Below are 113418 nucleotides of genomic sequence, written 5' to 3'. Positions count from 1 at the left end.
CGAGCGCCGCCTCCGTGAAGGTGACGGGCACGGTGACGGTGAGGTTGTCGCCCTTGCGGCCGAAGACCGGGTGGGCGTCGACGTGCACGGTGACGTAGAGGTCGCCCGCCGGTCCGCCCCGCTCGCCCGGGGCGCCCTTGCCGCGGAGGCGGATGCGCTGGCTGTCCGAGACCCCGGCCGGGATACGGACCTGCATGGTGCGGGACGACTTGGCGCGTCCCGAGCCGTTGCAGACCAGGCACGCGTGCTCCGCGATCAGGCCGCGGCCCTTGCAGTCGGGGCACGGGTCGGTCAGCGAGAAGCCGCCGCCCGAGCCGCGCGCCACCTGGCCGGTGCCGACGCAGGTCGGGCACACGCGCGGTGTGCCGTTCTTGTCGCCGGTGCCCGAACAGGCCTTGCAGGGGGACTGCGAGGTCATGCGGAGGGGCACGGTCGCCCCGTCCACCGCCTCCGTGAAGCTGAGCGTGACCTCGGTGTCGATGTCCTGGCCGCGCCGCGGCTGCGTACGCGTGCCGGTGGTGGCGCCGCCGCGGTTGAACAGCCCGCCGAAGACGTCACCGATACCGCCGCCGAAGCCGCCGGCGCCGCCCTGGCCGCCCGCTCCGCCCTGACCCGGGCCTCCTCCGAAGAGGTCGCCCAGGTCGAAGTTGAAGTTGCCGCCTCCGGCGCCGGGTCCTGGCCTGAACCCGCCGTTGCCGAAGAGGGCGCGGGCCTCGTCGTACTCCTTGCGCTTCTTGGGGTCACCGAGGATGTCGTTCGCCTCGGAGATCTCCTTGAAGCGGTCCTCGGCCTTCGCGTTCCCCTTGTTGGCGTCCGGGTGGTACTCGCGGGCGAGCTTCCGGTACGCCTTCTTGATCTCGGCCTCGGTGGCGTCCTTGGGGACGCCGAGGACCTTGTAGTAGTCCTTCTCGATGAAGTCCTTGGTGCTCATCCTCGACGCCCCTCCTTCCGCACGCCACTGTCACGTACGCGCTTGGTGTTCTTGCTGCATACGGGCGCGCGTACGCCCTGTTTCACGTCAGCCCTCTTCCGGGCCACCGCTCTCCTTGTCGTCGGCCGCCTGGGTCCCGTCCGTCTCGTCGCCCTTGACCGTCTGCGCGCCCGGCTGGGGCTCGGCGACGGCCACCCGCGCGGGGCGGATGGTGCGCTCGCCGAAGCGATACCCCGGCTGCAGAATCGCCACGCACGTCGTCTCGGTGACGTCCGGTGCGTAACTGTGCATCAGGGCCTCGTGGATCGTCGGGTCGAAGGGCTCGCCCTCCTTGCCGAACTGCTGCAGACCCATCTTCGCCGCGACGGTCTCCAGCGACTCGGCCACCGACTTGAAGCCGCCGACCAGTTCGCTGTGGTCCCGCGCGCGGCCGATGTCGTCGAGCACGGGCAGGAGCTCGGTCAGGAGGTTCGCGATGGCGATCTCCTTGACCGCGATCCGGTCGCGCTCGACCCGACGGCGGTAGTTCTGGTACTCGGCCTGGAGCCGCTGGACGTCCGCCGTACGCTCGCCGAGCGCCGTGCGCACCTGGTCCAGCTGGGCGGTGAGGCCCGCGATCTGTGCTGCTGCTGCCGCGTCCCCTGCCTGGGCCGCCCCCTCCTCGACGGAGGGGGCAGCCTTCGGCTCGGCGTCTTCAGGGGTGGCGCCGGAGGGGACGTCGGGCTGCTCGTCGAAGCCCGGGGTCTCCTCTGTCACGCGGCACCGTCCTTGCGGTCACGGTCCTCGTCGACGATCTCGGCGTCCACGACGTCGTCGTCGGCGGCCTTGGCGCCCGCACCCTCGTCGGCACCCGGGGCCTCGGCGCCGGCGGCACCCTGCGCGGCCTGGGCGTCCGCGTACATCGCCTGGCCGAGCTTCTGGGAGACGGCGGCGACCTTCTCGGTGGCCGTACGGATCTCGGTGGTGTCCTCGCCCTTGAGCGCGGTCTTCAGCTCCTCGATGCTCGTCTCGACCTCGGTCTTGACGTCACCGGGGACCTTGTCCTCGTTGTCCTTGAGGAACTTCTCCGTCTGGTAGACGAGCTGCTCGCCCTGGTTGCGGGACTCGGCGGCCTCGCGGCGACGGTGGTCCTCGTCCGCGTACTGCTCGGCCTCCTGGCGCATGCGGTCGACCTCGTCCTTCGGCAGCGAGGAGCCGCCGGTGACGGTCATCTTCTGCTCCTTGCCCGTGCCCAGGTCCTTCGCGGTCACGTGCATGATGCCGTTGGCGTCGATGTCGAAGGCGACCTCGATCTGCGGGACCCCGCGCGGGGCCGGCGGCAGACCGGTCAGCTCGAACATCCCGAGCTTCTTGTTGTACGCCGCGATCTCGCGCTCGCCCTGGTAGACCTGGATCTGCACGGACGGCTGGTTGTCCTCGGCCGTCGTGAAGATCTCGGACCGCTTGGTCGGGATCGTGGTGTTGCGCTCGATGAGCTTGGTCATGATCCCTCCCTTGGTCTCGATACCGAGGGACAGCGGGGTCACGTCGAGGAGCAGGACGTCCTTGACCTCACCCTTGAGGACACCGGCCTGGAGGGCGGCGCCGATGGCGACGACCTCGTCCGGGTTCACACCCTTGTTGGCGTCCTGGCCGCCGGTCAGCTCCTTGACGAGCTCGGCGACGGCGGGCATACGGGTGGAGCCACCGACGAGAACGACGTGGTCGATCTCGCTGAGCTGGATGCCGGCGTCCTTGATGACGTTGTGGAACGGCGTCTTGCAGCGCTCCAGAAGGTCAGCGGTGAGCTGCTGGAACTGGGCGCGCGTGAGCTTCTCGTCCAGGTGCAGCGGGCCCTCGGCGGACGCGGTGATGTAGGGCAGGTTGATCGACGTCTCGGTGGAGCTGGACAGCTCGATCTTGGCCTTCTCGGCGGCCTCGCGGAGGCGCTGGAGGGCCATCTTGTCCTTGCCCAGGTCCACGCCGTGGCCCGCGGAGAACTGCTTGACCAGGTAGTCCATGACGCGCTGGTCCCAGTCGTCACCACCGAGGTGGTTGTCGCCGTTCGTGGCCTTCACCTCGACGACGCCGTCACCGATCTCCAGGAGGGACACGTCGAAGGTGCCGCCACCGAGGTCGAAGACGAGGATCGTCTGGTCGTCCTTGTCGAGGCCGTACGCGAGGGCGGCCGCGGTGGGCTCGTTCACGATGCGCAGGACGTTCAGGCCCGCGATCTCGCCGGCCTCCTTCGTCGCCTGGCGCTCGGAGTCGTTGAAGTACGCCGGGACGGTGATGACCGCGTCCGCGACCTTCTCGCCCAGGTACGCCTCGGCGTCGCGCTTCAGCTTCTGCAGGATGAACGCGCTCATCTGCTGCGGGTTGAAGTTCTTCCCGTCGAGCTCGATGGACCAGTCCGTGCCCATGTGACGCTTCACCGAGCGGATGGTCCGGTCCACGTTCGTGACCGCCTGGCGCTTGGCGACCTCTCCGACGAGCACCTCACCGTTCTTGGCGAAGGCGACGACGGACGGCGTGGTCCTGGCGCCCTCGGCGTTGGTGATGACGGTGGGCTCACCGCCCTCCAGAACGCTGACGACGGAGTTAGTCGTGCCCAGGTCGATGCCGACCGCACGTGCCATTTCAATTCCTCCAGCAATGACTTGAGTGGAACAGGCTCAAGTGTGCACGACGCTCCCCGCTCGGTCAACAGAGGTGAGTCTTGGGGGCTCAACTCTTATCTCACCCTTACGCGCAATTAGGCCGTGACCTGCGGGTCGGCAGTTGACTGCGGGCCCGCGGGGGCTGGTCGCGCCCACGCGGCGGAGCCGCATAGTGTCACTGCCCCGCGACCCTGAAGGGGCACGACTCACTCAGGCAAGCCTCAGCGACGCAGATCACCGCACCCCTGACTACAGTGCGGACACAGGAGTGGGTAGTCTCAGAGGACTGCATAAGTTACCGCTTAGTAATCAATCTTCGGGGAACCGGGAGACCCACCCCGAAGAGAACCTCGCAGGCCCGAGGAGTCCCGAAATGCAACTCGCCGCGATCATCGTGTCGCTGGTCCTGACCGTGGTCGGCGTTGCGCTCATCGCCCGAGCCGTCGCGCAGATCTACCGGTTCGTGAAGCTGGGCCAGCCGGTGCCGGCGGGCAGCCGCACCGACAACCCCAAGGCTCGCACGATCACCCTGGTGAAGGAATTCCTGGGTCACACCCGGATGAACCGCTGGGGCATCGTCGGCTTCGCCCACTGGTTCGTCGCGATCGGCTTCCTGACGCTGCCGCCGACCCTCGCGCAGGCCTACGGCCAGCTCTTCGAGGCGGACTGGACGCTGCCCGTCATCGGCGGCTTCCTGCCGTTCGAGATGTACACCGAGTTCATCGGCGTGATGACGATCGTCGGCATCGTCGTGCTCATCGCGATCCGGCTGCTGAACCTGCCCTCCCGGGCCGGCCGCAAGTCCCGCTTCGCGGGCTCCAAGGCCTGGCAGGCGTACTTCGTCGAGTACGTCATCCTCACCATCGGCCTCGCCATCTACACCCTGCGCGGGCTTGAGGGCGCGATCCACCACGTCGAGCACTACGAGGCCGCGTACTTCGCCTCGTACCCCCTGGTCCTCGCCTTCAAGGGGCTCTCCCTCGGCGCGCTCCAGAACCTCGTCTACCTCGTCGCGATGATCAAGATCGGCACCTCGCTGATCTGGATGATCACCGTCGCGCTGAACACCAACATGGGTGTCGCCTGGCACCGCTTCCTCGGCTTCCCGAACATCTGGTTCAAGCGGAACGCCGAGGGCGGGACCGCGCTGGGTGCCCTGCTGCCGATGACGTCGGGCGGCGAGCCGATCGACTTCACCGACCCGGGCGACGACGACGTGTTCGGTGTCTCCCAGGTCGAGCAGTTCTCCTGGAAGGGCATCCTCGACTTCTCCACGTGCACCGAGTGCGGGCGCTGTCAGTCGCAGTGCCCCGCCTGGAACACCGGGAAGCCGCTCTCCCCGAAGCTGCTGATCATGTCGCTGCGGGACCACGCCCACGCCAAGGCCCCCTACCTGCTCGCCGGTGGCGGCAAGGACATGGAAGGCAACGAGAAGGCGACCGCGGAGCAGCTCAAGGACGTGCCCGCCGCCGCCCTCGCGGAGGCCGAGCGCCCGCTCATCGGGACCCTCGAAGAGAACGGCGTCATCGACCCCGACGTGCTGTGGTCCTGCACCACCTGCGGCGCCTGTGTCGAGCAGTGCCCCGTCGACATCGAGCACATCGACCACATCGTCGACATGCGCCGCTACCAGGTGATGATCGAGAGCGCGTTCCCGTCCGAGGCGGGCACGATGCTCAAGAACCTGGAGAAGAAGGGCAACCCCTGGGGTCTGGCGAAGAAGCAGCGCCTGGAGTGGCTCAAGGAGGTCGACTTCGAGATCCCGGTCGTCGGCAAGGACATCGAGGACCTGTCCGAGGTCGACTACCTGTACTGGGTCGGCTGTGCGGGTGCCCTTGAGGACCGCGCCAAGAAGACCACCAAGGCCTTCGCCGAGCTGCTGCACATCGCGGGCGTCAAGTTCGCGATCATGGGCGGCGACGAGAAGTGCACCGGTGACTCCGCCCGCCGTCTGGGCAACGAGCCCCTCTTCCAGGAGCTCGGCATGGAGAACGTCTCCGCGCTGAACATGGCGTTCGGCGAGGAGATGGACGACGAGGGCAACTTCACCGCCGAGTCGAAGAAGCCCAAGTCCGCGAAGAAGATCGTCGCGACCTGCCCGCACTGCCTCAACACCCTCGGCAACGAGTACCCGCAGCTCGGCGGCGACTACGAGGTCATCCACCACACCCAGCTGCTCCAGCACCTGATCGACGAGGGCAAGCTGATCCCGGTGACCCCGGTCGAGGGCCTCATCACCTACCACGACCCCTGCTACCTGGGCCGTCACAACAAGATCTACACGCCTCCGCGCGAGATCATGTCGGCCGTCCCGGGCCTGCGCCAGCAGGAGATGCACCGCCACAAGGAGCGCGGCTTCTGCTGCGGTGCCGGTGGTGCGCGGATGTGGATGGAGGAGCGGATCGGCAAGCGCATCAACAACGAGCGCGTCGACGAAGCCCTCTCCCTCAACCCCGACATCGTCTCCACCGCCTGCCCGTTCTGCCTGGTCATGCTGACCGACTCGGTCAACGGCAAGAAGAACGACGGCAAGGCCAAGGAGTCCATCACGGTCGTCGACGTGGCTCAGCTGCTGCTCGACTCCGTGAAGACCCCGGTCGACGACGAGCCCCCGGCGGGCGAGGACGAGTCGGAGAGCGCACCGGAGCCGCAACCCGTGAAGTGACCGGAGCGTCATCCCCGTAACGAAGCACCCCATGTCCTGGTTCAGCCCCGGACATGGGGTGTTGTCGTGCCGGGCTCAGGCGATCGGTGTCGTCTGTGCCAGTGCTATGCGCCAGTCGTCGTCCTCGTCGCGGGTCATGACGTAGGTCATCGCGCCGCGTGCGGGGAAGTCGGACGGGCCCTGTCCCTGCGTGTCCGGCCGTTCGTCGTGGACCGTCTTGATCAGGCTCACGATGGCGACATCGGGCCGTACGAACCGGATGTCGTCGACCTCCAGTGTGGTCCTGACGTCCCTGAGCGGGGAGGCGAGCGCCGTGGCCATGGCCGACGCGAAGGCCTCCCGTCCGAAGACACGCCGCCCGGCGAGGTTGATGAGCACGAGGTCGGAGGTGTGCAGGGCCGGGAGCACCTCCGGGTCGGTCTGAGCTTCCTGGCTGCGTGCGACGAGTTCGCGGATCAGCCGCTCGTCGGCGTCCTGGGCGGAGAGAGCGGGGTTCGTGGCGTTCGTGGTGTCCATACGCGAAACGTAGAACCTCAACTTTGGTTCAGGTCAAGGCGTTCACGGCGGAGACCTGGGGTCTTTGACAGGTACGCGATCCGTACTCCATCATCTCCATCATCAATCCACTAGTTCATTAGCTAAAGGGTGGTGATGGAGGTTGGAGTTCCGGATCGACAGGCGGAGCGGGGTGGCCGCCTATCAGCAGATCGTTCAGCAGACCAAGCAGGCCCTGCGCCTCGGCGTACTGGTGCCCGGGGACCAGTTGCCGACGGCCAAGGACGTCGCGGCCACCTCCGCGGTCAACCCGAACACGACGCTCAAGGCGTACCGCGAGCTGGACCGGGAGGGCCTGGTCGAACTGCGGCCGGGGCTTGGCACCTTCGTCCGCCAGTCGCTGGCCCGTCCTCAGGCGGGGGCGGACTCACCGCTGCGGGGTGAGCTGGAGGCGTGGATGGACCGGGCCCACGAAGCGGGTCTGGAGCAGGAGGACGTGACCGCGCTGGTCACGTCGGTGATGGAAGAGCGGTACGCCGAGACCAGGGCGGCCGCCGGGCACGGGGGACACGGGGGGCACGGATGATGAGCAACGGGGCGGGTTACGGGGGACGCGAGGGATACGAGATACACGGGGGCCTCGCGGGCGAGTCCGCGATAGAGGCCCACTCGGTCGGCAGGAGGTACCGGCGGGGCTGGGCCCTGCGGGACTGCTCCTTCCGGCTGCCGGCCGGGCGGATCTGCGGTCTGGTGGGCCCCAACGGCGCGGGCAAGACCACGCTGATGTCCATCGCCGCCAACCTGCTGGAGCCGACCTCCGGCACCCTGCGGGTGTTCGGCGCGGCCCCGCAGTCCGCGGAGGCCGGCCGGCGTACGGCGTTCCTCGCCCAGGAGAAGCCGCTGTTCAAGCGCTTCACCGTCGCCGAGACCCTGCGCCTGGGCCGTGAACTGAACCCCGGCTGGGACCAGCGGGCCGCCGAGAACATCGTCCGCGCGGGCAACGTGCCCTTCGAGGCGAGGATCGGCACCCTCTCCGGCGGCCAGCGCACCCGCGTGGCCTTCGCCGTCGCCTTCGGCAAGCGACCCGATCTGCTGCTCCTCGACGAGCCGATGTCCGACCTCGACCCGCTGGTGCGCCACGAGTTGATGAGCACCCTGCTGGCCGAGGCCGCCGAGCGCGGCACCACCGTGCTGATGTCCACCCACATGATCGCCGAGCTGGAGAACACCTGCGACTACCTGCTGGTCATCGCCGAAGGAGGGCTGCGGCTCGCCGGTGAGGTCGACGAACTCCGCACCGCCCACGCCGTGTTGACCGGGGTCCACTCCGACGGGCGGGCGCCCGCGGAGGTGGCGTACCACACGGTGGTCGAAACCCGCACCAGCGGACGGCAGTTCACCGCGCTGGTCCGCCCCGACGGGCCGGTCAACGGCGGCCCCTGGCAGGCGAGCACCCCGAACCTGGAGGAACTCCTGCTCGCCTATCTGCGCTCGCCCGAGGCACCGCCCCTGATCAGTCCCAGCTCCTACGTCGCCTCGCAGGCGGTGGCGGCATGAGCACGATGACCAGCACCGGAAGCACCGGCGGACCGGCCCCCGCCGAATCCGCCTACCCCCAGGCGGGCCGTGGCCGTGGCCTGCGGCTCAGCGGCATGAACTGGCTCGTCTGGCGTCAGCACCGGGCCGCGTACTGGACCCTGCTGGCCACCGCCGCGATCACCGTCGCGTTGATGCTCTACGGGCGCCAGCAGATGGTGACGTACCTCGACGGCTACGGCTGGCCGGACCTGAAGTCCGGCTGGGAGGAGAAGTTCAACCGGACGCCGCTCAGCATGGCCGGCCAACTGCTCGGCTACGCGCCCATCCTGATCGGTGTCTTCCTGGGCGCGCCGCTGCTCGCCGGGGATCTGGAGGGCGGCACCGCCAAGCTGGTCAACGCGCAGTCCACCAGCCGCGTCCGCTGGCTCGCCACCAAGCTCGGGGTGACCGCACTCGTGGTCGCGGTGTCCACCGCGGCGGCCTCCGCCGTGTTCACCTGGTGGTGGTCGCCGGTCAAGTCGTCGCAGTACGCGCTGGACTGGTCCGACGGAAACGCCTTCGACAGCAGTGGACCCGTGCCCGTGGCGCTCACCCTGTTCACCGTCGTCGGCGGCATCGCGATCGGCATGCTGCTGCGCCGGACCCTGCTGTCCATCGTCGTCACCTTCGGCTTCGCCGTCGTCGTGCAGATGGTGTGGTCGCACTTCCGGATGTCCCTCGGGGACGTCATCACCGTCACGACCAACGGTGTCGGGGGAGACAACTTCCCGAAGCTGCCCGACGGCGCCTATGCCGTGGACCAGTCCTACCTCACCGCGTCCGGCGACCTCATCGGCTACGGCAGCTGCAACGAGCCGACGGACAAGGCCGCCAACGCCTGCCTGGAGAAGGCACAGGTCGTCGGCTGGAACGTCGAGTACATCCCGATCTCCCAGATGTCCTCCATGCAGTGGCTCGGCGCCTCGATCCTGCTGGCCCTGACCGCCGGCATCGCCGCGTTCGTCATTCTCTGGGGCCGCAAGCGCCTCGTCTGACCGAGCGCCGCTGACCGAGCGCCGCTGTCCGGCCGGGCACCTCGTCCGGCCCGATCCCCTCGCAGTCCCTCCTCGCAGTTCTCCTCTCTGTCCTTTTCCCAGTACGCGGCCGAGCGGCCACAGCGTCGCTCCGCCGCGCCCTGATGCTGCCCCGAGCCCGCGATCACATCGCCATGAACCATGTCGAAAGGCCCGAGTTGAAATCGCACAAGCACAGGAAACGAACGGTCATGACGGTCCCGTCGGCTGCCGCTCTCGCGGCGGCGCTCGGCGCCGGACTGCTGGTGAGCACGTCCGGCGGCGCCCAGGCCGCCCCCACCGAAGCCCCCCTCCCCGTCTCCGCCAGGACGGTCACGCTCGTGACCGGCGACAAGGTGGCCCTGGACGCCAAGGGCAAGGTCACCGGTGTGGTGGCCGCCGAGGGCCGCAAGGGGATCGGCTTCCGCGTCCAGCAGGCCGCCGGTCACGCGTATGTCGTGCCGCGCGACGCCGAGCCGCTGATCGCGAACGGCACGGTCGACCGGCGGCTGTTCGACGTGAAGCGGCTGGTCGGCGGGCACTACGACGACGCCCGCCGCTCCGACGTGCCGCTGATCGTCACGTACGACAAGGGCACGTCCCTGTCGGCCGGTACGTTCCGGAGTTCGGGCGCGACCGTCCGCCGGGATCTGCCGAGCATCAACGGCGACGCCGTACGCGCCCGTAAGTCCGAGGGCTCCGCCCTGTGGAAGACGCTCACCAGTGGCACCGGCTCCGCGAAGGTCAGGAAGATCTGGCTGGACGGGAAGGTGAAGGCCACCCTGGACAGGAGCGTGTCGCAGATCGGCGCACCGGCGGCCCACTCGGCAGGGTACGACGGCAAGGGCGTCAAGGTCGCCGTCCTCGACACCGGCATCGACGCCACGCATCCGGACCTGAAGGACCGTATCGACGCGGAGAAGAACTTCTCCGCCGCCGCGGACAGCGTCGACCGCGCGGGCCACGGCACGCACGTGGCCTCGACGATCGTGGGCTCCGGTGCCGCGTCTCCCGCGGGCACCAAGTACGCGGGCGTCGCACCCGGCGCCCGGCTCCTGGTCGGCAAGGTGCTCGACGACGAGGGCTCGGGCGAGGACTCCGGTGTCATCGCCGGTATGCAGTGGGCCGTCGCGCAGGGCGCCGAGGTGGTCAACATGAGCCTGGGCGGCGAGGACAGGCCCGGTATCGACCCCGTGGAACAGGCCGTCAACGACCTGTCGGCCAGTTCCGGCGCCCTGTTCGTGATAGCCGCCGGCAACGATGGTCCCAAGGAAGGCACCGTCGGCACGCCCGGCAGCGCCGCCGCCGCGCTCACCGTCGGCGCGGTGGACCGCCAGGACGCCATCGCCGAGTTCTCCAGCCGCGGTCCCACGGCCGACGGCTCCCTCAAGCCCGACCTCACCGCGCCGGGCGTGGACATCGTCGCCGTCAAGGCCGCCGAGGGCTTCATGGGCGACCCCGCCGCCGACGGCCATGTCTCCATGAGCGGTACGTCGATGGCGACCCCGCATGTGGCGGGCGCCGCCGCGATCCTGGCCCAGCAGCACCCGGACTGGACCGGCGCGCGGATCAAGGCCGCCCTCACCGCCTCCGCGAAGCCGACCGCCGCCACCTCCGCGTACACGCAGGGCACCGGCCGGGTGGACGTCGCCGGGGCGATCACCCAGCAGCTCACCAGCAGCCCGACCTCGCTGGACTTCGGGACACAGGAGTTCCCCCACACCGACGACCAGCCGGTCACCAAGGACGTCACGTACCGCAACGCGGGTACCGGGCCGGTCACCCTCGACCTGGCCACCGAGGCCTACGGCGACGACGGAAAGCCCGCGGCCGAGGGCCTGTTCACCGTCTCGCCGCAGCAACTCACCGTCCCGGCGGGCGGGGAGGCGACCGCCACCGTGACCGCCGACACCCGTGCGGGAGCGGCCGACGGCAGCTTCGGCGGCTCGGTGACCGCCACCACCGCAGACGCCACCACCGCCGACGGCACCACCGCGCGCACCTCCCTCGGCGTCGTCCGCGAGGTCGAGTCGTACGACCTGACCATCAAGCACCTCGACCTCGAGGGCAAGGTCCCCGACGACGCCGAGACGGGTATCTACGGCCTGGACAACGACATCTGGACGGATGCCTCCGACAAGAGGGACGGCGAGGTCACCATCCGTCTGCCGAAGGGCCGTTACGCCCTGGAAGGAAGGTTCTTCACCGGCAGCGCCGGACGGTCCGTGCTGCTGCACCCGAAGTTCGCGCTGACCAAGGACACGACCCTGGTCATGGACGCCCGGAAGACGAAGCCCGTCGAGGTCACCGTGCCGGACGGCGCGGCCAAGCCCGCGGGCGCGATGTTCTTCTTCCACGTCGACGTCAACAACAAGCCGTACACGTCTCTGTACGACGCCCCCTCCTTCGGCAGCATGCGCGTCGGACAGCTCGGCGCCCCGGTGCCGGCCGCCGAGGCGTCCGCGATGTACCACGGCATCTGGACCCACAAGGCCGTCAACTACCGGCTGGCCTGGAACCGTACGGGCGACCTGTCCGGCTTCACCAAGAACGTCAGGCGCTCGCAGCTCACCGAGGTCAAGGTCGTCGTCGGGGCGCCGGTCAAGGGCAAGACGGCGACCGTCTGGGCCGCGCCGCTGATGCCCGGCGGCTACTTCAACCTCTTCCAGACGCCGGGCCGTCTGCCGCTGACCGGCACCGACTACGTACTGCCCAACGGCATCAAGTGGTTCTACCAGGTCAGCCAGCTCGGCGCCCCCGACGAGGAGGGCGATCCGACGTGGGAGAGCGCCCAGGTCGGCGCGCCCAGGGCGTACGCGGCGGGCAGGGACTACACCCAGCGCTTCAACATCGGCGTCTTCGGCCCGTCCCTCCCCTCGGGTCCGCTCGCGCACGGCTTCGACCGGCCGGGCGCGATCCGCTCCGGCGACACCTTCTCGGCGTACCTGCCGCTGTTCTCCGACGGCGGCGGCAACGTGGGCACCTCCGTCCACACGAAGGCCCGGAGCTCGCTCCACGCCGACGGCGAGAAGATCTTCGCCGTGGACGAACAGCTGAACGGCGAGTCCCACACGGTCCCCGCCGGCCGGCGCACCTACAAGCTCGACGTGGACGTCTCCCGCTCCCCGGCGCAGTCCGCCGTCAGCACCCGGGTCGCCGCGACCTGGACCTTCGCCTCGGCGCACGTCGCCGGTGACACGCCCGAGCAGCTTCCGCTGACGGTCGTCCGCTTCGCTCCGAAGCTGTCGTTGGCCAGTACGGCCAAGGCGAGGACGACCCTCACCGTGCCCTTCACCCTCCAGGGCACGGCCACCGAGGTCGCCTCGCTGCGCAAGCTCGCCTTCGCCGTCTCCTACGACAACGGCGGGACCTGGAAGAAGGCCCAGGCCGTGGACGGCAAGGTCCTCAAGCTGCGCAGCCCGGCCAAGCCCGGCACGGTCTCACTGCGCGCCACGCTCACCGACGCCGACGGCAACACCCTGAAGCAGACGGTCTACAGCGCCTACCGCACGACCAAGTAGGGCACGTACTGCCTATGCCCGAGTGTCTTCGGGCGGACCTGAGCGGGACCCGGCGTCCGTGAGCGCGGCGCCGAGTTCCGCTCTGCGGCGGATGCCCAACTTGCGGTAGGCACTGGTCAGATGGGTCTCGACGGTACGCCGGGCCAGGTGCAGCAGCTCCGCTATCTCCATGTTCGTACGGCTCTGCGCGGCGAGTTCCGCGATCCGGCGCTCGCTGGCGGTGAGCGACCCGGACCCCGTCCGTGCCGTCGCCGCGCGGCGGGCGCCGCCCTCGCGCAGGGCCGCTTCCGCGGACTCCCGCATCCGGACCGCGCCGAGGCGTTCGGCGCGTTCGGCCGCCTCCCGGAGCGCCTCGCGGGCCCGCGCCCGCTCCCCGACGGCGGTGAGCCGGCGCCCCTGTGCGATCAGCGCCGGAATCAGCTCCGTTTCGACCGGCTCTCCGCCCGGGGCCGCGGTCCCACCACCGTCGGGGGTCGCCTCCGGGGTCGCCTCGGGTGTCACATCGGGTGTTCCGGCCGACGCCCCGCCGGCCCCCTGCCGCAGGACCCGTACCGCCCTGTCCGTCAGATCGAGGCCTCGGCGGCCGCCGGTCGCCGTGCCGAGGACGCGCAGGGCCCGGCCCAGCACACGGGGCGTGTTCCACACCGTGGCGAGGCGGAGTTCCTCCTCGGCCAGGGCCAGTGCCTGGCGGGGCCGGCCGAGCTCCAGGTGGCACTCCGCCGACGCGGTCCGCCAGGGGGTGACGACCGGGCTCGCCACGTCCCGTGCCGACTGGTGGCGCCCGCACTCCAGGAAGTCGCCGAGCGCGCCCGCCGGATCGCCGGTGGCCGCGCGCAGGACACCGCGCGCGTAGAGGAAGCGGTTCAACTCCCAGGAGTCGTGCGGGTTCTGGAGGTCGAAGCCGTCCGCGAGCCGGGTGGCCTCCTCCGTGCGGCCCGTCTCGACGAGCGCGATCAGCGCGTGGGCCTGCGCGTTGGCCGGATCCGGCCGGCCCGCGACGGGGCTCAACGCCGCTGGATCGGCGAGCAGTTCGCCGTACGTGCCGCGGGCGGCGGCGATGTCCACCCGTACGTTCAGCAGCGCCAGGTGCATCGGGTGCAGCAGGGACGGCCGCTGCCCGGCCAGGCCGCGTCGTACGAGCCGTTCGGCCTCGTCGAGCTGATCGGCCCACTGGGCGACCGCGGCGGCCGTGCCCAGCAGGAACCCCTCCGCGAGCGGGTCGGCCGGCTGCGCCAGCAGGGCGCGGATCCGGCGCATCGCCGACGTCGCCGAGGTCAGACCGGCCGTCGACTCGTAGCGTACGAGCAGCGCCTGCCCGGCCGTGCCGACGAGATGCGGCGAGCGTTCGGCGGTCTCACGCAGCCAGCGGTACACCTCCCGCCGTGTCCCCGGGTCGTGGTCGGACAGCAGCGCCGAGGCGGTCTGCACCGTGCGGACCAGATCCGGATGGCCCGTCAGATGCTCGTCCTCCAGGCCGCGCAGCACGTCGATCGCGGTGCGCGCCTCGCCCTGCCGGGCCAGCGCCGTGCCCAGCGCCACCGCCGCGCGCACCCGGTCGCGCGGCAGCCCCGGCAGCCGCATCGCCTCGGCGAGCCGCGGTATCCCGGCCGTCGACCGGACGGTGGCGTACTCCAGCGAGCCCAGTTCGGTGAGGACCACGCTCCGGCGGGCGTCCGGCATCGGCTCGTCGAGGGCGCGGCGCAGGAACGCCAGGGCATCGTCGCTGCGGTCGTCCCGGACGGCCAGGCCCGCGGCGTCCAGCAGGACACCCGTCGCCCACGCCTCGCCGACCGGAGCGGACCGCAGCAACTGCCCGGCCACCGCCTCGGCACGGTCGCCGCGGCGCAGCATCGCCTCGGCCGCCCGGTGGTGAGCCGCCTGCCGCAGGGCGCCCGACCAACTGCTCAGCACCGCGTCCCGCAGCAGCGGATGGGCGTAGCGGGGCCGTCCGCCAGGGCCGGGGCGCAGCAGCCCGAGGCCCGTCATCGCAGTGAGCCAGCCCGGTACACGGGCGGGGTCGGCGCCCGCCATCCTGGCGAGCAGCCCGGCGTCGGCGTCCCCGTGGCCGCCCGCGCCGCTCGCGCTGTCCCCGTCCTTCTCGTCGTCGTCCTCGTCGTCGTCCAGAGCGGCGAGCGCGCGGGCGACCTCGGTGGTCGTGGGCCCGGCGCTGTCCAGCCACCAGGACACGGCGGCCGCGTAGGAACCGGGGTAGAGCGCCGCGCAGTTGTCCGGAAGGGCCGCCGAGGTGTCCTCCGGGGCAGTACTCACGACGTCGTCCAGCAGGGCACGCAGGAGCAGCGGACTGCCCGCGCCCGCCCGTACGCAGTCGTCCACCCACTCGGCCGGGGCGGGACGGCCGAGGGCCGAACGGACCAGCTCCGCCGCGGAGTCGGCACTCAGCGGGGCCAGCGTGCGGGTGCGGACGAGGGCGGGGGAGAGCGTGTGCGCCAGCCCGTCGGCCGGCGGATCGATGTCGTACTGGCTGCGCTCGGTCACCACCATCAGCACAGGTAATCGGTCGATCCGCCGCACGGCCTCGACCAGCCAGCGGCGCGAGGACTCGTCGGCGAGGTGCACGTCGTCCACGGCCACGAGGAGCGGCGCGTCATCCGCGTAACTGCGCAGCAGACGCCACAGCCGCGCGGCCCTGCCCCGGTGGGGCGGGGTGCCGGGCGGGTCCGGCTCCTCCCCCGCGGCCGAGTCGAACCCGGGTCCGTGCGCGAGGAGTTGGAAGACGGCGCCGAACGGTACGGAGGTCTGGTCCGGCGAGCAGCGGGACCGCAGAACGCGCATGCCGGCCTGCTCCGCCTGCTCGGCGGCGGCCTCCAGGAGTGCGGTACGGCCGGTGCCGGTGGCGCCGCGCAGCAGGACGAGACGGCCGGATCCGGCCCGGGCCCGCTCGGCCTCGGCGGCCACCAGCTCCAGCTCCTCCCGGCGCTCGAACAACGCTACGGACATCCCTGCCTCCCTCGTGGCCGTGGTGCGTTCCGCTGTGTGGGACGGGGTGGAGCGGGACCCTCGTTGCGTGACATGACCCACGGGCCGGGAACGCGATGCCGCCGATCTCGTGGTGTGTCTCGTGGTGCTCCACGATTGCGCCGGCCACACGAGTCACAGAAGTGTGGTGTGTGCACGCCTGTCACGGACCCCACAGAGGTGACGGGCCCGTGAACATGGGGGATTCGGTTGCGCAGCTCATTCGGGACCTCGGCTCCCGGCACGGACGGATCCGAGCCCCGCATACCGGTGTCGGTGCACGCGTGGGACCCGATCTCCCGTGAGGGAGTGCTCGGCCAGCTTCGGCAGCACCCCGTGATCGACCTCCGTGAGGAGACCGAGACCGGGCCGGACACCATCGCCCTGCTGGTCAACGACACACTGGACGAGGCCACCCTCTCCCGGCTGCGCAGACTCGTGCGCAGCGAGGGCGCCCGTGCCGTCCTCGTGGTGAGTGCGATCCGCGAGAGCGAACTCCTCGACGCCATCGACTCCGGCGCCGGGGCCATCGTGTGGCGCCACGAGGCCACCGCGCACCGGCTGGTGCAGGCCGTCCTCGCGGCCTCCCGCGGCGACGGCGATCTGCCCGCCGATCTGCTCGGCCGACTGATCAGCCAGGTGAGGTCGCTGCACCGCACCGCGACCGGCCATCCCGGTGCTCCCCCTTCGGGACTCGCACCGCGTGAGGTGGACGTACTGAGGCTGGTCGCCGAAGGGCTCGACACCGGGGAGATCGCCAGCAAGCTGTCCTACTCCGAACGGACCGTCAAGAACGTGATGCATGGGCTCACCACCCGGCTGCATCTGCGCAACCGGGCGCACGCCGTGGCCCATGCCCTTCGGGAAGGCTACATCTGACCGAACGGGCAATCGAATGTGGACAGTTGGGCAATCCTGTCTGCCCGGTGGCCGTCCCCGGCGTGCCTGCGGAGCCTCGGGCTCCACAGGCACGATCGGTAGGGCACGATCGGTCACGACAGCGGAACCGGTGTCGGCACGGGCCGGTCGGGCCTCCGGCTTCCGGCTTCCGGCTTCCGGCTTCCGGCTTCCGGCTTCCGGCTTCCGGCGGCAACACGGCACAGGCACGGCAGGGCAGGAGCACGACGGTGATCCACGAGGTGGACGAGGTCCTCAAGCGGCTGCTCGGGGGCGGCGCGCTCGCCGGTTCCGGCATCGAGATCGCCTTCGAGGCCCCGACCCGCGACTGGGCGGCCCGGCGCAACGCGCCCGCCGTCAACGCCTACTTGTATGACATCCGGGAGGACGTCTCCCGGCGCCAGCGCGGCCAGGTCTCCGTCCGCGACGAACGCGACGTGATCGTGCGCCGCCGCCAGCCGCCCCGCTGGTTCCGGCTGTCGTACCTGGTCACCGCCTGGACCAAACAGCCCCAGGACGAACACCGGCTGCTCTCCGCGGTACTGACCACGATGCTGCCGCACGAACTCCTGGCCGCCGACGAACTCCCCGGCGCACTCGGCGCGTTGGGCCTGTCCGTCCCGCTCACGGTGGCGGGGCTGCACACCGAGTCCCGGTCCCTCGCCGAGATCTGGTCGGCCCTCGGCGGCGAACTCAAGCCGTCCCTCGACCTCGTGGTCACCGCGCCCTTCCCGGCCTTCCCCGAGTACGACGTCGGTCCCCCGGTCACGGAGGGCGTGGTCCGTGTACGCGGCATGGACGGCACGCTGGACGGCTCGCAGGAGCGCACCCACCGGCCACGGCAGCCGGCCACCGCGTCGGACACCGGAGAACCGCAGCAGTGAAGACGTACGCCCCCACCGCCTCCCCCACGTCCGGCGCGCTTCTCGTCCGCCTCGCCCGGCTGCGCGACCGGGTCGCCGAGTTGGTCGCGAGCCGCAGCGCCGTCGACCCCACGGCGGACGATCCGCTGCGCGGGCTGTACCTCTCCGACGAGGCCGTACGACATCTGCTGGGGCCCACGGCGGTGTCGTACGCCGGTGTGTTCGAGAACGCGCCCGGCTCCGAGGACACGTCCGTCTCCGAAGGCGCGGAGTCCGCCGCCCCGGCCACCCGGCTGGAGCGGCTCGCGGTGCGTCTCGGGCTGACCGAGCTGGACACCCGGATCCTGCTCATCGCCCTCGCGCCCGACCTGGACCGCTCCTTCGAGCCGCTGTACGGGTACCTCAACGACGACGTCAGCAGGCGCCGGGCCACCGCCGGGCTGGCGCTCGACCTGTGCGGGCTGCCCGTGCACCTCGCCGAGGCGCGGGCCCGGTTCCACCCCTCGGCGCCGCTGTCCGCGCTCGGGCTGCTGGCCGTCGAGGAACCCGAACACCCCTTCCTCAGCCGTTCGTTGCGCGTACCGGACCGGCTCGTCGCCCATCTGCTCGGCGACGACACCCCGGACGCCGCGCTCGCCGGCAGCGTCCACCCGCTCGACTCGCCCTCGTCCGTACCTCTGCCCCTGCCCTCGGCCTCGCACGACGAGTTCACCGCCAGGCTGGCCGCCCGGCTGGCCGTCGGCCCCCGCACCGTCTATCTCCGCGAGCACCGCGAGGGCGACGGGCTCGTGTGCGCCGCGGCCGCCCTGCGCACGGCGGGTGTCGGGGCCCTGCACTTCACGCCCACGGCAGCCGGGGAGCCGCTCCCCGAACTCCTCTCCGACGTCCTCCCGCGGGTGCTCCGCGAGGCCCGGCTGCGCGACCGGGCGATCGTCGTGTCACCCCTGCCGGAGAGGCCGGGCCCGCTGCTGCGGGCCATGACGGAGGCCGGCGTACCCGTGGTGCTCGTCGGGTCCGGGCCGTACGACCCCCAGTGGTGCGACCGCGATCCGCTGGTCCTCGACGCGCCGCGGCCTCATGCGGGCGCCGTGGACACCTGGTCGGCCGCGCTCGGTGCCGGGCCGGACGGTCCGGGTTTCGACCTGGCCGCCACCGTCGCCCCGTACCGGCTCGGCGGGGACCGTATCGAGCGGGCGGCCCGCGCGGCCCTGAACCTCGCCAGGTTCGACGGCACCCCGGTGACCGCCGCCCATCTGCGGCTCGCCGCGCGGCAGCAGTCCGCGTCCGGTCTTGAGCGGCACGCCCGCCGGATCCGGCCCGACGTCGGCTGGGACGACCTCGTCCTGCCGGACAGGCCCCTCGCCCAGCTGCACGAACTCGCCCTGCGCGCCCGCCACCGCGACCAGGTCCTCGGCGACTGGCGGCTCAGCGCCGGAGGCGGCCGGGGCCACGGTGTCCTCGGGCTCTTCGCGGGCGAGTCCGGCACCGGCAAGACGCTGTCCGCCGAGGTCGTCGCCGCCGAACTCGGCCTGGACCTCTACGTCGTCCAGCTCTCCTCGATCGTCGACAAGTACGTGGGCGAGACGGAGAAGAACCTCGAACGGATCTTCACGGAGGCCGACCGCACGGACGCCGTGCTGCTCTTCGACGAGGCGGACGCCGTGTTCGGCAAGCGCTCGGAGGTCAAGGACTCCCACGACAAGCACGCCAACATGGAGAGCGCGTATCTCCTGCAGCGCCTGGAGTCCTTCGACGGCATCGCCCTGCTCACCACCAACCTGCGGGCCAACATCGACGAGGCGTTCACCCGGCGACTCGACCTGGTGGTCGACTTCCCGTTCCCGGACGCCGAGCAGCGCCGGGCCCTGTGGCAGCACAGCCTCGCCCACGTCCCGTGCACCGAGGACATCGAACCGGCGGCGGTCGCCCGCGACTTCGAGATGGCCGGCGGCTCGATCCGCAGCGCCGTCGTCACCGCCGCCTACACCGCTGCGGGGCGCCGCGGACCGGTCACGACGGACGACCTGCTGGAGGGCGCCCGGCGGGAGTACCGCAAGGCGGGCCGGCTGGTGCCGGGAGAGGGTGGCTGGTAGGTGGCGACGCCCCTCCCGGAGCGATGGCCACGCCCCCTCCCGGGGCGGACGCGGGTCACCCTCACACGGTGAACTTCACGGCTTCGAGCCACAGATCGTTGTTGAGGGTGCCGCCGAAGACGAAGCCCTCCCCTTCGCCGGGCTTGTCGCAACTCATGCCGAGCCAGCCCTGGTTGTGGATGTGGACGGTCTGGCAGACGGCGCCGCCGCCGTCGTCGACGTTGATGGTGAAGCCCAGCATGTTCGGGGCGTCCGCCTTGGTGCTGCCGAAGTAGTTGTCGATGCCGTCGGGCGCGAACGACCACGGTTTCCCGTTGTAGTGGCCCTTGCCGTCGGTCGACCCCGGGAAGTGGACGAAGGCGGCGCTGCCCGTGCGCTTGGCGCCGGACACCGCGACGTTGAGCGCCTTGAGCGGCTTGCCCTCGCCCTCCGTACCAGCCGTCTGGCCGTCGCACACCGCGTCCGTCCAGCCCTTGCCCGTCACGAAGGCCCGGTAGCAGATGTGCCGCCCGCCCGGGTCGTCCGCGGCCAGTGCCTGGACGGCGGTCGCCGCGGTCTTCTCCGGAGCCTTCTTCTCCTTCTCGGAACCGCCTCCCGCCCCGCCACCGCCACCGCCACCCCCGGCGTCCGGCGACTGTGCCGCGGGCGGGGGTGTCGAGGCGGGAGCGGTGGGAGTGGGCGGCGGAGGCGGTGTCGCCGAGGGACTGGGCGCCAGCGTGCTGACACCGGCCTCGTCGAGCCTCTCCTTGGCCTCGCTGCGGACTTGGGGCTTGTACGCGATCCACAGCATCACGAAGGTGATCGCGAGCGCCATGAACACACCCAGGAAGGTGGCCAGCCAGCGCGGCAGAAAACCGCGCTGCACATACGTCCCCTCGACATCCAGCGGCGCGACCCCCGACCGCTGAACGGCGAACTTGTACGGCCGCTCCTCCTTCGACCCGAACCAGATGATCTGCCGCGGCTTCAACGTCGCCTTCACGAAGGCGGCACGGCCCGGCTCGATCTGCACATTGCTCGGATGAAGGTCGTACGACAACTGATCACCGTTGTCGCTCCCGCTGACCGAGGCGGTGAGCTTCGTGTTCCCGAGATTGTCGACGGCCAGCTTGGGCCGCCCGCGGAACCGCCCCTTGACGGTGGGGGGAACGAGCTCGGCCCGCACCTCTGTGAAGGGGGTGATGGTGAGGTTGCCCTCGGGGACGGTGACCGCCTCGGGGTGTTCGGTCGGGGTGATGCGCACGGCGTACGGATTCGGCCCCGCCGTCGCGTCCGGCGTACGCGGCGGCGCGAATGACAGCTCCACCGTGCCGGTGGTACCGGGGTAGAGCCGCAGGGTCTGCGGCTCCACGACGGTCCAGGGCGCGACATCGCCGACCGCCTCGAAACGGTACTCGTCGACCACGTCACCGGTGTTGCGCAGACGCAGCCGTACGGTCGTACTGCCGCCCGGGTCCACGGTCGCGGACGCGGGTTCCAGGGAAGTCCAGAGGCTCACGTTCAGTCCTTCGAGGGGTGGATGATCTTCCACTCCTGGTCCTCGACGTTGGTGCAGTCGAAGATCATCAGGGTTACTTCTTCACGGAGGTCGTTGCTGCCCGCGATTTCGAGGCACTTGTTGTTGCTCGCGAAGTTGCGGATCCAGTAGCCGCCGCTCTCCTGCTTTGCGAGCCACCACAGCTGGTTGTCACTGGTCGTGCCATCACAGGTGAACTCAGTGACGGGTGTCCTGATGGGATTCGCTCCGAAGTACGGCAGGTCCATGCACAGCTGGTCCTTGACGTTGCGGATCTGGAAGAGATCGGTGCCGCCGGGCCCTCCCTTCGCCACCTTCACCTCCAGGTTCCAGAGCTGGTTGTCGTCGGCGGTCTGCTTGCAGGAGAACTGCTGGACCCGGCCGTCCTTCTTGCCCTTGCCCTCGCCGGGGAGGTCTGCGCACAGCTTGGTGGACAGGTTCTGGAGGACGACGTTGTTCGCTGGCAGCACGCTCCTGGGCTTCTCCTTGCTCGGCTCGGGCTTCGGCCCGTCACCGCCCCCGCCGTTGGCCGCCGGGGCGGACGCGACCGGTTCCGAGGCCGACGGCGGCGCAGAGGGCGCCACCGGTTTCGGTGAGGCCGAGGGCGCCAGCGTGCTGACGCCGGCTTCCTGGAGTTCCTTGGCCTCGCTGCGGACTTGGGGCTTGTACGCGATCCACAGCATCACGAAGGTGATCGCGAGCGCCATGAAGACACCGAGGAAGGTGGCCAGCCAGCGCGGCAGGAACCCGCGCTGTACATAGGTCCCCTCGACATCCAGCGGCGCGACCCCCGACCGCTGAACGGCGAACTTGTACGGCCGCTCCTCCTTCGACCCGAACCAGATGATCTGCCGGGGCTTGAGCGTCGCCTTCACGAAGGCGGCCCGACCGGGCTCGATCTGGACGTTGCTCGGATGAAGGTCGTACGAGAGCTGATCACCGTTGTCACTGCCACTGACCGAGGCGGTGAGCTTCGTGTTGCCCAGGTTGTCGACGGCCAGCTTCGGCCGCCCCCGGAAACGCCCCTTCACCGTCGGCGGCACCAGCTCCGCCCGCACCTCCGTGAAGGGCGTGATGGTGAGGTTGCCCTCGGGGACGGTGACCGCCTCCGGATGCTCGGTCGGCGTGATCCGCACCGCGAAAGGATTCGGCCCCGCCGTCGCGTCCGGCGTACGCGGCGGCGCGAACGTCAACTCCACCGTGCCGGTGGTACCGGGGTAGAGCCGCAAGGTCTGCGGCTCCACGACGGTCCAGGGCGCGACATCGCCGACCGCCTCGAAACGGTACTCGTCGACCACGTCACCGGTATTGCGCAGACGCAGGCGCACGCGCGTGCTGCCGCCCGGATCCACCGTGGCCGACGCGGGTTCCAGGGATGTCCAAAGGCTCACCCTCGGACGCTACTCGCGGGGCCGACGCCGGGTCAGGAAGCCTCGGGGCATGATGCGTGCCCGAAGAGGCGGCCCCGACTGCCCCGGCTCTCGGTCCTGGGAGGGGTGGACGATCTGCCACCCGGGTCCACGGTCGCGGAGGCGGGCTCCAGGGAAGTCCAAGAACTCATGCGGCGACGCTACGGAGAGGCGCGGTGGGCCGTCAGGAAACCTCAGGGCCCGATGGCCCGCCCAAAGCACCGCGCCTTCGTTGTCCGGGGGTCACTCGGAATCGGAGTCGACGATGAAGCGCCTGCGACGCCCGGGGCGGCGCCCGCCGCCGCTGCTGTGCTGGTACTCGGACCGGGCCGCCTGGCTGCTGACGGGGTAGTCGTCCTCGGAGTCCACGGCGGAGTAGTTGGGGGGTGCGGGGCGGTGGCGGCTGACACTGCGCTCCCGGATCCTCTCGGCCGCGCGGCTGCGGTGACGGGGAACGGGCCGCTCCTCGTCGTACGCGCCCCCGCCGTACGAGAACTGTCCGCTGACGTCCACGGCGCGACCCCTCGTCGCACCGCCGGCGCGTACCTGGCTCGGCGCCCGACGACGGCTTCGGCTCCGGCTGCGTTCGCGCCGCTCCTCGGCGGGGTCGCCTCCGCCGTACGAGAACTGTCCGCTCACGTCGGGGGTGCCGAACGGGGCCGGGCCGCGGCTCATACCTCGACGGCTCCTCGAGCGGCTCATGCCGGTCGGCTCGTCGCGGACGCTCGACCGACCACGCTCCTCGTAGGCGTCGTCCTGGTAGGAGGAAGAGGCGGCAGGCCGCCGGATGGTGGGCCTTGGGGTCATGCTCGGGGCGCGGCTCGGGGCGCGGCGCCGCTCCTCCTGCGCGTCGTCCTGGTAGGAGGAAGAGGCGGCAGGCCGCCGGATGGTGGGCCTTCGGGTCATGCTCGGGCCCTGGCTCGGGGCGCGGCGCCGCTCCTCCTGCGCGTCGTCCTGGTAGGAGGAAGAGGCGGCAGGCCGCCGGATGGTGGGCCTTCGGGTCATGCTCGGGCCCTGGCTCGGGAGGCGGACGTGGCTCCGGCTGCGGTAGGAGGACTGCGTGCCCTCCTCGGGGCTGTCGCTGCGCCTCTCGTCACTGTCGCGCTGCGCCCGCATCCGGTACTTCTTGCGGCGCTTGGCCACCTCGGCATCCGTGTCCTTCGTGGACTGCCGGTGGTTGTAGCCGTACTCCTCAAGGGATCCTTCGGAGTCGGAGTGCGCCTCTGTGATCTCCATACCCGGCGGCACGGCCCTTCGGCTCTCCATGCCGTAGAACCTGTTGTGCGTGCCCGGGCGCGCGTAGCCGGACGGGTGGGGCGTGGTGACACTCACCGTCACGTCGTCGCGGTCGATTCGCCCGGGCACCCTGGCGGTGTCACGGACGAGGGCCTGGGTGGAGTAGCCGGGGGTTCCTCGCGGTACACGCGGCATCTGGAAGTGGAGGTTGGCGTTCGGGCCGACCTCGCGGAAACGGTCGGCGGCCTCGGGCCTGCTGAGGTCGACATTGTTCAGGACGGGCACACCGAGCCGCCGCAGGTCCTCGCGGTTGCGCGGATACGCCTCGTAGTTGGGTTCGTCCTCGAACGTGGTGATGGCCATCCGGTCCGCCAGGCCGGGATCCCTGCGCACCCGGGCACGTGCCGCGGACGCGTCGGCCTCGGACAGGAAGACCTCGCTCCGGTCCCTCAGGTTCTCCTCGGGCGGGCGGATCGCGCCCGGCGGGTGCAGGCCGCCCACCCTGGCCCGGGGGCCACGAATCTGCTCCGAGCCCACCGTGATCCGGCCGTGGCTCTCGGTGTCGAAGACCTCCCCGCCGTGCGGCGCGCGGGTCACGTACCTGCCGATGACCGGACGGCCACGGTACGAGAGCTCGAACATCTGCCCGCGGTCGTGCCGGTGCATGGTCCTGCCGCCGCCGGCCATCATGCGGGACACCGGAATACGGTCGGCGCGCTGAGCGGGTACGGCGGCCTGGGGTGCGGTGGGCCGGGCGGCGGCCTGCGTCGGCCCGGCGGTGCGCCTGATCTGGTGGGCGAGGGATTCCGCCTCGCGCTCGTGCTTGTCGTTCTTGTCGGAGACCGACAGCCCGCCACCGTTGTCGGTGCCTTCCACCGCCCCCTTCTGCTGCTGCCAGGCGTGCGCCAGCTCGTGCAGGAGGGTGTGTTCGTCGTTGCCGCCCTCACCGACGACGATGTGCCGCCCGGAGGTGTACGCGCGAGCTCCCAGCTCGGCCGCCGAGCGCCGCGCGGCGGGGCCGGTGTGCAGCACCACGTCGCCGAAGTACGTGCCCATGCCCTGTTCCGCCTTGGCACGGATTGCCGGGGCCACCGGGCTTCCCGGCGTCCGCAGCACATCGAGCACCGACGAACTCTGCACGGCCGGGGCCTTCTGGTCGTGCCCGCACCCGGCGGCGTGTTCGTGCCGCTCCTCCTCGATGGCGCGGGTCAGGGCGGAGTTGCCCGCCCTGCGCTGGAGGGCCAGCATCTGCTGCGCCGGCGTGCTCGGCACAGCCGAGCGGCGGGCCTTCTTCTGGTCTCCGGCCCGCTGGGCCCGGTTTTCCTGTGCGCGCACGATGCTCCCCTCACAGTTTGACCTCCCCAGGCTTATCTGTCCGCGCCAGGCGCCAGGAGAGCCAGAAGGGCAGCCTCGGGGGCAGACCGCGCGAATGCGGGGGCAGCCGGATGCGGCGGGCTGCCCCTCCGGGCAACAGCCGTGCCCCCGAACAGGCCCCTGAGGACGTTTCGGCGGACGCGCTTCGCGCGTGAGGGTGAGAGGTGTCCTGTCTCGTACCCCGAGGAGAGCAGAGCATGCCGTCCTACCTGTCGCCCGGCGTATACGTCGAGGAGGTGGCCAGCGGCTCGCGTCCCATCGAGGGAGTGGGCACATCGGTGGCGGCCTTCGTCGGACTCGCGCCGACCGGGCCGCTGAACGAGCCGACCCTGGTGACCAACTGGTCCCAGTACGTCGCGTCCTTCGGCGACTTCACCGACGGCTACTACCTCGCGCACTCGGTGTACGGGTTCTTCAACAACGGCGGAAGCGCCGCGTACGTCGTCCGAGTCGGCGGCACCGCCGAGGGCGCGGCGGCGAACGGCGCCCCGGCCGCGGTCTCCGGCTCCTCAGCCCCGGCCGCACTCCCGGCGGGCGAGCCGAAGCAGCTCGGCACCTTCAGCGTGACCGCCGTCGCGGGCGGCTCGCTCAGCGTCGAGGTCGCCGACGCCGAGGGCGAGGGCCCCGCCGAGCGGTTCAAGCTGATCGTCAAGGAGGGCGACAAGCCCGTCGAGACGTTCGACGTGACGGCCAAGAAGGGCGGCCGCAACTACGTCGTCACGCAGGTGAAGGAGCGCTCCAAGCTCATCACCGTGCAGGAGTCGGCGCCCGCCGCGCAGCTCGCGCGCCCCGACAACCAGACCGTGGCCCTGGCGGCCCCCGCCGCCCCCGCCCCCGTCACCCCCTCCAAGGCGAGCGACTCCCACCCCGGCCCGGCCCACTACCTCGGCGACTCCGCGGACCGCACCGGCTTCGGCGGTCTGGAGGCCGTGGACGAGATCTCCATGGTCGCCGTCCCCGACCTGATGGCCGCCTACCAGCGCGGCGCGATCGACCTGGAGGCCGTGAAGGCCGTCCAGCTCGGCCTCATCGCGCACTGCGAGCTGATGGGCGACCGCGTCGCCGTCATCGACCCGCCGCCGGGCCTGAACGCCCGTCAGATCCGGGTCTGGCGCCAGGAGACCGCGGGCTACGACTCCAAGTACGCGGCCCTGTACTACCCCTGGGTCAAGGTCTTCGACCCGGCGACCGGCCAGTCCCGGGTGATCCCGCCGAGCGGCCACGTCTCCGGCATCTGGGCCCGCAACGACTTCGAGCGCGGTGTGCACAAGGCGCCCGCCAACGAGGTCGTACGGGGAGCGGTGGACCTGGAGCTCCAGATCACCCGCGGCGAGCAGGACCTGCTCAACCCCATCGGCGTCAACTGCATCCGCGCCTTCCCGGGCCGCGGCATCCGCGTCTGGGGCGCCCGCACCATGTCCTCCGACCCGGCCTGGCGCTACCTCAACATCCGCCGGTACTTCAACTACCTGGAGGAGTCGATCCTGCTCGGCACCCAGTGGGTGGTGTTCGAGCCGAACGACCACAACCTGTGGGCCAGGATCCGGCGCAACGTCTCGGCGTTCCTCGTCAACGAGTGGCGCAGCGGCGCCCTCTTCGGCCAGCGGCCGGAGGAGGCGTTCTACGTCAAGTGCGACGAGGAGACCAACCCCCCGGAGTCGGTGGACGTCGGCCGCGTGATCTGCGAGATCGGCATCGCCCCCGTCAAGCCCGCCGAGTTCGTGATCTTCCGGCTGGCCCAGTTCTCCAGCGGCAGCGGGGAGTTGGAGGAGTAGGCCCGTCCCGCCTGCGCCCGTAACCCCCGCAAGTCTCCTCGTACACCGGCCCGTACGTCCCCTCGTACGCCCCTGCCAAGAACCCTCAGAAGGACAGAGAACAGATGAGTCTCAGCCCGGGTGACGCCCTTACCTCACATAATTTCGGTCTGCAGATCGACGGCGTGATGGTCGAGTACCTCGCGGAGGTCAACGGCCTCAGCATCGAACAGGACGTCATCAAGCACCTGTCGAACTCGGCGCAGGGCAGGCCCGAGGTCAGCCTGATGCCGGGCGTGCAGAAGGACGGGCAGTGCACCGTGGTGCGCGGAATGACCCAGTCCCCGGCGTTCACGACGTGGATCAACGACTCGATCGCCGGCCAGATGAGCACGGCCCGCAAGAACGCGTCCATCATCATGATGGATTACCAGAACAATCCGGTGAAGCGGTACAACATGCGCAACGCCTGGTGCAGCAAGATCGACGCCAGCGCCCTGAAGGCCGGCGAGGCCTCCGCGCTCACCGAGACCGTGACCATCGTCTTCGAAGAACTGGTCATCGAGTAATGCGGCGTACGGCTGCCAGGGCGGGCGCGGGCCCGGTCGTGGACGCACCACCGGCGCCGGGGCCGATGGCGGGGCCGGAGCAGACCGCTGCGCCTGCCCCGGCGCCTGCTCCCGCCCCCGTGTCGGTGCCGCAGCAGCTGCGGACGGAGTTCCCGTTCGAGCTGCCGCGGGGGTACGTCGACGCGTCGGGCACAGTCCACCGGGACGGCGTGATGCGCCTCGCCACGGCCCGGGACGAGCTGATCCCGCTGCGGGACGTCCGCGTCCAGGAGAACCCTGCGTATCTGTCGGTGGTCCTGCTGGGCCGGGTCATCACCAGCCTCGGCACGCTTCCTTCGGTGCACGACGGGGTGGTGGAGAACATGTTCGCCTCCGACCTCGCGTTCCTCCAGGACTTCTACCGCCAGGTCAATGCCGAGGGCCACACCCGCGCCGCCGTGGAGTGCCCCCACTGCTCGGAACCCTTCGAGGTCGAACTCGGCGGGAGCCGCCTGGGGGAATCGTGACGTACGCGACCGACCGGCTGCACGAGGAGATCGCGTACGTCGCCTACCACTTTCACTGGAGCCTGGAGGAGATCCTGGATCTCGAACACCAGGACCGCCGGCGCTTTACGGAACAGATCGCGTCCCTGGTGACGCGGGGCGGGGCGGAGGGCTGAGGGGTGGGGTTCTTCGACCGACTGAGGGGCGGGGCGGCGACGCCCGCCGTGAACTCGGTTCCTGGGGAGGGCAGTTCCTCTCATGAGGGCGCTGCTTCTCATGAGGGTGCTTCCTCTCGTACGGCTGCGGGCGCATCTCCTACGGGCGTGGGTGCGGGTACGGCCATGGGGGCCAGGTCGGCCTCTGTGGCCGGCTGGGTGGGGTTGCCGCCGATCCAGCGGGCCGCTGTCGGGCGGACCGGTGTCGCGGACTCCGGGTTCGGCGGGCGGCTGAGCACCTGGCAGAACCCCTCCTTCACCGGGACCCTGTCCCACGCCGTCCTCGACGCTGCGCCGGGCGGGCTGGTCAGGAACGCGCTCACCACGTCGGCGAGGCCCGTCTCCGGACTCGAACCGCCCTCGCACACCCTGCTGCCGGTGCGGTCCGACGAGCCCGAGGCCCCGGGCGACGTACGCGACGACGCGGCACCGGTGCCGGTGCCGGTACAGCGCGCGCCACGTCCGGTCACGGCGTCCCGCCCGGCGGGCCCCCGGGTGACACCCGTACCGCCCCGGGCCCACCGGCCGAACCCGCTGACCAGGGCACCCGCCACGCCTGCCGTACAGCGACGGGCACTGCCGGTCGCACATCGGGAAACCACGGACGGCGTCAGCGGGACGCCGGGCCGTACGGCGTCGGGCGCGGCCGGACCGGGGGCGGGCGCACCCTCAGCGGGGGCGGCGGCCGATGCCGAACGGCCCCCAGCGGCCGCCCCGGTCGGCCCAACGGCCGCCTCCGGCAACCCGACTCCGACCGGTGCCGGCAGCCCGGCGTCCAGTGGCGGTACGGCGGCCGGCTCCAGCAGCCGGTCCGCCGGAGGCGGCGGTACGGCGAGCGGTCCCGGCAGTCCGGCGACCCGCTCCGGGGGCGCGGCCGTCAACGTCCAGCGAGCGACGACCAGTTCCAGCGGCACGGCCGTCACGCCGGCCACCACCGGCTCGGCCGGTGCCACGACCGGTCCCGGCAACCCGGCGGCCGGGCCTGTCCGTCCGACGGCCGACCACCGCGCCCCGGGGACTCGCCCAGGTGGACCGGCGGCCGACTCGGCCGACAGCGCGGCCGGTTCCGCCGGTACGGCACCTCGCACCGGCACCCGTCCGAACGGCGTCGGCACCGAGGCGACGACCTCCGCCGCCGCCGGTACGGCGAGCAGCGCGGCGCCCGCCGCCCCTGACGCCCAGCCCACCACCACCGGGCCCGGCAAGGCGGTGGCCGACGTCCGGCGAGCGGCGACCGGCCCCCGTGGCGCGGCCCCCGATCAGGCCGGCACAACCACCGGTCCCAGCAGGGCGACCACCGGTCCTGGCCCCGCACCCGCCAGGCGGCCCGGCAACCCTGTGGTCAACGTCCAGCGAGCGACGTCCAACCCCGGCGGCACGACGTCCGAGTCCGCCGCCGCAGCGCCCACCGCTCCTGCCACGACGTCCGCCGGTGCCGACAACGCGGCTGTCCGCGTCCAGAGGGCCGCGGCCGACTCCAGCAGCATGCCGACCCGCCCCGCCGGGACGACCACCGGTTCCAGCGGGGCCGGGGAAAGCCCCGGCCCCGCGACAACTGGCCCCGGCCGCACGGCGGACGGTCCCAGCGGCACACCAACTTCCGCCGCCGAAACGGCAACCGGCCCCAAGAACGCAGCGCCCAACTCCGGCAGCGCAGCGACCCGTTCCAGCGGCACGGCTGCCAACGTCCAGCGGGCGACCACCGACTCCAGCAGCTCGCCAACTGCCTCCGCCGGAACAGCAACCGGCCCCAGAGACGCAGCGTCCAACTCCGGTGGCACGGCAGCCCGTTCCGGCAGCGCAGCTGCCAACATCCAACGCGCGACCACCAGTTCCAGCGGCACGCCAAGTGCCTCCGCCGGAACAGCAAATGGCCCCAGGGACGCGGCGGCCAACTCCGGTGGTACGGCGACTCGTTCCAGCAGCGCGGCTGCCAGTATCCAACGCGCGACGGCCAGTTCCAGCGGCACTGCCGCTACACCATCCACAACCGGCTCCTCCGGTACCGCACCCGGCCCCGTCCGTCCGACGGCCGACCGCGGCCAGGACGGCCCGGCAACTCGCCCCGTCGGTCCGGCAGCCGGGAACCCTGCCGACAGGACGGCCGCCACCTCAGCCACGACATCCCGTGCCGACAGCCGGCCGCCCAGCCCCGGCAACCCGGTGGCCCCGGGCTCCCAGGCAGGGAAGGCCCCCGCCGCGAACCCGACTGCTTCCGGCCCGAGTCGGGGTGGACCCACTGCCCCCGTCGCCCCCGCCGCCAAGCCGGTTTCTCCGAGCACGTCGTCCGGCTCGGGCCCGCGCCCGGTGCAGCGGAGTGCCTCCGGGCCGGCCCGGCGTCTGGGCCTCGGCGCGCCGACCTCGGGGAACGTGTCCACCACCGGTCCGACGACCGCACTCCCGGGACCGGCGGCTCAGCTCCCCGTCGCCTCGGCCACCCCCGCGCCCCCGAACCCTTCAACTCCGCCGACCGCACCCGCGAGCCCGGCAAACCGGCCCCACGCTTCGACACCCCCCGTCGCCCCGGCCGCCCCACCGACCGTCGCCCCGGCCGCCCCCGCGCACACCCCGGTCCAGCGCGCCACCACGCCCGCCCCCCGGCAGCGCCCCCTCCTCGGTGCCCCCCTCTCCACCCCGCCCCCGGACGCGCAACCCCTCTCCGGGCGTACCTCTCCCGGCAGTTCGGGCATTGACGGGCCGCCCACCGTCCAGCGTGCGGCGACAGCGCTCCAGGGAAAGACACCGGACCGTACGCCCGGACCACCACCGGCCACCCGGATCCACGGAACCCCGACACCGGCACCGGCTCCCTCACCTGCGGCACCGCCCCACCACCCTCCGGCCGTACCTCTGCGGGTCCCGGCCGCCAACGCCCCTGCCGTGCAACGCGCCACGGCGACCCCCTCCGGCGCGGGCAGGCCGGCGCCCGCCCGCACGGCGCAGCGCACGACCACGACCACGACCACAAGCGCACCCGCACTCGCCGCAGGCACTCCCGTACGTAGCCTGACCCCCGCTCGCGCCCTCGCCCCGGCCCCGACGCCCGCGGCACCCCCCGCCGCCCTGCGCCGGGCGACCCCCACAGCCGTCCCGCTGCGCAGGCCCTCGTCCCCGGGCACCCGGCCGGCGGTACAGCGGGCCGTCGCCCCCAGCACCCCCGTCGGCCGTGCCGTGCCACTCCTCTCGGCCGCCAAGCCGGGTTCCGGTACCACCCCGCCCGCCGTCACCCCGAGGACGACCCCGCGGCCAAATCCCCTTCCCGCCGCGCCAGTTGTCCAACGGCAAGCCGCTGCCGCACCCAAGGCACCCGGCAGCGCACCCGGAAACACCATCGCCACAACAGCGGCCCCCGCACCCGTCCCCGTACAACGGGACAGCGGCGGTCGGCCCCAGCCGACGCCCGCCAGGACCACCACGGCCGTCTCGACCGTCACGGCCCACGGCACCTCGTCGCGCGATGTGTCCGCGTCCGGCTCCACGAGTGATCCGCACAAGAAGCACAAGACGCCCGGCTCCGACGAACTGCCGCCCGAGTACACCCCGGTCGCCAAGGGCCAGTTCGACCCCCGTTCCCTGACCGACTTCCAGCTCGACGAGCTGACGCACAGGCTGATCGGCCGGATCACCCGGCTGGTCCGCACCGAACTGCGGCTCGACCGGGAGCGGATCGGCAAGCTCCGCGACCCCCGCCGCTGACCGGCGGCCACCCGGCGCCCGACACCCACGACCACGCCCCCGCAGCACCCCGCACCACCGACGTCCGCAGAAAGGCCGCCCCCGATGTCCCGCGATCTCGACCCGGGCTCCACCATCTTCTTCACCCTGACCATCGACGGCGAGAGCCTCGGTTACTTCAACGGGTGCGAAGGGCTCTCGTCCGCGGTGGAGATCGAGCAGCACCAGGAGGGCGGCAACAACGGGTTCGTGTGGCAGCTTCCGTCGCGTGTCACCTTCTCCAACATCCGGCTGACCCGCCCGCTGACCCCGGACACCACCAAGGTCGCGGCCTGGATCTCCTCCGTGACCACCGGGGTCAAGCGGCCCACCGCGCAGATCGCCGCGTTGCGGGCGGACGGTTCGGAGGTGGCCCGCTGGGGGCTGATCGACGTACTGCCGGTCAGCTGGCAGGGCCCCTCCCTGGACCCGGCCAGCCCGGCCGTCGCCACGGAGGTCCTGGAAATCACCCACCACGGGTTCACGGACTGAGGGGGCGGCACCACACATGGCAAAGGGAAGCAAGGGCGCAGGCAAGAGCCTGGTGCGCGCCACGCTGGCCATCCACGAGCCGCCGGTCGGCACCAGCACCACGCCGGGCGCTCTGATCAAGACGTTCAAGCTCGACTTCAACCCGGCGCAACTGACGCTGAGCCGCCGCGCCCAGTGGAAGACGACGCCGACCGCGGCCGTACGCGACGGCAACGTCCCGGAGTTCATGGGTCCCGAGCCCCGGGAGATGACGGTCGAGATCTTCCTGGACTCGTCCCTCGATCCGAACAGCAACTCGGTGCTGAAGAAGGTGGAGTCACTGATGGCCTGCTGCGAGGTGACGACGAAGAGCATCGCCGCGAAGCAGCCCTCGCCGCCCTGGGTGGTGTTCCAGTGGGGCTCGTTCTCCACGGCCCGCTTCACGGCGTACGTGAGTTCCGTGGAGGCGAACTACTCGCTGTTCGGCACGACCGGTGTGCCGATCCGGGCCACCTGCCAGGTGACGCTGCACGAGATCCCCAGCAAGGCCAAGGGGCAGAACCCGACCTCGGGCGCGCTCACCGCGCAGCGCGTGCACCGCGTCGTCGCGGGCGACTCGCTGCAGTCGCTGGCCTGGCGCGAGTACGGCGACGCGGCCGCGTGGCGCGCCATCGCCGAGGTCAACGGCATCGACAACCCGGCCGATCTGCGGTCGGGCACGGAACTCCTGATGCCCTCGGCCGAGGAGGTGCGTTCCTGATGGTTCAGCCCGCGTACTCCACGCTCATCCAGGTCACCATCGACGGCAAACCGCTCCCGCCCGACTACGCCCCGATGCTCGTCGACGGCTGGGTCGACCAGGGCGCCGGGGTGCCCGCCGCGTTCCGGCTCACCTTCCGGGACCCGGACCGGGAGATCCTCGCCAAGCTGGGCATCAGGTTCGGGTCCAAGGTCGTGCTCACCCCGATCGCGGACGGCAAGGGTGCCGCCGATCCGCTGCTGACCGGCGAGGTCACCGGTCTGGAGGCGGACTACGACGGCACCGGCACCTTCACCGTCGTCCGCGGCTACGACGCCGGGCACCGCCTGGTGCGCCGGCGCCGGGTGGCCGCGTACAAGAACCAGAGTGCCTCCGACATCGCCCGCAAGCTGGCCAAGGAGGACGGCCTCCAGCTCGGTGTGATCGGTTCGACGAAGACCGTGTACGAGTTCATCAGCCAGGCCAACGTCACCGACTGGGACTTCCTCTCCCGGCTCGCCGACGAGAACGGCATGGTCATGTCGGTGAACGCGAAGGGGAAGTTCGAGTTCGCCAAGCCCAAGCCGGCCTCGGGGGCGCCCGGGGTCGGTACGGACGGGGACAAGAGTCCGTTCGTCCTCCAGGCCCGCCACGACATCCTGCGGCTGCGGGCCGCCGTCACCGCCGCCGACCAGGTCGGCAAGGTCCAGGCGCGCGGCTGGGACATCACCACGAAGAAGAAGCTCACCTCCATGTCGCTGGCGACCAAGAACCCCGGGGTCAGCATCGGCACCGCCCCGGGCGAGGCCGCCAAGAAGTTCAAGACCTCCACGCTGGTCGAGACGGGCACGCCCTACGACAAGCAGGCCGAGGTCAAGTTCGCCGCGGAGTCCCTCTCCGACGACGTGACCTCCTCGTTCGCCGAGCTGGAGGTCGCCGTGCGCGGCAACCCCAAGCTGCGGCCCGGCGTTCCGGTCACGCTGTCCGACGTCGGGGAGCCCTTCCAGGGCAAGTACACCGCCACGTCCGTACGGCACGTCTTCGGCGACGGGCAGCACTACGAGAGCTGGGTGACCTTCAGCGGACGCCAGTGGCGCTCGCTCTACGGGCTCGCCTCCGGGGGCGGTTCGGCCGTCGAACCCCGGATGCCCAGCGTGGCCAACGCGATCGTCACCAACGTCCAGGACCCGGACAAGCAGGGGCGGGTCAAGCTCCAGTTCCCCTGGCTGGACGACCAGTACGAGAGCGACTGGACCCGCGTCACGCAGTGGGGCGGCAAGGGCGGCGGCGGGATCTTCCCGCTGGACGTGGACGACGAGGTTCTCGTCGCCTTCGACCGGGGTGCGCTGGACCACCCCTTCGTCATCGGCGGCCTCTACAACGGGAAGGACAAGCCGACCCCCGTCACGGACGTCCCGCTGCACGACGGACTGCGGAAGAAGGCGATCCGGCACACCCTGTCCGACCGGCAGGGCAACCGCGTCGACCTGCTCAGCCAGAGCACCGGCGCCCGTAAACAGGGCGTACGCGTCGCCAGCGGTGACGGCAGACTGACCATCAACCTCGACCGCACCAAGACCGAGATCACCGTGGACAGCAAGGGAACGGTCAGCATCACGGGCAGCAGATCGGTGTCGGTGGAGGCGGGCACGGACCTGACTCTCAGCGCGCGGCGCAGGCTGACCATCAAGAGCGGCGGGCTGCTCAACATCCAGGGCAGGAACGTCAACGTCAAGTCGCTCGGCGGGGCCGTGGCGGTGGACGCGGTGGGTGCCCTCAGTCTCAAGGCCGTCGGAACCGTCCAGGTCAGCTCCGTCGGCCAGGTGGGCATCCGGGCCGTCAACGTCGACCTCATGGGCATCGTGACGGTCAACAAGAAGCCGTATCCGATCCCGTGACGGCCGAGACGTACACCGGAACCGCAACCGTACGAAGCAGAACCACAGGCACAAGAAGCAGAACCGAGACGACCAGGAGAAGGCGGGTGGCCCACTGATGGCCGAGCAGTTCGTCGGATCCGGCTGGGCCTTCCCGCTGCGCATCGGCCCCACCGGGGGCATCGCCCTGGTCAGCGGGGAGCGCGAGATCGAGGAGGCCATCCGGCTCGTACTGGCCACCGCGCCGGGCGAGCGGCCGATGCGCCCGGAGTTCGGCTGCGCCATCCACGACCTGGTGTTCGCGCCGGTCAACGAGGCCACCGCGGGCCGCATCCAGCACGAGGTCTACACGAGCCTCGACCGCTGGGAGCCGCGCATCGAGGTGAGCGACGTCGAGGTGACCGCCGGCCGCGAGACCGAGCAGGGCGTGCTCTTCATCGACGTCCGCTACTCGATCCGCGGCACCAACAACCCGCGCAGCCTGGTCTTCCCGTTCTACGTCATCCCCTCCCACGACGAGCCGGACCCGGCTCCCGAAAGCGACCGCTGATGGCCCTGCCCTCCCCGAACCTCGACGACCGCCGCTTCCAGCAGTTCGTCGACGACGCCAAGCGCTACATCCAGCAGCGCGCCCCGGAGTGGACCGACCACAACGTCTCCGACCCGGGCGTCACCCTGGTGGAGACGGTCGCCCACATGGCCGACCAGATCGTCTACCGGCTCAACCGGGTGCCGGAGAAGAACCACCTGGCGTTCCTGGATCTGGTGGGCATCACGCTGTTCCCGCCCTCCGCGGCCCGTACGGAGGTCACGTTCTGGCTCTCCGCGCCGCAGGAGGAGCCGATCCTCCTGCCGGTGGGCACCGAGGTCGCCACCACGCGCACCGAGAGCGAGGAGGCCGCGGTCTTCGCGACCGAGCACGAACTGACCGTCGTGCCCTGCGAGTTGAGGCATCTCGTGGTCCAGCAGAGCGGTGATCCCGTCGCCGACCGGACCGCCGACCTCGCCGAGGGCAAGGACGTGATGTGCTTCTCCGAGGCCCCGCGGCCCGGCGACTGCATGCTGCTCGGGCTCAGCGCCGCCGTGCCGCACTGCGCGGTCGGGATGGAGCTGGACAGCCGGGTCGACGGCGTCGGCGTGGACCCGCGGCAGCCGCCGCTGGTCTGGGAGGCGTGGACCGAGGACGGCTGGACCGAGTGCGAGGTCGACCGGGACGGCACCGGCGGCCTGAACCGGCCCGGCGAGGTCGTCCTGCACATCCCCGGCGGGCACACCCTCTCCCGCACCGGCGGACAGGAGGCCGGCTGGCTGCGCTGCCGGGTCACCGAACCGCTGCCCGACCAGCCCTTCTACACCACCTCCCCGACCGTCCGCTCCGCGGAGGCGTTCAGCCTCGGCGGCACCACCACGGCCGTACACGCCGAGACCGTGTACGACGAGGCGCTCGGCGAGTCCACCGGTCTGCCCGGGCAGCGGCTGCGCCTCGCCCACGCCCCCGTGGTCGGTGACACCCCTCCGGTGCTGCTGCAGACCGCCGAGCACGACGGCGGGACCGGCTGGTCCGATTGGGAAACAGTCCCGTCGTTCGCCGCGTCCACCCCGCACGACCGGCACATCACCCTGGACGCCTCCACCGGTGAGATCGCCTTCGGTCCGGCGGTACGGGAGCCCGACGGCACCCTGCGCCAGTACGGGGCGGTGGCACCCAAGGGCGCCGTCATCCGCGCCCTGCGCTACCGCACCGGCGGCGGAAAGACCGGGAACGTGGCCCGCGGCGCCGTCCAGGTGCTGCGCACGTCCGTCCCGTACGTCTCCGAGGTCGTCAACCGGGAGGGCCGCGCGCGGCGGGGTCGACGGCGAGACGGTGGAGGAGGCGAAGACCAGGGCGCCCATCACGCTGCGCGCCCAGGAGCGGGCGGTGACCCTGCGCGACTACGAGGAGCTCGCCCGCCGGGCCGCCCCCGAGACCGCCCGGATCACCTGCCTGGAGGGCGACGAGGGCGAGCACGGGGCGTACGCGGTACGGGTGTTGGTGGTCCCGCAGGCCGTGCCCGACCCCGGCGGCCGGCTGCGCTTCGAGCAACTGGTGCCCGGCGACGCGCTCCTCAGGCGCATCACCCACTACCTGGACGAACGCCGCCTCATCGGTACGCGGTTGGCGGTGGGCCCGCCCTTCTACCAGGGCGTCACGGTGGTCGCCACGCTGCACGCGTTCCGCGGCACCGACACGGACCGGGTCCGCCGTCAGGCGCACGACGCCCTCTACCGCCACCTCGACCCGCTGACCGGCGGCGCCGACGGGCGGGGCTGGCCCTTCGGCCGTCCCGTGCAGTCCGGCGAGGTCTTCGCCGTGCTCCAGCGCGTACCCGGCGTCGAACTGGTCGACGAGGTCCAGCTCCACCCGGCCGACCCCCTGACCGGCAAACGCGGCGACGCGACCAACCGCATCGACCTCCAGCCCCCGTCCCTGGTCTTCTCCTTCGACCACCGGGTGCGCGTGATCGGGGACCGGCCGTGAGGGGCTCCATCGACGGCCTCGGCTCCTCCGCGCCGATCGGCATGACGCTGCCCGCCGTGTTCGCCGACGACGATCTGGCACAGCGGTTCGTCGGCGGGCTCGACGACGTGCTCGCACCGATCCTGGCCGTCCTCGACTGCCTGGACTCCTACTTCACCCCGGCGCTGGCCCCGGTGGACTTCACCCGGTGGCTGGCGGGCTGGGTCGGCGCGGAGACCGACGGCACCGAGCCCGACGACCGGCTGCGCGCGGCCGTCGCCGCCGCCGCGTATCTGCACCGCGTACGGGGCACCAGCCGCGGTCTGTCCGAGGCGATACGCCTGGTCTTCGGTGTGACCCCGGAGATCACCGAGAGCGGCGGCGCCGCCTGGAACGCCCGGCCCCTCGGTCCCGTTCCCGGCGACCGCAGCCCGCGCCTGCACGTCACGCTCCGCCTGCCCGACCCGACCCGCGCCGACGAGCACCGGCTCGACAGCCTCGTGGCGGCCGCCCGACCCGCCCACATGCCGTACACGGTCCAGGTGACCGCCGCCGAAAGGACTCCCGAGAGATGACCAGCCAGAACTCCGGCACAGGACGGGAGCCCGCCCGCAGCTGCGTCGAATGCGGCACCCGGGCGGAGCCCGGCCAGTCCTTCTGCGACTCCTGCGGTGCGGTACTCGGCTGGTCCGGCGGCCCGGACCGGGCCGACGCGGCTCGCAGGGACCCCGTGCGCGCGGAGGCCGCCGCACCGGCGCGGGACTCCGCGGCCGGGGGTGCCGCCGTGGCCGGCGGCTCCGGCGGCTCCGGCGGCTCCGGTGATCAGCCGGGATGGGACGCGTTCGCAACCCCCGGGGCCGGAACGGGTACGGCCCGTACGGGCCACGACCCGGCCGTCGCGGCAACGCCAGGGCCTGGCAGTGGCCGACGGGGAGAGGACGAGGCCGGGTGGCCGCAGGCCGGAGCCGCCGGGCCGAGTACCGGTGTCCGCCTGGCGCGGAACGCCGGTCCCCGGCCGGACGACGAGGACGCCGACCGCTCCACCGGCCGGTCAGGTGACGGCGAGGCCGCCGCCGGCTGGTCCGGGGCGCGGCGCACGGACACCGCGCCCGACTCCGAGTCGGCGGCCGGGCATTGGCGGCCGGGCAGCGCGGACGGCTCCGGGGCGGCGGCCGGACACCGGCAGCCGGACGGCTCGGACGGCTCCGGGCGTGCCGGGACACGGCAGTCGCCCGCGGCACCCGTGGGATCCGGCACCGCGCCGTCCTCCCCGCCGCGGCACGACCACCCCGCCACCGCGCCGGACTCTGCCCCCGCGGCATCCGCAGGCGCGGGGCCGGCGGGACTCCAGGAGTGGGACACGAACTCCCCCGCCGCTCCGGTCTCCTACAGTTCCCTCGACCTCTCCCCCGGCGCGACGGACAACGCCCGCCCGGACAGCCAACCGGACGCCCAACCGGACGCCCGCCTGGGCACCCATCCGGACATCCACCCCGACGACGACGCCGACACCGAGCCGGTGCCGACCACCGCGAGCCGGGGCCACCACCCGTCCACCGACTCCACGCACTCCAGCCACTCCACTCACTCCAGCCACGCCACCGGCTTCTCCGGGTCCACGGACCCCGCCGGCTCCTCCGACTCCACCGCCGAACGGGCCAGGTCTCTCCTCATCCCGGTGAGCGACCCCGAGCCCCGCGCGCCCGCGTCCCCCGCCGTCGCGCCCGTACTGCCCGGCCGCCCGGTCGCGAATCGCCCCCAAGTACGCGCCCCGGGACCGGAGTTCGGCCCGCAGGGCGGCATCCCCTGCCCCTGGTGCGCGACCCTCAACCTCCCCGACCGGCACTACTGCGGCCGCTGCGCCATGCCGATGGCCGGGGGCGGGCCGTCAACCCCGGGCCGGCAGCCCTGGTGGCGCCGGATACCGGGCTTCGGCGTCGCGCAGACCCCGTGGGCCGGTGACCGCCCCCGGCTGCGCCGCGGCTTCGGGGCCGTCATGAACTGGGTCGTCGGCGGCGTCGTACTCGCCCTGATCGTCACACTCGTGCTCAACATCGGCGACGGGGTCGACGCGACCCGCGACCACTTCGCCAAGCGCGCCGCGGTGGGTCCTGACAGTGTGAAGGCGTCGCGCTCCTATCCCGGTCACCCCGCGCAACGCGCCTTCGACAAGCTCAGCAACACCTGGTGGGGGCCGGGTGTCTCGGGGACCGGCGAGGGGGAGTGGCTGGAGGCACGGTTCGCCCAGCCGACCCGGCTGCTGGACCTGGTCATCACCTCCGGTGTGTCGACCCAGCCGGACAAGCTCTCGCAGTCGGCCCTCCCGCACCGCATCGAGGCCTTGATCACCGCGGCCGACGGCAAGAAGACCACCCGGATCATCAACCTGGACCAGAGCGCGGGCGGCCAGCGGCGCAAGTTCCGGGTCGGGGCGGTCTCCTCGGTGCGCTTCACCGTGAAGTCGGCCTACGCCACCGACGCCAAGAAGCAGGTGTCCATCGCGGAGATCGAGTTCTTCACCCGGTCGAACAGCAACAGCTCCTGACGGACGGGTCCCGAACCACCCGCCACGACGCGGCACAGCACAGCACAGCACGACATGCCAGGACATGGCACGACACGGCACTGGCCGCCGAGCATGCTCGGCGGCCAGTGCCGTCGTATTCAGTCCCTCTGTCAGAGAACGATCATGAGCGCGAACGACGGCACCAGGGTCATCAGGACTCCGACCGGCCAGTACACGCGGGGTCCCAGGGCCGACCTGCGTCGCAGCGGGCGGTTGGCGAGCCACCAGACCAGGCCGAACAGCAGCAGGACCGGGCCGCCGACCAGCAGCCAGGGCAGCATGCCGTCGTTCTCCGTGGGCTCGCCGACGGTCCAGCCGATCGCCTTGAGCGGCCAGTTCACCGCGAAGTACGACAGCAGCCACACCGGAACGACGCCGGGGACTCCCAGCAACAGGTTCACGCCCAGCACGGCCGGCAGGGACTTCCGCATGCGCCCAGTATTCATACCGCCGGGCCGACGGTCAGGTTCGGCCACGCTTCCCGAGATGGTGGCGTGTTACCACCGTTTACCCTCGGCTCGAACAAGTGCATGATGACCGGCGTTGTTGTTTCCGGGTCGGATGAGGTTCACGGTGCGTGGGCGAAGAGTTAGTACGCGGATTGTGGCGGCCCTGACCGGATGCGTCCTCGGCGGCGGCCTCGCCGTCGGATGCGGCCCGACCGCCGACAGCGGCGACGGGGACTCGGCGGGAAAGCGTGAGCCCCTCACCGTCGCCAAGGCCCCCGCCCGGCTCCCCGTACCGCTCGGCAAGGGCAGCAAGGCGGCCGACGACTTCAACGGGGACGGGCACCCGGACCTCGTACTCAACGATCTCGTGAAGCGCGACAGCCATGGCGACGACGCCGGAATCGGCGTCGTCTACGGATCGGCGCGCGGACTCGCCCCCGGCGCCCGGCAGTTGCTGAGCGCCGCCCGGAACGCCTCCGCCACCAAGGGGCAGTTGCCCGCCGTCTTCGACGCCGAGGCGAGCTGCGATCTCGACCGGGACGGGTACACGGATCTCGTCGTCTCGACCGACCCGCCGTTCGACGGGCAGGGCCAGCCGCCGGTCCCGCTGCAGATCCTCTTCGGCTCGGCCCGGGGGCTGGCCGGCAAGGCGGTGAAGCTGGCGATTCCCCCGCAGGCACGTTTCGGCAACGACTGGCCGGACCAGCCGGTGTGCGGGGACTTCAACAAGGACAAGGCCGAGGATCTCGTCGTGCACGCCTCCGACGGGCGGCTCAGCTATCTGCGCGGGCCCTTCACGCGCAAGGGCGCCCCGAAGGCGGCCGGTGCGCCGCTCGCCTCACCCGGGAACGTGCCCACACCACCGGCCGTGGACGTCGACGGTGACGGATACGACGACCTGATCGTCCGTACCGCAGAGGGTTCCGCCGCCTCCGCGTCCACCTCCTCCCTCGTGCCGGGCGGACCGACCGGGCCCGCCGGTACCGCGGTCGCCCTCCCGACCGGTGTCGACGTCGCGTTCGGCCGGTTCGGGAAGGGCAAGGGGCTCGACGCGGCGATCGGCTCGATGACCGGGACCGCGCTGCGCTACGACGTTCCGGGCACCCTGCGCGGCACACTCGACGTCGCCGGAACCGTCCTGGACTCCGGGGACTTCGACGGGGACGGGCTCAGCGAACTCCTCTCCAGCGGTTCGGAGTTGCGGATCCTCAAGGGCCGCACGACGGGTCTGTCCAAGGCCGGGATGGTGACCGTGCCGCCGCCCGCCCGGGGAACCACCCGCGTGCTGAAGGTGGCCGACTTCGACGGGGACGGGCGCGCCGATCTGGTCGTGCGCACGTACCGCGGGGACACGAAGGACACGATCGCCGTGTACCCGGGCACGAAGAAGGGCCTGCTCGCGCGGGAGCCCGAACTCACCTTCTCCAGCTCGGAGTTCCTGGGCATGGAGAGCTGATGCCGCGCACTTCCAGGACCGGGCCGGCGGCGGTGGCCGTCGCCCTGGTCGCGAGCCTCGCCGCGGGGTGCGCCGGTGGCGGCTCCCCGGACCGGACCGACAGCGGACCGAAGAGGCCCGCCGCCGGAAAGCCGTCCGACAAGCCGGACCCCGGGGACTTCAACGGCGACGGCTACGACGACTTCGCGACCGTCGTGTACTCGGAGTCCAAGGACAAGAGGCGGTACACCGAGACGCTGACAGTGGTCTACGGCTCCTCCGACGGCCTCAACAAGGCCTCGGCCCAACGGACTTCGGCGGCCCGGAAGGCGGAAGAGAAGGGCGCCGGCTTCGTCTCGCGCCCCCTGCGCACCGACCTCGACGGCGACGGCTTCACCGACCTGGTCGTCGCCCGCGGGAACGCCGGCGCGCCGCTCGGGACGCTCGCCCTCTTCGGCGGCCCCCGCGGTCTGGGCAGGGCCACCGAACTGGCCCTGCCCGACGGCTTCCAGCCGCGCGCCGCCGCCGACTTCGACGGGGACGGTTCCGTGGACCTGCTCGACGGCGGGCACGGCGGCACGGGCGACCCCAGCGCGACCGGGCCGGGCTCCGACGGGCTGCTGCTGTACGGCCCCTTCGACCGCACCGGCACCCCGAAGCGGCAGGCCGTCCTCGACCTCGACCAGCAGGGGTACGCGACGCCCGAATCGGCCACCACCGGCGACTTCGACGCCGACGGGAAGGCGGAGGTGGTGTTCACGTACGACTTCGACGCGGAGGAGGACGAGAGCGCGCCCGAGAGCCTGTACATGGTCGGCTACTACGAGGGCGGCGCGGACGGGCTCGTACGCGACACCGCGCTCGAACCGCGCATCAGCAAGGCGGTGGCCACCTTCGAGGGGCCGCGTACGCCTGCCACCGGTGACGCGGACGGTGACGGCATCGACGATCTGCTGCTGCCCACGCAGCTCGCCGTGGCGCCGGCGGACATGCCCGCGGAGGGTGGTGCGCTGACCATCCTGTACGGGGCCAGGTCCGGGCTCGGTAGCGGGCGTTCGGAGTCCGTGATCGAGGGCAAGGGCGGGGAGAAGCGGCGGATCGACTTCGGGTCGTCGCCTGCCGTCGGGGACGTCGACGGCGACGGGAAGCCGGATGTCGTCGTGAACACGCCGGGCTACCGGGGGCACGACGGGAAGGTGACGTTGTTGCCGGGTGGGTCGGCGGGGGTGCCGTCCGCGGACGGGGAGCAGGCCGTTGATCCCCTGACCGACGGGTTGCCGGGGACGCCCAACCCGTACAAGTGGAACGAGTTCGGTTATCGGCCGCCGTTGCTGGATGTGGATGGTGACGGGCGGGACGACGCGGTGGCGTTCGGGCCGTTGTGGGAGAAGCGGGCGGGGGCGTTCTTGGTGTTGCGGGGGAGTGGTGAGGGGTTCGAGGCGGGGAGGGTGCAGCTTCTTACGCCTGGGGAGCTCGGGGTGCCACTGCGGTTGAAGTGAACCGGGGGTTCGGTGGTCATGAGGGTGCGGGTCGGATGTGGCTGGTCGCGCAGTTCCCCGCGCCCCTAAAAGCCAAGAGGAACCCCCTGCCTCGCAAGTAACTCAAGAAAACTCCCGCCACACGTACAACCCTGTCCCCTCCCCGTAGGTCTTCTGATCGCCAACCGCCCGTAAAGCCCAGGCGAACTCCGGGCGAATGCGAGTGGTACGCACCCCATTGACTGCGGGCGCCCGCCAGGCGTCCCCGCATGCAGCAGGAGAATCCCGCATGCACAAGCATCTTCGACTCACCCTCGCGACGGCCTCCGTTGCCGCGCTGACGGGGGGTCTGCTCACCTTCTCGGCGGTGACGGCCACGGCCGCCGACTCGACGACCGTGCCGCACGCCGACTTCAACGGCGACGGCGTCGGCGACGTGGCCTTCTCGGCCGCGGGCGCCTATGTGAACGGCCGCAAGACCGCAGGCCAGCTCGTCACCCTCTACGGCACCGCCACCGGAGTGTCCTCCGCCAAGCGGTCTACCCTCAGCCAGGACAGCGCCGGTGTCCCCGGCACCGCCGAGACCGCTGACGCCTTCAGCGCGGAGACCGCGTACGCCGACTTCAACGGTGACGGATACGACGACCTCGCCGTGTCCTCCCCGTCCGAGAAGGTCGGCAGCGACACCAACGGCGGCACTCTCGCCGTGCTGTGGGGCTCCGCGAGCGGTCTGACCGGCAAGGGCGTCACCGTCGCCGACCCGGCCGTCTCCGCGCACGACTACTGGGGCAAGAACCTCGCCGCCGGCGACTTCGACGGCGACGGCACGGCCGACCTGGCCGTCGGCAACTCCTCCAGCACGGTCTACGTCTACAAGGGCGGCATCAGCGCGTCCGGTACCGCCGTGGGCGGCCGGTACACGCTCAAGCCCCCGATCCAGTCGGGCGGCGACGCCCGTGGCCCGATCAACCTCACCGCGGGCGACGTCAACGGCGACAAGAAGACCGACCTGGTCGTCGACGGCTTCGAGACCGGGACCGACTACGGCTGGGCCAGGAACTACTTCGTGCCCGGCGCCGCGAGCGGCCTCTCGATCTCCTCGGCGCAGATCGTGAAGGCCGGCGCGATCACCGCGATCGGCGACGTCAACGGCGACGGTTTCGGCGACATCGTCTCCGGCGCGTACTGGGAAAACACGTTGAGCGACGGCACGACGGTCCCGGACTCGGCCTTCGGCGGCAAGGTGAACGTCACCTACGGCACCGCCGACGGTCCGGGCGCGACCACGGGCATCACCCAGAACACCGGCAACGTCCCCGGCACGTCGGAGAAGAACGACTTCTTCGGCTACGACCTGGACCTCGGTGACATCAACGGCGACGGCTACCAGGACATCGTCGTCGGCTCCGCCGGCGAGGACCTGAACAGCATCACGGACACGGGCGCGGTCACCGTCCTGTACGGCTCGGCGAACGGCCTCGACACCGCTTCCGGCACCCAGTACTTCGCGCAGAGCACGGCGGGTGTGCCCGGCAGCGACGAGACGAACGACGCGCTCGGCGCGGACGCGAAGCTCGACGACGTCAACGGCGACGGCCGGGCCGACCTGCTGGTCGGCTCGTACGAGAACGCGAACAACGGCGCGGTGCTGTACATGCCGTCGAACGGCACGAAGATCACCACGTCCGGCTCGCGGTCCGTCTCGCCGAGCAGCGCGGGTGTGTCGACGACCGGCACCCCGGCGTTCGGCGTCAACTTCGCCGACTGAGCGCGTCCCGTCCCTCATTCACGATCCGGCGGGCCCCGCACCACACAGGTGCGGGGCCCGTCGTCCCCACTACCGGAGACCTCCCTTGCGCAAGCGCACGCTCCTCCTGGCCACGACGCTCACCAGCGCCCTCACCACCGGGCTCCTGATCGCCCTCCCCGTCACCGCCTCCGCCGCCCCCGCGGGCCTGAAGGGCGACTTCAACGGCGACGGCTTCGGTGACGTGGCCTTCGCCGCGCCGTACGCCAAGGTCGGCGACCAGGTCATGGCCGGGTACGTGGCCGTCGTCTACGGCAGCGCGACCGGCCTCGACCCGGCCAACCACACGGTGATCGACCAGAGTTCGGCCGGTGTGCCCGGCACCCCGGAAGCCGAGGACACCTTCGGTTCGGCGCTCGCGGTCGACGACTTCGACGGTGACGGCTACGCGGACCTCGCGGTCGGCGCGTCCGGCGAGGACGTCGAGAGCGACGTCGACGGCGGCACGGTCGCCGTGCTGTGGGGCGGCGCGAGCGGCGTCGCGAACGGTACGACGGTGAAGGACCCGGCGGCCACCACGCACGACGAGTTCGGCCGCGTCCTGACGGCGGGCGACTTCGACGGCGACGGCAAGGCCGACCTGGCCGTGGGCACCACCGCCTCGCACGCGTACGTCGTCAAGGGCGGCTTCACCCGCTCCGGCACGACCGGCGCCGCCCAGCGGATCGCGCTGCCCGAGACCACCCCGTACGGTGCCGACGCGATCAAGGCCGGTGACACGAACGGCGACGGGAAGGCCGACCTCGTGCTGACGTACCGGACCGAGCTGACCGGGGACGGCCCCAACAGCTGGTCCAAGGGGGTCGCCTACCTGGGCACGTCCGCCGGCCTGGAGACCTCCGTGCCGCGCGGTCTGGGCGGTGGCACGTCCATCGCGATCGGCGACATCGACGGCGACGGTTACGGCGAGATCGCCCTCGGCAACGTCTTCACCGCGGAGGACGACCACTCCGGCAGCCTCGGCGGCAGGGTGACGGTGATCCGCGGTTCGGCGGGCGGCCCGGTCAACGGCGACGCGCCCATGGCCGAACTCACCCAGGACTCCCCGGGCGTGCCCGGCGCGGACGAGGAGCGCGACGGCTTCGGCAGCGCGCTGTCCATCGGTGACGTGAACGGCGACGGCTACGGCGAACTGGCCATCGGCGTCATCTTCGAGGACATCGACACGATCGAGGACACCGGCTCCACGGTCCTCCTCCAGGGCTCGGCGGACGGCGTCTCCGAGACCGGCGGCCGCACCCTCTCCCAGGCCTCCTCGGGCGTCCCGGGCAGTGCCGAGGCCATGGACTACTTCGGCTCCGACGTCCTCCTGACCGACGTCACGGCCGACGGCAAGGCCGACTACACGGTCTCCGCGTCCTTCGAGGGCGAGGGCGTCGGCGCGGTCACCGCGATGCTCTCCGACGGCACGGGCATCTCCCCGAACGGCGACCGCGGCTTCGGCCCCGGCGCGTTCAACCTGCCGTACACGTACGGCGCGTTCGGTGCCGGCCTCACCAACTGATCCGGAGCACTCCCTCACCGTCGAACCGGGCCCGGCACCTCCCAGGTGCCGGGGCCCGGTTTGCGCCTCTACGTCCCCTTGAACACACCGAAAACACCAGCCACAGAAATTCACCAAACTTCCGTACAACCGTTCCCCCATCTCCAAAGGTCTCCTTTGAGTCAACCGCCCACTTTTGGAGTCCTCTTGCGAAAGCGCACCTGCCTCCTGGCTGCCACCCTGCTCGTTTCCGGCCTGACCCCGCTCGCCCTGGCCGCCCCGGCCTCCGCGGCCGCCGCCAAGTACGTCGACGACTTCAACGGCGACGGTTACCGCGACCTCGCCGTCGGTGATCGCGGTGCCAAGGTCGGTGAGGCGCAGAACGCGGGTGCGGTCGTCGTCATATGGGGCACGGCAAAGGGCCTGGACCCCTCCAGACGCACGGTCGTCACCCAGGACAGCCCGGGCATCCCCGGCGCGGCGGAGTCGAACGACTACTTCGGTACGGACGTCACGACGGCCGACCTGAACAAGGACGGGTACGCGGACGTCGTCGCCACCGCGGTCGGCGAGACCAACGACGGCCGCTCCGGAGCGTTCACCGTGCTGTGGGGCTCCAAGTCCGGCCTCACCCGCGGCAGTTCGTACATGAACCCCCTCTACAAGGACCGCGCCTTCGCCAAGGACATCGCGGTCGGCGACTTCAACGCGGACGGCAAGCCCGACGTGGTCGCCGTCGACTCCGAGAACATCCTGTTCATGCGCGGCCCCTTCACCACGTCCGGCTCCCACGGCAAGGTGACCGACTTCGACCCGCGCGGCGGCGAGGAGATCACTCCGGAGACGGTGGTCGCCGGAAAGGTCACCAAGGACGGAACCGTCGACTTCGCCGTCCTCGGCAGTGAATGGGACACGGCCGTCGGGGCGTTCAGGGACACAGTCTGGTTCTACAAGGGAGGCTCCGGCGCCCCGAAGCGGACCAAGACCGTCAAGCTCCCCTCCTCCACCACCCTCGTGTCGAGCGGCGCCGCGATCGCCGACTTCGACAAGAACGGGTACGGCGACCTGGCGATCGGTGCCGAACGCGCGGGCACCGGCGGCGCCGTGTACGTCCTGCCCGGCACCTCGACGGGCCCCAGCAGCTCGGTGAGGACCATCACCCAGGCAACGTCCGGCGTGCCCGGCACCCCGGAGACCGGCGACGACTTCGGCGGCGACGTCTCCGCCGCCGACACCAACGGCGACGGCTACGCCGACCTTGCCGTGGGCACCCCGGGCGAGATCATCGCCGCGGAGACGTCCGCCGACGCGGGCGTGTCCGTCAGGGCGGGCGGCCCGCCGCCCCGCATGGCCGCCGGCGCGGTCACCGTCCTGCGCGGCAGCGCGTCCGGCCTCACCGGCAAGAACTCCCGCGCCTACGACTACAACACCGCGGGCATCGAGGGCGAACCCGGCGAGCGGGCCGCGTTCGGCCACTCGGTCAGCCTCCGTGACTACACCCGCGACGGCCGCGCCGAACTGCTCGCCGCGGCCCCGTCGACGCCGCAGCGCCTCCACCTCCTGCCGGGCACCTCGTCGGGCCCCACGGGCACCGGCTCCCAGGTCCTCACCCTCGCGAGCCTGGGCCAGACCGCTCTGACCAACTTCTGGGCCGAGCTGGCGGATTAAGCGGGATCAACCGTGAACTGACCGTCCACACCGGCCGCGCCGCGGTTACCCTCGGGGAGTCATCAAGTTTGACTACCGTGACTACCCGAGGGAGCCGCATGGCCAACGAGGTAACCATCCCCCTGCTGCCCTGCCGGTCGATCGACGAGATCACCGAGTTCTACGGCAAGTTGGGCTTCACCACGACCTATCGGCAGACCCGCCCGAACCCCTACGTCAGCGTCCAACGCGAGGACCTCCAACTGCATTTCGCCGGGATCGAGGGCTTCGACCCGGAGCAGTCGTACGGCTCGTGCGTGGTGATCGTCCCCGACACCGGGGCCATCCACCAGGCCTTCGCCGAGGCCATGCGGGCCGCCTTCGGCAAGGTCCTCGTGTCCGGCATCCCGCGGATGACCAGCCCCCGCCGGCGCAAGAACACCGGCAAGCGGTCCGGCTTCAGCGTCGTCGACCCGGGCGGCAACTGGATCCGCTTCTTCCCGGCGACGGAGGACAAGGACGTACCGGACGAGTCCTCGTACCCCACGGGCAGGCTCACCAAGGCCCTGGAGAACGCCGTCGTCCTCGGCGACTCCAAGGGCGACGCCCACCAGGCCGCCCGCATCCTCGACTCGACCCTGACCCGCGAGCGGGAGTCCGCCCACTGCGTCGAGTTGGTCGAGGCCCTCGTCTACCGCGCGGAACTGGCCCTCCGCCTGGACGACGCGCCCCGGGCGCGCGCCCTGCTGACCGAGGTCGGCGGGGTCCCGCTGGGGGATGGCTAGCGCGATCGCCTCACCAACACCCTTGCTGTGGCGCGGGAGTTGGAGGGAGCCCTGCCGCCTACGGGCCTTACGGGCGAAGGTGCCGTATGAGGGCGGCGAGCCCGGCGCCGGTGGCGGCTATGACGGTGTCGGGCTCATCGCTTTCGCGGAGGAGGAGGGTGCGGGTGCTCTGACGGGCGGCTACCTCAACACAGTTGGGCGCGTCTTCAGGGCCGGAGTACGACGACTTCTGCCAGGTGGCCATCTCAACGCAGTTGGGTGCGTCCTCTCCGTCAGAGAAGGACGACTTCTGCCACTGTATGACCGGTGTCATTGCGGGTCCCCTCAGATGTGCTGCGCGAGCCGGTGGATGAAGTCTCTCGACTCTACGACCCCCAGCGCGGCGCTCTCCACGGAGTTGATCACCCGTCGATACAGGCGCAGTTGCACCTCCGCGTCCATGAACGTCCCGGCGTGCAGGTGGTCCAGCAGGATGGTGTCCAACTGGGGGACAGGGCCGCCCGCCAGGAGCACGGGTGTGCCGATCATCGTGAACCCGTCCACATCGAACGGCACTACACGCACGGTGACTTGGGGACGTTCGGACTGCTCAAGGATGTGAAGCAGTTGCCGTTGAGCCACCTTGCGGTCGGCCCACCGGACGCGGAGCGCCGCCTCATGGACGACCACCTCGTAGTCGGCTTCTTCGAGTACCGCCTGGCGGCGCAGGCGGAACGCGACACGCGCCTCGATCCGTTCCTCGCTGAGCGTGGTCCCCGGAGAGGCGTACGCCGCCCGCACCTGCTCCTCGGTCTGCAGCAGGCCGGGAATGTGCACGTTCTCGAATGACCTCAAGTGCGTGGCGTGATGCTCCAGTTCCGCCAAGTCCAGGAAGCTGGGCGGAAGTTGCTCCCGGTACCCGGCCCACCAACCATGCACACGCTCGGTCGCCATGGCCGCCAGTGACTCCACCAGCGCGGCGTCATCACACGCGTACTCACTGGCCCAGTGCCGCACGCGCTCGGCGCTCACCCCTACCCGGGCGGTCTCCGTGGCGGAGAGCCTGCTCTCCGCAATCCCCAACGCCCGTGCCGCCTCCCGGCCGCTGAGCCCCGCTCGCTCCCGGAGCTTGCGCAGCTCCGCGCCGAGCCGCTCCTGGCGTGCCGTGATGATGCTCCTAGCTGGCATGTACCCGTTCCCTCCGGGGAGTTGAGGTCCCCCAGTATCCCCGTTCGGCTTGACGGGCATCAATTTAACCCCATACCGTCAGTGACGAAGAAGCCACTCAACGGAGCGGAAGTGCGTCCCCCCGCCACGCCATGCCGGGCCAGACAGAGCCACCGCCCCGACGCCCCCCCACCACTCCCCACCAGGAGACCGCATGCCCATGCCCGCACCCTGGGAGTACACGCTCTACATCCCCCACGACCCCCGAGCCGTAGGCATCTGCCGCCGCGCCCTCCGCGACATCCTCACCAGCCACCACCTCCCCGCCCTCGTCGAACCGGCGGAGCTGCTCGCCTCCGAACTCCTCAGGAACGCCATCCGGCACACCGAGGGCCCCGGCGGCCCTGAAACTCAGACGGGCGGGACCTCGTTCCGGCTCGGCACATGGGACACGGACCCCGCCCCGCCGACCGAGAAGCCCGAGGACGACGAGACGGGCCGCGGCCTGCGGATCGTGCACGCGTACGCCGACGACTGGGGCTGGTTCCAGGTCAACGGCACGGCGGGCAAGTACGTCTGGTGCGAACTCGGCACAAAAACCCAATAACGCGGGATAATCACAATGTCGGCCATAAGACGCCAAGCAACAGAAAGGCGGCGATCACGATGGCTGAACACCCGAACGCAATGCTCGTCCGCAAGGGCTATGACGCTTTCACCAGGGGTGACATGGACACCCTGCGCGGCATGATGGCATCGGACTGTACGCACCACGTCCCCGGCAGTCACATGCTCTCCGGCGACTACAAAGGACAGGACTCGATCATCGAGCTGTACGGCCGGCTCTACGAGGAGACGGGCGGGACCTTCAGCGTCGATCTGAGCCACATACTCGTCGACGGCCGGGGCCACGCGGTCTCCATGCACCGCTACACGGCCGAGCGCAACGGCAAGCGGATCGAGCAGAACGGCTGCCTCATCTTCCGGATCGTCGGGGACAAGTTCACCGACATCGACGAATGCCAGGAGGACATGGAGAAGGAGGCCGAGTTCTGGGCCTGACGCCCCACCGAACACGCACGCCCGAGCGAACACGCACGCGGCAACGAACGCGTACGGGGCCACAACCCCTGACGACCTCCAGGTGTCACACAGGTGAACCGCAGTTCCCGGTCACCCGGTCACCACCCTGGAGCCCCCGTGCACATACGGACGTACGCAATCGCCGCCACCTTCGCCGCGGCGGTCACCGCGGGCCTGACACTCGCGCCCACCGCGGCCGCGGGCCAACCCTCCCCCACCACAAGCGACTTCAACGGCGACGGCTACGCGGATCTCGCCGTCGGCGTCCCCGACGGAGCCGTCGGGGGCAAGGCGAAGGCCGGGTACGTCAACGTCGTGTGGGGCGGTCCGAAGGGGCTCGGCTCCCGCGGCAGCATCCGGGTCAGCCAGTCCACGGCCGAAGTGCCCGGCTCTCCGGAGGCGGGCGACCGGTTCGGCGCCTCCGTGGTGCTGGAGGACCTCAACGGCGACGGCATCGCGGAGCTGCTCGCCGGCGCCCCCGGCGAGGACGTCACCGACCGTGGCGTGGACGCGGGCATGGTCACCGTCGTGGGCGGCGCGAGGGGCGGCCCGAGCCACGGGTCCACTGCCCTCACCGGCCCCGCGGCGTCGGCGGCGTACGGCGGGTCGGTCGCGGCGGCCGACCTGACCGGGGACGGCAGCCGGGACATCGTGATCGGCGGCCGGGACAGAGTCGTGCTGCGGACCGCCGACGGCATCCTCACCACCGTCCTCGACGCTCCCATGGGCGGCCGCGCCCCGATCCTCGCCACCGGCGACTTCACCTCCGACGGCACGGCGGACCTGGCGCTGGCGTACTGGACGGTCGACGCCCCGTTCACGCAGTCGCACGTACGGCTGTGGGCCTGGGACGCGGCGGAGGAGGGCATGGCCAACACCTGGAACACCGACAACGCCGGTGTCTCGGCCCTCGCCGCCGGGGACTTCGACGGGGACGGCAACGACGACCTGGCCCTCGGCGAGTGCCGCGAGATCGCCGACGAGAACATCGACGACCCGTGCGGCCCGGAGGAGTACGCGAAGGGCGGCGGCATCCACGTCCACTACGGCAGCGGCCCGGACGGCTCCTTCGGCCAGCGCGCGCAGACCCTCGACCAGGACACGGTCGGCGTGCCGGGCGTCGCCGAGACCGGTGACCGCTTCGGCGCCTCCCTGGCCGTCGCGGACGTGAACGGCGACGGCCGCGACGACCTGCTCGCGGGCGCCCCCGGCGAGGCGATCGGCACCCAGGCGGGCGCGGGCGCCGCGACCCTCCTGTTCGGCGGCGCGACCGGCCTGGTCGACGCCTCCGGCGAGGGCCACGCCGTCTCGTACCAGCAGGACACCCCGCGCGTCCCCGGCGTCGCGGAGGCGGGCGACGCCTTCGGTGCCGCCGTCGCGGCCGGTGACTACGATCACGACGGCAGGGCGGACATCGCGGTCGGCTCCCCCGGCGAGAACGCGAGGTCCGGCGGTGTGTGGGTGCTCCCCCGCGCGAGCGCCGACGGCTCCTACACGGTCACGCCCGCCAAGCTCGGCCTCCCGGCCGTGGCCGGCGGACTCGCGTACGGCCAAACCCTGAGCAGCCACTAAAAGTCCCCGAAAATATCCCCGAAGAACCCATGAAGGTCCCCTGGGAAGTCCCTTAGGGGATGTCACAGCTCAGCAGCAAAGCCGGGCCCGTTGCCCCGGGCCCGGCACGTCACTGTGCGGGACCAGGTACGTTCGATTACGTGGCTGGATTCAGGATCGGACGCGGCCGGGACAACCGCACGCAGCAGGCGCACCCGCAACAACAGGCGCGGCAGCAGCCTTACGGACAGCAGGCCCCCCAGGGCGGCCCGTCGTACGGCTATCCCCCCGCGCCTCAGCCGTACCCGCAGCAGCATCAGCAGCCGCGGTACGGCAATGGCGGCGGTGGCGGTGGCAACGGGCCGCAGCAGTGGCCCCAGGCGAACGGGCACGGTGAGCCGGAGTACTTCGGCGACCACGACCATCACGGTCAGGGCCCGGATCCGTACGCGGCGAACCAGCCGGGTCACACCACGGCGTTCTCCGTCGGCGAGGACCCGTACAACCCGGGCGGGACGTATCGCGCGGGCCAGACGACCGCGCCCCCGGTGGGCCCGCGGCTGCACTGGAAGGAACTGCTGACGGGCGTCATCATGCGCCCGAACCAGACCTTCCTTCAGATGCGCGACTACACGATGTGGGCCCCGGCCCTCATCGTGACGTTCCTCTACGGTCTGCTGGCGGTCTTCGGCTTCGACGGCGCCCGCGCGGACGTCATAAACGCCACCCTGTCGAACGCGGTGCCCATCGTCCTGACGACGTCGATCGCGATCGTCCTCAGCGCGTTCATCCTGGGCGTGGTCACGCACACCCTCGCCCGCCAGCTCGGCGGTGACGGCGCCTGGCAGCCCACGGTCGGCCTCTCCATGCTGATCATGTCGCTGACGGACGCGCCACGCCTGGTCGTCGCGATGTTCGCGGGCGGCGACGCGCCGTTCGTGCAGCTGCTGGGCTGGGCGACCTGGGTCGGGGCCGGCGTGCTCTTCACGCTGATGGTCAAGAAGTCGCACGACCTGCCGTGGCCCAAGGCCCTGGGAGCGTCGGCGATCCAGCTGATCGCCCTGCTGTCGATCATCAAGCTCGGTACGTTCTAGGGCCTGCCCGACGGGCCCTAGGGCCTGTCTGACAATTCCCGTCGTCGCCCGGAGGGCGGCCTCGCGGCGTCAGGTGCGTGCTCTCGGCGTGCCGGGCGTAGAGCCTCGTACTGGACGTACTTGGCTCTGCGCCCGGTGCGGCGAGAGTGCGTGCATGGCGTCGCGAGGCAGACGGGAATTGTCAGACAGGCCCTAGGCGTCGCCCTGGGGCCAGTGCGCCGGCTCGATGTTCTGGTTGGCGTGGAAGAGGTTGTGCGGGTCGTAGGTCCGCTTCACCTCGGCGAGCCGGTCGTAGTGGTCGCGGTAGGTGGCCCTGACCCGCTCCTGACCCTCACCCGGCCCGATGAAGTTCACGTACGCACCGCCCATCGAGTACGGGTGCAGCTCCTCCCGGTAGTCCGTGCACCACTGCTTGATGAGCCCGGCGTTGTCCGGGTCCGGGTCGATGCCCGCGAAGACGCCCGACCAGACGGCGTCGCGGTAGGCCCACGCCGTGTCGAAGGAGCCGACCCGGGAGGCGGCGCCGTCGACCGGGTAGAGGTGCATGGTCGACAGGTCGGTGGGGAGGTTCTCGCCGTACTTGAGGTGGATGTCGACTGCCTCGTCGGTGATCCGGTCGAAGAAGTCACCGCTCCAGTACCACTGCAGACCCTTCGGGATCAGTTCGTCGAACATGGTCTGCAGCGCCGGGTACGGCATCGGGCTGGTGAAGTGGAAGGCCGGCCGCCCGGCGTCGTTCACCACCGCGAGCGTCTCGTCCAGCAGCGCCAGGTCACCGGTCCAGCACCACACGACGGCGCACATCCTGTGCCCGTGCAGCTCCTCGGGGAACGGCGGCCCGGGCGGCACGGCGAGCACCGCGTAGAAGCCGTTCAGGTCCTCGGGCGCCTGCGGCAGGAACTCCCGGTACCAGCGCAGCACTTCACGCGTGTGGTCCACCGGCCAGACCGTGATGCCGACGCCCACGGAGTGCAGCGGGTGCAGCCGGTAGGTGAAGGACGTGACGATCCCGAAGTTCCCGCCTCCGCCGCGCAGCGCCCAGAAGAGGTCCGGGTACGAGGTCTCGCTCGCCGTGACGAAGCTGCCGTCGGCGAGAACGACGTCCGCGGAGATCAGGTTGTCCACCGTCAGCCCGTACTTGCGGGTGAGGTGACCGTGTCCGCCGCCGAGGGTCAGTCCGCCGACGCCCGTCGTCGACATGATCCCGGCGGGGGTGGCGAGGCCGAAGGCGTGCGCCGCGTGGTCCAGGTCGCCGAGCAGGCTGCCGCCGCCGACCTGCGCGGTCTTCGCGACCGGGTCGACCCGTACCCAGCGCATCGGTGACAGGTCGAGGGTGACACCGCCGTCCACCAGGCACAGTCCCGGGCCGCTGTGCCCGCCGCCGCGCACGGCGAGTTCGAGCCCGTGGTCGCGGACGAAGTCGACCGCGTTCATCACGTCCCCGGCGTCCGCGCACCGCACGAAGGCGGCCGGCCGCCGGTCGATCATCGCGTTGTAGATCGACCGGGCCTCGTCGTACGCCGAATCCTCGGGCGCGATGACCGGCCCGCGCAGTCCGGTCCGCATCGCCTCAAGGGTCGTGCCGTCCATGCCGCCGCCGCTGCTGCCGGTGCTGCCGCCCATGACGATCGCTCTCCTCCGCGAGGCCCGGTAGGTACGGTCCGTCCGCGATCGCACGTTTCATCCGCCCCAGGGCCGATATGTACAGGGTCTCGCCGCTCGGTACGACTGGCAATCGCGAGCGGGGTGCCCGGGCGGGGCGAGGGGAGCACCATGGAGCCATGGACGGCGTCACGAACGGACGTACTTTCCGGAACGGTTCACTGGCCGAGGTCAGCACACCGGGCCGCGTGGCCGGACCCGACGAGGACATCAGCCAGGAGGAGCTGGGCCTCGCGGCCCGCAACCACGGCCTCCTCCTGGAGGCGCTGCGCCACGACGTGACCCCGCCGGGCCTGCACTACGTACTGGTCCACTACGACATTCCCTACGTCCCGCCCGCCGAGGCCGACACCTGGACGCTCACGGTGGGCGGTCTGGTCCGGGAGCCCCTGGTCCTGGACCTGTCCGCCCTGTACTCCCTGCCGCCCGTCACCCACCGCGTGACCATGGAGTGCGCGGGCAACGGCCGGGCCCGCCTCACCCCGCGCCCCGTGAGCCAGCCCTGGCTGGTCGAGGCGGTCGGCACGGCGGACTGGACCGGCGTACCCCTGCGGACGCTGCTCGCCGAGGCCGGGGTCGAGCCGGACGCCGTCGAGGCGGTCTTCACGGGAGCGGACCACGGCGTGGAACGCGGCGTCGAGCAGGACTACCGCCGCAGCCTGACGCTCAAGGACGCCACGGCCGCCGACCGGGAGGTCCTGGTGGCGTACGAGATGAACGGCGCCCCGCTGCCACCGCAGCACGGGCACCCGCTGCGTCTGGTGGTCCCCGGCTGGTACGGCATGGCGCATGTGAAGTGGCTGCGGGACATCACGCTCACCGGCACCCCGTTCACGGGCTTCCAGCAGTCGGTCGCGTACCGCTTCCGCCAGTCCCCCGACGAGCCCGGCGACCCGGTCACCCGCATCGCCCCGCGCGCCCTGATGGTCCCGCCCGGCTTCCCGGACTTCATGTCCCGCACGAGGGTCGTACGCCCCGGTCCACTGCGGCTGGAGGGCCGCGCCTGGTCGGGCCACGCCCCGGTGACGAAGGTCGAGGTCAGCACGGACGACGGCGGCTCCTGGCAGGAGGCGGAACTCGACCCGCCGGACGGCCGCCCCGGCCACGCCTGGTCCTGGCGCCACTGGGAGGCACACTGGACGGCGACCCCCGGCACCCATGTCCTGACGGCCCGGGCCACGGACGCCGCGGGCAACACCCAGCCGGTCACGCAGCCCTGGAACCGGGGAGGCTTCGGAAACAACCTGGTACAACGGATTCCCGTACTGTGCGCGGAGGTTGACGGGTCGTCATCCACACACTCCCGCCCGGCGTGACGCAGACCGCACGCGGCCGGCGGAACCCGAGCGGCCGCAGCTGGTCCCCGTGACAGGCGGAGAGCGTGACCGCGACGGCGGTACCGCCCTCCTCGTCGACGGCACGCAGCCCCGGTGCCAGCAGGTCGGCGGCCACGGTGTGGTCCCAGGCGCTCGTGTCGTCCAGCGCGCCGACGACGGCCACCTTCCAGTGCGACTCGTCGGGCGCCGCCTTCTTGAGGCCGGCCGACGGGAACGGATGCTCCTGCGGGCCGAGGCCGAGCTCGCGGGAGAGCAGGCCGCTGAATCGCCGGTCGGGCGGCTCGGCACCGGGGCTGGGAGGCAGCCAGACGGCGGCCGCGAGCAGCGTGCCGTCCTCACGCTCGGCCACCCACACCTGACCGTCCTCCAGGGCGTGATGGGCCAGCATCAGCCGCATGGCACGGCGGGCCCGGTCCCAGTCGACCGGAGTGGCCTCCGGGTGCTGCGGGACGTCCGGGACGGCTCCGGTGTCGGTCGGGGCGATCAGGCGGGCCACGGCCGGTACGTCCACGAGTCCCGCCGCGCGCACGGTCGTCCGGGGCCGCAGCGGAAGGGGCTTCGCCATGGTCGTGGCCCTGGCCGCGGTGGCGGCCGTGATGGTGGTCATGGTCATGTCCGGTGTTCTCCTTCTCAGACGGTCCGGCTCGTGCCGGTGAGTTCGACGGTGACGGGGCGGACCCGCGCGACGGACGGGAGCCCGGCGCGGAGGAGGCGGGTGGGGCGCGGCAGGCGCGGCCGGTCACGGGTGGGGGCGGAGGCACGCCGGCCGGGACGGTCCTGGTGGGACTGAGGACGGCTGAGGAGGATCACGCCCCGGGCGGCCGCCACGGCACCGGCGAGGGCGATCAGGGTGCCCGTCGTCCCGTACTGGAAGCCCTCCCCGAGCAGGCTGATGCCGATGACGGACGCCGCGACCGGGTTGACGAGGGTGAGCAGGGCCAGCGGACCGCCGAGGCCACTGCGGTACGCCTTCTGGGAGAGCAGCAGCCCGCCCGAGGCGAACGCGACGGTGAGCACCGCGACCACCACCACGCTCCAGGACAGCGTCGGCCCGACGGCGAGCTTCTGCGCCAGCGTGGAGCCGACCCCGGAGGCGATACCGGAGGCCGCGGCGAAGGCGAGACCGCCGAGACCGGAGCGTACGAGCACGGCGATGACGACGAAGGCGACGAGCGCGACCCCAATCACCTCACCGGTCCCCAGGGTGTCGTCCGGCGCGTGCCCCGCCGCGGTGGCGACGAGCAACGCGGTCAGCCCGACGAGGGTCAGGGCCATGCCGCGCCACTGCGTACCGGAGGTCCGCCGCCGGGCGACCAGTGACCCCAGCGGCACCGCCACCACAAGGGTCAGCGCCCCGAGCGGCTGCACCAGGGTCAGCGGCCCGTACCGCAGCGCGACCACATGCAGCAGCGCGCCGGAGGCGTTGAGCCCGACGGCCCCCCACCACGAGCCGCGGGCGAGCGTGCCCCGCAGATCGGCCGTACCGGCCGCGGTCCGCTCCTGAACCACGGCGGCCGCCGCGTAACAGAACGCGGAGACCAGGGAGAGCGCGAGGGCGACAACCACCGGACTGCTCATCATCGTGCCCCTCCCTGCGATCGCGATCGATACGAAACGGTTTCGTACACGAACGCTACGGGGGCCACTAGCGAAACGCAAGCGTTTTTTTAACGGCAGGAATACCGCACAAAAAACGCGCCCCATAAGGGGCGCGGGGAACTGCGCGACCAGCCGCAACGGGCCCGCAGCCAAAACGGGCACCCCAGCGGAGCGCGAACGTGGAACGTCAGGCGTCGAGAACCTGGCCGGCCCTCTTCACCACAGGCGGCTCAACACTCCAAGGAAAGTTGATCCACTCATCCGTCCGCTTCCACACGTACTCGCACTTCACGAGCGACTGCGACTTCTCGTAGATGACGGCGGACCGCACCTCCGCAACGGCGTCGACGCAGAAGTCGTACACGAGCTTCAACGTCTTGCCGGTGTCGGCGACGTCGTCCGTGATCAGCACCTTCTTGTCAGAGAAGTCGATGGCGTTGGGCACGGGCGCGAGCATGACCGGCATGTCCAGCGTGGTCCCCACGCCCGTGTAGAACTCCACGTTCACCAGGTGGATGTTCTTGCAGTCGAGGGCGTAGGCGAGCCCGCCGGCGACGAAGACACCGCCGCGGGCGATGCTGAGCACGATGTCGGGCTCGTACCCGTCGTCGGCGATGGTCTGGGCGAGCTCGCGGACGGCAAGGCCGAAACGTTCGTAGCTGAGGTTCTCGCGCACGCCGGTCGCGTCACTCATGTCGCTCATGTCTCCGCCACTCACACCTGGGTCCGATGGAAGTTGAGGAAGGAGCGTGAGGCGGTCGGCCCGCGCTGCCCCTGGTAGCGGGACCCGTACCGGTCGCTGCCGTACGGGAACTCGGCCGACGAGCTGAGCTGGAACAGGCACAGCTGTCCGATCTTCATGCCCGGCCAGAGCTTGATGGGGAGGGTCGCGAGGTTGGACAGCTCAAGGGTCACGTGCCCCGAGAAGCCGGGGTCGATGAACCCGGCGGTGGAGTGCGTGACGAGCCCGAGCCGCCCGAGCGAACTCTTGCCTTCGAGCCGGGACGCCAGGTCGTCGGGAAGCGTGATGACCTCGTACGTCGACGCGAGGACGAACTCCCCCGGGTGGAGGATGAACGGCTCGTCCCCCTCGGGCTCGACGAGCCGCGTGAGATCCGCCTGCTCGATGGACGGATCGATATGGGGATAGCGGTGGTTCTCGAACACCCGGAAGTAGCGGTCGAGCCGCACGTCGACGCTCGACGGCTGCACCATGGATTCGTCGTAGGGATCGATCCGTACGCGCCCGGCGTCGATCTCGGCCCGGATGTCCTTGTCAGAGAGAAGCACGCCCCGAGGATACGCAGAGCGCCCGGGCCCGCCACAATCCGGTGATCGTGGCGGGCCCGGGCGATCGAGAACGAGGCGAACGCGCGGTACCCGGCACTGCGTACCGCGCGCTCCATGCACTCAGCGCCTCTCGTACTCCACAGGTACGACATTGCGGAGCCGGGCACAGCGTGGGCAACGGATCAGCCGGCCGGGGCCGAGCCGATCGGCCTGCTGCATCGGAAGCGAGGCGGTGCTGAACACGTGCCCTTCGGCACAACGGACAACGGTGCTGCGTTCCATCAAGTCCTCAGAGTCCCTTCCCCAAGAGCCGCGTCTGACTGACGACGAAGCGCCACATTACGGGACGAAGAGGACGACCCTCCAGGCGGCACTCCGATCCCGCGCGGCCCCTCTTCAACCCCTCCACCGTACGCCCCAACTCCCGCGCCCCGCAGCCCCGTCCACCCCCCGAAACAGCACCGGGCCCCACGGCTTCAGCGCCGGGGGCCTGGCATGAGGTATGGTGATTCCGCGTTTCCGACACCGGTCCAAACCGTCCGAACCGGCGTCTTTCGCGGGTGTAGTTTAGTGGTAGAACATCAGCTTCCCAAGCTGAGAGTGCGAGTTCGATTCTCGTCACCCGCTCTTCTTGAAGCCCCAGGTCAGCTGGCCTGGGGCTTGTCGCGTGGGACAGGCCGTCGTGAACGCGGTGCGCGGCCTGCTCGAAGAGCACGACCACATCGTTCAGGAGATATCCGGGCAGGACGACTTCGGTAGCGAGTGGGACGACCGGTCCGGACCTCGTCCGCCTCCACCCGGACCAGACGCACGCCGAGAATGAGCACAGGCCGAGTCCCGTGCGAGGCGGCTTGCGAGTTGGAGACAGTACGCTGAGTCCAGCGGGATCGGGCCCGCCGCACAGTGTCCGGGAGGCATGTCATGACGGCCGAGATGGTGGCCCCCGCGTGGATGCATGAGCAGATCACGGCGGAGGAATACGAGTCGTGGTCCGAGGAGCAGTGCGCCGGTATCGAGATCGTGGACGGAATGGTCGTCGTGAGCCCCAGCGCATCCAAGCGGCACAACCGGCTGGCCCGGATCCTGGCGAACTCCCTGGACGCCGCCGCGGGCCCCGACTGGAACGCCGACACGGACTTCGACGTCCGACTGCAGGACGTACCCCTCACCAACCGGCGCCCCGATGTGATCGTCTACCGCGCTGACACGATCGACGTCATGCCCACCCGGCCCGAGCACGTACTGCTGGTGGCCGAGGTGGTGTCGCCTGGCTCGGAGACCACCGACCGGATCGTGAAGGTCGACCAGTACGCCAAGGCGGGCATCGGCTTCTACTGGCGGATCGAGCAGGCCGCGACGGGTACACCGCTGGTGTATACGTACCTGCTCGACCCCGCGACGAAGACCTACCGGGACGGCGACGTGTTCACTGGGGTCGTGAAGGTCGCCGCCCCCTTCGCCGTGGAGATCGACCTGAGCCAGGTCTGAAACGGCCGCAGGGCAGGCGGAGGGGTTGCGGCGTTACGCCAGAAGGGCTCCTGCGGTCGTGCGCGAAAGCAACCGAGGCTCCTCGAACGACCGGAGCACAGAGGCGTAGAGCCTGCGCGGACGACTCCGCACCTCTGGTCGGACCGCTCGGCGATGCCGTGCCCACCGCGTGCCCTTCAGAGCGGGCAATCACGGTCGACAGGGGTGCGTCCCAAAGGACCACACCATCATCATTGAGCGCGTACCTGCAGGTCAGAGGCAGCGCAACTATCCGAGCGCCGTGGCTTCCCAAGCTGAGAGTGCGAGTTCGATTCTCGTCACCCGCTCCAGCATTTGCCCCCAGGTCAGCGGCCTGGGGGTTGTTTGTTGTCGGGGCCTTCCTGTGCAACTCGGCTTGTCGGGCGGCGGAAGATTGGGCACGTGGAGGGCACGAGCGCTCGGAGAGCACTGCACACCCGCCCCCCTCGCTGCTGAAACATGCGGCTGACCTGCGGTTTCACTCTGAAGTCCGCAGGAACCGCACGCGAAAGCCCTCAGCCTTGTCGTCCCACTGGGGATGGCGGCGCAACTCCCGGCACTGAGCGGGCCCGCCTGTGGGGCAGGTCGGCCACATGGTCTTCGGCAAGGCGGCGCACGCTGCTGCGGAAGCCCGGGGCCAGGGACAGTTCCGCCAGTTCCACCCACGCCTCGGCTTGTTCCTCCGTGGGGGTGTCGGGCAGTTCGGGCGTCATCGACCGCCGGGTCGCGGCGTGGGCGGAGGCGTCGACGAGACTTCGAAAACGGTGGCGAGGAAGTCGTCGATCAGACGCCGGCGTTCGGTATCGGACAGTTTGGCCAGCTGGTGCATGCGTTTCATCTCCTCAGGGGTGGGCTCGCGCTCACGCCGGGCCGCGGCGGTCAGCACTGCCCGCCGCAGCCGCAGAACCCCGATCTGGACGTCCAGCGCGGCAGCGTGCTCCGCGGCGGCTTCGCCGAGTGTGAGCTGCTGATCCTCGACGCGCCGGATCGCGTCGAGGCCGACTCCCAGTTCGCGCAGCGTCCGCACGAGGGCCAGACGACCGATGACATCAGGACCGCAGCGGCGGTAACCGGCCGGTGTGCGGCCCCATCGGCGGCACGATGCCGCGATCGGAGTAGAACCGGATCGTCTTTACGGTCAGCCCGGTGCACCGGGCCAGTTCACCGATCGAGTAGAGCGTGCCGCCGTCCATGACCCCCACTTTCGTGTCTCCCCTTGCCGGAGGCTCAAGACTTCGCCCCGCTGCTCCTCACTTGCTGCGCTGCGCCGCCATCGCCGGGATCCGGGGCGGTGCTCAGCAACACCCCTGCACCGCAGCGCCGTGCGAACGCGAGGCGCCCCGCGCGTTGCCCGCTTCGGCGTCGGCGAGCCGCCCACGCAGCATGGAGTCCATCACCGCCATGAACCGCTGCGTCCGAGGTCGGCCGAGCACGAAGGGATTCACCCCGCCCGGCCGGCTGCGGAGCTGCTCAGCACGCTGGAGGCCGTAGTCGCCCGGGTGGTTGGACAACTCCACGTCCACGTTCGCCTGCCTCATCCGCGCCCGGAAGGAGTGGATGGACGCCAGGTAGCTGCGCAGTTCCGTGCGCGTGGTGGGCGGGTTGGTGCCGCCCCACAGCATGGCCGTGTGACGCTCGCAGCCCGCCCGCACCGGGATGATCGGAGAGACGGTGCCCGGTGTGTGGCCGGGAGTGTGGTGCAGCTGGATCGTCGTACCGCCGAGTGTGAGCCGTTGCCCGTCCGCGATCTCCAGGTCCCTGGTGGGGGCATTGTCCGGACGGGTTCGGGCGATGAGGTCCCAGTCGGCCGGCGTCATCAGAACACGTGCTCCGTAGCGGTCGGCGAGGTACTGTGCGCCGCCGAAATGGTCATCGTGGCCGTGCGTGACGACGACGTACTTGATCGTCTCCGGATCGGCTCCCAGCTCGCGCAACCCGGGGACGAGAATACTCTCGGCCTCCGCGGGGGAGGTGAGCGCGTCGATCAGTACGATCCCGTCGTCGGTCAGCACCGCCATGGCGGATATCCATCCCGCGCTCAGAAAGGCCAGGTTGTCGAAGATCTTCAGCGGCTCCGGCGCGGGCGGGCGGGGAAAGCCGATGTCAGGGGTCAGAGCCCTCACGAGGGCGAGGAGGACCGGATCGCTCCCGGCCAGCCTGCGGGCACGGTCGTAGTAATCCTGTGCTTCCGCTCCGGCGGCCACGGCCGAGGAGGTGGGACCCACCGAGCCGACACCGGCCACGAGTCCGAGAGCGGCGAGCCGGCCCAAGCGACGCCTGGTGAGATAACCGGTCATGCCGTCGTGGCGGGGTAATGAAGTCATCGTGATTCTCCTGGTGGCTGTTCTGGCAGGTGTCCGAATCGGGCAACCGGTCCGCCTTGCGGCCGTACGTCGTACAGGCGTGCTCGGCCATGCCGTACCTGTTCGCCGTCGATCACTACCGCAGGGCTCCTGACGATTGTTCCGGTCTTCCTCGCCTAGTCGCTTCCGGGGTGCATGTCGCCGTCGTACACGGTGCGGTAGTCCGGGACGACGACCCGCGTTGCCGGAGACACCTTCTCGACCTGGGCGAGGAACGCTTCCAGGTCCATCGACGGGTCTCGTACCGGGGAACCTCTCAGTGGCACTTCGAAGTTGTCCCAGTGGACGGGGACGACGACGCCAGGGGTGTCCAGCGCGCGCAGCAGTCGGGGTACGTAGTGGTGGGTGGCGGTGCTGGAGGGCACGGCGATCATCGCGAGGTCGGGGCGCAGGCCCCTCACCGCCCGCTCGGAGAAGTCGCTGGCCCCCATGAGGAACGCCGACGGGCCGCTGTCCCCGGCCGTTACCTGGAAGGCGAGGGTATCGCCCTCCGGTAGGTCCGAGATGGTGCTCGGGACCGTCGGGGGCGGGGCGTTCAGCGTGCCCGGGGCGAAGTAGGCGCACTTCTTGTTGCGGCTGTGCAGGCTCGGTACGACCTCGACGGTGATCCCGCCGAAGCCCAGCACCTCGCCGCCCTTCACCACGGAGATCTGTCCCGCGTCGACCCCCAGGGCGACCAGCAGGTGGTACGTGGTCTCGGTGCCGACGACGCGGGCGCCGGTGGTCTTGGCGATGTATGGCACGTCGGCGAGGTGATCCCAGTGGGAGTGGCTGACCAGGACGAGTTCGGGACGGCCGATGTGCGCGTCCACGACCGCCGGGCGGGTTTGCAGGGGGGTGCGCGGCTCGAAGGCGCCGTCGTACAGGCCCGTGGTGAAGCGGGTGAGGTACGGATCGAAGAGTACGGTCCGGTCACCGACGTCGATGCGCCAGCCGGCGGTGCCGAGCCAGCGGAACGATGCGGAACCCGCGGCTGAGCCACTGCCTCGGCCGCGGTCACCGGCCGAGGCAGTGGCAGCCGTGGCGGAGATCAGCGGTGCGGCCGCGCCGAGGGCGGCACCGCGCAGCACCGTACGACGGTCGAGCCCGCGGTTGGACGGCGCAACTGATCCGTCAGTGACATGTATGTCCTGGGTCATGGCGTCAGGAGATCAAAGTGTGAACTCCCCTGTCCAAGACCAGAATCCGGCCCTGGTGATACGCGAACGCATATGCGATCTGGTCACCGGCCGCCGCCGCGGAGGAAGCCGACCGCGATTCCGGCGGCCTTGCCTATCGCGGCGTCCACCGTGGGGCGGGAGGCGGCCAGGTCGTGGGTGCGGGCGAAGACGGCGATCGCGTAGCACTCGCCGTCGGGGTAGCGGGCGACGCCCGCCTCCATGTGCAGCCCCGGCAGACTTCCGGTCTTGGCCGCGACCGTGACGTCGTCCGGGAAGCCCGACACCAGCCGGTGGCGGAAGACCTGGCGGCCCATCAAGTCACGTACGAGCGCGCAGGCTTCCGGCGGCCCGGCCGCATCGCTCCAGATGAGCCGGAGCAGCAGGGTGATCTCGCGGGGTGTGCTCGCTGTGGTGTGGCGGGGATCCAGCACGGCCAGCCGTCTCTTGCGATCGTTCGGCAAAGCGGGGTAGCGGACGGCGAACTCTCGCTCATCGCGTGCCCCGACCTCCGCAAGCATCGACTCCAGCAGGTCCCGCGGCCCACCCACGATCCGGGTCCGGTCCAGTCCGAGTTCCTGCGCAAGCAGTTGTACGGTGTCCAGGCCGACGCGGGCCAGCAACAGGTCAGCCGCCGAGCTGTCGCTGACCGACATCGAGAAGTGGGCCAGGTCGCGCAGCGACAGCTCAACGTCGTCCAGACAGCCGGCGGTTCCCCAGCCACCGAGCCGGTCGGCCGCGGTCACCCGCACCCGCTCCCGCGGGTCGAGCTGACCGGCGACAACCTGCCGGGCGAACTCGAGCACCAGCAGCACCTTGAAGATCGAGGCGATTACTACGGATTCGTCGGCTCCCACGGCGACTTCACGGATACCCGGCTCCGCGCCGACCTCGTTGGCGTCGGCGACCTCCGCGCGCGCGTGAACGCGGACCGCGTGCAGTTGCCCTTCGGCCACCGCATCGGCGAAGACCTGTCGGATCCGTTCCTCGATCACTGTTTCCCCCGTGCCATCGGTTCGTCCTGGTCATCGGATCGTCGGCCCCGGCCAACTGATCCATCCCCCTCACCGCGGCGCTCACGTACGATCCTTGACCGTGGACCTCTTGCGCCACCTGCGCCTTTTCGTCACCGTAGCCGACGAGCTGCACTTCAGTCGGGCAGCCGAGCGGCTGGGCATGGCACAGCCGCCGCTCAGCCAGGCGATCCGCAGGCTGGAGAAGGAGCTCGGTGCAGAGCTGTTCGACCGCTCGCAGCGCAGCATCCGTTTGAGCGCCGCTGGGGCGGCGCTGCTGGAGGATGCCCACGAACTCCTCGCCCGGGAAGAGCGGTTGCGCACGCTGGCCCGCCGCGCCGCCGACGGTGGCCTCGGCACGCTCCGCGCGGGTGTACCGCCCGACACCACGGCCGCCGTGCTGTCCGCGCTGCTCTCCGCCTGCGCGGAGCACTCTCCGGGGCTCTCCGTCGACCTGCAGGAAGTCACCACCGAGGAGCAGGTGCGGCTGCTCTCCTCCGGCGGCCTGGACGTCGGACTCGTGCACCATCCCGTCGACGCCACCGAACTGCAACTCGGCCCCGAGATCTCGCTGGATTTGGGTGTCGTCCTGCCTCGCACCTCGCCGTTGGCCCGGCTGCCGGAGGTGACGCTCGGCGAGCTCTCCGGCCACGATCTGGTGCTCTTCCCGCGGGCACACGCACCCGGCTGGTACGACTGGATCCTCGACGTGTGCCGCGCCGGAGGCTTCGTCCCCGGACGCCTTCGACACGCCTCCAATCCCGAGTTCCTGCTCGCCCTGGTGATGGCGGGGCACGGAGTCGCCTTCGACCAAGGGCCGGTGGCCCGCAAGGAGCCCCGCGTCGCCTGGCGCCCACTGGCCGACCGCCCCCTCACCCTGCGCATCAGCGGCGCCTGGCCCTCCGGCCACGTAGCTCACCCGGCCGCCCGCCGATTCGCGGAACTCGCGGCCGACGTCCTGGCCCGCGACCACACCGCAACCCCGCGGCGCAAGGGCGTCCCTCACCCACCGGACGATTCCCCGCGCCCGTGGTCGGTGGTCTATGGCTAGATGTCGGTGGTCTGCGGCTGGATTCGGAGCCCTGTGGCTCGCACACGCCGCTCCGCCGCCCACCGATTTCGCGTATCAGTCCAGTAGCCAAACGGCTGAAGCCGCTCGGTCGGCTGTGACTGCAGCGCATGCTGTCGCGTCATCTACAACGGGCAACCAAGCTGCAACGTGCAGCCGCAACGACGCCCTCGACCGACGTGCAAGTCGAGGCGCTCCAAGCACGGGGGATGCCACACCGAGACCGTGCTCTGCCACTTGGCGACGCCGTGCCCACAGCGTGCCCTTAAGAGCGGACAACCCCGGTCGACAGCGGTACGATCCGCCCCATACATCCGCCTAAGAGAGAAGACACCTGTGCAGGTCAGAGTCGCAGAACCCGCCCAAGCGCCGTAGCTTCCCAAGCTGAGAGTGCGAGTTCGATTCTCGTCACCCGCTCCAGCATTTACCCCCCCCCCCCAGGTCAGCGGCCTGGGAGTTGTTTGCGGCCTCGTAGTCAGTGGGACTGAGGTAGCCGAGGCTGCAGCCACCGCAGCACAGCTCAGCAACCAGCTCCGCGAAGCCAACGGCGCGGCCGACTGCATCCGCTGATACCAGGACGTCCGCGTCCGCCGCAGCATCGTCGCCGCGACCGTCGTACGGAATGCTCTGTCCGGCCGGGGGACCGTTGCGCGGCCTTCGAGTAGGTTGCCAGGGTATGGCTGAGGAGAATTCCCGTACGCCGCGCGAGGAGACGACGCTGGAGCGGGCCGATCGTAACTTCGGCGAGCTGCTCCAGGAGTTGAGGATCATCCAGACCGGGGTCCAGATCCTGTTCGCGTTCCTGCTGACGCTGGCCTTCACCGCCCGCTTCTCCACGCTCGACACGGCGCAGCGCACCATGTACATCACGACGCTGCTGCTCGCGGTGCTCGCAGCGGCCCTGTTCACCACTCCGGCCGCGCTGCACCGCACGCTGTTCCAGCGCGGGGCCAAGCCTGAGATCGTCATGATCTCCTCACGGCTGGCGGGGGCGGGTATGAGCGTCCTGATGCTGACCCTCACCGGTTCCGTGCTGCTCGTCGTCGACGTGGTGCTCGGCCGGGTCGAGGGTGTGATCGCGGGGAGTGCGACGCTGCTGGTGTGCGGCGGTCTGTGGGTGGTGTTGCCGCAGTTCGTCAGGCGGCACGCCGCACGGTTTGAGGCCCGGGCCGTCTCGGAGCCGCCGGATGGATCGGGCTGAATGCTTCAAGCAGCACACAGCCGCCGCGGTTGGCCGGTGTGGTCCACGTACCGACTGACTGCGGCGGCGGTGTTTCCTGCGGGGAGGACGGTGTCACCGGCCGGAGGGCGCCGCCATGCGCAGCAGTCGTTCGGTGAGTTCCCGGTACTGCCGCAGCGCGACGCGTAGTTCTTCGGTCTGCGCTTCGGTGTCCTGGCCCTGCCAGCCCGATCGCAGGACGCGCCGTTGCTCTGTGAGGGTGTTCGTGAAGTGGGTGGTGACTTCGTCGAAGACGCTGTCGGCTTCCTCCACTGCTTGGCGTGGGCTGTCGATGAAGGTGTTGAGGGCCTGTTGGAGGCGCAGGGTGAGCTTGTCCCGTTCGCCGTGGGGGAGCAGCTCCGCGACCGGCTCGCGATCGGGGCTGGGGCGGTCGGCATTGGGGCGGTCGGCGTTGGCGGCGGGGGTGGCGGCGGGGGTGGTGGGTTCACGGGGTTCGTGAGCGGGTTTGGTGGCAGGTGCCTGCGGGGCTCGCTGGGTCTGCGGCGCCTGCGGGGTGCGCGGCGCCGAGGGATCCGGGCTTCCGGGCTGGGGTTGCCGTGCGTGTTCGGCGTTCTGCGACATCAGGTGTTGTTTCCCTTCGCATGGCGTCGGTTCAGTGCCCATGGCGCGTGGCCGTTGCCGTCGCGGGACTGAGGAGTCTGCGAGCTGCCCTGGTCCGCGTCGGCCGGTTGTTCGGCGACCAGTGCCTCGAAGAGGCTTCGGGCTTCGACCATGGCCTCCCGCATTTCCTCGGTGCCGCTCTGTCCGCGGGCGGCCGTGTGCATGCTGCGGTAGCCGTTGACATGGGCGGCGTGGTGGACGGAGAGGGCGGCGAACTGCTCCTCGAACTGCTCGCCGTCGGGGAAGCCGCGGTCCCTCGCCAGGCCGGCAAGGAGTGCGTCCGCCTCGGTGACGGCCTTCTGCGGTGATTCGACGAACTGCTCCTGGACGTCGGCCCACTGAGCCCTGTACTGCGCGCGGGCCTCGGGCGTCAGCGGCTGCTCCTGGAGGGAGGCGTGCTGCGTGACGCGTTCGCCGAGTTCCTGCTCGGCCGCCTTGGTGTCGCCGTTGTGGTCGGCGACGGCACGGTCGTACTCGGGTCCGAAGCGTTGCTTCAGCCCGTGCCCTCCGCCGGCCCGGATGCGTCCACGCCCGACGAGGAAGAGGGCGACCGCGGCGATGACGATCACGGCGATGATCACGATGGTGAGCATGGCTGCCTTCTCTGGCTCTCGACTCGCAGGGTGCTCGGCTTCATTGCCGTCAACTCCTGTCGTATCATTGAGCGTTGAGGCCTGCCGGGTGGCGGCCACGCGACGTGGGCACCACCCGGGGCGTTTGTGGTCAGTGCTTGAAGGCGTCCTTGGCCTTGTCGCCGGACTGCTTGAGGTTTCCGGAGACCCGGTCGGTCCTGCCTTCGCGCTGCAGTCGCCGGTTGCGGGTGGTCCGGCCGACGCGTTCGGTGACCCGGCCCTTGAATGCCTGGGTCTTGTGCTTGATCGTCTGTCCGAGGCTCATGGCTGTCCTCTGCTCGTTCGCTGGATGGGCTCCCGCGCGTGAGCGCCGTACAGGCCGCCGTCCCGGAGGGCGGGAGAGCGCCTGGTGTGTGGGCTATCCGCGGCTGTACCGGCGGCCGCCACCACGGCGTCCACCGCCACGTCCGCCACCGCCGCGCCCTCGCATGGCGAAGCCGACGACCCAGACGACCAGGAGTACGGCGGCGACCCACCAGAGGGCCTGCATGGTGAAGCCGAACCCGAACACCACCAGGATCAGCAGAAGGAGAAGAATCCAAAGCATTGCCGGGCCTCCAGATCGCGGGAAGTTCCTGAGTTCCGCGGGGTCCGGGCGAAGCGGGAAGGTGGAATGCGTCGACCGAGTGATCCGGAGTGGCATAGCCCTACGCCGTGCTGTCAGTCAACGCCTGGCAACCTCCCTTGTCAACGCGGTGTCTACACGGGGGAGTTCTGCGAGCCGGGCAGGGGCCGCTGGGACAAACGGAGCCTCGGCGGGACTGTCGACCGGCTCGGCCGGCGCCGCCGGGAGGATGTGGTCCTCCCACCAGGACAGGCCCATCACGGTGGCGAGCAGTACGAAGGGGACGGAAGCCGGAACGATCAGTACGTACATACGTACCGCCTGCGGTGGATGCGTGCGACGAGGCGGACAGCGGAGGAGGGATGCCCGCATGGGGCGCATCGGTGCGGCGCCGGGATCGGGTGGCGACGGCGGGCGCGGCCCGTTGGGGGCGGGGCGGTTCCGGCACTGATGCGCGAGGTGCGCCCTCGGAGGAGCGCGAGAGGTGATCGACGCTGCCGGGGGCTCGGGCCGTACCGCACACGCTAGCCCTCACCGCACTCCCTGGACAGACGTCAAGTGGCCATCCGGTTCCGGCGCAGGACGCTGACGTGGGTCGCTGTCCGCAACCTCTGGGGAGGGCTACGCTGTTCGTACAGGCCCCGGCCCCCGGCAGTGATGCCTTGTTCCGCTCCGGGGAGGCCCGCCGTGTTCGTTCTTCTTGTCATCCTGATCGTGGTCTTGTTCGGTCTCGGATTCATGAACCCCATCTGGTGGGTGGCCGCAGCGGTGTTGGTGTTCGGCGCCGCCCGGCACGGCCGCGATCGCGGGGGAGGCGGGATCCGTGGTGACGGTTCCGATCTCGGGGACTACCGGGACTACGAGCAGCGCCGGGACCGTCAGGACCGCTGGAACCGTCGCTACAGCCGTCGGCACCGGGCGCGCTGGAGGCGCGAGGACCGTCGGGACTACGAACGCCGCGGGTGACCGATGAAGTTGCGCCCGACATCCAGAGATTCCGGGGCGGCTTCAGCCACCCCGGACGCGCGGAAATCGTGGAGAGGAACATGCCATGCAGCGCACAACCTTGCTTCCGGAGAATTGGTGGGATCTGAGGGCCGAGGCCGTGGCGGGGGAGGCGGCGGCTCAGGACGTCGTGGCGCTGCGCGCCGAGAATGATCAGCTGCGGCGGGCACTGGCCGGCCGTATGGTCATCGACCAGGCGTGCGGCATGGTGATGGTGCTGGCCCCCTGCCGCCGTGGGCCGGCACGGAACCTGCTGATGGATATCTCACGGCAGTGCCACACCCGACTTCCGGAGGTGTCTGCGGCCGTGGTCGCGGCCTGGGAGGGTGAGCCGCTCTCGCGGCTGATGCAGCGCGCACTGCGGGATGCACTGCGGCGGCTCTACGCGGAGGACCGGGGGTGCGACTCCTCACTGGCGGATGAGCCGTCCGCCAGGGGAAGGCCATGAATCACGCAGTCGACATCCGGGAATGGCGCGACCGCGATGCCGCCGACACCGAGGCGTACGAGATCGGTGTACTGGAGGCGGTGCATGTGGACACCACCACCGACGGGACGGCCATGGCCACCATACGGACCGGACTGCCCATCCGACACCGTCTGGTCTTCGTCCCCATCGATGATGCGATCGTCGGGCCGGGGCATCTCAAGCGATCTTCAGGCACTGCGGACTGGCCTACCAGCCCGGTGCGGCCAGCGAACGGCAACTGGCGGGCCGCTGACCACCTGTGGACAGGATGACTGCCCTGTGAGGTACGGACCATGCGCCAGGTGACCACGCCCCGCGAAGAACAGCGGCTGTTGACGGCTGGGACATCGACGGGAGAGGCGGCCCTGGCTGCCGAGATTCTCGAACTGCGTGCCAAAAACGAGCAGTTGAGCCAGGCGCTGGCCAGTCGTGCGGTGATCGACCAGGCCCGCGGCATGGTGATGGTCCTGGCGCCGTGTTCCAGCGAGCAGGCCTGGGACCTGCTCGTGGACGTGTCGCAGCACTGCAACGTGAAACTCCGGGACGTGGCTGCGGCTCTGGTCGCCACGACGAAGGACGAGAGGCTTCCGGAGCCACTGCAGCGGGAGCTGAGCCGAGGGCTGCGGCGCCTCCATCCGGCAGACCGGCGGTGACGGCGTGTGCGCTGAGCGGACGGCACCGGGAGCTGTGGGTTCAACTCTCCGGTGCCTTCGTCCAGGACGGCCGTCGGACGCCTCCGTTGTGTAGCCCACCTTGTGGAGCTCAAACACCGGTCTGCCCTTCCCTGACCTTGAAGCCGTTGAGCGGGCAGAACGCTCAAGAGCACCACTCCACCGACGCGTCACTGCGGGGGCGGCGCCGCGCCCGGTGGGCAGCCGCAGTTGCTTGGTGCAGAAACTGTTTGAAAGCGGGCCGCCCGGGGACCCGTCCGCCGTGCTTCAGACCGGAGGCACGCCCGTGGGAGCAGCTGTCGCTGCTCCCCAGTGTGCTGCGGTCTGCCGGCTCCCACGGTGAGTGACGCCACCGATGAGGAGACACGCGCCCATGCCGTATGCACGCACGAAGGGCCCGCCAAGCGCACGCTCCTACGACGACGCGCCTGACACCGCCGCCGCCTTCAGCCGTATCGCCGCCCTGTCGGACTGCCCGGAGAGGTCCGCGCTGCGGCAGGAGGTGGTGTGCGCCTGGATGCCGATGGCCGTACGGCTCGCGGGGCGGTTTCGTCATCGCGGCGAGAGCTTCGAGGACCTCAAGCAGGTCGCCCAACTGGGCCTGGTCAAGGCGGTAGCGCGCTTCGACCCGAGCCGCGGTTCCGCCTTCCCGAGCTTTGCCGTACCGACGATCATCGGCGAGGTGAAGCGGCACTTCCGTGACGAACTCTGGATTGTGCATGTACCGCGGCGCGTGCAGGAGCTGCGCGGCCGGGTCCGCTTCGCCGGCAATGAGTTCGCTTCGCTCAGCGGCCGCGAACCCTCGGTCCGCGAGATCGCGGCGCACAGCGGCCTGACCGAGGCGGAGGTACTGCTGGGCCAGGGGGCGCTGGCCAGCTTCGCCGCCCTGTCCGTGGACGCCGTGCCCGGCCACTCCGAGGACAGCCACCCACTGACCGACACGCTTGGTGGCCTGGAGCCCGGCTTCGACCGGGTCGTCAATCGTGAGGCGCTCCGACCGCTCCTGCGGGCACTGCCCGAACGCGACCGGCAGATCCTGTACATGCGGTTCTTCTGCGAGATGACACAGAGCCGCATCGGCGAGCAGCTCGGTATCTCCCAGATGCACGTCTCCCGTCTGCTCACCCACACCTGTGCACGCCTGCGCGACCAGATGATGGCGGACCGCGATCCGAGGAGCACATCGTGACCAGGTCCCGGGTGCACAGGCGCAGCCAGCCGCCGGGGCATCGGCGGGGTACTCGTCTTCCGGGCGGCGGTGCAGAGCGGCTACGAGAAGATCTGGGAGCTGTCCCCAGCCCGCTGGTACGCGAGATGGCGGCATGTGCTGTGGCTCGCCGTGCTCGTCGGGACCCTCTACCTGACCGCCACCACCACCCTGTGGCGCCATTCACCGGCCGGCACGCTGGCTGCGACGCTGAGCGCCGTCCTGCTCAGGCGTCATCGTCCGTCCGTTTCGGTTCGGTGTCCGGGGAGAAGCGGAGCCGGTGGGCCACCACGTCGGCGGCCACGTCGGCGAGCCGGCGTCCCTGCGTGTAGGCGTAGGCGCGCAGCCGGACGAAGGCTTCGTCGATGCCGACTTCGAGCTGGACGGTGAGGATGCCGGTGGCCTGGTCGATCTCCGCCCGGTATCCGCCCAGGTCCTCGAAGCCCCGGTCTGCCAGTGCTCCGTCGGCTGGTCCGCCCGTCTCCTCGATCCGGGCATCGAGCAGGAGCAGCGTCGCGAGGTCGGCGAAGGCCAGCGCGTCGGCCAGCTCCTCCGCGTCCAGCACGGTCGGCACGTCGGCATACAGGTCCAGGACTCCCGGGCTGATCGCCCCGATCTGCAGGGGGAGTGCGAAGACCGCCCGTGCCCCGGTTTCCAGGGCCGCGTCGGCGAACACGGTCCAGCGGTCCTGCAGCCCGCCGGTCAGCAGATCGGGCGTCAAGACCGCGGAACCCTGCGTGAAGGCGTCCACACAGGGTCCTTCACCCAGGGTGAGCTGCAGCTCCTCCAGCTGCTCGCTGATGGTGTCGGTGCTGCACAGCGGATGGCTTGCGGCGGTCTTGGACATCGCTGATATCCCGGCTCCGCCGACCGGGAGGGCGGCCACCGCCGCGGCGCACACATCGACCACGCCGGGCCGGGCGCCGCGCCGGGCCGCCTGCTCGGCGACCAGCACCTGGATCCTGGCGGATCGGCTGTCGGACCTCATCCGGGCCACCGGGTCCAGGCATCGTGCGCCAGGCCCTCCAGCCGCGCCGTGGCGCGTTCCCCCAGGGGGAATACCAGCGCACGGAACATGGTCGGCTCCGCCGGCCGACGTACCTCTCCCACGTTCAGCCATCCCCAGGAGCGGAGCGAGGCGAGGGTCGGGTGATCGTCGGGATCCACCAAGGTGGCGCCGAGGGATGCCTGGTGGTCGCTCAGCAGCCGCTCCTGCAAACGGCGGGCCACGTCCTGGTCCTGTTCGTGTGGCTGGACCAGGATGCTGGTGATCGCGAAGACACCGCCGGACGCGGTGAGTTGCTCGATACTCTGCGGCAGTGCTCCGTCGAACCCGAGCCACCACAAGCCGTCACTGCCCACCGGGAACCCGAAGGCGCATCCCACCAGGTGGTCCGTCTCCGCGATCACCATGGCGAACCCCGGCCGGCGGATGTCACCGGTGAGACGGTTCAGGAAGTCCTGGCGGCTGCGGCTGCGGTATGCCTCAAGGGCGGGCGTCTCGCGGGAGTCGACGTACAGATCCGCCAGCTCCCCGCTCAGCCCTTGTGCCAGCCAGCGGTTCACGCGGCGCAACCGCACCGCGTCCATGGTGGACGGCTCGCCTGCCTGGGGCTTGTGCGGCTGCCCCTGCCTGGGCTGGGCCGTCACCGCGCATCGCCCGAGAAGACAGGCACCCGGGGAGCACTCCGGTGCGGCAGTGCCGGAGTGGCCAGCTCAGGGACGTTCCCGACAGACGGTGACAGATGCCAGAGCGGAAGACCCAGAAGCAGGAACCCGCAGCCGGTGACCTCGAGGATCCGCGCCAGTGACGGTGGCGGGTTGTGCAGTCGTAGGATCCCGCCGACGTCCGTGGTCCGCTGCGCGGCGTAGAGGAAGGCATTGAGGCCACTGCAGTCGCAGAACGTCACGGTGGTGAGGTCGACATCGATGATGCGGATGCCGTCGCTCAGGCATCGTGCCAGTGCCGCGCGCAGCAGCGGTGCCGATTCCAGGCCGATCTCACCGGCCAGGGTGATCAGTGCCCGTTTCCGGCGGTCATGGCGGTAGATGGTGAGCTGTGGGACCGGCATGCCGCCTCGGTTCAAAAGACCATCCGGCAGCGAGGTGGGGATACCGGGTTTCCCGGCCCCTCTTGGCGCGCTGCGGGCAGGGGCGTACGTTCGGCGGAGGCGGAACGAGGGCCTGTACAACAGGACAGGGGATCCACCCGGTTCCCTCCAGGGATGCGCCGGGTGACGGACGAAGGGTCCGCTCCCCGCAGCCATCTGTGTCGTGAAACGACAAGCCGCCGGGGTCTGGGACGTCCGTACAGCAGCATAGTCGTTTGCCCAGCCCGACGGACGGCCGGAAGTCGCCCATTCCCAGAGTGTGGACAGTGCCAGAACGCGATGGCGCGCGCATGTGCGGCGCCCCGCACGGTACTTGGGCCTGCGGCACGGAAGCGGCGGCCCACAGCCGCTCACGTATGGCAGTCCGTCGACTGCCCGAGGAGGCGGCTTCGCATGACGGAGCCGAACAGTCCAACCTTGCAGAAGCCCGATCCCGAACAGCCGAGCACTGAACTGGGCGCAATACTGCAGGCCGCGCGCCGCCCGACCTCAGGAACCACCGGAGACCCGCGGCCGGACGACCATCGCGGACGGGGTGGTGGAGAAGATCGCCGGGATCGCCGCACGGGAAGTGCCCGGAATCAACGCACTGGGCGGCGGATTCACTCGCACCATGGGCGCCGTGCGCGACCGGGTCCCCGGCGGGCACGCGAGCGCGGGGCGCGGTGTCAAGGTCGAGGTCGGCGAGAAACAGACCGCCATCGACCTCCAGGTCGCCGTCGAATACGGGGTCAGCATCCGTGAGATCGCCGCAGAGGTCCGCGAGAACGTGATCGCCGCGGTGGAACGGATGACGGGCCTTGAAGTCGTCGAGGTGAACATCGCCGTCAACGACGTACACCTGCCGGACGAGGACACGCCGCAGACCGGCGAGGACCGTGTGCTCTAGCCGCGAGGCGGCAGGGGCAAGGACTCCGCCCCAGCGCCCCTCCGGGGCATGGGGACAGTCACCGAGTGCAGGCGGTGATCGCCTGATCCGGACGCAACTCGGCCCGGCTGGTGGGTAATCCGCGGCGGCTCCGGGTTCGGATCCGTGAGCGAGAGGATGGAACACATCGCTTTGCTCAGCGTCGACTTCCGCTTCTCCGGCTGGAGCTTCCTCGGGTGGAGCTTCGCCGGGTCGACCAGCCAGACCCCACGCCGGCCGAGTGCACAGCGAGGAAAGCAAGCCCGACAAACATGAGGCTCGTGGGGCTGAAGATCACCTCGGTCGACGTCTCGGTGACACGGATGATGAAGGCGATGACGAAGAATGCGGCGGCCACGAATGCGAGCATCTGTCTACCCCTGCCGATGGACGACGAGCCACACGTGATCCCGGTGGCTGCGCCGCTGTCTGCTGGGTTCCCCGAACGGTGCCGATCAGTCGCGTAAATCCCGTGCCGGAGTCGGCGGCGACACCCCGGCGCTCGACCTGCTGATGCTGTGAACGAGGCAACCGGGACTGCCGATAGCGGGACCCCTCTCGGCCACTCAGCCCGCAGGCCGACCGAACCGACATGTCGAGCTCAACAACACATCTGGTGAGCAGTTGCACGCACGCGATCCGTGTGAGTATGGGAAGTGGACAGGTCGCCGTCGAGCACTCGGATCCTGATCGGATGCCGCGGTCGGCCGTCTGCGACAGTGAGGAGCGCCCCATGGGCGCGAACACGGCCGAAGCTGCGGTACCTGACACTATTCAGGAGCTGACAAACCGACTGACGGCCTCCTACGCCAACCTGCTGACGGCTGCGATCGTGCGGGATGTGGTGCAGGACTGCTACCAGCCGCTCAGTAACGCTCGTATCCCCAACTACGTGCCGATCCTCGTCGAGCACAGCAGCCGCACCAAGCTACGACAACTCACTCGGCGCTCCGATCCCACAATTCTCCTTCACGAGCACTCCGACGGGATGCGAAGCCACGCAATCGCGAGAGCTTATCGAAGGGTTCGTATCGCCCTGGCCTGCTCGGCCTAGGCGCCAGGACGCCGCGGGCGACAGGTTTCGACGCCACCCGTCTGACCCCGACGCGTTCCTCGCTTCGGCCCTCTCCTCGCTGAACAAGCCCACACCCCTGCTGCTTGGCTCAAACGACATGGGGTGTCTGACCTGATCACGCGCCGGGCAGGCTCCTCTAGTCTCGCGCTTTCATGAAACGGGCCGGGTGTCGATGTGCTGCTTCGCAGCAGCCGGACGCGCAGCACGCTTGTCTGCATCGGGAGAGTGAACTTGCCGCGGGCGGTCTCCGGTCGACTCGCGAGGAAAGCTCGGATCCGGCCCAGCGTGGCCAGCAACCCCGCGCGCGCGTCGCGATGGTCCCGACGGGACAGTCGGCGGAGCGGCGCTGCCCGTGCGGGAACACCTCCTGCTCCGGTGAGCCGAACCGGGCGAGTACGCCATTCTTTGGGAGGTGCATGTCTGCCGTCTGGGCGCGCCAGTTGGCGGGGGTGTCACGTGGGCCGATGGTCGCGCTGCCGCTAGACCCGCGCGAGCCCGGAAATCCACTCGACCTCATCGTCCATGGCGTTCCACAGTTCTGCCAGGATGCCGCCGGGCGCGAGGACCCTGGCGATCTCGGGTCCCGCGACGGCCAAGTCGAACCAGTGCATGGCGTTGTCGGCCGGCACGGCATCGACTGACGCCTCCGGCAACGGTATTGCCTCGGCACTACCCGACAGGGCACGGACAGTCGGCAGTGAGCGGCGCAGCTCGGTCAGCATCGCTGCACCGGGCTCGGCTGCGATGACTTCGGCACCCAGCGCGACCAACAACCGCGTTTGGAATCACTGTCACCCTTGGGCCGAGAACCTCAGTGGCGCCCCTCTTGCCGCGGCAGGAGGGGGCCGAGTGGGCCGAGGTCGAGGTTCAGGTCTTCGGGGCTCAAGTCGTATCGCGTGCGTAGTTCGGTCATGCGGTCGTCGAGGATCATGAGCGTCATGCCGATGCGTTCTTCCTGCTCCTCGGTCAGGTTGTTCCTTTCGACTCGGCGGATGGCCTGCCGTTCCATGAGCTGGCGCAGCAACTCCACGACGGTGAGCACCAGTCGGACGAGGTCGCGTTCGACCGTGTCCTTGTCCAGTTCGAGGCGTCGGGGCGGGGACGGTTCGGAGTCCGGTGCCGGCGTCGCCTGAGCGCCGAGTGGTAGCGGTCGTTCCGTGTCGAGAGGTGGGGGCGATGTACGCGAAGCGGGTGGCCGGCCGAGTCCGGGTTCGTCGTGTGGTGTCACGTCAGGATTCCTTCCGTGGCTCCCTCGACCGAGGTGAGCAGGGCGCGCAGGGAGATGCGGACCAGTTCCACGTCGGCGATACAGAGACTGAGGTCTCCCGTGATGACGACACCGCCGGCCAGGAGCCGGTCGAGGAGATCGACCAGAGCGACCTCTGCATGGGGCGGGCCTCCGGCCGTCACGGCGTCGTCTGCGGGATCGCGGGCTCCGCCCTTTCGGCCTGTTCCTGCGGGGGAGAGGCGAAAGAGTAAGGGGCCCACGGCCCGGTGATCTCGAGTCGGACGCCGGCAGTCCCGGCCGCGAGTGTCTCCACGCGGTCCTGGAAGCTCCGCGTGTGCTTTCGCGGGACGAGGTAGGCCGCGTTGACGATGTTCTCCCCCGGGTTCGCGGACAGTGCGGCCGACTGGGGACGATGATGCTGTATGTCAGTGGCCAGGTTCGTTTCCGCGAGCGTACGGTCCACTCGTGCGCCGAGGTCGGCGGCGGCCTGACGGGCCACATCATGGCCGTCTCGGCTCGTGCGGCGGGCGCGCAGGTAGTCACGCCCGGAGCGTGGCCGGTCCCCCGGGGACGTGGCAGTGGTCGCGTGCGTGATCGACGGATGGGCATAGATCTTGACGCCCCACTCGTCGTGGCCCTCCAGCTGGTTCAAGGTTGTGCGGAAGTGGCTGTCGTCGGCTTGGAGGCGTCGCAGCAGGCTGTCGTCGTCGAGGTAGACCGTGGCCAGCCGGAGGGGTAGTACTGCCGTATGGGAAGCCAGTGCGGCGATCACCTGGTGATGGTCGCGGGCCAGGCGCTCCAGGTCGGTGATGTCGTCGAGCCGCTGTGCGACGGCCTCTTCGGTGAAGGCGTCGGCGGGTACGTCGCTGACGACTGCGACTGTGCCTGCGCCGCGCAGTATCCGTACTGGCAGCCCATCGACGCCGCTTAGTTCTCGGGCGGCCCGCTCGGCCGCCTCGTTCTCCAGCAGTACGGCGTACGCGTAGACCGCCTCGGTGAGGCCTGCCGGGCGCGGGGCTTCGGGCTCAGAGAGCATCGGGTTCCTTCAACCGGGCGTTGAGCGACTGGAGTTCGGCGAGAAGTCGGGCGTTCTCCACGGCGAGTTCCTCCGCGCGGGCGAGGTCGGGTGACGGGGCGGGACGTACGGCACGAGAGGACAGCGTCGGGTCGTGCTCCCACCAGTCGATGCCCATCTCGCGCGCGGTGTCGACCGAGACGATGAGCAACCGCAGTTTGATGGTGAGGAGTTCGATGTCGAGCAGGTTGATCTTGATGTCTCCTGCGATCACGACCCCTTTGTCGAGGACGCGCTCCAGGATGTCGGCCAGATTGCCTGCGCCGCCCGGCTGGGGCGACGGAGCACCTGTTCGCCGCACGAGGGCGTCGGTCACGGGGAGCCTTCCTGTAGTGCCGAACCTTCGAAGTCGACCAGATCCGCGCCGTTGCCAGAGGCGATCTCTTCCAGACGATCCAGGAGTTCGTCCTCCCGAAGGCCGAACTCCTCCTCGGTGATGCGGCCGGCCAGCAGATCAGCCTCCAGTTCGGCCAGTTCATTGTGGATGGGAGCCGGGTCGGCATACTGCCGCTCCGCCTCCTGCACCACCTGTTCCAGCACCCAGGCGACCCCGTGCAGCGGAGCCAGTGGCAGGCCGAGCAGGCTGCCCAGCAGACCCATACGGCGCTCTCCTTCCAGTCGGGAGGTGGCGGGGCGAAGTGCGGTGCGCGGTCGCGCGGTCAGACGAAGCTGTAGGGCGGGAGAGGGCCGGTCACCCGGAGTTCCAACCCGTGCCCGAGGCTCTCGGCAACCTGGCCCACGGACGCGGCGAACGCATCCGCCTGCCCGCGTTCGATCAACAGGCTCAGGTTCAGGAAGACCTCGCCCGTCGGATCACCCGCGGCGACGCGGTGGGCCAGCGGCTCCAGTCGGCGGGCGATGTCCCGGGCGTGCTGCTCCTGTAGCGCCTCGACCCCGGCGGCGACGACCGTGCCGAGGGACACCTGGTCGTCGTGCGTCCCAGCGCCGTCCCGGGTGAGGGCGCTCAGGCGTCGGGCTTCGGCACTGTCGCGCAGGACATCCCGCAGGGCGGTGTCCTCGTCCTGCAGGGCCTTGACGTTGAACTCGACGCGGTCCTCGACCTCTCGGAGCCGATCGGTGAACAACGACTCCTGATCCGCCAGCGCGCGGCGCACCGCGCCGTCGTCGGGGGCGAGTGTGCCGAAGCGCAGGGGCACCACGGCACCTGCGGCACCGAGCATCAACAGCACATTCTGATGGGCGATCAGATCCCGTCGTTTGGCGCGTAGTTGTGCCGGCGCCTGGCTGACGACGGCGGCCACCCGGGCAGTGCGTACCGCCCGCAAGGGCGCGGGCGACGCCCCGATTCCGGTGGCCCCGTCGACCGGCAGCGGGTGGTCGGCGTCCGTGATCGCATAGAGGTAGAGCGGCATCCGTCAGGCCTTCCCGTCCTGCTGTCCCTTGGCCTTGCCACCCGGGGTCTTGTCGGGTGCGACGGTGGTGTCCTCCTCGTGGTGGGCCGCGGACGAAGCCGGGGGGTCGACCACCTGCTGCACGGTGGCGTCGGCGCTGTGCGCCGCGGGATCCGCCACCGGGACCGCGGCACCGGCCGCCGGGGCGGCAGCACTCACCGCGGTCGCCGCTGTCGGGGCGACGGCTCCCGCCACGGTGCCGGCCGTCTGGCCCGCTGCGCCGACCACTCCGCCGACGGTAGGCGCCACGCTGTGGACCAGCCCTCCGACGGTCGGTGCCACGCTTTGAACCAGTCCCCCGACGGTCGGGGTGACGGCGCCGACGACGCCACCGACGGTCTGCCCGACCGTCCCGACCGCCTGTCCCACCGTCTGTCCGAGGTTCCCGACAACCGGGACCGCGGCACCGGTACCGGGCTGCCAGGCGGTGACGGGCTGCCCCTGCATGACGACAGTGCCGGGAGCAGGAACTGCCGCGACGCCCGGCGAGACAGCCGCCGGAGCTCCGGATGCCACGGCAGTGGGCAGGGCCGGAGTGAACAGCGCGGGCGCCGGAGTCACCACGGGAGTACCGCGGTTCTCCAGATCGAGGCGATTGGTCGCCGCGGCGAAGCGCAGGTAGGTGTCGACGCTGGCGATGACAATGCGGATGTCGACGCGCAGGATCTCGATGCCGATCACCGACACTCGGATGAAGACATCGATCACGAGTCCGCGGTCAAGGATCAGGTCGAGGATGTCGTAAAGGCCCCCGTCGGTCTTCTGGGCGCGGGGTGCAGCGGTCTGGGCGAGCACGGTCATCGGAGAGGTCCCCTCTGAGAGGTGGGGCGAAGGCGTGCGGGGCGGTTGTCGGCGATGGGCTGTCGCGCGATCGACGTACGGCAACTGGACGGAGGGCCCGGACCGGCGCATCCGGGTCAGGGGGCGAGGACGTCGTAGACATGGCCGCTGCGACAGCAGGCGGAGCAGTCATGCACAGGGTTCTGCGTCGCGCGGAGGGAAGCGACGCACCGGCAACTCGGTCGCTGCGCGGGCTACCTCGCGCGCCCTCATTGCCGGTCGACCTGGCCTCGGGTGTAGCGGCGGCTGCGGGCGTAGCCGAGAAGAAGGCCGTTGGCGTCCAGCCTCACCTGGTAGACGGCAAGGATGCTGGTGGAATCGGGGATGCGCTCCAGCTCCACAACCTCGATGTCGACTTGCCAGCCTGTCCCGTCGCGGCCGATGGCCGTGACCGACTCCGGTGTGCGGCCCAGAAGTTCGGCAAGCTGGGCGCGCGCGCTACGCATCACGCTCACGGCGTCACCGGCCACAGGGGCCCCAGCGGCGGGTGGCGCCGGCGCCGAACTCGGCGCGGGGTCGGATAAGTCGCTCGTGCTCATAGTTCGTCCGGTCCGTCCAGCTGGAAGGTACGTCCGACAGGTCACGACGCGTCGGCAGGCCTTTCGCGCGCCCTCCGATCGCGACGGCCGGCACACGCCGACTCACCAAATGTCGTGCACATGATCTGAACACATCTTGACCACGTGATGCCCACAACTTCCACATACTAATTACATGAATTTTCGCGACCACACCCACCCCACGCGACAACTGCACTCACCAGGAGCCCAGCGAAAGATGATCCGGCCACGTCCACGCGGCAGCGGGCAACAGCGTGCCGGCGAAGGGCATCTCTACGGCGACACCGAGGGGCGGCGGAAGCGGAGATCGTCACCGTCACGGGGGTCGTGCCCGATCGCCTGACCGTCACCGGGCCGCTGAGCCCCACCTGAAGCCGCCCGGGGCATGTCAGAGTGGCCGCCCCGGGTGGCCGCGCCGGACGCGGGGTATCGGTCGGGGTGCCCCAATGTCCGTCGCTGAAGCGGTGGACCGCATCGCGCACCGTGACCTGATTGCATTCCAGCGGGTCGGCAACCTGCGACACGATCAGGCCACTGCCCAGCAACCTATCCGCGACAGCGTGCTCCCGCACCGTCCCCTGGCCTCGCTTCACTGGGTGTTCGCGGTGCCGGAGGCGGTAGCGGAGACGGCGGACGGCCTGGTGCGGTCCTGGCGTACGCCCACCGGCGAGTACGGCGCGGAGTGGGACCAGGCCCGCGAGGTGGCGCACCGCGATCAACGCATTTCGGTAGTCGGTCCGCTAGGCAGTAGCTGTTTCTGGTGTCGTTATGAGGAGCCGACGCTGTGTGTCCGTTCGTGCATCCGGTGCGTAGGGACTGGGTTGGTCTTTCGGGGGTATCCGCGGTGGGCGCGTAGCTGCGGGGTACGGGGCGCATGAGGCGGGGGTGTATGGATCTGGCCGGGTGGGAGGAGGGTCAGGATCCGCTGGTAGCGCGTCCGGTAGCGGTTTCCGTTGCGTTCGAGGGTGGTGAGGAGATCGCCGCGGCTCGTGACGTGGCCCAGGGGTTTCTCGTGATGGTGCAGGCGGTGCATGGGGTGCCGGTGTCGAAGCGGGCGATGGGCATGGTGCAGCTGGTGGTGAGCGAATTGGTGACCAACGCCCATAAATACGCGCCGGGTCCGTGCCTGCTGGACCTGGAGATCAGCGATGGTGCCGTGCAGGTTTGTGTGTGGGACAGCAGCACGACGCTGCCCTCGGTGCTGCCGGCCGACCCGGACCGGATCGGTCAGCACGGTCTGGAGATCGTGATGGCGGTGTGCCGGAGCTTTGCTGTTGACCGGGAGCCGGTGGGTAAGCGGATCACCGTGGCCGTGGTACTCGCTGATGATCCCGGTGGGGACGTGGCCGGCCGCCAGGTTCTGTGACGTCGGCCGTCTCGATGCGAGGGCCCAAGCCGCCTCCGAGTCATTGACGTACAGCAGCCTGCGTCCCGGGGACTCCCTTCACAGCTGTCTCGCACAGCCCGCCTTCCGTGACACGGTCGAGCGGCTCGTCGCCCCGTACCGCACAGGACCAGGATGGCGATGCCGGCACAGGGCCGCCGCCTGCTCGGCCACCAGCCCCTGGGCCCGGGTCGACCGGCCATCAACCCTCACAGGACACACCTGTTACCTCGCCGCTCATCCGCTGACTCTCACGCGCGTGCCTCGCCCCTGGTCCTCCTGCGGCCGCTGGACCGTGCATGGTGCGCGAGGTCACCCGGCTCCGCTGCCGTCCGCTCTCCGAGGGGAAGGACCAGAGCCCGCAGCACCGTAGGACCCGGTGGCCTGTAGACCACTCCGATGTCGTGCCATCCCCGCGACTGGAACCCGGCACGGGCCGCACGATGGGTCCGGTCCACCAGGGTCGCGCCGAGCAGAGCCCGGTGGTCGGCGAGCAGCCGCTCCTGCAGACGGTCGGCCAGGCCGTGGTACCGCTCGGAGGGGCGGACCACCATCCCGCTGACAGCGAAGATCTGTCCGGACGCGGTGAGCTGCCCGACGGCTTGCGGGAGTGGTCCGCGGAATCCGCTCCACCAAGAGCCGTCACGCGGCACGGGGAATCCGAACGCGTACCCCGCCAGGTTCGATGTCTCGGCGGTCAGCATGGCGAACCCCGGTCGCCAGGTGTCACGTGTGAGACGGCGCAGGAAGTCCTTCCGACCGCGGTACTCCCCACCGGGTGGCGTGGCGCAGGACTCCGTATACAGGTCCGCCAGATCCTCCCGCAGGCGCTCAGCCTGCCAGCGGTTGAGCCGGCGCAGGCTCAGGGGCGTCGTGCGCGTGGCGAGCGGCTGGTGGTCCGCGCGCCGCCGCGACCGGATGGGCCCGGGTGGGGCCGTCACAACACACCGCCCGGGAGCGCAGGCAGCGCGGGCAGCGCCGGAGCGAGCCGGTGCGCGGCCTGGTGCAGGGGAGAGGGCCACGGGGGCGGCCGGCTCCCGGCGAAGGCGTCCGGGAGATTGAGAAAGAGGGAGCCGGAGCCGGTGATGGCGACGAGCCGTTCCAACGCCGGGCTGGGGTGGTGCAGTTGCAGGGATCCTCCGGCCGCGGCGGTGTGCATCAAGGCGTAGAGGAAGGCGTTGAGGCCGCTGCAGTCGCAGAAGGTCACGGCGGTGACATCGACGTCGATGGCGCGAATGCCGTCGCGCAGGCACCGCTCCAAGGACGCGTGCACCAGAGGCGCCGAGCTCAGGTCGATCTCACCGGTCAGGATGACCAGCGCCCGATTGCCGGTGTCGTGCCGGTAGACGTTCAGGAGGGGTGGGCTGCTCATGAGCGGGGTGCCTCGGTTCACGAGACCGTGCCGGGCTCCCGGTACGGTCGTACTGTCGTGCGGGCAGGTGAATGACCGATCCAGCAGCCGATGTTCCGGGGCGTAGGACCCAGCCGGTTCCCTCGGGGATGCGCTGGGCGACCGGACGAGTGATCCGCTCTCCGCAGGCGGGTGCGCCAAGCAGCGGTGGCCCGCCGGGGTCTGGGACGTCCGTACGCAGCATAGTCCTGAGGCCGCTCCCACGGTCGGCTCGGCAGAGGCGCATCGCGATGTTTACACGGTGGTGATCGGGCAGCTCCGACGGGTCCGCGTCGTCTTGCCGCAATCCCGCACACGAGAGTGAGCCGCACTGCCCCTGCTTGGCGTACCGACTTCACCCGTTTCCCGGCCTGAGGCGACGCCGCTCCTCCCGGCCTCGAAGAGGGGCAGACAGCGATCAAAATCCGGCCATCCCTGGGGTGCTACGGCTGGCCCGGCTGCTCGTCGTTCTGCCCCCTGCCGCGTAAGGTCAACTTCCGTACGCCTGGCAAGTTTCGGCAAGTTCCTCGCTCCAAGGCCCAGCCGCGGGCAAGCTCTGGCACAGAGATCGTTACCGGCATCCGAGGAGGACATCATGGCCCTGCGTAGGCTCGGTAAGGACCCGGAGAGTCCCAGTGGTGGCTCCCCCACCATCTACCTCGACGAGGAGAAGGACAGCTACCTCGTACAGGGGCTGAAGGTGGAGGACATCGAGCGCCTCGCTCAGATGGACATCCCCGGCCACGAGTCGGTGGTGGAGATCCCCCGGCGCATGGTGCAGTTCTTCCTGGAGGTGAAGAAGGCTGATGAGGACCCCGACGTTTGAGGAACTGTTCCGCGACTGCCAGCGGACGGCCGTCCATCTGGAGATGCGCGACGCCTACATGAAGTCGGACCCGGCCTTCATCGACTGGAAAGCCGGCATGACACTCGACCCGGCCGAACACTGGGGCGACTGGCACAGCATCGTCACCGAGGCCACCTCGCGAGGCGTCGAGGTCCGCCGGGCCCGAGTCGTCTCGACTCCCGTCAGCGAGTACATCCGCTTCGAGTACGACGTGACGGACGGGCTGAACATCGCCGCCGGCGAAGGCGTGCGCTGGCTCTCCCGGCGAGACGCAACGGGCCTCGCGCTTCCGGGCAACGACTCCTGGCTTTTCGACTCCAGCCTCGTTCTCGTCAACCACTTCGACGGCGAAGGCGAGAACATGGAGGTGGAACTCACGGAGGACCCCGAGGTCGCGAAGCTCTGCGAGTCGGCCTTCGAGGCCGTGTGGGCGCGGGCAACACCGCACGCAGAGTTCCAGTCGGCCTGACAACTCGAACAGCATCTTCGCAGCGACATGACATCGCCATCTTCGAGCGTTCAGGAAGCCCGCAGGGCCCTGGGGAAACGCCTGAGCGAAATCCGGCTCGAAGCCGGGCTGACCAAGCGAGCGTTGGCCAGCAGTCTCGGCTGGCACGAGTCGAAGTGTTCGCGCTTCGAGAGCGGTACGCGTCCGCCCTCGGAGCGCGACCTGCGTGCTTGGGCTGCTGCTTGCGGTGCGGAGAGCGCGGCAGAGGATCTCGTCTCGACAGCCCGCGGCATCGAGGGCATGTACGTCGAGTGGCGCCGGATGGAGCGCACCGGTCTGAAGCAGGCCCAGGAGTCCGTCCTCCCCCTGTGGGAACGCACCCAGCGCTTCCGCATCTACTCGCCGTGGCTCATTCCCGGCCCCGTGCAGACGGCCTCGTACATCACTGCACTGCTCACCTCAATTCGGAACCGTCGCGGCCTCATTGATGACGTTCCGGCGGCCGTCAAGGTGCGTGTGGAGAAGCAGCAGATCGTGTACGGCAACCACACGTTCGCGATACTCCTGGAAGAGGGAGCACTCCGAAAGCGCATAGGCGGAACGGACGTGATGGCCGGTCAACTGGGCTATCTGCTCAGCGTTATGGCACTCCCCTCGGTGAGCCTCGGCATCATTCCTGAAGACGCCGACCGTTCCAGCCTCTGGCCCGTCGAGGGATTCTTCCTGTACGACGACCACACGGTCCACGTCGAACTCGTCTCGGCCCACCTCGCCGTCACGCAGAAGCACGAACTTGCCCCAGCTCGACCAGTTCGAGAACGAGGCCAGAGGCCGCGGAGTTACCTACACGACGTTCCGCCACATCACAGAGATCCTGAACCTCAGCGGCTCACAGCGCGATGACCTGCGCCAACTCCTCATTGGCAGCCGTCCGGAGCGCTACGTTGCGCCACTCTGGCACATCCCAGCCGCAGCCTGAGTAACAACCTCCTCTACGGTTTCAAGGCGGTTCGCTCCTGTCTCCGCCCCGCTCCAGCCCGGCCGCCGCCCGTGCCGCGCACAGCAGCCAGCCTCTTGATGTCAGAGACGGGGTACGTCGTGGCTGGGGCGGTCGGCTCCACGGCTTTACGCAGCCACTTTGGCGCGAGCCTCGAAGATCATGGCCCCAACGTCGTGCTTTACCGGGCAGGTCCACTACCTGCCCGACGCGCCGGAAGCTTACGGGGCCATGATCACTCGCGCCAAAGCAGCTCCAGCCCAAAGCCGCTACGCCGACCGCGCGTCGAGCGTCCACAAATGTGCATGCCCTTCGAGGCAGCCAACTGCCACACTATCCACATGGCGGAACCACTGACCGAGGTATTATTCGCTGCCATTGGCAAGCTAGCGACCACGCACACCTATATGGACTACCACCTGTCCAATGTCGCACGGCTTATGGCTGGTGCCGAATCGGAGGAGCCGATTTGGGTTCTGTTCGAGGGTAGGTCAACGGAACAAATCATCAGCGACATGTTGGCGATGCTAGATGAGTGGAATAACTGGCCCGATAAGTATCTGCCTGCTGATCGCCCTCGCATCGATGAATTTCGATCCACCCTCAAGGAACTGAGGATTTTGAACGACCTCCGAAACGAAGTAATTCACGGGCTAATAATTAGCGAGCCCGCAAGAAGGAGAGTCGTCTACCCGCCATGGGGGAAGACGCCAGAATTTCCCACTTACCTGTTTGCGCAAAGCCGCATGCGCAAGGGCGTCACCAAGGTCACGGCTTTGACTATTCAGGATATTGGGCGAATAGAGAACGAGATCTGGGAGATCTCATGCAAAATCGAGGACCTGTATGGAGCGGCACAGCTGGAGCGAGAGGAAGTGGAAGAGCTGGCCACTGAAGCCGTACTCCCCGACTATCTCGCTTACCTGGAGGAGAACAAAAAGGCCGAGTCAGGCTGATCAGATCTGCGACCGCCACCATATTGATAGGGTTTCAGCTGTTGATTTCCGCAGCTGCCGCTGCATCAATCTCCACATCGTCGGTGGTGGGGTTCCACAGCTCCCGCGGAGCCGTGATGTGGGTTATCCCGATCGTTTCCCCGTTTATGAGCCGCCTTCGGCTGCGCCACTACGCGACTCCGGGAACCACAACCGTCAGTTGAGGATCTTCGGGGCACCCCGCCACATCACACCTATCGATGTACCTCTCGACGATAAGGATCTTCTGTCCGAGCTCAGCCGACAGATAGTCAGCCAACGAGTCCAGCCGTGCAGGGCTCCAGGTATTCCCTGCACCTCCCCGCGCAGGCTCGCTATAGACGGAGATCTGCCGGACTCCACGTTCACGCACCAACTGAATGACATTTTCGGCCTTCTCCTTACCAGACCTATCGAGTCGGTTCGTTCTCTCGAAGTCCGAAGCCAAAAAGGCATACGTAGTGATGGTGCACCTCCGCTTCTCCACCTCTATCAACCTGACGGATTGAGCGGGAACGGTGACCTTCTGCCCGTCCGCCGGTGACCAGAGAACGGCCATACCGTCTTTGGTTCCGAAGTAGAGGTGGGATACCGCAGGATTCAGCATCGGCCCATCCCCAGGTAGGTCGGCAGGCTTTTCTAGTGGAATCACACATATGAGCTTCGGCGTGACACTATAAAAAGCGGCAGGTGAACGGCCATCGGACGCATACGCCTTCGCCGCGTTCGCTTCCCTGAAAGAGGATATTTGCAAGAAAGCCAACCAGCCGAATACGACCAGCAGCAGGAGAGCCACATACGAGGCAGCATGCTGTCGGTCGTCGGTGAAGCCGACGTGGAAATGGCGGATAGTTCCCAAGACCGCTGGTACCGCGAGAAGGCAGACAATCAATCCAAACAGGCCCGATGCTCCGCCCAGAAGATTTTCGGGCGATGCACTCACCTCATCGGCATCGACCCCAAAATGGTGTAAATAACTAGCAGTCCAGACCACTGAGAACTGGGGAAATACAGCAAAGACGACGGTAATGACCACAGGAATGAGCCAAGAAAGGACAGCTCGCCAACTTGCCTGTCGCACTTCTAAACGCAGTCCCGCTGCAATCAACCCTGCGGCAATAAATGAGGGAATGATCCACAGTGGTAGTGAGTCACGATGTTGCGCCAGTCCATATCCGACACCAAACCAGTCCGATAAGAATGCCAGAAGCATTAGCCGCCAGAAGCGTCTACGCCGGTGAACTGTATCGAGAATCCCGACTGCCCACCGAATGCAGGAGACTTGCGCACACAACGCCACGACTACCAAAATCCCAGCCAACACAGAAATTTCGACGATTGCTACAGAACCGAAGATCATTACCCATGCAGCGACACCTACCAGAAACGCCATCAGCTGACGTGACGCGATATCCCTTCTCCGCCAGTTCTCACCCCGCCCTCCCGGCGGCTCCAAGAGTTTCTTGATCTCCTCGAGGTTCTCCCCGACATGGGATGCTCCGGAAATGATATTCAGGTACTCTGACTCCTCGGGGCCACATACCGCAAGATTCAACGAATGAACGTCACCGAATCTCTCTAATCGCTTCCGTGTTCCACGGTCAACGCCGAACCGTGAGCCGAGAAAGCGAATTTCAAGGATATAGAAATTGCGGGTCCTCTGCTGAGATCCTAATACCGACCAACTCTTTATGATCTTCCATCCCTGCACGGAAAGTGCTTCTTGCAGGGTTTCGTGTTCAGCCACATCACCGCTGAATTCAACCAGTGCACGGTTCCGGACATCGTAGGTTGGACGGCTACTCAACATGCATACCTCCCTGAATTTATCGTCCCCTATGAGCGAACACGCAGAACAGCGCGGAGCATATCGTGACGGCGGCATTCCTCTTGAATGATCGCCGGGCGACGCGGGCTGAATGCCGTGGGGATGCGTGATGTGGCAGCGGAGGCGGGTGTGTCGCTGCGGCTGGTGCAGTACTACTTCGAGACCAAGGAGAAGCTGCTGCTCTTCGGACTGGAGCGACTGGCAGAGATGTTCGGGGAACGGGCCTCCGCCCGCGTGCGGGCCGCCGGGGACAGTCCGGGCCTGCGGGACATGATCGAGTCGCCGCTGATGGCGGCGCTGCCGACCGACGAGGAGAGCCGCACCTCCCACTTCGTCTGCACCTCGTACGCCGTTCTGGCCGTGACCGACCAGGCACTCGCCGCCCAACCCTTCATCAAGAACCCGGATGCCGCAGAAGACGCCGTGACCCAACTCCTCCGACAGGCGCAAGAGGCGGATCTGCTTCAGCCCGGTGTGGAGGCGCAGATGGAGGCCGCGGGCCTGCTCGCCCTGTCCGCAGGGCTCGGCACCAGCATCCTCGTCGGGCAGCGCAGCCCGGAGTCCGCCATCACAGTCGTGGACCACCACCTCGAGACCGGATCTTCCGTGCCCCTGGGCACGACTCGTCGGCGCCGCGGTCCACATCGGCCGACGCTCCCGGTCCGGCGCCACTGCCGACATCGTCAGCGGCGCCCTGACCTGTGCACTCACCATGAAGCCGCAGGCCCCGCCCGGACAATCACCGGTAAGCCGAGCTGCCAAGGCTCGACGGCCCTTTCGGGTGGCAGGCCCGTGGCCCCTTCACGTCCCTGGCGGCCGGGACCCAATCCGGCCGACCGATCGCCGCTTCGCCAACCTGCTAGGGGTGATTTCGATTGAGATATACTTGGCGCCATCGATGATATCCATGGAGGTGTAGTCGATGGGCCGGACAGTGATCGACCTCGATGATCAGCTGGTCGCGGACGTGGCCAAAGCGCTCGGCACCAGCACCAAGAAGGAGACGGTCAACACCGCCCTGCGCGAAGTGCTCGAGAACCGGCGGCGCGCTCTGGCGCTCACCCGCCTGCGCGCCGCGGCGGAGGAAGGCGCCTTCGACCTGGACCTCTTTGAGGACAAGGGGAACTACCGCCGGTGAACGCCGCCCAGTTCCTGATCGACACGAGCGCGCTCGCCCGCCTATTGCGCGGCGAAGCGGAGCAGTACGGATGGGACCGGGCGGCAGCCGCCGGGCTCATCGCCACCTGCCCCATCACCGAGCTGGAGTTCTTCTACAGTGCGCGCTCCGCCGCCGACCGCGCACAAGGCATCGAGGACATGCGGCTGCTCTTCGGCTGGGTACCGGTCGACGACCGGTACTACGACCGCGCCTGGCAGGTCCAGGAAGTCCTCACCCAGCGCGGACAGCACCGCAGCGCCGGAGCCGTCGACCTCGTGGTGGCCGCCACGGCCGAGCTGCAGGGACTGACCCTCCTGCACCGGGACCGGGACTTCGAATGCATCGCCGCCGTCACCGGCCAGGCACTCCAGTGGTACGGGCCCGAAGCCGGCAAGTGAGCCAGGGCCGAGTCGCCGGCCGTTCCGAGGAAGCCCAACGATCGATCCCGTTGCAGGGGCGCACTTCGCCGGAAAACCTGTGCACTCGCGAAGGCCATCCAGAGCTGGACACCCGTACCAGCCGAGCCGAGCGGAGAGCCCGTTCGTGAACCGCTCTGCTCGCCGTTCTTCGCCGTGCCCACGGCGTGCCCGTGAGAACGGACAACCACGTCAACAGCGGTGCGATCAGGGGCAACGACGCCAGCACGGTGAATCCCCGCAGGTCAGCAGCCATGTGGCAGCGCAAGCGCCATCGCTTCCCAAGCTGAGAGTGCGAGTTCGATTCTCGTCACCCGCTCCATGTTGAAACCCCAGGTCAGTGACCTGGGGTTTGTTTATTAGCACGGAGTCACCGAAGCCGTCGACGCCCCCGCTGTCCCCTCACCCTGGAGCGGCGCGACCTGGACGCCACTCACGCTCCTCGGCCTGCCGGTTTTGTTGCGGTTGGTGGTATAGCCAGGTCCGGGACACGCGGCAGCATGGACCGTCGGCAGCCAAGGGGGGCACGCCGGGGCGCGGACGGGGCGTGAGCGAGCCATGGGATTAGGCAGAGAGCTCGGCAAGGACGCGGACAGTTCCGCGACCATCGACAGTTTGTTGTTCAAGGCGCCTCCCGTACCGCTGGGTGTCGAGGGCGGCATGCACGGCCAGGGGGCGGAGCAGACAGAGACGACACGGCTGTTGAGTGCGGCGGCCTACCTGCGGCTCGACTCCGTCGCGGAGTTCCGCGCATGGCAAAAGAAGGAGCGAGCCAAGCTCAAGAAGAAACTGACGCCCGAGTTCGTACAGAAGTGGCTGGACAAGAAGCAAATAGCGCAGAAGGACGCCGACGCGGACGAAGTGCCCGAGAAACCACAGCCGAAAGTGATCGTTGGGCACGGCTATGTTCGCTGGGTACGCAACCGCGCCGCCGCCGGCCGCCCTGTGCCCGCCTTCGGTTTCGAGCTCACCCCGGTCATCGAGCGCTGCGCCGCCGCTGAGGATCTGCTGTACCTCCGGCGGGCCGTCATGACCCTCGCCGTACTGGCCGGACTCACGTTTCTGCGCACCACAGCCGCCGAGTTGGCCCCAGTAGTGGCGGTCGCGGGCCTATGGGCCGCCTTCTACCTCGACCGGTTCCTCGCCCACCGCCGCCTCGTGCGGATGATCGGAGATTCCATCGAGACGGGCACCCGGGCACGCGGCCTCACCCGGAAGAGCCGCCGCGCCCTGACGGCCGTCAGACAGCTCAAATTCGGGAGGGTGATCCCGTACGTCACCGAGATCCGCGCAGGCAGCCCCAGGTAGCACTTCGTCGGAGCGGGGAAAGTCTGGTACGAGGCCCCGATCGGCATCGATGTCCTGCCCGCCCAGCCAAAGCCCGAGAACGACGACGGCCTTGACTCCGCCATCCCGGGCCCCCGTACCCCGACCGGGCCGGAGCCGGCCGGTGTCAAGCGGTTCACCCCGGACGAGTTGCTCGCGCATGTCGTACGCGAGCTCAAGCGCGGTGCCGCGCCCAGCCCCGACTTCCACCCGGACAACCGGCTCGAAGCGTACGGCGTCGCCGCGATCTCCGCAGAGCGCTGGAAGGGCATCACTCCCGAGCAGTGGACGTCACTGAACGTCCTGGCCGAACACGGCGCCCAGGCCGTCGGTGCGGAACGCGCCCCAAAGGTGGCCCGCCGGTTCCTGTGCGCCCGGGTCATCTCCTGGGACGGTGAACTGGCGGCCTCGGTCTTCGTGGGTTTCGCCTATGAGGACCACTATCTGCGGGTCATCGTCCGTCCCCACGTGATGAACCCTCTGCACCCGGATCTGCGTGCAGCCGACGGCGAGGCCACCGCCTCCGGCTGGTCCTGGCACCGCCACGCCTGGCTCGCCTCGGCCGTGGACATGGTGCTGATGTTCGTGCGGCTGCTCAACCCCGGAAAGAACCGCCGACGCCCCGAACTCGACAAGCAGAAAGGGCCGGTGAGCCTGCGCGAGGCGTACTCGACCCGGTACATGGACGACATGCTCCAGTACGACGACGCACGCCGCTACATAGAGATGATGCAACGGCGCATCTTCGACTCGGTCGAGAGGTTCCTCGAGGATCACAACGTCGACACCGGCTCCTACGGGCAGCAGACCACGGTCATTCTCCAGAACTCCGGCGTCATCAACTACGGCGAGATGGGCTCCGTACAGAACCAGCCCGGAGCCGTCGGCTCCCAGATGAACGGCCAGTCCCCGCCAACAGGAGGAAAAGCGTGATCCGCGGGAACAGCCAACCCTCGGGTGACAATTCCGGCATCGTGAACTACGGGTCGATGGGCAACGCCCAGAACCAGCCTGGTGCCACCAACTCCCACCAGAACCAGACCAACACCGGCTCCGGCCCGGATCAGTTGAAGGAATTCACCACCCTGCTCGACCGCATCCGCCAGCAACTGGCGGCCGAGCAAGGCCGCGTCGACGACTACCAGCAGTGCGTCGTCCTTCTCGACCTCACCGCCCAGCAACGCCTCGACGACACCGGCGGCCGCTCCGTGGCGAGGACCATGCTGGAACAGATCCTGGCCAAATGCGACGGCATCCCCGGACTGGCATCCCTCGTGACTTCCACTCTGTCTTTGATCGCCACCTTCGCCTGACATCGGACGACCACAACCTGTCGAGCGGCGGAAGCGCCTCAGGCGATGTCGTGGACGTTGTGCTCGGTCACGTCGGATGCGTGCCGGACAATAGCGCGGTAGTCGGCATCGTCGTGGAGGACAGCCAAGCCGTGGTGGGCCGCTGTAGCGGCGATGATGAGGTCCACCGCCGAGGCACTGCGATGCTCCCCGGCCTGGGCCATACGGTGTTGCACCGCGCTGATCCAGCGCCCTGCGTTCTTCGGCACCGAGGCGTCGGGGTAGAGGTCCGTAAACATTTCCGCGATCTCGTCGTACTCACGACCGTTTCGGGCGCTGTACAGAAACTCGGCGCGTTGCACGTAGCAGGACGCGATGGCGCCGGCATCGATCGCGTCGTACCAGGCCGATTGCAGTTTTGGATCGCGGAGCAGCCGGACCAGGCCGGACGTGTCGAGCAAGTAGATCACCGGCTGTGCTTCTCCGCCCGGTGCAGGTGCTCGGCGTCCTCGACGGCACCCCACTCACGCGCGCGCTCGAAGTGACGGCTGATGCGCGCCGCACGCTCCTGCTGCTCGGCGTAGAAGTGCAGAGCGAGATTGACCGCCTCTTTCTTGGTCCTGACCTTGGACAGAGCCATGGCGCGTTCCAGGGCGTCGTCGTCGATGTCGATCTGGGTCACGGACATACCGTGCCTCCCACGCAATGTTGGTGATGTACATAGAAGAGTACGTCACCAACATTGCGGGATCCACCTGTCAGCTCCGGTGTATGCAGTCGCGACGGAACCTCCTGAACCGTCCCACAGACGATGCGGTCCGGTCAGCACAGGCGCTGCGGGCTGCACGGCCCGGCTGCTGGTCACTCCCGTGCCCACAGCGTGACCGTAAGAGCGGACAGCCGCGGTCACCAGCGGTGCCAACCAGCACTCACACCTGTGGCGACAGAACGAATCCGTGCAGCTCAGAAGCCATGTATCGGCCCAAGCGCCGTAGCTTCCCAAGCTGAGAGTGCGAGTTCGATTCTCGTCACCCGCTCCATGAACCCCCAGGTCACCGACCCGGGGGTTCTTTGCTGTTCAGGCCATTCAATTCAATGGATGGAGGATGCCGGCACTAGTACCGCACCGCCCGCGCCACTTCCGTCTTCACCTCGCCCGACAGTTCACGGTTGCTGCGGGCCGTCGCTGTGCCGGTCTTGTCTGCGCCCACGCCGGAAACGGTGACGACGACCACGTCGAGCCGGTTGCCGCTGGTGTCGGTGAAGTCGACCTGGACCGCGAAGGACTTGGAGGAATCCGTGGTGTTGGCGGCGGTGATCTCGACGGTCGCCCGGCCGTCATTGTCCTTGCCCGGCTCGGCAAGCTTCACGTCGGACTTCACGTCCACGCCGCCCTTGATCTCGTCCAGCTCGCGGCCCGCTTTCGCCGTCGCCGACGCGAAAGCCGACGAGACGGCCTCACTGGCGGCCGACGACACCGAAGAGGGGGTGTCGTCGTCCGAGCAACCGGTGAGGACGGCGGCGCAACAAACCACCGCCGTCAACAGCAGCAGGCCCTTGGTGCGGGGCATTTTGCCTCCTGGGTGGTTCAGCGGGCAGAGGCCGACGACTCCAGTGAAGGGATGATCGCGTCCGTCCGCATTCCGGGTAACCCGCACGGGTCGGTCGCTGCGGGCGCCGCGTTCACCAGGACCGACCGGGCCGCCGACGCCCCCCGTCGCTGCGACACGGCTGTGGACGGCGGGCATCGGACGCGCGGTGACCACTGGATGTCTGTCCCTTCTCAGCCCCTGGCCTCGGCGTCGGCGACCGCGATCGCGACACCCAGCGCCTCGGCGATGTTGCCCGCCGCCGTCATCACTCGCGCTGTGCCCACGATGGGGGCGATGGCAACCAGGACATCCTGCGGCTGAGCGGCGGTCAGGTCGGCCCTGAGGGCGGGGTCGATGTGGGCGAGGTAGGAGATGGGGGCGCGTCCGAGGCCGCGAGCGCGGCAAATGCGAGTGAGGATGAGGGTGTCCCCGGGGGGAGAGAGACCGCAGCGCTCAAGAGAGTCGACGGTCATGGCGGCGAGGGTGTCCAGGACAGGGGTGTCGGATGCTGTGGACATGCCGAGTGGCCTCGTTCAAGCGCTGACGGCGCCAGGACGGGGTGTGGCGGAGGCGGACAGAACGGGCATCCGCCGGCGCCACGCTCTGCTTCGACCGTAGAAGCGTTCCGGGCAGGACGCGCGGGGAGCCGGACCGCATCCACCGAGCCCGGTGCCTCAGGCCGGCAGCCACTTCACCACCGCGTCTCCGCGCGCGGCCGTCTGCGTGTAGAACTCCGTCAGCTCCCGATGCGCCGCCGCGAAAACGCCCCGCGTGTCGGGCTCTGCGGTGACGCCGCCGTAGCGCGGCAGCAGTTCGTCGCGGGCGAAGACCCACAGCGCGTCGAAGTCGGCCATCGTCAGGAACCTGGCCACCCGCTGCGCCTGGCCCGCCGTCAGCACCAGGAACGGCGGCTTGTACCGATCGGGGTGGAACACCGGCCGACCGCCGAGCACCACCTGGGCCTGGGGTCGATGCTCCGCGCGGTGCGGGGGATCGCCGGCGTAGAGGAGTTCCTGGTCCAGATATCGCTTGTCCAGCACATCCTCGCGGTGCCGGTCGACGCGGTGCCGGACGGTGTCCGAGGCGTCCCCGAACCTCCGTTCCAGCCAGGTCGCGCTGTTGCGCAGTGCCGGGGGCGGCACCGCTCGCAAAGGAAAGTAGAGGCTCATCACAGATGGAGCGCACGGGGACGCCGGAGCATCACTCCGCCCGGCGCACGCCGCGTTCCGGAAGCCCCCCGGCCGTCGTACGGCGAGGTGGGAGGCGGCTCTGCGCCAGTTGTGGGAACCCCGCAGAACCAGGTGACGGATCACCTGCCGACCTCGCTGCGCGGCTTCGGGGCGTACGCGGGTGAGGTGATCGTCCGCCGTCGGTCCGAACGGCGTGTGGGGCGGCCGGACCCGACGCAGTGGTCGGGGTCCGGCCGCCCTCGCCCCTCTCCATGTCGCCTCCGGGGGGGGGAGTCGAGAGCGGCGCGGAGAGAGTTCCGGGAGTGGTCTTGGCACCGACGTCCAGCCTGCCGATCGCCGATCACCGATCACCGATCAGCGTCGGGCGGTCCGGTGCGGACTCGGTACTCACACAGCGCACGGCCGGCGCGATACGTCACCCGGCCGGGACGGCACGGGTTGCCAACAGGTGTCCGAAACACCGGATTCGCCGGGCGCCGCTGAGCCGCAACGCCGTCCGGCCCGCCGTCCGGCCCGGCGTACGGATCGGCGTACGAATCGGCTCACCGTCCTTACGTCGCAGTTCCCTTGGCGCCGGCGACAGCCCTCGCGGCTTCGCCGCCCATGCGACAGGAGCTCCGACGACCACGTGAGGGACGCGTGATGCGTTGTGACACTTCCGTGAGAACGCGCGCTGGTCCCTATGGGGCCGTCGATGCCAACGGGGCTCGTCGGACGGAACGGAATCGCTTTGAACCAGGTGCGAACGAGGACAGTCTTGGGCCAGGCACGGCAATCCCGCCGCGTACAGACGTACGACGGGGAATTGGGCGCGGCGGTCGCGCGGGCCCAGGACGGGGACGAGACCGCCTTCGCGGTCGCGTACCGGATCGTGCAGCCGGGCCTGCTCGGCTATCTGCGCGGATTCGTCGGCGAGGACGCGGAGGACGTGGCGTCCGACGCCTGGCTGGAGATCGCCCGTGACCTGGGACGGTTCAAGGGGGACGGGGCCGGTTTCCGCGGCTGGACGGCGACCATCGCCCGGCACCGGGCACTGGACCATCTGCGCCGCCAGCGCGTGCGGCCCCGGTCGGGAGGGACCGAACAGGACGTACTGAACCTGCCCGGCCCGCACAGCACCCATGACGAGGCACTGGAGACCCTCTCCACCGAGCGGGCCCTGGAACTGGTCCGCGGGCTGCCGAAGGACCAGGCCGAGGCCGTGCTCCTGCGAGTCGTTGTCGGCCTGGACGGTACCGCCGCCGCGCGCGTCCTCGGCAAGCGCCCGGGAGCGGTGCGCAGCGCCGCCCACCGGGGTCTGAAACGCCTCGCCCACCAGTTGGGCGTCGGGGGCCGGGCGGCAGAGGGTGTGACGGATGAGGCGGCCCGGACGCTGGGGGAGTCGAAGTGAACGACGCCCGCGGCAGTGGGCCGGCGGACGGGCAGCAGGGCCCGGAACGCCAGGTGAATCGAACATGTCGGACAGGAACGGAAGCGGACATGGGTGACCGGCTGAGCGGCGACGGAGTGCCGGGCCGTCGATGTGTGCACCCTGACGACGCCGTGTCCGCCCCGTGGGACGTGTGGGACGAGCATGACGACACCGCGCTGGAGACGGCGCTGGCCACCCTCCTGCGCGGAGCCGATCTCGCCCCCGAGGCCGAGCAGCGGGCCGTGGCCGCCTTCCGGGCCACCCGTGGCACGGACGTGCACCGGGCGCGTACCCGGCGCCGGGACGACTGGCGGCTGCCCGCGGAGCGGCGAACCGGGCGCCCTGTGAAGACAACGTTCGCCGCCGTGTTCGCCAGCCTCGGTGTCCTGGGCGGTGTCGCGGTCGCGGCCATCGGTTCGGCCGACTCGTCCACGGACGGCGCCGGTGCCGGCCGGAAGACCGCGCACCCCTCGGTGTCCGCCCCGGCCCGGCCGAGCGGTGAGACCTCATCGGCTTCCTCCGGCGGCGGACCGACGGACGGCCCGGCCACCGCCCAGGACACCGAGGCGCACTGCCGCGCCTACGAGCACGTCAAGGACCGCGGCAAGGCGCTCGACTCGACGGCCTGGCAGCAACTCGTCGCGGCGGCGGGCGGCGAGGGCAAGGTCGCCGCGTACTGCGCCGAACAGTTGGCGCGGGCGACAGCCGCACCGGGCAGGTCAGGCGACACGGGCAAACCCGGCGAGGGCGCCGCGGACTCCGGCGCGGGCACGGCGGGGAACACCGGCACGTCGGGCAACGGGAATCCCGGCAACGACGCCGACGGCGCGGAAAACGGGACCGGGGCCGGCAACGGCAACGGCAACGGCAAGGCCAGCGGCGGGAAGGGCGAGTAACCACTGCGCCCATCGGCGGCCGGGCCACTCACCGTTCGTGGGCGCGGGAAGGCGTTGCGCCAAGGGTGAGCCGGTGGGAATCGTGCGCTGGCCGCGTACGAAGGCAATGGCGCCTTCCCCCGGGTCGGACGGCCTCATCCGCGCCGCCCACGAGTGCGGTCAGGGTGCGGTCCTGCCCGCGCAACGACATCGGCACGACGAATCCGCGCAGGTCAGCAGCCATGCGGCCGTACAAGCGCCGACCTGGGGCTTGTTTGTGGTCCAGCCCAATTACTCCTGATCGCCGACGAGCTGCTGAATCGCCGACAGAATCCCCTCCACAGCAGTGGGCTCGGAGGCGAGGGCAGTCAGGGAGACGGACGGCCAGCCGTTGTAGCCCTTCGCCGGCAGAGCCTCCAGCTTCTCCGCCAGGCCGGGGAGGGTCGGCAGGGAAGCCGCGAACGCCGCTGCCCGCTCGCTGCCGAGGTGATAGGTGATCGAGCCGAAGGCGAAGGAGAGGTCGTCCTTCGTCGGGTCGTCGCGCAGGGAGAGCGTCGCGATCGGTACGTCCCGTCCGGAGGCGCGGTAGTAGACGCGCATGCTCCGGTACTTGGCCGTCCCGCACTCCAGCCGCCCCTCGGCCGCCGCGTGATCGAGCAGGGCGGTCGCGGTCCGCCGTACGTCCGGGTCGGGGCGAGACGCGATCGCCGCGTCCATGTCGGCCCGGGTGGTCCGCTGCGCAGCGCGGTGGCCCGAGGGGGACTTCGCCGCGGTGGCGACCTCCCCGTGCACGCGGGGGACGAGGACGCGGAGGTCCCCGCCGCCGCGGTACTGGGTCAACTCGACCGCGTACACATCGGTCTGCCGCAGCTGACGGTTCAGGAACTCGACGATCGCGCGCAGCTCCAGCGGAATCTGGTCGGCGACGAACAGCAGCCGCATCTGCCCGGCGGCCAACCGCTCTTCGACCGTCGTCCAGAACTCCTCCGCGGACCGGTCGTCCTGGTCGCCCTGGTCGCCGAGGAGTTCCCCGTACGCCTCCTCCAGCGATCGGCCGTCCTTGACACAGGTGTCCTCGAAGGAACGCCGCAGCAGCGCGGCCGGCCAGTAACGTGCGGCGTTCGCCGCGTAGTCCAGCATCTGGCCGACGACCTCGCGCCGGATCCGGGTGTCCGTGGCCCGCTTGACCTCCACCAGGGTCGGCACGCCGTCGGCGTCGACGAAGAGATGGTCCAGCCAGTACGCCGGGGCGCTCTCCGTGCTCGTCGGCACCCCCATCTCCCGGGCCACCAGCACCAGCCGCAGCGGCCGGCCATCGGCCAGCGAGCCGAAGTCCAGCACCCGAGGATGACGCGCGAGCAGTTCCTGGAACTCCGCCTCGGTCTCGAACCCGGCCCGCTCCAGGGCCTGCAGTTCCTCGCCCAGGACGAACACCGGCTGGTTCGTCATGTGGTCCCACCCCCGTGATCCGACTCCCACGATCATCGCAGCTTCCTCCTGCCGTTCCACCGTGCCGTTCGGTCGACGAGTCGCGTGCGAGGATGTCGTCCGTGACCGGATCGTCGTCCTCGTCTGTTGCCGAGGGCCCGTCTCGTAGTCAGGGTCTGGGTCCCCGGGCCGCTGCCGCGCTTGTGTTCGGGTCCTCGGCCGCGGTTCTTGTGGTGGAGATCGTCGCCCTGCGGCTGCTGGCTCCCTACCTGGGCCTCACCCTTGAGACCAGCACGATGGTGATCGGCATCGCCCTCACGGCGATCGCCCTCGGCTCGTGGCTCGGTGGGCTCATCGCCGACCAGGTCGATCCGCGTCGGCTCATAGGTCCCTCGCTCGGGGTGTCGGGAGCGGTCGTTGCGCTCACCCCCGCCGTGCTGCGCACCTCCGCGGAGTGGGCACCGGCGCTGCTCCTGCTGATCGCGGCGCTGACCATACTTGTGCCGGGCGCGCTGCTTTCCGCGGTGACGCCGATCGTGACGAAGTTACGTCTCACCAGCCTCGCCGAGACCGGAACGGTGGTCGGCCGGCTGTCCGGCGTCGGTACCGTCGGCGCCATTTTCGGCACCGTCCTCACCGGCTTCGTCCTCGTGTCGCGGTTGTCGGTCAGCGGCATCCTGATCGGCCTCGGAACACTGCTGGTGGCCGGCGCGGCGCTGGTCGAGTGGCGAACGCGCGGGTGGAGCGGCACCCCTGCCCTCACACTCGTGGTCGTCGCCGGCGGCCTCGCCACCACGGTCGCGCCCGGTGCCTGCGACACGGAGACCAAGTACCACTGCGCCCGGGTCGTCGCGGACCCCGACCGGGACAGCGGCCGGACACTCGTTCTGGACGGCTTGCGGCACTCCTACGTCGACATGGACGACCCGACCTTCCTGGAGTTCGCGTACGTGCGCGCCATCGCGTCGGTGGTCGATGCCGCCTTTCCCGAAGGCGAGCCACTGGTCGCCCACCACCTGGGCGGCGGCGGGCTCACCTTTCCCCGTTACCTCGCGGCCACCCGGCCCGGGACGCGCAGCCTTGTGTCCGAGATCGACAGCGGGGTCGTACGCATCAACCGCGAGCAACTCGGTCTGGGACCGGGCGCCGGTATCGACGTACGCGCCGAGGACGGCAGGCTCGGCCTGCGGCGGCTGGACGCCGGCAGTCGTGACCTCGTCGTCGGCGACGCCTTCGGGGGCGTCAGCGTGCCGTGGCACCTCACCACGGTGGAGGCGATGACGGACGTACGGCGGGTGCTCGACGAGGACGGCCTGTACGTCGCCAACCTCATCGACCACGGCGGTATGGACTTCGCACGTGCCGAAGTGGCCACCCTCAGCGAGACCTTCGAGCATGTGGCCGTGGTCGGCGAACCCGCCGATATCGGCCTCGCCCCGACCGCCGCCCCCGAGGGTGGCAATCTGGTGGTGCTCGCCTCCGACCGGCCGGTCGACCTGCGCGCGGCCCAGGAAGCGCTGAACTCCCGGCAGACCGGCTGGAAGACCTCCACCGGCGACGACCTCACCTCCTGGATCGGCGATGCCCAACCGCTCACCGACGACTACGCACCCGTCGACCAGCTCCTCCAGCCCTCCAGCACACGGAGCAGCCGCAGCAGCAGTCTGAACTCCCCGACTTCGCGGCCCGGTTCGCGGTAGACGTCGAGGTGCCGGTTACGTCCTGTCAGACGGTCTTGACGACGATTCCGGTGCCTTCGAGCGCGGTGATCTCGTCGGCGGGCGCCCGCGTCGTCGAGGTCGTAGGCGGTCAGGCCGTCGGCCGCGCTCAGGCCGCAGCAGCCCATGACGGCGGTGCCGAAGCGCAGGGACGCGAGGGTGAGAGGGCCGGTGAGGGCTCCCTCGGCGGCCCGCGGCTGACCGCCGGGGACCATGAGCGTGGCCGTGCTCGGGCCCTCGCCCAGTACGTGGATGGCCTGCAAGGACAGAGCCATCACCGGGCCGTCGGTATGAACGGACACGTCTTCACCGACCGCGACGAACTGGCGGCCGCCATCGACACCTGGTTGCCCACCCGACGCCCCGCGCGGAGATGACATCTGCCACGAGACACCGGGAGCGCGTGTCAGACACCCCATGTCGTTTGAGGTCAAGCGGCATGGGTGTGGGTGTGGTGTGACCAGGCGGTCGCTTCGTCGTAGTGGGTGCGGGTTTTGAGGCAGCCGTGGAGGATGCCGACGAGGCGGTTGCCGACCTGGCGGAGGGCCGGGTTGTAACCCGTTTCGCGGGCGCGTTGCTTGTCGTAGTAGTGGCGGGCGCCGGGTGAGGCGCGCAGGGCTGCGAATGCCTGGCGCTGGAGGGCGTCGGCGAGGCGGTTGTTGCGGACGTAACGGGCCTGGACGGTGCGGCTCTTGCCGGAGGCCCGGGTGACGGGGCTGGTGCCGGCGTAGTTCTTGCGGGCCTTCGCGGACGCGTAGCGGCTGGGGTCGTCTCCGAACTCGGCGAGCACCCGGGCGCCGGTGATCTCTGCGATGCCGGGCATCGAGAGGTAGATCTCAGCATCCGGGTGCGCCAGAAAATGGGCCTTCACCTGTACTTCCAGCGCGGCTATCTGCTCATTCAGCGCGATGATCAGCCGTGCGTGGGCGGTGGCGGTGGCCGCGTAGGCGGCCGTGACGGGCTCGGGCAGGCCCAGCTGCGGCTCGCGCAGGGCGGTCTGAATGGTCGCGGCCTTCGCGTCGCGGTGGCGGCGGCGGTGACGGGCCAGGACCGCGGTGATCTGGGTGCGCGTCAGCTTCGCCCCGACTGCGGGGGTGGGCGCCTTGATCAGCAGTTCCAGGGCGTCCGTGCTGGTCAGCTCCAGGTCTGCGTAAGCGGACAGGGCGGCGGGGAAGTACTCCCGCAGCGTGCTGCGCAGACGCTGGAAAGTGCGGGTACGTTCCCAGATCATGGTCTGGTGGGCACGGGCGACGACCTTGACGGCCTGGGCCTGCTCACTGTCGCCGGCGACGGGCCGCAGTTGGTCCCGGTCGATACGGACCATGTCCGCGAGCGCGTGCGCGTCGCCCTTGTCACTCTTCGCGCCGGACGTGCCGTACCGCTCCTTGAACCGGGCGACCTGCCTCGGGTTGATGGCGTAGACCTGGTAGCCGGAGGCGATCAGGGTCTGCACCCACGAGCCCCGGTCAGTCTCAATCCCCATCACCACCGCAGCCGGATCCAGGTCCCTGCCACCGTGCTTCGCGAGGAGCTCGTGCAGCTTCGCGATCCCCTGCACGCCCTCCGGCAGCCTCGCCGCAGCGAGTTTCCGGCCTGCCTCGTCCTGGACCTCGATGTCATGATGGTCTTCGGCCCAGTCATCGCCGATCAGCAGCAACTTTCCCTCCTTGCACGGCACTTCGCTTCCTGCAGCCCGCGGAAGGCGGCGCGCGGCCTAATGGATCCAGTGCTCACGCCCCACTGCCCGGCGGGCACGCCACCCCATCAGCGGTCTGGCCTCCCGGCCGACCAGCAGGGGCACGGTCTGACACCAGAACTCGACTGCTTCCGGCGGCGAAAGTGCTCACCTGCTGGCGGCTACGGCACCGAGTCTCTCCGACCCGGCAGGTCCCATTAGGCGGCGTCGATCAACGCCAGATCCATGGGCACGAGCGTGGTCGACGACAGCAGTGCCCGGATCAGGTTGTCGTTGAGGGCGTTACCGAGGGGCTCGCCGAGTTCCTCGCGGGTCAGCCAGGGGACGCCGTCGCGGGAAAGGCGGGTGCGTACGCCGTTGACCAGGTGTTCGACGCGTTTGTCCGTCCAGCCCGCGTGCGGCTGCGACTCGGCGAGTTCGGCGGCGGTCTGTCTCCAGGTCAGGGGCTGTGGACGGGGCTCGTGCAGCAGGTACCGCCGGCCCAGGACGACGAGGGCGAGCTTCTCCTGCTCGGTCAGGACCCACACCCGGGGCGGGCTGGTGACGTCCCCGTGCCGCGGTCGCGGCCGCTCGCCCTCGGGGCCGGTGACGAAGACCTCCAGCAGGTGCTCGCGGCCCCGTGAACCGCCGACGAACAGCGGGGTGTAGCCGGTGTCGAGCGGCAGTGGCTCCTCGCCCCGGAACAGCAGGCGGGCCCCGGCGCACCGGATCGGCAGGCGCCCGGCGTTGCTCACCCACCAGCGGCCGTCCCGGTGGGTGAGCGTGCCCTGGTGGCGGCTGAGCTGGGGGTCGTCCTCGCCGAAGCAGACGTGTACCTCGGGCCGGTTGCGGCCGAACAGGACCTCGCGCCCGTCCCCCGGCCCCAGCGTCATTCCGCCGGTCAGCGCGAGGGCGAAGAGGGTGCCGGGCAGCGGCGCGGACGCGCCCCGGGCGAGGCTCCCGTGGGTGGCGGCCAGGAACCGGCCACCCGAAGCGGGCATCCCCCGCCCGCCCGGGTGTCGCTCCCCCGGCCGTCGATCGCCCGGCCGTCTCCGTGCCATTCCCGGCTCGGTCATGTCACGCCCCCGGCAGTCGCTTCGCGATGTTCCGTACGACGACCGCCGCGAACTCCGTTGCCGTGTCGCACAGTTGCTTGGCCGACTGCGGGGCGTACACGGTCAGCTGGAAGTGTTCGGTGGTGGGGTCGCCGACCGAGTTCCGGTAGGTGCGGTGCGGGGTCCGTACGGTGCAGCTGTCGTCCTCGGCCTCGTCCGCGATGACGTAGCTCTTCGTGCCGGCGACGTTCACCGGCTTTCCGTCGTCGGCGTCCAGGGAGTTGTCCCGGCTGAACTGGATCTCCACCTCGCGGTTGCCGTCGTCGCTCGACCAGTCGCAGCTCCAGGAACCGAAGCCGCCGTCGCGGTTGTCCGCCTCGACGCCGGGAAGCCGCTTGAGCTCGGTGGCGTCGAGCAGCGTGCAGGCGTCGAGCCTGGCCAGGGAGTTCTTGGCCGGCGGCGACGAACGGCGGGGGACCGGGCCCTCGGCCAGCACGCCGACTACGCGGTCGGAGGCGGCGTCGGCCAGCTGGCACGGGTCGGGCGACACCTTGTTGAGCTGCTTCCCGATGACGCGGATCTGCTTGCCGTCGGTGGTCAGGACCGCCCGTTCGCAGGCGTTCCCGTCACGCTTGAGCGTCACGACCGTGAGGCTGCCGACCAGGCGGGTGGACACGATGCCGTCGAAATCGTCCCTGTCCGAGTCGAGGTTCACCTGGACGTCCGCGTTGTCGTCACCGCTGTTGTTGCGCACCAGGACGTCGCACCGGTCGATCTCCCCGTAGTCGGGGTCCAGTTCCGTGCCGCCGAAGCGGCTCAGCGAGGCCGCGCCGAGCAGCCCGCAGGGGTCCGCCGTGCGCTCGTCGCCGATGGCACCGGCCCGCGCCGTGGCCGGCTGTTTCGCGTCGGCACGGCCGCCCTTGCCGTCCTCGCCGTCCGAGGCCCACGGGCCGAGGAGGACGAGCCCGGCCGTGATCGCGCCCGCCGCGGCCAGCGCCACCGCCGTGACCACCAAGGGGTGGTGGCGGCGTCGGCGTACGGGCCGGGGCGGCTGCAGCATGAAGGGCGTGTAGTCCCCCGGGCGGCGCAGGAGCCGCGGCAGCCGGAGCGTGCGGGACGCGAGGTCCCCCGTACCGCTGTCGTGCAACCGCTCCTGTATGTGCGGGGGCGGGGGTGCGGCGCGCGTCAGCAGCTTCTGTGCCCTGGCGGCGTCGGGCCGACGCCGGGGCTCCACCTCCAGCAGGGCGGTGAGGGGCTCGTCCAGCGGGCCGGCCCGGTGCGCGGGCTCGATGTGTCCCTCGACGGCCCGGGCCAGATACGCCATGGGGTGTTCGGCCTCCCCGTACGGCGACCGGCCCTCGACCGCCGCGAACAGGGAGGCACCCAGGGAGAACACGTCGGACTTCTCGCCCGCGGGCTGCCCCTTGGCCAACTCCGGGGCCAGATACCGGGGTTTGCCGCGCACACTGCCCGTCGTGCTGTGGGTGACGTCACTCCACAGGGCCCGCGAGATCCCGAAGTCGGTCAGTCTCGCCACGCCTTCGTCGGTGACCAGGATGTTCTCCGGCGTCACATCGCCGTGCACCACACCCTCGTCGTGGGACTTCGCCAGCGCGGCCGCGATCTGGCAGCCGATCGATCCGGCCTCCTCGGGCGTGAGCGGGCCGCTCTCCGTCACGATCTGGGCGAGGCTGCGCGAGGGGACGTACTCCATGATGATCCAGCAGGTGGCGCCCTCGTCGACGAAGTCGAAGACACCCACGATGTTCGGGTGGTGCAGCCGCCCGGCGTTGCGCGCCTCGCCCATGAGCCGTCGCGTGGCCCGGTCGTCGTCCAGGCGTGCGCACTTGACCGCGACCCGCCGCTCCAGCCGCTCGTCCCAGGCCAGCCAGACGACGCCCATCCCGCCCCTGCCGATGGGCTCCCGCAAGAGATACCGGTCGGCGATCCTGTCCCCGGCCTCCGGCGTCACCAGCACCGCGCCACCCCTCGCCCCACAACTGTCCGCCCTGCCAGGTCACGGAGTGTACTCAGCCCGAACTTGGCAGTGATCCGCTTCACCGGACTTCGCGCGGACCCGCCCAGAATCCCCACAGCGGGCTGGGTTCACGGCATCGACGGTGAGGCTCCGGCGGGCTTCGCGGTCCGACGCACGGGGGCGTCGGCCAACCACAAGGGGGCGGTGGCCAACCACAAGGTGGCGTCTGCCAACTGGCTTACTCAGCCGCCGTGTTGCTGTGTCACGACTGTGTGACCGCGCTGTTCTGAAGCGAGGACGGGCGTGACCTGTGGGACCTGGGAGGCCTCATAGTGATCACAGAGCGGGAAACGGCGAACACGCCACCGGCTCTCCGCCGTCCCGCCCCCGGAAGGAATCTCCCGTGATGAACCGCCGCCTGCGCCAGGCCGTCGTCGCCACCGCCGCACTCACCGCCGGACTGCTGCTGACGGCATGTCAGAACGGCACGGACGACAGCTCGTCCGGCAAGAGCCCGACGGGCACCGCAAGCCCGGCGGCCGCCGAGAAGGCCTCGGACTCCAAGAACGCCAAGAACTCCAAGGGCGTCAGCGGCTCGTTCAAGAACGGCAAGGTCACCTATCTCGCCCCGGGCAAGTACATCGTGTCCGTGCCGGGCAAGGAGGACCAGCAGTTCTGGGTCGCCGACGACACCGAGGTCTACGGCGTCGGCACCATATGCGGCGAGGCCGGTTCCAAGGTGGACGCGCCGTGCACGCCGGACCAGTTGGAGGCGGCCCTCAAGAAGGGTGCCGTGAACGCCGACGTGGAGATGAAGAACGGCTCCGCGACCCTGGTGACCGAGCGCCGCGCCGCCCAGCAGGACACCGGCTCCGGTTCCGACTCCTCCGGGTCGGACTCCGACTCGTCCTCCGGCCGCGACGAGTCGGTCGTCGAGGGCGTCAACAAGGGCAAGGGCGTCAACGGAACCTGGTTCGGCAACGTCTCCTACCTGGCGCCGGGCAAGTACACCGTCTCCGACATGAAGGGCACCGAGCAGCAGTTCCTCGTCGCCGACGACACCAAGATCATGGGCTACGACGACATCTGCGACGCCGTGAACACCGGGCCGGGCGGCGAGGGCGGCGTCGAGTGCACCGAGGCCCAGCTGGAGGCGGCCGCCAAGAAGGGCTTCTCCGCCGAGGTCGAGATCAGCAACGGCATCGCGACCACGATCACCGACGACCACTGACCCGTTCTCAGCCGGAGGCGCCGGGCGGCGGCGAGGTGGTCCCTGCCCGGGTCCCGGTCTCCGCGGGTTCGTTGCCGGTGCCGGCCGTGCCGCCGGTGCTGCCGGGAGCGAGGCCACAGGTGTCGGAACTCGATGCCCCGTCCTGGCCCGTCAGTTCCACGACCACCTGGCCGTCGGGGTCCTGGCTGTAGGCGATGGTGCAGGTCAGCTGGCGCAGGGCAGTGCTGTTCAGGTCCTTCAGGGCGAGGGGCAGGCGGGTCGTGACCCGGCCTTCCGAGGCAGGGCCGACCTTGACGGTCGCGCCGGGGCGGGCTTTGGGGAGGGCGGTGTCCAGGCCGGCGGACCGGTCCCCGGCCCGCGGACCGGCGAGCAGCGCCAGGACGACCTTCTCCGTCGGTACGGGTCCCGCCGCGTCGCCGGAGTTCTGGTCCCCGGAGCCCGGCTCGTCGTATTCGCCGCCGAACCCGGCCGAGGACCTGGTCGACCGGATCACGGGGTTCAGCCCTCCGTCGGGGGAACGGAAGAAGAGCAGCATCTCGTACTCGCGGTCGAAGAAGGCCTGAAAGCTGGCGGGACCGCCCGCCTCGATGACGTCGGTCTCCTGGATACCGCAGCCACCGAGCAGCGGTACCAGCGGTACGACGGCCGCGACGGCGAAAGCAGCAGCCGGCACACGTCGCCTCATCCGCCGGCCCCCTCCCCTTCCGCATGCAGCGGTATCTCGACGGCGAAGACGGCACCGCCCCCGCGGCGGTTCCCCGCGTGGATCGTTCCGCCGTGCAGCTTCACGTTCTCCAGGGTGATCGCCAGTCCCAGGCCGCTGCCCGCCGAGCGGGTACGGGCCGCGTCGGCCTTGTAGAAGCGGTCGAAGATGTGCGGGAGCGCCTCGGGGCGGATACCGGGTCCGCTGTCCACGACGTCGGTGATCAGCACGGGCGGGCCCGGGGAGCGTGCCTCGGTGCGCAGGCGTACCGTCACGGGCGCGCCGCCGTGCCGCAGGGCGTTGCCGACCAGGTTGGCGATCACCACGTCGAAGCGACGCGGGTCGAGCCGGGCCCGGATGCCGTCGGGGAGTTCGGTGCGGATCCGGTCGTCGGTCCAGTGCCGGTTGTCGAGGGTCTTGCGGATGGCCTCGGCCACGTCGACCTCGTCGGCGTTCAGCCCGGCCGCGCGGGCGTCGAAGCGGGAGATCTCCATCAGGTCCTCGACGAGCACGGCGAGCTTCCCGGTCTCCGCGCTGACGAGCCGGACCGCCCGGGCGGTGTCGGCGTCCAGCCCGTCCGCGTCCTCGTCGAGGACCTCCGTGACGGCGAGCATTCCGGCGAGGGGGGTGCGCAGTTCGTGCGAGACGTCGGAGGCGAAGCGGCGGGCGCGTTCCTCGGCCTCGCGCAACTCACGTACGGAACGCTCCAGTTGGCCCGCCGACTCGTTGAACGTGTGCGCCAGGTCCGCCAGTTCGTCGCTGCCGCGCACCGGAATCCTGGTGTCGAGTCTGCCGCTGCCCATGTTCAGGGCCGCCTCGCGCAGTTTGCGCACCGGGCGGAGCACACTGCGTGCGGCGATCAGGCCGGGTATCAGCGAGACGGCGAGGCCGGGCAGCGCGCCGTCCCGGCCGGCCATGAGGAGGGCGTCGACGTTGACCTGCTCGTCGGTCATCCGCATGACGGCGTACAGGACCAGGCCACTGGGCAGCACGCTGTCCGGGCTCGCCTTGAAGACCATGGGCATGGCGATGGTCAGATAGGGGACGCCGTCCTTGACGACCCGCTCGAAGCTGCCGTGGGGGTTGGCATGCGCGGCGCGGCGCAGTTCGGGTGTGATGACGGTGGAGACGGGGTTCTCGCCCGAGGAGGCGCGGACCGAACCGTACTCGGCGAACACCACCCAGGGGTGCGGCTTGCCCTTGCGGGCGATGTTGCGCAGGAGTTCGTCCAGGTCGTCCCCTGGCAGCACAGGCAGCGCGAAACCTGTCTGCTGGACGTGGTCACGGAACGACGTGACCGCCGTGTCCTGGGCGGTCTCGAGCAGCGCGTTGCGGGCCTCGCGGTAGGTCAGCGCGGCCGTCGTCCCCGCGCTGACGGCGGCGACCAGCAGGAACGCGAACAGCAGTCGCGTACGCAACCCGAACGCCCTGACCCGCGCCCGCTGTTCTCCGGTGGCCGTACCGCCCTGTCTTGTCACAGCGGCCCGAAGCGGTAGCCGAAGCCCCGCAGTGTCTGGACGTATCGGGGGCTGCCGACCTCGTCCTCGATCTTGCCGCGCAGCCGGGCCACGCACGCGTCCACCAGCCGGGCGTCGGCGTGGAAGCTGTGCCCCCAGACGTGCTCAAGGAGTTGCTGCCTGCTGAACACCTGCTCGGGAGCGGCGGAGAGGTGCAGCAGGAGCTTGAGTTCCGAGGGAGCGAGCGCGAGCGGCCGGCCGGCCTTGGTGACGGTCAGACCGACCCGGTCGACGGTGAGTTCTCCGTAGACCACGATGGCCGGGCGGCCCGGACCGCTGTCGTCCAGGCGGCGCAGTACGGCACGGATCCGGGCCTCGATCACCTCGGGACGGGCGGGCTTGACGATGTAGTCGTCGGCACCGGCCTCCAGACCGATGACCACGTCGAAGTCGTCGCCGCGCGCGGTGAGCATGATGATCGGCAACTGGCTCTGCTCGCGGACCTGCCGGCAGACCTGTACGCCGTTCATGCCGGGCAGCATCAGGTCGAGCAGCAGCAGGTCGGGGCGGAATTCGGTCATCGCGGCGAGGCCGGCCTCGCCGGTCGCGGCCGCCCGTACCTCGTGGCCGCGGCGGCGCAGACCGAGTTCGACCCCCTCGCGTACGGAGGGGTCGTCCTCGATGAGGAGCACGCGGGGCATCGGCAGTTCTCCCTCGGTGAAGGTCAGGTCCGGATTCAGGTCCGGTTCCGGGTCCGTCTGCGGCGTACGCCGGAGAGCAGCGCGACGAGTTCGGCGAGCCGCAGTGGACGGGCGAGCAGGGCGAAGACGAGGACGACGACAACCGCCCCGGCAGTTGCGGCGACCAGGGCTCCTGCCCGTACCGCACCCTGGGCCGCGACGTGACCGAGCGCGGTGGCGGGGACGGCGGCGAGCAGCAGCCGCGCGTGGGCGCCGACGGAAGGCGAGCGCAGGAGGCGTACGACGGAGGACGAGTGCTGGGGGCGAGCGGCGGCGGACGGGTGCTGGGGGCGTGCGACGGCGAGCCGGCGGCTCAGCACCAGGCCGGTCACCGCCCAGCCGACGCACAGCGCCAGGGAGTACGCCGCCGCCATGCCCGTAACGGCCCAGCGAGCGGGCAGCAGGTGCGCGGCGGCCACGGACAGTCCCGCGTTGAGGGCGACGATCACGAGGTTGAGCAGGAACGGCGTACGGGTGTCGGAGAGCGCGTAGAAGGCGCGGGACAGGACGTACTGGCCGGACAGGGCGACGAGTCCCGGCGCGAAGGCCATCAGGATCCCGGCCATGGCGGCCGTGTCGTCGGCGCCGGTCCTGCCGTACCCGAAGACGAGGGCCATCACCGGCTGGGCGAGGGCGAACAGCGCGCAGGCGGCGGGTACGACGGCGGAGGCGCAGACGCGCAGGGCGTGGGAGACGTCGCGGCGCACGGCGGCGGTGTCCCCGTCGGCGGCGGCCGCGCTCATCCGGGGCATCAGCGCGGTCACCACGGAGACCGTGATGATGCCGTGCGGTACGACCCACAGGGCATAGGCGTTGTTGTACGCGCCGTATCCGGGGCCGCCGTCGAGGCCCGCGGTGGTGGCAAGGCGGGTGGTGACCCAGTACGCGGCCTGGTTGGCCAGGACGAGGAGCACCAGCCAGCCGGCCGCTCTCAGCGGGCGGGTCAGTCCGCTGCCGCGCCAGTCGAAGCGGGGGCGCCAGCGGAAGCGGGCCGCGCGCAGCGCGGGGAGGAGGGCGAGTGCCTGGACGGCGATACCGGCGGTCGTGCCCCAGCCGAGCACGGCGGTCCCGGTCGCGGTGAGCGTGTCGCCGCCGCCCATGGCCAGCGCCAGGTACAGACCGAACACGGTCATGACGACGAGGTTGTTGAGGACCGGCGCCCACATCATCGCGCCGAACCTGCCCCGCGCGTTGAGGACTTGTCCGAGCAGCGTGAACAGTCCGAGGAAGAAGATCTGCGGCAGGCAGTAGCGGGCGAGCGCGGTGGTCATGGCCGCCTGCGGGCCGGTGTAGTCGGTGTACGCGTCGACGATCGCGGGAGCCGCCCACACCGCGGTCGCGGTGATCGCCAGCAGGGCGACGACGCAGACCGTGACGAGCCGGTCGGTGTACGCGACACCGCCGTCGTCGTGCTCCTTGGCGGCCTTGACCAGCTCGGGCACGAAGACGGCGTTCAGCGCGCCGCCGAGGAGCAGCATGTAGACGATGGTGGGCAGGGCGTTGCCGACCGCGTATCCGTCGGCGACCGGCCCGATGGTGCCGAGCGCCGCCGCGACCACGGCGGAGCGGGCGAAGCCGGTGGCCCGGGAGACGACGGACCCGGCGGCCATGACGGCACTGCCGCGGGCCGCCGTCTTCACCGGTGGGGTGGTGGTCGGGG

The 113418-nt window shown here is 70.1% G+C and carries 109 protein-coding genes, 1 tRNA gene and 4 pseudogenes (2 of these 114 only partly in view); 58 read left to right on the top strand and 56 right to left on the bottom strand.

The features are described from left to right. From dnaJ to dnaK, 3 genes are all read right to left on the bottom strand, one after another. Positions 1-931: the 5' portion of a molecular chaperone DnaJ gene (dnaJ, locus tag QF035_RS28240; protein WP_055615522.1), read on the bottom strand. 266 nt of this gene lie to the left of the window's left edge; only the first 931 of its 1197 coding nucleotides appear in the window; its start codon is at positions 929-931; its stop codon lies off the left edge, out of view. Positions 932-1018: 87 nt separating this feature from the next. Next, a complete protein-coding gene (gene grpE / locus QF035_RS28235; protein WP_307523369.1) occupies positions 1019-1687 on the bottom strand; it encodes a nucleotide exchange factor GrpE in 669 nt (222 codons plus the stop codon). Continuing rightward, complete coding sequence (gene dnaK / locus QF035_RS28230; protein WP_143640117.1) at positions 1684-3549, bottom strand: molecular chaperone DnaK; 1866 nt, start codon at positions 3547-3549, stop codon at positions 1684-1686. Before dnaK ends, grpE begins: the two co-directional genes overlap by 4 nt. A 394-nt stretch (positions 3550-3943) precedes the next feature. On the opposite strand from dnaK, the gene QF035_RS28225 reads away from it, so the two are divergent. Then, the gene (locus QF035_RS28225) at positions 3944-6235 is read left to right on the top strand and encodes a (Fe-S)-binding protein (protein WP_307523368.1); all 2292 of its coding nucleotides are present in this window, start codon (positions 3944-3946) and stop codon (positions 6233-6235) included. A 75-nt stretch (positions 6236-6310) separates the two neighbouring features. Here QF035_RS28225 and QF035_RS28220 read toward each other — a convergent pair whose 3' ends face one another. Continuing rightward, on the bottom strand, positions 6311-6751 hold the full coding sequence (locus QF035_RS28220; RefSeq protein WP_307523367.1) for an SgcJ/EcaC family oxidoreductase: 441 nt from the start codon (positions 6749-6751) through the stop codon (positions 6311-6313). 142 nt (positions 6752-6893) lie between these two features. On the opposite strand from QF035_RS28220, the gene QF035_RS28215 reads away from it, so the two are divergent. The 4 genes from QF035_RS28215 to QF035_RS28200 all read left to right on the top strand — a co-directional run bounded on the left by QF035_RS28215 (position 6894) and on the right by QF035_RS28200 (position 12842). Next, positions 6894-7316, top strand: a complete 423-nt coding sequence (locus QF035_RS28215) for a GntR family transcriptional regulator (protein WP_307523366.1) — start codon at positions 6894-6896, stop codon at positions 7314-7316. Beyond that, the gene (locus QF035_RS28210) at positions 7313-8287 is read left to right on the top strand and encodes an ABC transporter ATP-binding protein (RefSeq protein WP_373466739.1); all 975 of its coding nucleotides are present in this window, start codon (positions 7313-7315) and stop codon (positions 8285-8287) included. The genes QF035_RS28215 and QF035_RS28210 overlap by 4 nt, the downstream gene beginning before the upstream one ends. After that, positions 8284-9303, top strand: coding sequence for an ABC transporter (locus QF035_RS28205; RefSeq protein WP_307523365.1), 1020 nt, complete (start codon positions 8284-8286; stop codon positions 9301-9303). Before QF035_RS28210 ends, QF035_RS28205 begins: the two co-directional genes overlap by 4 nt. A gap of 143 nt (positions 9304-9446) precedes the next feature. Next, positions 9447-12842 (top strand): S8 family peptidase, encoded by a 3396-nt coding sequence (locus tag QF035_RS28200; RefSeq protein WP_307523364.1) that lies wholly within the window; start codon positions 9447-9449, stop codon positions 12840-12842. Positions 12843-12854: 12 nt separating this feature from the next. Here QF035_RS28200 and QF035_RS28195 read toward each other — a convergent pair whose 3' ends face one another. Continuing rightward, positions 12855-15800 (bottom strand): AAA family ATPase, encoded by a 2946-nt coding sequence (locus QF035_RS28195; protein WP_307523363.1) that lies wholly within the window; start codon positions 15798-15800, stop codon positions 12855-12857. A gap of 228 nt (positions 15801-16028) precedes the next feature. Between QF035_RS28195 and QF035_RS28190 the strand changes: the two genes are divergently transcribed. From QF035_RS28190 to QF035_RS28180, 3 genes are all read left to right on the top strand, one after another. Continuing rightward, on the top strand, positions 16029-16697 hold the full coding sequence (locus QF035_RS28190) for a helix-turn-helix transcriptional regulator (RefSeq protein WP_307523362.1): 669 nt from the start codon (positions 16029-16031) through the stop codon (positions 16695-16697). Between the two features lie 248 nt (positions 16698-16945). Then, the gene (locus QF035_RS28185; RefSeq protein WP_307523361.1) at positions 16946-17599 is read left to right on the top strand and encodes a DUF4255 domain-containing protein; all 654 of its coding nucleotides are present in this window, start codon (positions 16946-16948) and stop codon (positions 17597-17599) included. Then, positions 17596-19671: an ATP-binding protein gene (locus QF035_RS28180; protein ID WP_307523360.1), complete on the top strand. Its 2076-nt coding sequence runs from the start codon at positions 17596-17598 to the stop codon at positions 19669-19671. The genes QF035_RS28185 and QF035_RS28180 overlap by 4 nt, the downstream gene beginning before the upstream one ends. 61 nt (positions 19672-19732) lie before the next feature. On the opposite strand, the gene QF035_RS28175 is transcribed toward QF035_RS28180, so the two are convergent. From QF035_RS28175 to QF035_RS28165, 3 genes are all read right to left on the bottom strand, one after another. Then, the gene (locus QF035_RS28175) at positions 19733-21169 is read right to left on the bottom strand and encodes a hydrolase (RefSeq protein WP_307523359.1); all 1437 of its coding nucleotides are present in this window, start codon (positions 21167-21169) and stop codon (positions 19733-19735) included. Positions 21170-21171: 2 nt separating this feature from the next. Continuing rightward, positions 21172-22578 carry an RICIN domain-containing protein gene (locus tag QF035_RS28170; protein WP_307523358.1) on the bottom strand — a complete coding sequence of 469 codons (1407 nt, stop codon included), beginning with the start codon at positions 22576-22578 and terminating at the stop codon, positions 21172-21174. Positions 22579-22839: 261 nt separating this feature from the next. Continuing rightward, on the bottom strand, positions 22840-25167 hold the full coding sequence (locus tag QF035_RS28165) for an eCIS core domain-containing protein (protein WP_307523357.1): 2328 nt from the start codon (positions 25165-25167) through the stop codon (positions 22840-22842). Between the two features lie 236 nt (positions 25168-25403). Here QF035_RS28165 and QF035_RS28160 point away from each other — a divergent pair, with 236 nt between their 5' ends. The 4 genes from QF035_RS28160 (at position 25404) to QF035_RS28145 (ending at position 28190) form a co-directional block, all read left to right on the top strand. Further along, complete coding sequence (locus QF035_RS28160; protein WP_307523356.1) at positions 25404-26981, top strand: phage tail sheath subtilisin-like domain-containing protein; 1578 nt, start codon at positions 25404-25406, stop codon at positions 26979-26981. A 104-nt stretch (positions 26982-27085) separates the two neighbouring features. Next, entirely contained in the window at positions 27086-27529 is a 444-nt protein-coding gene (locus tag QF035_RS28155) for a phage tail protein (protein WP_143640089.1), read from the top strand. Then, positions 27529-28035 carry a hypothetical protein gene (locus QF035_RS28150; protein ID WP_307523355.1) on the top strand — a complete coding sequence of 169 codons (507 nt, stop codon included), beginning with the start codon at positions 27529-27531 and terminating at the stop codon, positions 28033-28035. The genes QF035_RS28155 and QF035_RS28150 overlap by 1 nt, the downstream gene beginning before the upstream one ends. After that, positions 28032-28190, top strand: coding sequence for a DUF6760 family protein (locus QF035_RS28145; protein WP_186001281.1), 159 nt, complete (start codon positions 28032-28034; stop codon positions 28188-28190). The genes QF035_RS28150 and QF035_RS28145 overlap by 4 nt, the downstream gene beginning before the upstream one ends. 98 nt (positions 28191-28288) lie before the next feature. On the opposite strand, the gene QF035_RS28140 is transcribed toward QF035_RS28145, so the two are convergent. Next, complete coding sequence (locus tag QF035_RS28140) at positions 28289-29434, bottom strand: hypothetical protein (RefSeq protein ID WP_307523354.1); 1146 nt, start codon at positions 29432-29434, stop codon at positions 28289-28291. Between the two features lie 54 nt (positions 29435-29488). Then, a complete protein-coding gene (locus QF035_RS28135; protein WP_307523353.1) occupies positions 29489-30217 on the bottom strand; it encodes a hypothetical protein in 729 nt (242 codons plus the stop codon). 892 nt (positions 30218-31109) lie between these two features. Here QF035_RS28135 and QF035_RS28130 point away from each other — a divergent pair. The 8 genes and pseudogenes from QF035_RS28130 (at position 31110) to QF035_RS28090 (ending at position 40072) form a co-directional block, all read left to right on the top strand. Further along, complete coding sequence (locus QF035_RS28130; RefSeq protein ID WP_307523352.1) at positions 31110-31925, top strand: extensin; 816 nt, start codon at positions 31110-31112, stop codon at positions 31923-31925. A gap of 84 nt (positions 31926-32009) precedes the next feature. Next, positions 32010-32435: a phage tail protein gene (locus QF035_RS28125; protein WP_143640083.1), complete on the top strand. Its 426-nt coding sequence runs from the start codon at positions 32010-32012 to the stop codon at positions 32433-32435. Positions 32436-32451: 16 nt separating this feature from the next. Then, entirely contained in the window at positions 32452-33174 is a 723-nt protein-coding gene (locus QF035_RS28120) for a CIS tube protein (RefSeq protein WP_307523351.1), read from the top strand. Continuing rightward, complete coding sequence (locus QF035_RS28115) at positions 33174-35051, top strand: VgrG-related protein (protein ID WP_307523350.1); 1878 nt, start codon at positions 33174-33176, stop codon at positions 35049-35051. Before QF035_RS28120 ends, QF035_RS28115 begins: the two co-directional genes overlap by 1 nt. A 97-nt stretch (positions 35052-35148) precedes the next feature. After that, the gene (locus QF035_RS28110) at positions 35149-35580 is read left to right on the top strand and encodes a GPW/gp25 family protein (RefSeq protein ID WP_143640485.1); all 432 of its coding nucleotides are present in this window, start codon (positions 35149-35151) and stop codon (positions 35578-35580) included. Further along, positions 35580-37548: pseudogene (locus QF035_RS28105) on the top strand (putative baseplate assembly protein). The gene QF035_RS28110 and the pseudogene QF035_RS28105 overlap by 1 nt, the downstream one beginning before the upstream one ends. Then, on the top strand, positions 37545-38102 hold the full coding sequence (locus QF035_RS28100) for a phage tail protein (protein WP_269654298.1): 558 nt from the start codon (positions 37545-37547) through the stop codon (positions 38100-38102). The pseudogene QF035_RS28105 and the gene QF035_RS28100 overlap by 4 nt, the downstream one beginning before the upstream one ends. Then, the gene (locus QF035_RS28090) at positions 38099-40072 is read left to right on the top strand and encodes a zinc ribbon domain-containing protein (protein ID WP_373466738.1); all 1974 of its coding nucleotides are present in this window, start codon (positions 38099-38101) and stop codon (positions 40070-40072) included. The genes QF035_RS28100 and QF035_RS28090 overlap by 4 nt, the downstream gene beginning before the upstream one ends. A 131-nt stretch (positions 40073-40203) precedes the next feature. Here the strand turns inward: QF035_RS28090 and QF035_RS28085 are convergent, their stop codons facing one another. Continuing rightward, on the bottom strand, positions 40204-40524 hold the full coding sequence (locus QF035_RS28085) for a hypothetical protein (RefSeq protein WP_307523349.1): 321 nt from the start codon (positions 40522-40524) through the stop codon (positions 40204-40206). Between the two features lie 130 nt (positions 40525-40654). Between QF035_RS28085 and QF035_RS28080 the strand changes: the two genes are divergently transcribed. The 6 genes from QF035_RS28080 to QF035_RS28055 all read left to right on the top strand — a co-directional run bounded on the left by QF035_RS28080 (position 40655) and on the right by QF035_RS28055 (position 49177). Then, a complete protein-coding gene (locus tag QF035_RS28080) occupies positions 40655-41998 on the top strand; it encodes an FG-GAP repeat domain-containing protein (protein WP_373466737.1) in 1344 nt (447 codons plus the stop codon). Beyond that, positions 41998-43476: an FG-GAP and VCBS repeat-containing protein gene (locus tag QF035_RS28075; protein WP_307523347.1), complete on the top strand. Its 1479-nt coding sequence runs from the start codon at positions 41998-42000 to the stop codon at positions 43474-43476. The genes QF035_RS28080 and QF035_RS28075 overlap by 1 nt, the downstream gene beginning before the upstream one ends. A gap of 268 nt (positions 43477-43744) precedes the next feature. Beyond that, positions 43745-45223, top strand: a complete 1479-nt coding sequence (locus QF035_RS28070) for a VCBS repeat-containing protein (RefSeq protein ID WP_307523346.1) — start codon at positions 43745-43747, stop codon at positions 45221-45223. Positions 45224-45308: 85 nt separating this feature from the next. Further along, complete coding sequence (locus QF035_RS28065) at positions 45309-46766, top strand: FG-GAP-like repeat-containing protein (RefSeq protein ID WP_307523345.1); 1458 nt, start codon at positions 45309-45311, stop codon at positions 46764-46766. A 186-nt stretch (positions 46767-46952) separates the two neighbouring features. Next, a complete protein-coding gene (locus tag QF035_RS28060) occupies positions 46953-48413 on the top strand; it encodes an FG-GAP-like repeat-containing protein (RefSeq protein WP_307523344.1) in 1461 nt (486 codons plus the stop codon). 98 nt (positions 48414-48511) lie between these two features. Next, complete coding sequence (locus QF035_RS28055) at positions 48512-49177, top strand: VOC family protein (protein WP_307523343.1); 666 nt, start codon at positions 48512-48514, stop codon at positions 49175-49177. Between the two features lie 67 nt (positions 49178-49244). On the opposite strand, the gene QF035_RS28050 is transcribed toward QF035_RS28055, so the two are convergent. Next, positions 49245-49490, bottom strand: a complete 246-nt coding sequence (locus QF035_RS28050) for a DUF397 domain-containing protein (RefSeq protein WP_307523342.1) — start codon at positions 49488-49490, stop codon at positions 49245-49247. 11 nt (positions 49491-49501) lie between these two features. Beyond that, positions 49502-50344: a helix-turn-helix domain-containing protein gene (locus tag QF035_RS28045; protein ID WP_307523341.1), complete on the bottom strand. Its 843-nt coding sequence runs from the start codon at positions 50342-50344 to the stop codon at positions 49502-49504. A gap of 193 nt (positions 50345-50537) precedes the next feature. Here QF035_RS28045 and QF035_RS28040 point away from each other — a divergent pair, with 193 nt between their 5' ends. The 4 genes from QF035_RS28040 (at position 50538) to QF035_RS28025 (ending at position 54051) form a co-directional block, all read left to right on the top strand. Then, positions 50538-50930 carry an ATP-binding protein gene (locus QF035_RS28040; protein ID WP_307523340.1) on the top strand — a complete coding sequence of 131 codons (393 nt, stop codon included), beginning with the start codon at positions 50538-50540 and terminating at the stop codon, positions 50928-50930. Positions 50931-50989: 59 nt separating this feature from the next. Then, the gene (locus QF035_RS28035) at positions 50990-51385 is read left to right on the top strand and encodes a nuclear transport factor 2 family protein (protein WP_307523339.1); all 396 of its coding nucleotides are present in this window, start codon (positions 50990-50992) and stop codon (positions 51383-51385) included. Between the two features lie 138 nt (positions 51386-51523). After that, complete coding sequence (locus QF035_RS28030) at positions 51524-52978, top strand: FG-GAP repeat protein (protein WP_307523338.1); 1455 nt, start codon at positions 51524-51526, stop codon at positions 52976-52978. 59 nt (positions 52979-53037) lie between these two features. Next, a complete protein-coding gene (locus QF035_RS28025; protein ID WP_307523337.1) occupies positions 53038-54051 on the top strand; it encodes a Yip1 family protein in 1014 nt (337 codons plus the stop codon). Positions 54052-54243: 192 nt separating this feature from the next. Here the strand turns inward: QF035_RS28025 and QF035_RS28020 are convergent, their stop codons facing one another. After that, complete coding sequence (locus QF035_RS28020) at positions 54244-55641, bottom strand: FAD-binding oxidoreductase (protein ID WP_307531469.1); 1398 nt, start codon at positions 55639-55641, stop codon at positions 54244-54246. Between the two features lie 191 nt (positions 55642-55832). On the opposite strand from QF035_RS28020, the gene QF035_RS28015 reads away from it, so the two are divergent. Further along, positions 55833-57029 (top strand): sulfite oxidase, encoded by a 1197-nt coding sequence (locus tag QF035_RS28015; protein WP_307523336.1) that lies wholly within the window; start codon positions 55833-55835, stop codon positions 57027-57029. On the opposite strand, the gene QF035_RS28010 is transcribed toward QF035_RS28015, so the two are convergent. The 4 genes from QF035_RS28010 to dcd all read right to left on the bottom strand — a co-directional run bounded on the left by QF035_RS28010 (position 56920) and on the right by dcd (position 59939). Further along, the gene (locus tag QF035_RS28010) at positions 56920-57663 is read right to left on the bottom strand and encodes a hypothetical protein (protein ID WP_307523335.1); all 744 of its coding nucleotides are present in this window, start codon (positions 57661-57663) and stop codon (positions 56920-56922) included. The genes QF035_RS28015 and QF035_RS28010 overlap by 110 nt on opposite strands. A gap of 17 nt (positions 57664-57680) precedes the next feature. Further along, entirely contained in the window at positions 57681-58628 is a 948-nt protein-coding gene (locus QF035_RS28005; protein ID WP_444968455.1) for a hypothetical protein, read from the bottom strand. Between the two features lie 208 nt (positions 58629-58836). Beyond that, a complete protein-coding gene (locus QF035_RS28000) occupies positions 58837-59352 on the bottom strand; it encodes a phosphoribosyltransferase (protein WP_373466736.1) in 516 nt (171 codons plus the stop codon). A gap of 11 nt (positions 59353-59363) precedes the next feature. Further along, positions 59364-59939, bottom strand: a complete 576-nt coding sequence (gene dcd, locus QF035_RS27995; protein WP_143640041.1) for a dCTP deaminase — start codon at positions 59937-59939, stop codon at positions 59364-59366. A 556-nt stretch (positions 59940-60495) separates the two neighbouring features. Between dcd and QF035_RS27990 the strand changes: the two genes are divergently transcribed. Together QF035_RS27990 and QF035_RS27985 are read left to right on the top strand one after the other, a co-directional pair. Further along, positions 60496-60566: transfer RNA gene (locus QF035_RS27990), tRNA-Gly, on the top strand. A gap of 294 nt (positions 60567-60860) precedes the next feature. Further along, the gene (locus QF035_RS27985) at positions 60861-61427 is read left to right on the top strand and encodes a Uma2 family endonuclease (RefSeq protein WP_307523333.1); all 567 of its coding nucleotides are present in this window, start codon (positions 60861-60863) and stop codon (positions 61425-61427) included. Between the two features lie 727 nt (positions 61428-62154). Here the strand turns inward: QF035_RS27985 and QF035_RS27980 are convergent. The 5 genes from QF035_RS27980 to QF035_RS27960 form a co-directional block, all read right to left on the bottom strand. Further along, positions 62155-62472 (bottom strand): hypothetical protein, encoded by a 318-nt coding sequence (locus tag QF035_RS27980; protein WP_307523332.1) that lies wholly within the window; start codon positions 62470-62472, stop codon positions 62155-62157. A gap of 22 nt (positions 62473-62494) precedes the next feature. After that, positions 62495-62638: a MerR family transcriptional regulator gene (locus QF035_RS27975; RefSeq protein WP_307523331.1), complete on the bottom strand. Its 144-nt coding sequence runs from the start codon at positions 62636-62638 to the stop codon at positions 62495-62497. A gap of 102 nt (positions 62639-62740) precedes the next feature. Next, positions 62741-63769 carry an MBL fold metallo-hydrolase gene (locus tag QF035_RS27970; RefSeq protein WP_307523330.1) on the bottom strand — a complete coding sequence of 343 codons (1029 nt, stop codon included), beginning with the start codon at positions 63767-63769 and terminating at the stop codon, positions 62741-62743. A gap of 155 nt (positions 63770-63924) precedes the next feature. After that, the gene (locus QF035_RS27965) at positions 63925-64947 is read right to left on the bottom strand and encodes an MBL fold metallo-hydrolase (RefSeq protein WP_307523329.1); all 1023 of its coding nucleotides are present in this window, start codon (positions 64945-64947) and stop codon (positions 63925-63927) included. Positions 64948-65030: 83 nt separating this feature from the next. Then, positions 65031-65960: a serine hydrolase gene (locus QF035_RS27960; RefSeq protein ID WP_307523328.1), complete on the bottom strand. Its 930-nt coding sequence runs from the start codon at positions 65958-65960 to the stop codon at positions 65031-65033. 100 nt (positions 65961-66060) lie between these two features. Here QF035_RS27960 and QF035_RS27955 point away from each other — a divergent pair, with 100 nt between their 5' ends. Further along, on the top strand, positions 66061-67029 hold the full coding sequence (locus tag QF035_RS27955; protein WP_307523327.1) for a LysR family transcriptional regulator: 969 nt from the start codon (positions 66061-66063) through the stop codon (positions 67027-67029). Between the two features lie 694 nt (positions 67030-67723). Beyond that, a complete protein-coding gene (locus QF035_RS27950; RefSeq protein WP_307523326.1) occupies positions 67724-68248 on the top strand; it encodes a DUF6328 family protein in 525 nt (174 codons plus the stop codon). Positions 68249-68341: 93 nt separating this feature from the next. Here the strand turns inward: QF035_RS27950 and QF035_RS27945 are convergent, their stop codons facing one another. The 4 genes from QF035_RS27945 to QF035_RS27930 all read right to left on the bottom strand — a co-directional run bounded on the left by QF035_RS27945 (position 68342) and on the right by QF035_RS27930 (position 70066). Then, entirely contained in the window at positions 68342-68848 is a 507-nt protein-coding gene (locus QF035_RS27945) for a hypothetical protein (protein ID WP_307523325.1), read from the bottom strand. Next, the gene (locus tag QF035_RS27940; RefSeq protein ID WP_307523324.1) at positions 68848-69480 is read right to left on the bottom strand and encodes a hypothetical protein; all 633 of its coding nucleotides are present in this window, start codon (positions 69478-69480) and stop codon (positions 68848-68850) included. The genes QF035_RS27945 and QF035_RS27940 overlap by 1 nt, the downstream gene beginning before the upstream one ends. A 130-nt stretch (positions 69481-69610) precedes the next feature. Then, positions 69611-69784, bottom strand: a complete 174-nt coding sequence (locus QF035_RS27935) for a CsbD family protein (protein ID WP_307523323.1) — start codon at positions 69782-69784, stop codon at positions 69611-69613. 93 nt (positions 69785-69877) lie between these two features. Then, positions 69878-70066 carry a hydrophobic protein gene (locus tag QF035_RS27930; RefSeq protein ID WP_307523322.1) on the bottom strand — a complete coding sequence of 63 codons (189 nt, stop codon included), beginning with the start codon at positions 70064-70066 and terminating at the stop codon, positions 69878-69880. 705 nt (positions 70067-70771) lie between these two features. Between QF035_RS27930 and QF035_RS27925 the strand changes: the two genes are divergently transcribed. The 5 genes from QF035_RS27925 (at position 70772) to QF035_RS27905 (ending at position 73418) form a co-directional block, all read left to right on the top strand. Continuing rightward, positions 70772-71050, top strand: coding sequence for a hypothetical protein (locus QF035_RS27925; RefSeq protein ID WP_307523321.1), 279 nt, complete (start codon positions 70772-70774; stop codon positions 71048-71050). Between the two features lie 85 nt (positions 71051-71135). Next, positions 71136-71537, top strand: coding sequence for an ANTAR domain-containing protein (locus QF035_RS27920; RefSeq protein ID WP_307523320.1), 402 nt, complete (start codon positions 71136-71138; stop codon positions 71535-71537). After that, positions 71534-71830 carry a PRC-barrel domain containing protein gene (locus QF035_RS27915; RefSeq protein ID WP_373466735.1) on the top strand — a complete coding sequence of 99 codons (297 nt, stop codon included), beginning with the start codon at positions 71534-71536 and terminating at the stop codon, positions 71828-71830. The genes QF035_RS27920 and QF035_RS27915 overlap by 4 nt, the downstream gene beginning before the upstream one ends. A 21-nt stretch (positions 71831-71851) precedes the next feature. Further along, positions 71852-72211, top strand: a complete 360-nt coding sequence (locus QF035_RS27910) for an ANTAR domain-containing protein (RefSeq protein ID WP_307523319.1) — start codon at positions 71852-71854, stop codon at positions 72209-72211. Positions 72212-72602: 391 nt separating this feature from the next. Continuing rightward, positions 72603-73418, top strand: a complete 816-nt coding sequence (locus tag QF035_RS27905) for a SigB/SigF/SigG family RNA polymerase sigma factor (protein ID WP_307523318.1) — start codon at positions 72603-72605, stop codon at positions 73416-73418. A 244-nt stretch (positions 73419-73662) separates the two neighbouring features. On the opposite strand, the gene QF035_RS27895 is transcribed toward QF035_RS27905, so the two are convergent. Genes QF035_RS27895 through QF035_RS27885 form a run of 3 tightly spaced genes read right to left on the bottom strand, consistent with a single transcriptional unit; the run spans position 73663 to position 75508 of the window. Next, positions 73663-74424, bottom strand: a complete 762-nt coding sequence (locus QF035_RS27895) for an ANTAR domain-containing protein (protein ID WP_307523317.1) — start codon at positions 74422-74424, stop codon at positions 73663-73665. Beyond that, a complete protein-coding gene (locus tag QF035_RS27890) occupies positions 74421-75086 on the bottom strand; it encodes a hypothetical protein (RefSeq protein ID WP_307523316.1) in 666 nt (221 codons plus the stop codon). The genes QF035_RS27895 and QF035_RS27890 overlap by 4 nt, the downstream gene beginning before the upstream one ends. Further along, positions 75083-75508 (bottom strand): STAS domain-containing protein, encoded by a 426-nt coding sequence (locus QF035_RS27885; RefSeq protein WP_307523315.1) that lies wholly within the window; start codon positions 75506-75508, stop codon positions 75083-75085. The genes QF035_RS27890 and QF035_RS27885 overlap by 4 nt, the downstream gene beginning before the upstream one ends. A gap of 487 nt (positions 75509-75995) precedes the next feature. Here QF035_RS27885 and QF035_RS27880 point away from each other — a divergent pair, with 487 nt between their 5' ends. The 3 genes from QF035_RS27880 to QF035_RS27865 all read left to right on the top strand — a co-directional run bounded on the left by QF035_RS27880 (position 75996) and on the right by QF035_RS27865 (position 77508). Continuing rightward, positions 75996-76436, top strand: a complete 441-nt coding sequence (locus tag QF035_RS27880; protein WP_373466981.1) for an Asp23/Gls24 family envelope stress response protein — start codon at positions 75996-75998, stop codon at positions 76434-76436. 299 nt (positions 76437-76735) lie between these two features. Then, positions 76736-76921, top strand: a complete 186-nt coding sequence (locus QF035_RS27870) for a hypothetical protein (protein WP_186001649.1) — start codon at positions 76736-76738, stop codon at positions 76919-76921. A 266-nt stretch (positions 76922-77187) separates the two neighbouring features. Next, the gene (locus QF035_RS27865; RefSeq protein WP_307523314.1) at positions 77188-77508 is read left to right on the top strand and encodes a three-helix bundle dimerization domain-containing protein; all 321 of its coding nucleotides are present in this window, start codon (positions 77188-77190) and stop codon (positions 77506-77508) included. Positions 77509-78008: 500 nt separating this feature from the next. Here QF035_RS27865 and QF035_RS27860 read toward each other — a convergent pair whose 3' ends face one another. The 9 genes and pseudogenes from QF035_RS27860 to QF035_RS27820 form a co-directional block, all read right to left on the bottom strand. Beyond that, on the bottom strand, positions 78009-78302 hold the full coding sequence (locus tag QF035_RS27860; RefSeq protein WP_307523313.1) for a class I SAM-dependent methyltransferase: 294 nt from the start codon (positions 78300-78302) through the stop codon (positions 78009-78011). Between the two features lie 38 nt (positions 78303-78340). Beyond that, entirely contained in the window at positions 78341-78610 is a 270-nt protein-coding gene (locus QF035_RS27855; protein WP_143644880.1) for a gas vesicle protein K, read from the bottom strand. Between the two features lie 143 nt (positions 78611-78753). Beyond that, on the bottom strand, positions 78754-78939 hold the full coding sequence (locus QF035_RS27850; RefSeq protein ID WP_143644875.1) for a gas vesicle protein: 186 nt from the start codon (positions 78937-78939) through the stop codon (positions 78754-78756). After that, entirely contained in the window at positions 78936-79793 is an 858-nt protein-coding gene (locus tag QF035_RS27845) for a GvpL/GvpF family gas vesicle protein (protein ID WP_307523312.1), read from the bottom strand. Before QF035_RS27845 ends, QF035_RS27850 begins: the two co-directional genes overlap by 4 nt. Continuing rightward, entirely contained in the window at positions 79783-80148 is a 366-nt protein-coding gene (locus QF035_RS27840; protein WP_307523311.1) for a gas vesicle protein, read from the bottom strand. Before QF035_RS27840 ends, QF035_RS27845 begins: the two co-directional genes overlap by 11 nt. Beyond that, the gene (locus tag QF035_RS27835; RefSeq protein ID WP_307523310.1) at positions 80145-80432 is read right to left on the bottom strand and encodes a gas vesicle protein GvpG; all 288 of its coding nucleotides are present in this window, start codon (positions 80430-80432) and stop codon (positions 80145-80147) included. Before QF035_RS27835 ends, QF035_RS27840 begins: the two co-directional genes overlap by 4 nt. Positions 80433-80491: 59 nt before the next feature. Continuing rightward, positions 80492-81205, bottom strand: coding sequence for a GvpL/GvpF family gas vesicle protein (locus QF035_RS27830; RefSeq protein ID WP_307523309.1), 714 nt, complete (start codon positions 81203-81205; stop codon positions 80492-80494). A gap of 615 nt (positions 81206-81820) precedes the next feature. After that, positions 81821-82045, bottom strand: a pseudogene (gene gvpJ, locus QF035_RS27825) (gas vesicle protein GvpJ); the annotation flags it as partial. Positions 82046-82293: 248 nt separating this feature from the next. Beyond that, positions 82294-82539, bottom strand: a complete 246-nt coding sequence (locus tag QF035_RS27820; protein WP_307523308.1) for a gas vesicle protein GvpO — start codon at positions 82537-82539, stop codon at positions 82294-82296. A 994-nt stretch (positions 82540-83533) separates the two neighbouring features. Here QF035_RS27820 and QF035_RS27815 point away from each other — a divergent pair. After that, a complete protein-coding gene (locus tag QF035_RS27815) occupies positions 83534-84010 on the top strand; it encodes an ATP-binding protein (protein WP_307523307.1) in 477 nt (158 codons plus the stop codon). A gap of 269 nt (positions 84011-84279) precedes the next feature. Here the strand turns inward: QF035_RS27815 and QF035_RS27810 are convergent, their stop codons facing one another. Both QF035_RS27810 and QF035_RS27805 read right to left on the bottom strand, forming a co-directional pair. Continuing rightward, complete coding sequence (locus QF035_RS27810; RefSeq protein ID WP_307523306.1) at positions 84280-84969, bottom strand: hypothetical protein; 690 nt, start codon at positions 84967-84969, stop codon at positions 84280-84282. Continuing rightward, entirely contained in the window at positions 84966-85400 is a 435-nt protein-coding gene (locus QF035_RS27805; protein WP_307523305.1) for an STAS domain-containing protein, read from the bottom strand. Before QF035_RS27805 ends, QF035_RS27810 begins: the two co-directional genes overlap by 4 nt. 613 nt (positions 85401-86013) lie before the next feature. Between QF035_RS27805 and QF035_RS27800 the strand changes: the two genes are divergently transcribed. From QF035_RS27800 to QF035_RS27785, 4 genes are all read left to right on the top strand, one after another. Further along, positions 86014-86244: a hypothetical protein gene (locus QF035_RS27800; RefSeq protein ID WP_307523304.1), complete on the top strand. Its 231-nt coding sequence runs from the start codon at positions 86014-86016 to the stop codon at positions 86242-86244. After that, positions 86222-86734 carry a DUF6879 family protein gene (locus QF035_RS27795; RefSeq protein ID WP_307531467.1) on the top strand — a complete coding sequence of 171 codons (513 nt, stop codon included), beginning with the start codon at positions 86222-86224 and terminating at the stop codon, positions 86732-86734. The genes QF035_RS27800 and QF035_RS27795 overlap by 23 nt, the downstream gene beginning before the upstream one ends. Positions 86735-86761: 27 nt before the next feature. Continuing rightward, positions 86762-87616 (top strand): Scr1 family TA system antitoxin-like transcriptional regulator, encoded by an 855-nt coding sequence (locus QF035_RS27790; protein ID WP_307523303.1) that lies wholly within the window; start codon positions 86762-86764, stop codon positions 87614-87616. A gap of 435 nt (positions 87617-88051) precedes the next feature. Continuing rightward, positions 88052-88666 carry a hypothetical protein gene (locus tag QF035_RS27785; protein ID WP_307523302.1) on the top strand — a complete coding sequence of 205 codons (615 nt, stop codon included), beginning with the start codon at positions 88052-88054 and terminating at the stop codon, positions 88664-88666. A 169-nt stretch (positions 88667-88835) separates the two neighbouring features. Here the strand turns inward: QF035_RS27785 and QF035_RS27780 are convergent, their stop codons facing one another. Continuing rightward, entirely contained in the window at positions 88836-90494 is a 1659-nt protein-coding gene (locus QF035_RS27780; RefSeq protein ID WP_307523301.1) for a hypothetical protein, read from the bottom strand. 84 nt (positions 90495-90578) lie between these two features. Between QF035_RS27780 and QF035_RS27775 the strand changes: the two are divergent. The 6 genes and pseudogenes from QF035_RS27775 (at position 90579) to QF035_RS27750 (ending at position 94726) form a co-directional block, all read left to right on the top strand. Continuing rightward, a pseudogene (locus QF035_RS27775) lies at positions 90579-91210 on the top strand (TetR/AcrR family transcriptional regulator). Positions 91211-91434: 224 nt separating this feature from the next. Continuing rightward, positions 91435-91650 carry a type II toxin-antitoxin system VapB family antitoxin gene (locus QF035_RS27770; protein WP_307523300.1) on the top strand — a complete coding sequence of 72 codons (216 nt, stop codon included), beginning with the start codon at positions 91435-91437 and terminating at the stop codon, positions 91648-91650. Further along, complete coding sequence (locus tag QF035_RS27765; RefSeq protein ID WP_307523299.1) at positions 91647-92069, top strand: PIN domain nuclease; 423 nt, start codon at positions 91647-91649, stop codon at positions 92067-92069. Before QF035_RS27770 ends, QF035_RS27765 begins: the two co-directional genes overlap by 4 nt. A 576-nt stretch (positions 92070-92645) precedes the next feature. Then, positions 92646-93395: a hypothetical protein gene (locus QF035_RS27760; RefSeq protein ID WP_307523298.1), complete on the top strand. Its 750-nt coding sequence runs from the start codon at positions 92646-92648 to the stop codon at positions 93393-93395. A 168-nt stretch (positions 93396-93563) separates the two neighbouring features. Next, complete coding sequence (locus QF035_RS27755; RefSeq protein ID WP_307523297.1) at positions 93564-94346, top strand: hypothetical protein; 783 nt, start codon at positions 93564-93566, stop codon at positions 94344-94346. Beyond that, positions 94343-94726: a hypothetical protein gene (locus QF035_RS27750; RefSeq protein ID WP_307523296.1), complete on the top strand. Its 384-nt coding sequence runs from the start codon at positions 94343-94345 to the stop codon at positions 94724-94726. Before QF035_RS27755 ends, QF035_RS27750 begins: the two co-directional genes overlap by 4 nt. Before the next feature lie 38 nt (positions 94727-94764). On the opposite strand, the gene QF035_RS27745 is transcribed toward QF035_RS27750, so the two are convergent. From QF035_RS27745 to QF035_RS27725, 5 genes are all read right to left on the bottom strand, one after another. Then, positions 94765-95175, bottom strand: a complete 411-nt coding sequence (locus QF035_RS27745; protein WP_307523295.1) for a PIN domain-containing protein — start codon at positions 95173-95175, stop codon at positions 94765-94767. After that, positions 95172-95393 carry a type II toxin-antitoxin system VapB family antitoxin gene (locus QF035_RS27740; protein WP_307523294.1) on the bottom strand — a complete coding sequence of 74 codons (222 nt, stop codon included), beginning with the start codon at positions 95391-95393 and terminating at the stop codon, positions 95172-95174. Before QF035_RS27740 ends, QF035_RS27745 begins: the two co-directional genes overlap by 4 nt. Before the next feature lie 427 nt (positions 95394-95820). Then, a complete protein-coding gene (locus tag QF035_RS27735) occupies positions 95821-96276 on the bottom strand; it encodes a hypothetical protein (RefSeq protein WP_307523293.1) in 456 nt (151 codons plus the stop codon). 212 nt (positions 96277-96488) lie between these two features. Next, the gene (locus tag QF035_RS27730; RefSeq protein WP_307523292.1) at positions 96489-96815 is read right to left on the bottom strand and encodes a carboxymuconolactone decarboxylase; all 327 of its coding nucleotides are present in this window, start codon (positions 96813-96815) and stop codon (positions 96489-96491) included. Between the two features lie 156 nt (positions 96816-96971). Continuing rightward, positions 96972-97439, bottom strand: a complete 468-nt coding sequence (locus QF035_RS27725) for a DUF1877 family protein (RefSeq protein ID WP_307523291.1) — start codon at positions 97437-97439, stop codon at positions 96972-96974. An 805-nt stretch (positions 97440-98244) separates the two neighbouring features. On the opposite strand from QF035_RS27725, the gene QF035_RS27720 reads away from it, so the two are divergent. Continuing rightward, the gene (locus QF035_RS27720; protein ID WP_307523290.1) at positions 98245-98877 is read left to right on the top strand and encodes an RNA polymerase sigma factor; all 633 of its coding nucleotides are present in this window, start codon (positions 98245-98247) and stop codon (positions 98875-98877) included. A gap of 89 nt (positions 98878-98966) precedes the next feature. Continuing rightward, positions 98967-99794, top strand: coding sequence for a hypothetical protein (locus tag QF035_RS27715; RefSeq protein WP_307523289.1), 828 nt, complete (start codon positions 98967-98969; stop codon positions 99792-99794). Positions 99795-100064: 270 nt separating this feature from the next. Here the strand turns inward: QF035_RS27715 and QF035_RS27710 are convergent, their stop codons facing one another. Next, complete coding sequence (locus QF035_RS27710; protein WP_307523288.1) at positions 100065-101222, bottom strand: hypothetical protein; 1158 nt, start codon at positions 101220-101222, stop codon at positions 100065-100067. A gap of 101 nt (positions 101223-101323) precedes the next feature. Here QF035_RS27710 and QF035_RS27705 point away from each other — a divergent pair, with 101 nt between their 5' ends. Continuing rightward, positions 101324-102901, top strand: coding sequence for a fused MFS/spermidine synthase (locus tag QF035_RS27705; RefSeq protein WP_307523287.1), 1578 nt, complete (start codon positions 101324-101326; stop codon positions 102899-102901). A 74-nt stretch (positions 102902-102975) separates the two neighbouring features. On the opposite strand, the pseudogene QF035_RS27700 reads toward QF035_RS27705, so the two are convergent. The 4 genes and pseudogenes from QF035_RS27700 to QF035_RS27685 all read right to left on the bottom strand — a co-directional run. Next, positions 102976-103197: pseudogene (locus QF035_RS27700) on the bottom strand (decarboxylase); the annotation flags it as partial. A 152-nt stretch (positions 103198-103349) separates the two neighbouring features. Next, entirely contained in the window at positions 103350-104576 is a 1227-nt protein-coding gene (locus QF035_RS27695) for an IS110 family transposase (RefSeq protein WP_307523286.1), read from the bottom strand. A 236-nt stretch (positions 104577-104812) separates the two neighbouring features. Beyond that, entirely contained in the window at positions 104813-105595 is a 783-nt protein-coding gene (locus QF035_RS27690) for an FHA domain-containing protein (protein WP_307523285.1), read from the bottom strand. Positions 105596-105671: 76 nt separating this feature from the next. After that, complete coding sequence (locus QF035_RS27685; protein WP_307523284.1) at positions 105672-107627, bottom strand: serine/threonine-protein kinase; 1956 nt, start codon at positions 107625-107627, stop codon at positions 105672-105674. Positions 107628-108033: 406 nt separating this feature from the next. On the opposite strand from QF035_RS27685, the gene QF035_RS27680 reads away from it, so the two are divergent. Beyond that, the gene (locus tag QF035_RS27680; protein WP_307531465.1) at positions 108034-108858 is read left to right on the top strand and encodes a hypothetical protein; all 825 of its coding nucleotides are present in this window, start codon (positions 108034-108036) and stop codon (positions 108856-108858) included. Positions 108859-108865: 7 nt separating this feature from the next. Here the strand turns inward: QF035_RS27680 and QF035_RS27675 are convergent, their stop codons facing one another. The 4 genes in view from QF035_RS27675 to murJ are tightly spaced (at most 35 nt apart) and all read right to left on the bottom strand, a layout consistent with a single transcriptional unit that may run on beyond the window. Next, entirely contained in the window at positions 108866-109543 is a 678-nt protein-coding gene (locus QF035_RS27675; RefSeq protein ID WP_307523283.1) for a hypothetical protein, read from the bottom strand. After that, positions 109540-111039, bottom strand: coding sequence for a sensor histidine kinase (locus tag QF035_RS27670; RefSeq protein ID WP_307523282.1), 1500 nt, complete (start codon positions 111037-111039; stop codon positions 109540-109542). Before QF035_RS27670 ends, QF035_RS27675 begins: the two co-directional genes overlap by 4 nt. Continuing rightward, complete coding sequence (locus tag QF035_RS27665) at positions 111036-111719, bottom strand: response regulator transcription factor (protein ID WP_307523281.1); 684 nt, start codon at positions 111717-111719, stop codon at positions 111036-111038. The genes QF035_RS27670 and QF035_RS27665 overlap by 4 nt, the downstream gene beginning before the upstream one ends. Positions 111720-111754: 35 nt before the next feature. Further along, positions 111755-113418: the 3' portion of a murein biosynthesis integral membrane protein MurJ gene (gene murJ / locus QF035_RS27660; RefSeq protein WP_307523280.1), read on the bottom strand. Its footprint extends 22 nt past the window's final position; 1664 of the gene's 1686 nt are visible here — the last part of the coding sequence; its start codon lies beyond the right edge, outside the window; the stop codon is at positions 111755-111757.

This window comes from Streptomyces umbrinus (assembly GCF_030817415.1).
GTDB classification, from domain to species: Bacteria; Actinomycetota; Actinomycetes; order Streptomycetales; family Streptomycetaceae; genus Streptomyces; species Streptomyces umbrinus_A.
The sequence above is the reverse complement of the archived record's forward strand: the minus strand, read 5'-3'. Positions and strand labels throughout refer to the sequence as shown.

Coding starts and splice junctions, on each gene's coding strand:
- dnaK (WP_143640117.1), bottom strand. CDS start 3,549: ATGGCACGTGCGGTCGGCATCGACCTGGGCACGACTAACTCCGTCGTC.
- QF035_RS28225 (WP_307523368.1), top strand. CDS start 3,944: ATGCAACTCGCCGCGATCATCGTGTCGCTGGTCCTGACCGTGGTCGGC.
- QF035_RS28220 (WP_307523367.1), bottom strand. CDS start 6,751: ATGGACACCACGAACGCCACGAACCCCGCTCTCTCCGCCCAGGACGCC.
- QF035_RS28210 (WP_373466739.1), top strand. CDS start 7,313: ATGATGAGCAACGGGGCGGGTTACGGGGGACGCGAGGGATACGAGATA.
- QF035_RS28205 (WP_307523365.1), top strand. CDS start 8,284: ATGAGCACGATGACCAGCACCGGAAGCACCGGCGGACCGGCCCCCGCC.
- QF035_RS28200 (WP_307523364.1), top strand. CDS start 9,447: ATGCTGCCCCGAGCCCGCGATCACATCGCCATGAACCATGTCGAAAGG.
- QF035_RS28195 (WP_307523363.1), bottom strand. CDS start 15,800: ATGTCCGTAGCGTTGTTCGAGCGCCGGGAGGAGCTGGAGCTGGTGGCC.
- QF035_RS28160 (WP_307523356.1), top strand. CDS start 25,404: ATGCCGTCCTACCTGTCGCCCGGCGTATACGTCGAGGAGGTGGCCAGC.
- QF035_RS28155 (WP_143640089.1), top strand. CDS start 27,086: ATGAGTCTCAGCCCGGGTGACGCCCTTACCTCACATAATTTCGGTCTG.
- QF035_RS28150 (WP_307523355.1), top strand. CDS start 27,529: ATGCGGCGTACGGCTGCCAGGGCGGGCGCGGGCCCGGTCGTGGACGCA.
- QF035_RS28125 (WP_143640083.1), top strand. CDS start 32,010: ATGTCCCGCGATCTCGACCCGGGCTCCACCATCTTCTTCACCCTGACC.
- QF035_RS28120 (WP_307523351.1), top strand. CDS start 32,452: ATGGCAAAGGGAAGCAAGGGCGCAGGCAAGAGCCTGGTGCGCGCCACG.
- QF035_RS28115 (WP_307523350.1), top strand. CDS start 33,174: ATGGTTCAGCCCGCGTACTCCACGCTCATCCAGGTCACCATCGACGGC.
- QF035_RS28110 (WP_143640485.1), top strand. CDS start 35,149: ATGGCCGAGCAGTTCGTCGGATCCGGCTGGGCCTTCCCGCTGCGCATC.
- QF035_RS28090 (WP_373466738.1), top strand. CDS start 38,099: ATGACCAGCCAGAACTCCGGCACAGGACGGGAGCCCGCCCGCAGCTGC.
- QF035_RS28085 (WP_307523349.1), bottom strand. CDS start 40,524: ATGCGGAAGTCCCTGCCGGCCGTGCTGGGCGTGAACCTGTTGCTGGGA.
- QF035_RS28080 (WP_373466737.1), top strand. CDS start 40,655: ATGAGGTTCACGGTGCGTGGGCGAAGAGTTAGTACGCGGATTGTGGCG.
- QF035_RS28075 (WP_307523347.1), top strand. CDS start 41,998: ATGCCGCGCACTTCCAGGACCGGGCCGGCGGCGGTGGCCGTCGCCCTG.
- QF035_RS28070 (WP_307523346.1), top strand. CDS start 43,745: ATGCACAAGCATCTTCGACTCACCCTCGCGACGGCCTCCGTTGCCGCG.
- QF035_RS28055 (WP_307523343.1), top strand. CDS start 48,512: ATGGCCAACGAGGTAACCATCCCCCTGCTGCCCTGCCGGTCGATCGAC.
- QF035_RS28050 (WP_307523342.1), bottom strand. CDS start 49,490: ATGACACCGGTCATACAGTGGCAGAAGTCGTCCTTCTCTGACGGAGAG.
- QF035_RS28045 (WP_307523341.1), bottom strand. CDS start 50,344: ATGCCAGCTAGGAGCATCATCACGGCACGCCAGGAGCGGCTCGGCGCG.
- QF035_RS28040 (WP_307523340.1), top strand. CDS start 50,538: ATGCCCATGCCCGCACCCTGGGAGTACACGCTCTACATCCCCCACGAC.
- QF035_RS28035 (WP_307523339.1), top strand. CDS start 50,990: ATGGCTGAACACCCGAACGCAATGCTCGTCCGCAAGGGCTATGACGCT.
- QF035_RS28025 (WP_307523337.1), top strand. CDS start 53,038: ATGTCACAGCTCAGCAGCAAAGCCGGGCCCGTTGCCCCGGGCCCGGCA.
- QF035_RS28020 (WP_307531469.1), bottom strand. CDS start 55,641: ATGGACGGCACGACCCTTGAGGCGATGCGGACCGGACTGCGCGGGCCG.
- QF035_RS28015 (WP_307523336.1), top strand. CDS start 55,833: ATGGACGGCGTCACGAACGGACGTACTTTCCGGAACGGTTCACTGGCC.
- QF035_RS28010 (WP_307523335.1), bottom strand. CDS start 57,663: ATGACCATGACCACCATCACGGCCGCCACCGCGGCCAGGGCCACGACC.
- QF035_RS28005 (WP_444968455.1), bottom strand. CDS start 58,628: ATGAGCAGTCCGGTGGTTGTCGCCCTCGCGCTCTCCCTGGTCTCCGCG.
- QF035_RS28000 (WP_373466736.1), bottom strand. CDS start 59,352: ATGAGCGACATGAGTGACGCGACCGGCGTGCGCGAGAACCTCAGCTAC.
- QF035_RS27985 (WP_307523333.1), top strand. CDS start 60,861: ATGACGGCCGAGATGGTGGCCCCCGCGTGGATGCATGAGCAGATCACG.
- QF035_RS27975 (WP_307523331.1), bottom strand. CDS start 62,638: ATGGACGGCGGCACGCTCTACTCGATCGGTGAACTGGCCCGGTGCACC.
- QF035_RS27970 (WP_307523330.1), bottom strand. CDS start 63,769: ATGACTTCATTACCCCGCCACGACGGCATGACCGGTTATCTCACCAGG.
- QF035_RS27965 (WP_307523329.1), bottom strand. CDS start 64,947: ATGACCCAGGACATACATGTCACTGACGGATCAGTTGCGCCGTCCAAC.
- QF035_RS27950 (WP_307523326.1), top strand. CDS start 67,724: ATGGCTGAGGAGAATTCCCGTACGCCGCGCGAGGAGACGACGCTGGAG.
- QF035_RS27945 (WP_307523325.1), bottom strand. CDS start 68,848: ATGTCGCAGAACGCCGAACACGCACGGCAACCCCAGCCCGGAAGCCCG.
- QF035_RS27940 (WP_307523324.1), bottom strand. CDS start 69,480: ATGCTCACCATCGTGATCATCGCCGTGATCGTCATCGCCGCGGTCGCC.
- QF035_RS27935 (WP_307523323.1), bottom strand. CDS start 69,784: ATGAGCCTCGGACAGACGATCAAGCACAAGACCCAGGCATTCAAGGGC.
- QF035_RS27930 (WP_307523322.1), bottom strand. CDS start 70,066: ATGCTTTGGATTCTTCTCCTTCTGCTGATCCTGGTGGTGTTCGGGTTC.
- QF035_RS27920 (WP_307523320.1), top strand. CDS start 71,136: ATGCAGCGCACAACCTTGCTTCCGGAGAATTGGTGGGATCTGAGGGCC.
- QF035_RS27915 (WP_373466735.1), top strand. CDS start 71,534: ATGAATCACGCAGTCGACATCCGGGAATGGCGCGACCGCGATGCCGCC.
- QF035_RS27910 (WP_307523319.1), top strand. CDS start 71,852: ATGCGCCAGGTGACCACGCCCCGCGAAGAACAGCGGCTGTTGACGGCT.
- QF035_RS27905 (WP_307523318.1), top strand. CDS start 72,603: ATGCCGTATGCACGCACGAAGGGCCCGCCAAGCGCACGCTCCTACGAC.
- QF035_RS27895 (WP_307523317.1), bottom strand. CDS start 74,424: ATGAGGTCCGACAGCCGATCCGCCAGGATCCAGGTGCTGGTCGCCGAG.
- QF035_RS27885 (WP_307523315.1), bottom strand. CDS start 75,508: ATGCCGGTCCCACAGCTCACCATCTACCGCCATGACCGCCGGAAACGG.
- QF035_RS27865 (WP_307523314.1), top strand. CDS start 77,188: ATGGGCGCGAACACGGCCGAAGCTGCGGTACCTGACACTATTCAGGAG.
- QF035_RS27845 (WP_307523312.1), bottom strand. CDS start 79,793: ATGCTCTCTGAGCCCGAAGCCCCGCGCCCGGCAGGCCTCACCGAGGCG.
- QF035_RS27835 (WP_307523310.1), bottom strand. CDS start 80,432: ATGGGTCTGCTGGGCAGCCTGCTCGGCCTGCCACTGGCTCCGCTGCAC.
- QF035_RS27830 (WP_307523309.1), bottom strand. CDS start 81,205: ATGCCGCTCTACCTCTATGCGATCACGGACGCCGACCACCCGCTGCCG.
- QF035_RS27815 (WP_307523307.1), top strand. CDS start 83,534: ATGGATCTGGCCGGGTGGGAGGAGGGTCAGGATCCGCTGGTAGCGCGT.
- QF035_RS27805 (WP_307523305.1), bottom strand. CDS start 85,400: ATGAGCAGCCCACCCCTCCTGAACGTCTACCGGCACGACACCGGCAAT.
- QF035_RS27800 (WP_307523304.1), top strand. CDS start 86,014: ATGGCCCTGCGTAGGCTCGGTAAGGACCCGGAGAGTCCCAGTGGTGGC.
- QF035_RS27790 (WP_307523303.1), top strand. CDS start 86,762: ATGACATCGCCATCTTCGAGCGTTCAGGAAGCCCGCAGGGCCCTGGGG.
- QF035_RS27785 (WP_307523302.1), top strand. CDS start 88,052: ATGGCGGAACCACTGACCGAGGTATTATTCGCTGCCATTGGCAAGCTA.
- QF035_RS27780 (WP_307523301.1), bottom strand. CDS start 90,494: ATGTTGAGTAGCCGTCCAACCTACGATGTCCGGAACCGTGCACTGGTT.
- QF035_RS27770 (WP_307523300.1), top strand. CDS start 91,435: ATGGGCCGGACAGTGATCGACCTCGATGATCAGCTGGTCGCGGACGTG.
- QF035_RS27760 (WP_307523298.1), top strand. CDS start 92,646: ATGGGATTAGGCAGAGAGCTCGGCAAGGACGCGGACAGTTCCGCGACC.
- QF035_RS27740 (WP_307523294.1), bottom strand. CDS start 95,393: ATGTCCGTGACCCAGATCGACATCGACGACGACGCCCTGGAACGCGCC.
- QF035_RS27735 (WP_307523293.1), bottom strand. CDS start 96,276: ATGCCCCGCACCAAGGGCCTGCTGCTGTTGACGGCGGTGGTTTGTTGC.
- QF035_RS27730 (WP_307523292.1), bottom strand. CDS start 96,815: ATGTCCACAGCATCCGACACCCCTGTCCTGGACACCCTCGCCGCCATG.
- QF035_RS27715 (WP_307523289.1), top strand. CDS start 98,967: ATGGGTGACCGGCTGAGCGGCGACGGAGTGCCGGGCCGTCGATGTGTG.
- QF035_RS27710 (WP_307523288.1), bottom strand. CDS start 101,222: ATGACGAACCAGCCGGTGTTCGTCCTGGGCGAGGAACTGCAGGCCCTG.
- QF035_RS27690 (WP_307523285.1), bottom strand. CDS start 105,595: ATGCCCGCTTCGGGTGGCCGGTTCCTGGCCGCCACCCACGGGAGCCTC.
- QF035_RS27680 (WP_307531465.1), top strand. CDS start 108,034: ATGAACCGCCGCCTGCGCCAGGCCGTCGTCGCCACCGCCGCACTCACC.
- QF035_RS27675 (WP_307523283.1), bottom strand. CDS start 109,543: ATGAGGCGACGTGTGCCGGCTGCTGCTTTCGCCGTCGCGGCCGTCGTA.
- QF035_RS27665 (WP_307523281.1), bottom strand. CDS start 111,719: ATGCCCCGCGTGCTCCTCATCGAGGACGACCCCTCCGTACGCGAGGGG.